Raw genomic sequence first — 102,300 nt, 5'->3', positions numbered from 1 at the left:
GGGACATAGAGCCGCCGTTGTCGTTACGCTTGCGGCTGTCGCGACAGGGCTTGCAACGGCTGGGCTCGTTTTGGAATCCGCGTTCGGCGTAAAACTCTTGCTCACGCCCGGTAAACAGAAACTCCGCGCCGCAGTCCTTGCAATTGAGTGACTTGTCCTGATACATTAGAGAAAATCCCCCCGATTAATTAGATACATTGGCCCTCCTGGGTCTTCCCTGGGCAGGTGAAACCAGATTAGCACAAGTTCAGACCTAGTGTACCAGAGTCTTCGCTGATTAGCAATATCAAGAACTGACATTGACAAAAAACTTTTTCTAAATAGGAGGGCACGGATGCCTTTACACAGGTTTTCTCGTACAGAGCTACTGGTGGGCGAGGCGGGCCTAGCTGTGCTTGCTAGAGCTCACGTCGCGGTAATCGGCATTGGGGGCGTCGGCTCCTACACTGTCGAGGCCCTAGCGCGGGCCGGTGTTGGGAAGCTTACGCTCGTAGACTACGACGACATCTGCCTGACAAACGCAAACAGGCAGTTGCATGCGCTTTCGTCAACGCTTGGACAAGCCAAAGTAGACGTCATGGCGGCGCGAGTGAAAGAGATTAACCCAGGCGCCCTAGTTGTCGCGCACAAATGCTTTATGACGGCGGAAGCGGCGCGGAGCATACTGACAAGCGGGCTTAGCTACGTCGTCGACGCGGTGGATACGGTGACGGCCAAGCTGGCCATCATTATCCACTGCAAGGAGCAGGGCATCCCAGTGGTTTCGTGCCTGGGGGCGGGCAACAAGCTTGACCCGACGCGCTTTATGGTGGCAGATATTGCGAAGACCAGCATTTGCCCGCTAGCGCGCATCGTGCGCAAAGAGCTTGGCAAGCGCGGGTACAAGCGCGGGGTGAAGGTGGTGTACTCAGAGGAAGTGCCACGCGTGCCGGAGGCAAGCAGCAGTGACTGCGCGCGCGACTGCGTCTGCCCGGGCGGCGACGCCAACTGCAGACGCAAGCGCCAAATCCCGGGCAGCATCTCGTTTGTCCCATCTGTGGCTGGGCTGATTGCGGCGGGTGTGGTGGTAAATGACCTGCTCGGGCTAGAGCAGCCCTAACTTAACGAGTTTGGCCAGCTCAACATTGCCGCCGCTAAGTACGCAGGCTACCTTCTTGCCAGTAAAACCTAGTCTTCCGTTTATGGCGGCGGCGACACTTACGGCCCCCGACGGCTCCACAACCAACTTGACGCGCTCTAGAATTAGCCTCAGGGCGGCGGCGATTTCGCTTTCGCTTACGGTAACAAGGTCGTCGACATAAGCGCGAGACAAAGCAAACGGCAATTCACCGGGGCGGCGGGCACGCAGGCCATCGGCAATCGACGGCTGCCAGGCGTCATCGCTTAGTTCTGTAACGGCCCCTGCCTGCCAAGCATGTCGTAGCCGTGGGCTGACAGCAGGCTCTACGCCGATTACCTGCACGCGAGGCCGGCTTTCCTTCGTGGCCAGGCTAACACCGCCAAGCAGCCCGCCGCCCCCGACAGGGGCGACGATGCAGTCGAGGTCTGGGAGGTCGGCTAGCACTTCGAGGCTAAGCGTGCCTTGCCCGGCAATTATATGTGGGTCGTCAAAGGGGTGCACTAAGGTGTACCCCCCTTTGGCTACGAGTTCGGCGGCTTTGGCGAGGCGCGCTTCGGCGGTAATCCCACACAAAAGGACGGTCCCGCCGTACGCTTCACAGGCCTGGCGTTTGGCAAGGCTCGCATCCTCGGGCATGACGACTACTGCCTTAACGCCAAACTCTCTGGCCGCATAGGCTAGGGCCTGCCCGTGGTTGCCGGAAGAGCCGGTGACCACGCCCCCGGCCTTAGCCTCCATACTAAGCTGTGCTACGGCGTTAATTGCGCCGCGTGCCTTAAACGAGCCCGTTTTCTGTAGGTTCTCGCACTTGAGGTAAATCTCGTTGCCGGCGAGCTTACTCAGCGTGCGTGAGTACAAGAGCGGCGTATGGTGTGTTTTGCCGGCAAGCCGCGCCGCCGCAGCCTTAACATCGGCGAGTGTTAACATGGGGTCACCTCCTTGAAGCAAAAGGGACGGAGCTTTTTGCTTCACTTGCACTTTGCACTTCGCACTTCGCACTTAGGGGAAACGGGAGGGGTGCCCGGTGCCCCTTCCTTGTTCACGATTCCTGATTCATGATTCATGATTGCTTACGGCTTACGGCTTACGGCTTACAGCGGAAAGCGGAAAGCGGAAAGCGGCAGGCCCTCCCGTGGCACAGCTCAAAGCTCACTGCTCACCGCTCACTGCTGGCGGCTGGCGGCTGGCGGCTGGTGCCCTTACAGCCCCAGCTTGATTTTTAGCTGCGCTAGCATATCCCGCGTCATGGCGTCGAGGTCGTATTTCGGGTTCCAGCCCCACTCTTCGCGGGCGGCGGTGTCGTCTAACGAATTGGGCCAGGAGTTGGCTATGCCTTGGCGCACAGGGTCGACGTTGTAGGCGAGAGTAAATTCCGGGATATACTTGCGGATAGAGGCCGCTAGCATCTCGGGGTCGAAGCTCATGGCGGTAACGTTAAAGGCGTTGCGGTGGATAAGGCGATCGGGATTTGCTTCCATCAGCTGCATAATCGCGTCGAGGGCGTCGGGCATATACATCATATCCATGAAAGTGCCCTTGCCAATGTAGGAAGCGTAGTGCTTGTGCTTTAGGGCCTCGTAATAGATGTGTACTGCGTAGTCGGTGGTGCCGCCGCCGGGGAGTGCTTCATAAGAAATGAGTCCGGGGAAACGCACGCCGCGCGTATCGACTTTGTGCTTTAAGTAGTAGTAGTCGCACAAGAGCTCGCCGCCTACTTTGGTCACGCCGTACATGGTAGTTGGCCGCTGGATTGTGTCTTGCGGGGTCTTGTCGGGAGGGGTGGTGGGGCCGAAGGCCGCGATGGAGCTTGGCGTGAACACGGCAGCACCTGTTTCGCGCGCAACTTCAAGGACATTAAACAACCCGCCCATATTGACGTCCCACGCTAACTTAGGCTTAGCTTCACCCGTTGCGGACAAAATAGCGGCGAGATGGACGATGGTGTTAATCTTGTGGTGATTAACGACATCGGCAATTTGCTGCGGCACAGTGACGTCAACTAAGGAGTAGGGGCCTTCCGCTATTGGCCCGGCCGGTGCCGTGGCATGTATGTCGCTGGCAATGACGTTGTCGGTGCCGTAGGTTTTGCGCATGGCGACTACTAGCTCGGTGCCAATCTGCCCGAGCGCTCCGGTGATGAGTATTTTTTTCACAAACATTCCTCCTAAGTTGGTCGCTTTGCTACTTGTATTGTACCTATTCCACCGCTTGCTTACCAGCGAAAATGCGCGGGGGTGAGGGGTGAGGCGTGAGGCTTTAGCGGGAGGGCTGTGAGCTTTGAGCGGTGAGCCGTGAGGAGGAGGGGGGTCTCCGTGCCTCTGTGGTGAAAACCTCCCCGCTTCCCGCTGTAAGCTGTAAGCCGTAAGCCGTAAGCCGTAAGCCGTAAGCTGTGTGCTGTGAGTTGCGATTTGTGAGTTGTGAGTCGTGAGAGAACGCGGGCAGGAGAGCGCGGGTGCTCTGGCGAAAGAAAGGGAGCTAAGAAAATGAATTTACGGAGGGTGGACAATGAAAAATCGGCTAAAGAGAGCTGAGGTGCCTGCAGAGCTTACCTGGAACCTTGCGGATATCTTTCCGACTAGCGCAGACTGGGAACAAGAGCTCACGGCGATAGGGCGCGATTTACCTGCCATAATGCGCTTTAAGGGGAAGCTAGCGTCAGGCGCGGGAGTGCTCGCAGAGTGCTTAGAGGCGGCGGAGGATCTACAGAGACGCCTGCACCGCGTGGTGGCCTACGCTTCGCTCGCGCTTTCGGGCGACGGCACCGACCCTGCCAACCAAGCAGCTATGGGGCGAGCGCAGTCACTCGGCGCCGAAGCGCAGGCAGCCATGGCCTTTATTCGCTCCGAAGCGTTGGAGCTACCCGCCGGGACGCTAGAGCGCTATCTTGAAGAATCGGCCGAACTTAAGAGCTTTTCGCGCACGGTGTTGCGCATGATTGACGAAAAGCCACACGTGCTAAGCCTAGAGACTGAGCGCGCGTTGGCCTCGCTGAGTGAAGTACTGCAGTCGCCTTACTTAGTCTACACGCGTTCCAAGGCGGCCGATATGGCGTTTGCCGACATTAAGGACAGCGCGGGGCAGACGCACCCCATGTCGTTCTCGCTTTATGAGGAGTCCTACGAGAAGGCGGCCGACTTTGTGCTGCGGCGTAACGCCTGGGCCTCGTTTACTGCGGGGCTAAAGAACTACCAAAACACCTACGGCACTACTTGGGGCACGGAAGTTAAGAAGCATGTGGTGGCGGCGAAGCTCCGCGGTTACCAGTCCGCGACGCATATGCTCCTGCACCAGCAGGAAGTGGACCCCGCGAGCTACCATATGCTGCACGACGTTATCCTGAAGGAAATTGCCCCGCATATGCGCCGCTATGCTCGACTGCGCAAACAACTGCTTGGCCTTACGGAGATGCTCTACTGCGACATCGAGGCGCCACTCGACCCAGACTTTAGCCCGGCCACGACTTACGCTACTGCCGCCGACGTCATCGAGAAGGGTCTGGCGGTGCTGGGGCCGGAGTATGCGGCGATCGTAGCCGACAGCCTTAACAACAGGTGGATTGACCTTGCGGATAACGTCGGCAAGTCGACCGGGGCGTTCTGCTATGGCGTGCCGAATGCTCACCCCTATATTTTGGTGACCTGGGCCGACAATATGCGTGGCGCCTTGGTGCTAGCGCACGAGATTGGGCACGCGGGGCACGGGGTGCTGGCCATGCGTTACCAGCGGCTATCTAACGTGCGTGGCTCGGTGTTCTTTACAGAGGCGCCCTCCATTATTAACGAGCTCTTGGTAGGCAACTACATCGCCGCGCAGTCTAACGACCCACGACTCCACAGGTGGCTGGCGATGCAGCTTTTGATGACCTATCACCATAACTTCGTTCGCCACTTAATCGAAGGCGAGCTGCAGCGGCGCACGTACGTGCTGGCAGAAAAGGGACAGCCGATTACCGCCAGCGTGCTCAGCCGCGTGCAGGGCGAAATTCTTGAGGAGTTCTGGGGCGGCGAGGTAACGATAGACGAGGGCGCACGCCTCACGTGGATGCGCCAGCCGCACTTCTATATGGGCCTCTACCCGTACAGCTACTCGGCCGGCTTAACTGTGGGCACGGCCGTAGCGAAGGCCATTAAAGAGCAGGGGCAACCTGTAATCGACAGATGGCTAGAAGTCCTTAAGACGGGCGGTGCCAAGCCGCCGGTAGAACTTGCGCGTATGGCTGGGGTAGACATGATTGACCCGGCTGCTATCCGCACCGCAGTCGACTACGTCGGCGAACTAGTCGACACTGTTGTCAAAAGCTTTGGGCTAGAGGTATAGCCGAGGCGCGCCGTCACACACAGTGGCGGCGCTTTTTTTGCTTGAAAAACGTTCGGGCTGTGGCATAATAGGTGTGGAAAACGCGGACATTACGCGACAAGCAAGTGTGGAGGTAGTTTAATGGAAAAGAAGTACATGGCCGAGCCTTACAAGATTAAAATGGTGGAACCAATCGCCGTCACCACGCGCGCGCAGCGCGAAGAGGCTATACAGCGCGCCGGGTACAACACGTTTTTGCTGGACTCGGACGACGTCTATATCGACCTGTTAACCGACTCGGGCACAAATGCCATGAGCGACAACCAATGGGCAGGCATGATGCTAGGCGACGAGGCCTATGCCGGCTCCAAGAATTTTAAGAACCTTAAAGCCGCCGTGCAGGACTTGTTTGGCTTTAAGCATGTACTGCCGACGCACCAGGGACGCGGTGCAGAGAATATTCTTTCGCAGATCATGATTAAGAAGGGTGACTTTGTCCCCGGCAATATGTACTTTACGACTACGCGCGCCCACCAGGAACTTAACGGCGCTACGTTTAGGGATATCATCATTGACGAAGCGCATGACTCGACGCTGGAGTTGCCGTTTAAGGGCAATGTCGACCTAAACAAGCTGCAGGCACTGATTGACGAGGTAGGGGCCGAGCGCATCCCCTATATCTGCTTGGCGATTACAGTAAACCTAGCGGGCGGGCAGCCTGTGTCTATGGCCAATATGCGCGACGTCTATCAGCTTGCGCAAAAGCACGGCATTAAGGTGATGATGGACGCTACGCGCTGTGTAGAGAACGCCTGCTTTATTAAGGAACGTGAGGCAGGTTATGCGGATAAGAGCATCCGCGAGATTGTGCGCGAGACGTTTAGCTATGCCGACGGCTGCACGATGTCGGGCAAGAAAGACGGCATCGTGAACATTGGCGGTTTCCTGGCGCTAAATGACGACGAGCTTTACCAAAAATCGACGGCGTTGGTAGTGGTTTACGAAGGCATGCCTTCCTACGGCGGCTTGGCCGGGCGCGATATGGAAGCAATGGCGCGTGGGTTATACGAATCTATGGATTACCACTACATTTCGCACCGCTTGGCGCAAGTGCGCTACCTCGGCGAAAAGCTCGATGCGGCCGGTATCCCAATTGTAAAGCCTATCGGTGGGCACGCAATCTTCCTTGACGCACGCAGGTTCTACCCACACATTCCGCAAGACCATTTCCCGGCGCAGACGCTAGCTGCCGAGTTATACCTAAAGTCTGGCGTGAGGAGCATGGAGCGCGGCATCGTTTCGGCCGGGCGCAACAAAGAGGGGCAGCATCACTACCCGAAGCTCGAGTTAGTGCGCCTGACAATTCCTCGCCGCGTATACACCTACAGCCACCTCGACGTAGTGGCGGAGGCGGTTATCGACTTGTACCAGGAACGCGATACAGCGCGCGGCCTGAGGTTTGTCTACGAAGCACCGGTGCTTAGATTCTTTACCGCCCGCTTTGAACCGCTGAGCTAAGCGCCTCCGGCATACTCGTCAGCACAAGTGAGGCGGCTCGTACTTTCATTCCGTCGCCGATACGTATAGGCCCTAGGATAGTAGCGTTTGCGCCAATCAACACATTGTTGCCGATGGTGGGATGCCGTTTCCCGCGGTCTTTGCCGGTGCCGCCGAGGGTGACGCCGTGGTACATGATCACGTCGTCGCCAATCTCGGCGGTTTCACCTATTACTACGCCCATGCCGTGGTCAATAAACACCCTGCGGCCAATGCTAGCGCCCGGGTGAATCTCTATGCCGGTGAGAAAGCGCGCGAAGTGCGACAGAAGGCGCGCCAGAAAGTAGATACGCGCGCGATAGAGGGGGTGCGCCAAACGGTGAAGCCAAACAGCGTGGAGCCCGGGATAGCACAAGACTACTTCCGGCACACTTTTGGCAGCGGGATCGTGCTTAAACACGGCGGCTACGTCTTCGCTAAGGTAAGTGAACGGGTTAGGCATGGGAGTCAAACAACCCTGTGCTGAGGTAACGTTCCCCCGTATCGGGGGCCACCGTGACCACCCGCTTGCCGCGCCCTAGCTCCTGCGCTACTTGGCGTGCGGCCACTAAGGCGGCGCCGCTTGAGATGCCGGCGATAATGCCTTCTTTTCTCGCCAATAACCGCGCCATCGCGGCAGCGTCTTCATTGCTGACGGTGATTATGCGGTCGATTACGCTGCGATCTAGGATATCCGGGATAAAGCCCGGCCCAATTCCTTGGATGCGGTGCGGTGAGTGCGAACCACCGGAGAGTACCGGCGAAGCGGTCGGCTCCACGGCGACTACAACGACATTGGGTAGGCGCTGCTTTAGCACTTGCCCGACCCCGGTGATAGTGCCGCCGGTACCGACGCCGGCGACAAAGGCATCTATGCGGCCCCCAGTCTGCTCCCAGATTTCTGCGGCAGTAGTGCGGCGGTGGACCTCGGGGTTAGCGGGATTACTAAACTGCCGCAGCGATAGGTAGTGAGGATGCTCGGCGAGCAAGGCGTCGACTTGTCTGATCGCCCCAAGCATGCCTTCCGCTGCCAGAGTTAGCTTAAGTTCGGCACCGAGAGCTAAGAGCAAATGCCTGCGCTCAAGGCTCATGCTGTCGGGCATGACCAAAATCAGCCTATATCCCCGCGCGGCCGCCACCATGGCAAGCCCGATGCCGGTATTGCCGCTGGTCGGCTCAATCAACACGGTTTCAGGCGTGATAGCACCTTCCTTTTCGGCCTGTTCAATCATCGCCAACGCAATGCGGTCCTTAACACTGCCGCCGGGGTTAAAGGACTCTAATTTCACCAGTATCTCGGCGCTATTTTCATCTTGCAGGCGCCGCAGCGAGACAAGCGGGGTGCGTCCGATTAGTACGGCGACACTTGTGTTTGGTGCTGGGACATTGTTAACTTTCATGAGATTTCCCCCTAAAAATGCGGATAGCAGAAACCCGCCTCTAAGCTAGAGGCGGGTTAGACGCGGTTCCACTCTAATTAGACTCGTGCGAGTCTGTCTTAAAACGCTGTAGCGGGCGAACCCGGATGAGCCTACTGGCGCAAGCGTTCGGTCATCTGCTCGGGAGTGCATTTCCGCTCGGGTTACTTAAAGCTGCTCTCAGCCGGGTGGCAGCCTCTCTCTGGCAGTAATTGTTGAGCGTACTCTCTCCGTCGGGGCAATCTATTTGAGTTGTGGGTAAGGCGGCCGCCTTGTGTTAAAGTTTAGTCGACGTCAGCACATCTGTCAAGGCCAGCGTTGCGAAGCACTATCCAAGAAGAACCGTCCCCTTTGTTTTCGGCCCCCCTTACGGCGCTGCCTCCAAGCGCACGCGTACGTTAAGGGTAGTCGTGCCGCGCCTGACGACTAGTTCGGCTGTGCCGCCGATACCTGTCGCGGTGATGAGCTCGCGGAGCCGCTCAAAGTCCTTGATTTCATTGCCGTTGTACCTGACTATCACATCCCCTAGCCGCAGTCCTGCTCGTGCCGCCGGGCTGTTAGGCACGACCTCGATGAAGACGCCTGCGTTGACAGCTAGACCGTACTGCGCAGCAAGGCTCGGCGTGACCGTTGTTCCGCGGATTCCCATCCAAGGCCGTATTACCCGACCATGTGCGATAAGCTCGGTGATAATGGGGCGCGCTACATTAATGGGAATCGCAAAGCCCATGCCTTCTACGCCGCCGGCGGCGATTTTAGCTTGGTTAATGCCAATTATTTGCCCGCGGGCGTTGGCTAAGGCGCCCCCGGAGTTGCCGGAGTTAATGGCGGCGTCGGTCTGCACCACGCGGAAGGTCACGTCGTCCATGGTAAGCGTACGCTCTACGGCGCTAATAATCCCGGCTGTTACAGTGCGCTGAAACTCGAGCCCGAGCGGGTTGCCAATCGCCACGGCCAACTCGCCTACGACGAGCTTGTCAGAATCGCCAAACTCAGCTACAGGAAGCGGCCTGTGGGTCGCGGGGAGCTTGGTGACGTCAATGCGCAGCACCGCGAGGTCGGTGCGCTCGTCTTCCCCCACCAGGGTCGCCGGAACTTGTACATTGTCAAAAAGGACCACAAAAATCTCGGCGGCGCGGCTTACGACATGCTGATTAGTTACAATCAGCCCGCTTTGGTCAAAGATAATGCCCGAGCCCGTGCTCTGTTGTTGCTGCTGCCCAAACCAGCCCTGCACGCGCGAACGGTTGACAACACCCACGACAGTCGGCCCAACTCGCTGCGCCACCTGCGCTACCGCTCCTGCCGCTATTTGTTCGGTCAAGGGATTGGTACCCGTCAGGCTCGGCTGAACTAGGTTTGGGCTTAGCGCGCTAGGCGGATAGGGGATTAGCCTCCCAAACAGGAAAGTCGGGGCAAGATAGGCTCCCATCACCGCGCCAAGCAAAGCAGACAGCACACTTACCACTACTATCGCCAGAAACGGAGTGCGGCGACGATAGTAACGGGGCGCCTGAAACTCATAGTACTCACTCACGTGATTTCCTCCTTCTTAGCGTGGTTAACGTGATTCTAGTATACGGCCCACTTACCGCACTTTACGTAGGCAAGTGTGAAAATAGTGTGGGAAGAGGTATGCCTGTCAAATGTCGCTTGTCACTTGTCAGTTGTCGCTGTATGAAGCAAAAAGCTCCGTCCCTTTTGCTTCGCAAAGCGAAACGTGAAGCAAAAGGCTCCGTCCCTTTTGCTTCACGCGGTTGGCGCGTATATTGGTAGCGCGTACGGGACTCGAACCCGTGATTCCGCCTTGAGAGGGCGGCGTCCTGACCACTAGACTAACGCGCCGCGAAAATGGCAGGGGATGAAGGATTTGAACCTCCACAAACTGATCCAGAGTCAGTCGTCCTACCGTTAGACCAATCCCCTGTAAGCGCGTCTTGCGCACAAAAATTGTAGCACGCGAACACACCTGCGTCAATCCCGCTATCTGGCCTCGATTACGCCTGAGTGCGCGTTAATGAAAAATTCGCCGCGCGAAGTGTGAATGCGCCACACCGGCACGCCGCGCCACATTGGGTCTACCGTGTCGTAGATTGGGCTGTGAAAGCCGAAATCTACTTTCTCTACGCTTAGGGCCTGGGTGTCGCCAGCGTTTTGGCGGTGATTAACTAAGCTTAATACGGCTTCGGCGGCGGAAAGAATGCGCCGCGCACTGCCGGTTTCAAAAGAAACGCGCAGGCGAAGCATCCACATGGCCGCTACACCGTCGGACTTGACGACGAGGGTAATGTAGCCGGGAAACACAAAGGAGCCGCGAAAGCGCTGCAGGTAGTCGACGCGAAACCCGGTGGGCTCAAGTTCTGTCACGCCTGCGAAGACAAAGCCGGTTTCGCCCACGTGCTCGCGCACGAAGTCTGCCGCTTTACTGGCGGCTTCTTCTGCGGTTATCGCGCCGCCACTCCCGACAGCGGCTTGGTTTTCGTAGGAGACGAGGCCGCGCGCCGTCACGACTACTAACTGCCCGCCTAGACCGCGGTAGCTTACGGCAGATTCGCCGCCGAGCGAGCCGCCGACAGGCACACGCGCGGCGCCCTTGCCAAGCAAATCGCGCGCGATAGTTGTTATCTCGCGGTCGGAGTAGGCGGGGGTAGAGAGGAGCGCAAAGGGAGCCGTAGGCCCGCGGCGCGGCAATGTAGCGGTTAGTTCGGTGCCTTTTCCTGCGAGCACTTCTTTGATGGCCGCAAGACTTACCGGGCGGGCGGAAAGGTCAAACAGCGGCAACAGGTAAAGCTGAGCCGCCAGTACGGCGTTAAGAATGAGGAACGCTACAATGAGAATTGTCTTAGCGCGCGGCCAATCCACGCCTTTCGCCCTCCCTTCCTTATCTCGGCTTAGTAGTTAGGCGCCGCCCGGTGCCGTCAACAATGCGCCAATCGTCACCGCGCCGCGCAAAGAAGTATACGGTGTACGAAGTGGCAGGGCTTAAGCCGCTCGTTGTGCGCGTCATGGAGTAGCTAGGGCCGCCGGGACTTAGCCATTGGTCGCGGTGGACGACCTGGCCGTCGCGACGGTACTCTAGCCTAAATTCCGCGTACTGGCTGAGCGCGTGAGGCACGCCGATATCCCAGGTTGCCTGGCTGTCGGTGGAATTAATCAGCGTTATCTGGGCAGAGGGACCGGCAATAACATCGGCAGTGAAAGCATTGACTAAAAACCGTTCTTCGCCTTGCTCTACTACCCAGACGGGGTAGAGGAACTCGGTCACGTGGTCGATCTCGCGCTGGTAAAACCCTAAGTACATAGCAGTAATGAGGCGCCCGGGCGACAGGCTCTGCGCAAGCGCCCGCAGCGCACTCTCGGCACTAATAACCCTCGTCGGCGAAGCGCCATCCGTGATGGGGCTGTAAAGAGAGCGGTAATAGTAGGCGACCTCGCGCTCGTTCACGGCGACAATGAGCTGTGGCCCCCACGACACGATGGGAACAAACTTCGCAATTCCCCCTACCGTCAGCCTAGCATAGGGGCGAAACTCAAACTGCATCTGCGCGACGGCGTCGCCTCTGGCGGGCTCAATCATCGACGCGCGCAAACGCACGTGTTCGGTAAAGCCGCCGTGTTGCGCCACAAAGCTTAGGCCGCGGGTAAGCGCATGCTTGGCTTCTGCAGCGATATCTGCCTTCGGCACAAACCAACTTGTCGCTACATACTGCACGGTGCCATCGGCGTGCAGGTAGACGTGCCGCACGCCGTCGGTAAGTGAGACGCGACCGTCGCGCTCGCCGACGCGCCGCACCAGTGCAATGTCGGTAAAAAAGCTGTTGGCCAGAGCTAGGCTCGCCTGTCTTTCGTGGCTAACGAGGAGCTGCGGCCATACGCCGGGGCTATCCGGCACGTAAACCCAAGGTGCGGCGCGCGCACGCCAAGGGGAGCTGAGCTGGCGTAATTTTTGACCGGCCTGCTGTGCCGCCACCCATTCTAGCTGCCGCGACACTTCCTCGCGCACTACTGTTTCGGGGGCCGCCGGGGGCACGTTCTCCCAGACATAGAAGCGAGAGCTACCCGTATCTAAGAGGTGAACGTGGTTGCTCTGTCTGCTTAGCATAATGCGGTCTACTTTTTGCGCAGGTGAGTCGCTCTTTTGCTGTATGCCTAGCGCTTCAAGCAGCAAAGCCAGCTCGATGGGGCCGCTAAGCTTGTATTCGAGGCTACCGGCGCGAAGCGCCCGCTCCCATTCGCTTTGTGTGCCGGCACGCACCGCAGGGGTCGCCGTCGGGCTGAGCAGGCGGCGCAAATGCTCCCACGTAGCGTCAAAAACCGGGTCGCCGGGGCTAAAGGTGCGCGCGTGGGGAGAGGCATGAGCGTAGATGGCTACAGGTGCCACCACTGCCGCGAGCGGTGGCGGGGTGACGCTCTCGCGTGCGGGGGGTGGAGGAGGTACATGGTAGAGGCCTAGCCACACCTCACTGCTCATGGCGATACTCGCGACTACCAGCACGCCTAACAGCAGCGATTTAAAGGTCTCCTTCATAGATTATGACACCTGCCCGCTCTGTGGCGTATGACGCGGCAGAAAGAAGTATATCTCCGTGCCTTGGCCGGGCGTGCTCTCTAAGCCAATCCACCCGCCGTGTGCTTCGACTATCTGCTTGGCAATCGCCAGCCCAAGTCCGGTGCCGCCTAGTTCTCTGGCGCGCGCCTTGTCTACGCGATAGAAGCGCTCAAAGATGCGGGGCTGGTCTTCCTCAGGAATGCCCGGGCCTTGGTCTCTGATGCCCACACGCACCATCTCGCCTGCAGCCTTAACGGAAACAGAGATGTCACTGCTCTCGTGGGTGTACTTGATAGCGTTAGACATGATGTTGACGAGCACCTGTTCTATTTTATCGGCGTTGGCTAGAACCATGGGTACTTCTTCCGGAAAATCCGTACGGAACCTGAGATTGCGCTTTTGCGCTGAGAAAGCGAGCTTGTCGGCGACGTCTAGGATAAGCTCATCAAGCAGGGTGGGGCGCAGGGTGAGGCGAGCCTGCTGAAAATCAAGCGCGGAAAGCGTCAGCAAGTCTTTAATCAGCCTGTCCATGCGGTCTGCCTCTTCGGAAATGGTGGAGAGGAAGCTAACGGCAACATCTTTGGTGTCTAAGGCGCCGCTTAGCAGTGTTTCCGCATAGCCCTTAATGGTTGTAAGCGGGGTCTTAAGCTCGTGCGAGACGTTAGCGACAAACTCGCGCCGCATCTGCTCAAGCCTCGCCTCCTCGGTAATATCCTGCAGCACAATAATCCCCCCCGAAACCTCGCCGTCGGCGGAATGGAAAGGGGCGGCATAGGCGCGCACGGCAATTGCATATGGCGACCTGAGCTCTGTCTCGGCAACCTTGGGCCCGCTGCCCCTGAGCAATCGTGCTAAATCTCCAAGGTTCAGGACTTCAAGAATAGCGTCGGATGAAGTATCCGGGGTGATGCCAAGCATATCGCGCGCGCGAATGTTGGCGTGGATAATCTGCCCCTGCGTGTCAACCGCAATTACCCCGTTGGTCATCTGGGTAAGAATGGCTTCTAGTTTGCTTTTGTCGTTGTTGAGCTCGGTCATGGTTTTGCGCAGCTCGGCGGTGAGATAGTTAAAGACTTCGGCTAACTTGCCTATTTCGTCGCCGGATTTGACGGTTACCTCCATATCGAAGTGTCCGGCGGCCAGGCGCGCGGCTTTACTGGTGACTTCCTGCAGCGGCCGCGTGATGGTTTGGGCGGCAAAAGTACCAAGCAGCAAAGTCACGCCAATCGCCAGCAAGGTAGCATTAAGTAGCCTTTCCTGCACTTCGCGCAAAATGCTGTAGGTTTCATCGAGCGGCTCACGCACATAGACTAAAGCTACGTCATCGCGCGCCTGGCCTTGTGTGAGAATGCCGGCAAGGGGGAGGGCTAAGGTATAGAAACGCCGCCCGGTGTGGTCTTCCCAACGCGCTTCCTGCGGCTCGTTGCTGGCAAAGAACTCGACAATCGCGGGATAGTCCGGACTCTGCACAAATAAACCCCGCAGCCTCTCTGCCGTAGGGTTAAGTGACGTTGCCGCGACCTGCCCGGCGGGGCTCACCAGCAAGATAATGGCGTCTTCTTGCCGGGCGCGCAGGTTGCTTAGCAGCGTCTCAGCTAGGTCGCGGCTGTAGGGGCCGCGCCGCATTTCAATCTCTAAAACGCGTACCACGTGTGCGCCACGCGTGCGCAGCTCCGTGCGGGCCCGCTCCAAATAAAAGGCCTCGATGTTGCGCACGAGAAAGAAGCTCACGAACTGCATGGCTACGACGATTAGCAATATGTAGAGGAGCATTAGCCTCCACTTTATGCTCTGAAACATGCTAGGCCTCGCGGAAGTAGTATCCGACACCGCGACGGGTGAGGACATACTTGGCGTTAGCCGCAATGGGGTCGTCTTCGATTTTTTCGCGCAGCCGCCGAATAGTTACGTCTACGGTGCGACCGTCGCCGAAGTAGTCGTAACCCCATACTTCTTTTAGTAGGTGTTCTCTGTCAAAGACGCGACCGCGATGCAGGGCTAAATACTTAAGGAGCTCAAACTCGCGCACCGTAAGATCGATGGGAGTGTCGCCCTTACGCACCTCGTACTTGATGAGGTCGATGACGAGGCCGTCGGCAACTAGGGCAGAGGCCTCGCGTTCTTCTGCCGCGGAGATGATGTTGCTGCGCCTTAGGTGTGCCTTGACGCGGGCTACAAGTTCACGCGGGCTAAAGGGCTTGGTGATGTAATCGTCCGCGCCGAGGGCAAGTCCCTTCACTTTGTCGCTCTCTGCTCCTTTTGCGGTCAGCATCAGGATTGGGGTGTTGGTTGTACGCCTGAGCTCTCTGCAGACCTGAAAACCATCGAGCTTAGGCAACATGACGTCAAGGATGATTAGGTCAGGCAGATTGCGAATAGCCATGTCTAGGGCATCTTGGCCGTTATAGGCCAGACTTACGCTGTATTTCTCTTTTTCGAGGTTAAACTTAATAATCTCGGCAATAGGTTTTTCGTCTTCTACTACGAGGATTTTGGGATTCACGCCCCCACCCCCATGTTACGTCTTTACATAATCTATTCGCTGCTGTAGGTGACGTTTCCTTTTAGTTGTGCTTAGTTGTGCCTTAAATTTCGTGCTAACGGAAGAACCTTAGGGGATCTAGCGGCCGCCCGTTAGAGATTATCTCAAAGTGCAGATGCGGGCCAAAACTCCGGCCTGTGTTGCCGACGAGGGCTATGGTTTGGCCTTTCTCGACTTGCTCATTCTCTGTCACCAGTATTCGCGAAGCATGGGCATAAAGCGTGGCAAAGCCATTGCCGTGCTCGATGCGTACCATCATGCCGTAACCACCGTTCCAACCTGCAAAGGACACGATGCCGCTGTCGGCGGCGGTGATAGGGGTTCCTGGCGGCGCACCTATGTCCACGCCAGCGTGGAAGCCATCCCAACGCGGGCCAAACGGGGAAGTTATGCGGCCCGTAGTCGGCCAACGGAAGGCTCCGGTGCTTAGAGTGGGAGCGCTTTTTGTTCCGCGTGCCACGACTTGTGTGGTCGGGGCAGAGAGGACTACCGTGGAAAGAATCTCGCGGCTTTCTTCGGCGCCGTTGACTGTGGTGACGCGAGCGGTAAGTTGTTGCGTGCCGCTGCGGCCGGACGTGCGGATGCGACGCTCCCAGCTCCACAAGGTGTTGTCTGTGACTTGTGTAGTTTGAAAGGGGACTGCCCTGTTATATGTGATCTTTTCTACTACCTCGACTTGTAGAAAAGGCTCTGCTACTACAAGGTTAAGGGCGGTACCGATACGCAGGCGCTCCGGCACGACGGCAGGATTAGCTGCCTGCAGCACGCTCGTGCGCAGGTTATGCAGGCGCGCTATGCTCCAAAACGACTCCCCGCGCGACACCGTGTGCGTAAGGCGCCGCTCGCGCCCAAACAGCAGCACGTTCATGCCGGCCTCTTGGTCGACTAGGTTGTCGAGTTTACGATATGCTTCGCTGATACTTACTTCTTGCCGAAACCGCACCGCTTCGACGGCTCGGTTGCTGTCGGGCTTAACGAAGCGACTCTTCACCGCCGAGAGCAAGGCCTCGGCCTCTTCGCGCGAGGCTAGGGCCGCTACTTCTTGGCCATTTACGTTAATTACCGCGGCCTTTAGTCCAAACTCGACTAAAGGTTCGAGTTGTTGCCACAACTCATCGGTAGTGGAGCGGGAAAGCGTGAAGCGCAACCTGTAATCTACTTGGCTGGCGAGGCCTACATCTGTGCCAGTCTCCTGCCGCAGTTCTAGCGCACGCGCGTCTAGGCGGCTAATTATCGCTTGTTTGTCTCTAACTACGCCTAAAGCTACGCCATCTAGGCTCACTTCCCAGGCCGCAAATGCCCACGACCCTACAACCATCAGAGTACACAACGTAAGAGCAAGGCAGATCGCTATCTGCTTGCGCTGGCGTTTACTCTGCAACCTCATCACCTCTCGTATAATTTAGAACAAAACTCGCCGCAGTCGGCATGGCTCCTGCTGCGGCGAAGTGGGTGTTTATGTCGTTGGAGCGGGTGAAGGGAATCGAACCCTCGTAGCCAGCTTGGGAAGCTGGTGCTCTACCATTGAGCTACACCCGCCCGCTCCGGACATGATTATACCACAGACGCTTCGCTTGCACAAACTAACGCGCCCCGTGACTAATTAGGATCTCACCTATAGTATGCATGCCGCGTCCCATTGCTAAGTTGAGCGCCGTTACTCCTTGGAAAGTTACATTTACGTCAGCATCGAAAGTGCAGAGAATACCGGCTAGGGCCACCTGTTCGCTTAGAATGGCAATGATGAGGGAAGTTGCCCCCTCTTCATTCGTGGCGTTGGGGTCTGCGCCTTGCTCAAGCAACATGCTGGCCATGTCAAAGCGACCTTCTTGCACGGCGATCATGAGGGCGGTGAAGCCTCCCTCCATGCGGGCCTCGATGTTTGCGTTGCGCTTTAGCAGGAGCTCCGCCGCGCTGACGTGCGTCAGTTCACCTGCCTGGGCGGCGAGAATTAAGGGAGTAGCGCCGTTTGGCAGGGCTATGTCAGGGTCTGCTCCGCCGTCAAGCAAGGCTTCCACCGTGTAAAAGTTGGCAGTTAGCATTGAGAGCAGGAGCGGTGTTGACCCGTGGTTGTGCTTGGCATTAACGTCAGCGCCGCGCTCAAGCAAACGCTTGACCATCTCGGAGTTGCCGTGCACGGCCGCTAAGTGAAGTGCCGTCCAGCCATCCTTGCCGCGCTGGTCAACCGGAACGCCGAGTGAAAGGAAGTAATCCACCAGCTCAGCCTGGTTGGCTTCAGCCGCCACGATGATAGGAGTGTAACCGTGTTCGTCATGGGTGTCCGTCCGCATGCCGGCATTAAGGTACAGCTTGACGTGCTCAAGATTGCCCGCACGCACGGCATTCATAAACGCTTCTGCGCTAAAGGGCAGCCGATTGCGCCACAACGCCCAGCGCCCGAGCGGAGCACATGCACTAGTAGCGACCATCGCGACTAGCAGTAGACACACAAGCACAGCTCTTCTTCGCATGCTTGATTCCTCCTTTTGTTTGGGTAGTTCGTGGGGACGAGGGGCTGCTGGCTCCTAGTAGAGTAGGGTGCCTAGTGCCCAGTGCTCAGCGGAGCACTCCTCCAAGTTCATGTTTGACGATTCCTGATTCATGATTGCGCGCTGGCGGCTCAAGCGACAAGGGACAAGCGACAACGGACAACCACTATATTTCTATTCGCCGCACAAAAGAAAAATCCTTTGACGCAAAAGACGCAGTTCTGTGGTGAAAAATAGAAAAATCCTCAGCGGTGCCGCTGAGGACGATTTGCGCCATATGGAGCCGGTAGCGGGATTTGAACCCGCGGCCTGCTGATTACGAATCAGCTGCTCTACCACTGAGCTACACCGGCAGAGATACCCAGAAGCGACGCTTCTGGGTTAAAGTTCGATGGCGGAGCTGACGGGAATCGAACCCGCGGTCTCCGGCGTGACAGGCCGGCATGTTAACCGCTACACTACAGCTCCGAGTGGTGACCCCAACGGGATTCGAACCCGTGTCGCCAGCGTGAAAGGCTGGTGTGTTAAACCGCTTCACTATGGGGCCGCCAGACATCTATAAATATTACAGCACGCATGCGCATGTGTCAATGCTATAAATTTGGCGCCGCGCTTTCAAAACGGCCAAAATCCTTGCGAAAGGTAAGCGGCACCTGGCCTGTCGGGCCATTGCGATGTTTGCCTAAGATTACTTCGATGGGGCCGGAACCGTCAGCTGCGCCGGGCGGCAAATCGTGCTTTTGGTAGTCCTCGCGGTAAAGAAACATGACGAGGTCGGCGGCTTGCTCGATTTCGCCTGATTCGCGCAAGTCGGAGAGATTTGGGCGACGGTCGCTGCGCTGCTCTGAGGCACGGCTAAGCTGAGCTAAAGCCATAACCGGCACTTCTAGCTCGCGCGCTAGCGCTTTTAGCGTGCGCGTAATCTCAGCGACTTCCTGCTGTCGGTTTTCAAAGCGCTGCGGGTACCGCAGGAGTTGCAGATAGTCGACAATAATCAGCCCGATTTCTTCGTTTAACTTGAGTCGCCGCGCTTTGCTGCGCATTTCCATTACGGAGAGGGCAGGGGTGTCATCGATAAAGATCTTGGCATTGTTTAGCTCGCGAAAGCCTGTCGCAATCCGCTCCCAATCCTTTTCCCCGAGGGTGCCGTTGCGCACAGCTTCGGAGCGCACTTCGCTTTCCGCGCATAACATGCGGATGGCTAATTGCTCTTTGGGCATTTCTAAGCTAAAGAAGGCGATAGGTACTTTGTGGCGCATGGAGGCATTTAGCGACATGTTCAGCGCGAGCGCAGTCTTACCGACGGACGGGCGCGCCGCCAGGATAACCAGGTCGCCTTTTTGGAAGCCGTGCGTAATGCGGTCGAGGTCTTTGTAGCCGGACGGCACTCCATTTACGGCCCCGCCGGGCGACCGATTGACGTTGATTTGGTCATATACGTCATGCAGGATGCTCACGAGAGGAGTGAAGTCGCGCGAGTCTCGCTGCTGCGCTAGCTTAAAGATGCGCTGCTCAGCCGCATCTAGGAGCGCCGTAGTCTCGCTTGCACCGCCAAGAGCAGAAGCTGCTATCTCGTTTCCGGCGGTAATCAGCTGCCGCAGGAGGTACTTCTCGTGGATAATCTTAGCATAGGACGGCGCGTTGCTGACGACGGGCGTAGCCTCTAGGAGCCCGGTAAGGTAGTTAAGGCCGCCGCAGTCTTCAAGCTTGCCGGCCTTGTTGAGTCTGTCCGCGACAGTGATTAGGTCTATGGGGACATTCTCCATGTAGAGGTCAAGCATGACCTGAAAAGTTGCGCGGTTCGCCTCGCGGTAAAAGTGCGCGGGCTGCAGCGTAATCGCAAGCGAAATAATCGCGTCCGGGTCAAGGAAAATGGCGCCTAAAACAGACTGCTCGGCCTCTAGGTGATAAGGCGGGGTTCTTGGCTCGGCCATAAGCTACTCCGCAACCACGTCAAGCGTAAGTTTTGCGCTAATCTCCTGATAGACCTTGACCTCGATAGTGAATCTTCCCGCGGCCTTAATCGGCTCCTTGAGCTCAATCCGGCGCTTGTCAATCGTAATGCCGTGTGCCGCAAGGCTAGCCGCAATGTCTGCCGCCGTGACGGAGCCAAACAGGCGACCGCCGTCGCCGACCCTAGCCGGAATGCGTAGCTCGGTGGCTGCAAGCTTGGCGGCTAGCGCCTGGGCCGATGTAATCTCCCGCGATTTCTTGCGGTCTTGCGCCTGCTTCTCTTGGGTAAGCGCCTTGGTCGCGCCTTCTGTAGCTAGGACTGCGAGTCCACGGGGCAGGAGGTAGTTGCGGGCGTAGCCCTCACTTACTTCGACTGCCTGTCCTCTCTTGCCAAGTTCTTTAATATCTTTAGATAAAATAACTTTCACGCGTAATCCCCCTACTCGTGAATTTGTGTACCCAGTTAATTTGTCTCGCCATGCAAATCTAGTGAAATTGCCGGAAGAAAAATTTACTTAATCCGTCTGGCTGCGAAGTGCTCCCCTAGGGTGGAGAGGTCGTGATACCACTCCTCTAGCTCATGCCCTTCGGAGGCGTTGTGTAGCGCCCTGCGCTCAACCGCAGCTTCTAGCTTCGAAAAGCTAATGCCGAGGCGCCGCCCAAGTAAATAGCAGGACATTATCACTCCGGCTAAAGCCGAAGAAACGGCCTCGTCGCGACCTTTAGGCAACTGCCGAAAGACCTGTGCGACACCGCTCACTAGTTCCGTCTTAAGCCACTCGATCATGCGAATGCTGCGCCCAATCTCTAGGTCGCGTCCCGGCCCTGTATCCTGCATCGACATCCACCTCGCTTAGATTGCTATTTCTCTAGAGGGCGCAGTTCTCCTTCTCTGCCACTCGCGAAATCTGGGAATTGCAGAGACAATGAAGGGGCTCACCCCAAGAGAGTGGGGAGCCCCGACATGGACGCGGAAGTTCTGGCCAGAGGCTATTTACTCGATGGTATAGGGAAGCAGCGCAATGTTACGTGCGCGCTTAACAGCCTCGGTCATCAGGCGCTGGTGCTTAGCACAGTTGCCGGATATCCGCCGCGGCAAAATCTTGCCGCGCTCGGTAATAAAGCGGCGTAGCTTATCGATTTCCTTGTACTCAATGGCTACGGCCTTATCTACGCAGAAATTACACACGCGCTTTTTGGGCTTACGAGTGCGTTTGCGCAAGAAAAATTCCTCCTTCTTCAGAGCTAGAACGGCAAGTCTTCGTCATCTAGGTTAACTTCTTTGGCTACTTCGTCATAGTCATGTGACTTTTCACCCTGTGGACTTCCCTCACGGCTCGCCGATTCGAGAAAACGAACTTGGTCGGCTACGACCTCAGCGTAGGTGCGCTTCTGCCCGTCTTTCTCGTACGAATTGATGTTAAGCCTGCCTACGATTGCGACCAGTCGCCCTTTTTTGAGGTACTGCGCGCATATTTCAGCTTGCTTATCCCACACCGTGATGTTAATGAAGTCTGTTCCGCTGTTCTTGCCACCCCTATCCACCGCCAGCCCAAACTTTGCTACGGCCTTTCCGGTGGTAGGCGTAAAGCGGAGCTCAGGGTCCCGTGTAAGCCTGCCAATAAGTATAACCTTGTTTAACATTCTTACCGCCTCCGATTGAGTTTCTAAACTTCACATCTATTCGTCTAGGCGAAACACAACATAGCGAACGACATCCTCGGAAATGCGAAATTGCCGCTCTAGCTCTTTGGCTGCGGCGGGCTCTGCCGTGAAGTTTACCAAGAAATAGTACCCTTCACGCTGCTTATTCACCTCGTAGGCTAAACGGCGCTTGCCCCATTCGGCGAGCTTGTCAATCTGACCTCCGTTATTGGTGATAGCTGCGGTAAAGCGTTCAACCTTCTCCGGCAGCTGCTCTTTGTTGAGCCCGATGTTCAGGATGAACATACTCTCGTACTTGCGCATTGCTGCACCTCCTCCCCTTGGACATAAGGCTCCATGTCAATGCATGGAGCAGGGTTGCAAGAACAATTAATTATAGCAGGGGGACAAGCAGCAAGCAAGGAAAATGAGCTGTTGTGGTAGAGCTGTCGCTTGTCCCTTGTCGCTTGTCGCTTGGGGAAACGGAGGGCTGTCAGCGCTCAGCGGGATTAGGCTTTAGGCTTTAGGCTTTAGGCGTTAGAAGTGCCGTAAGCTGTAAGCCGTGAGCCCGTTCTACGGAGCACGGAGCACGGAGCACGGAGCACGCTCCATCTGCTAGCAGCCAGGAGCTAGGAGCCAGCATCCCCCATCGTCTTAATTACTTTCTTAATATCTCTTTCGAGCTTGACGCGGGGGAGCATTACGCTGTGGCCGCACTTTAAGCACTTAATGCGAAAGTCCATACCCGTGCGCAGCACTTCCCACTGCACGCCACCGCAGGGATGCCCTTTCTTTAGCTCGAGCACATCGCCTACAAATAGCTTCATCGGCATGGGGCAACCCTCCTCACTATCCCGTCTAGTCGTCAATCATGCGGGGATTAGCCGTCTCTTGGGGCATAAGCACCGTGCGCGGATAGGGCGTGTGGATACCTTCGCGGTCAAAGGCGAGCTTGACGCGCCGCCTAATTTCCCGCTCGACGTCCCACTGTCGCATGGGCTCTGTGCGCGCCCACAGGCGAAAGACGACTGCGGCTTCAGTGATGTCTACAATCCCTAAAACTAGCGGCCCTTCTACCACCGCCGGGGTGTCTTGAGCCACCTCTGTAGCTACCGCCTCGAGAATTTGCCGCACGCGCTCGGGGTTTTCCTCGTGTGCAACTCTGATGTCGACCATGGCCCTCAGGTAACCGCGGTTGTGGTTACTGACTTTGTCGATAGTGCCATTGGGGACAATATGCAGCACACCGCTAAAATCGCGCAGTCTGGTGACGCGCAACCCAACTTCCTCAACAACTCCGGCTACGCCTACCGCTTCAATGTAGTCGCCGACGGCAAACTGGTCTTCAAAGAGAATAAAGAACCCGGTTAAAACGTCTCGCACTAGGTTCTGTGCGCCAAAGCCTACAGCTAAGCCGACAATGCCGGCGCTGGCAATAATCGAAGCGGTGGGAACACCTAAGGCTTCAATGACGGTAATGGCGACAAAAAAGTAAATGGCATAGCGCAACACGCTCTTTAGCAGGGCCTCTAAGGTCTTGGCTTTGCGCATGTCTAGCTTTAGACCCGTGTTCTTGCCGCTAAAGAGCCTCGTAATCAAGGCGGTGCCTAGCCGCATAGCCAGTAAGGCCGCGCCAAGCATGATGGTCACCCGCAAGAGAATTACAATGAGCGGCATAAAGGGCAGCAAAACCGGAAACTGCCGCAAATAATCTTCTAGCGGTCCGAGCATAACGCGCTCCTCCTATTCAACCGGCAAGTAGGGTTCGCCGAGCTTCTCCGGCATGCGGTAGGCGCCCGCAAAGGGCACTTGCGCTGTGTCGAGCATTGTCTTCACCCGGGCAAAGTCGTCTCGCCGCACAAGAAGACTAAGCCCGCAGCTTAGGGTAAGTTCGCGCGGGGGAGGAAGCAGTTCGTGCCACACCCGCTGCTCAAGTAGCGCGCTTTCTGCGGCAAGCGCATGGTGTGTCGTGGCAAATATGAGTAAGATCCGCACATGCACACTCCTAAGTCAGAGGCGATATAGGTTCAGGTAATGAAGTATGGCGAGTAGCACATCGGCAAGTCGCGAATGCCGGAGATGCTCTACTAGCATTGGTGGGAGTAAGCCTGTAATAACTAGCGGTGCTACTATGGCTACCAGTATAGCACATACGGCGATGCTCTGCGCTAACCCTAAGGCTAGGCCCAGTACCCGACTGCCGCGTGCGAGCGATGGCGGCAGTGCCCGCACGACGCGGATGCTCACAAAGTTGAGTAGCCATCTAATCACCAAAAAGAGCGCGATAAAGCACGCCAAGTTAAGCATGGCTGTAGCTACGACGCGGCGCGCAGCTAAACTCATTGCCTCTACATCGGCGGTAATGTCTCGCAGCCAGGCCTTACGGATGGCTGCCGCGATTGTTTCCGGTAGTTCTGCCTCCGTGAGCCACATTAGTCCCCGCGCAACCTCTGTGCCGGGCCCGGCGGGCAGCGAAATCACTACATCAAGGAAGCCCTCGACTCGCGTCGGGATAGCAGTCGTTCCCAAGAACCCCACGGCATACTGATGCAGGAGCAATGCCACCAAAAAAGCTGTGATGTTTTTCGTCAGCCGCGAGGCGTGCTTTCTGTCTTTGGCGAGCTTTGGCTTTAGAATAGCGAGCGCTATGACCCCTACCAGCAAAAGGTCAATCAGGCTCACTATGTTCAGTCCCCCCTAACCTGTACGACCTGACCATCGCCCTTAATGATGAGATAATGTGCCCCGTCAAGTGATGCCACACGGTACGCTTCCTGCCACGTGTGCTGCAGGCTCCACTTTGGCTCGCCGGTGTGGCTGCTGAGGGTGGCGCTTGTCGTGGTACCTATGAATATGTCGCGCGACTCCGGTGCAGTACTGAGCGCCACAATCGGCTGGCGACTGCGATGCTCAAACGCTACTTTGCCGTCTTCTCCTAGAACTACAGCGCGATACTCGGGCCTAAAATTGAGCAGCGACCTGCGCAAAACACTAAAGACGACATGCTGCCCTAAAGATGCTAAGTTCTCGACGGCTCCTCCGGCATCATGCCGCAGTGTTAGCCGCCCTTGCCGGTCAAAGAAATGTATGCTGTTGCCGGCGGTAACCGCCACGCCTGCGCCGTCAGCACGCACGGCCAAATACCCCGGGCGTTCGTCGAGATTATGCGCAAACAGCTTTTCTCCGTGGCGACTGTAGACGGTAAGGCTTCCCGTCACATTGGAGGCAAAGCTTAAGGACAAAAGGGCAACGGTATTGCCGTTTTGTGACTGCTTAACGGCTAACGGCTGCTGCTCCGATAGGCTGTGCCGCCAAGCTAGGTGCCCAAGCGCTGAATAGAACGCGACCTCCGTGCGCAGTGAGAGAGGGTCGACTTCGGGCACGGTAAAGGCCACGAACACTTCGCCTGTCTGGTTAATGGACAATGCCTGTAGCGAACCAGGGGAAGTTACTGCCAAGACCAACTTCTGGCGCGCGTGATAAACGTAAAACCTCTGTTGTCCCACTTCGCCTACGACGATGTATCGCCCACTCGACGCGACAAGTGCGTTGTCCACCGGCACAGTCTCAGCCCACTGCTCGTCACCTAGAGCATTAAGAAACCGCACCACCGTGCGCGTGCCTTCTCTGTGGACGGCCCAAACGCCGGTTTGGGCGCTGGCAATAAAGAGCGGCTGCCCGTGCGCTCTGGTATCGATGAGGGAGACGACCGGCGCCTCGTTGTTCGGGGAGGCCTGTTCGGGGGGAAAGGGATTGACTCCCGGACGCAACAAAAAGATGCTACTCATCCCTAACAAAAGCAGAAAGAAGACAACCCACAAGTATGGCTTCTCTGTACGTCTAGGCTCCTCCTCGTCCCACACTCTGATTACCCCCTATATCTCAATTACAGACCCTGCATACACCACCTCTGTCCCCCATATACTACGATAAACGCAAGGGGGAGGGGGTGGCCGAGTGGGTTCCTTCGGTTCGGTCTGGGCGAACCTGCGCTCCACGGAAACTCGAGTTCACGTAGACTCGCACGGCGCGCGACAGACAATACAGAAGGCCCTGTTGCACGTAGTAGATAGCCAGAGGGGCGCGCCTACGCTCATCGTCGTATGTATAGGCACGGACCGCTCCACCGGCGACGCGCTCGGCCCGATTATCGGCACACTGCTTAAGGACAAAAAACCTCCCGGCTTATGCGTTTACGGCACACTTGAACAGCCGGTGCATGCCATCAACCTGCACGAAGTAACCGCCCCCTTAAGCGTTAGACACAGCAACGCCTTCGTGCTGGCCGTGGATGCCTGCTTAGGCAAATCGGAGAACATCGGTGTAATTACCGTAGGCCAAGGGAGTCTCAGACCCGGGGCCGGGGTAAACAAGGAGCTCCCCGCCGTGGGGGACGCCTACATTACCGGGGTAGTCAATGTAGGCGGATTTATGGAGTATTTTGTCCTACAAAACACCCGCCTCTACCTCGTATACCGTCTGGCCCAGACGATAGCCGACGGCATACTGGCGTTTGCCTCCGCGTGGGAGTCAAAACGCACCTGTTCTATGTAGTTCTATCTAGGCTGAGGCAGCAGCATATCGATTTGTTCGCCCGTAACTACAAACTCCTGCGGCAGTCGACCTACCAGTTCCCCGTCGGCTTGTGCCGCGAGCGTGTGCGGCGAACTGAGTTTTACGCGTTTGGCCCGCCGGAACTCCACCGCCGGGTGAGAGACGTGGTCGCCGGTCATCACGCGCGGCAGGACACGGAGCAGCCCCAACTTGGAAGTCTCGTGGATAATATAGACATCGAGCAAACCGTCGTCTACTGCCGCGGTGGGTGCTATCATAAACCCACCCCCAAAGTAACGGGCATTAGCCACGGCCACCATCCATACTTTGGTGGAAATGCGCTGCTCGTCAAGCTCAATAGCCATCTCGCGCGGCGAAAACACCGCTAACTGGCGCAAAATAGAGGCGATGTACGCGGTAGCCCCCGAGAAATAGCGTTTGCCCCATACGTTGGCCATGTGTCCTACCTCGGCATCGAAACCCGCGCCGGCGACATTGATAAAGTACCGCCCGTCGGCGCGGCACAAATCCACGGGGCGGGTATGGCCTTCGGCCAACACACGACATGCCTTGCTAACCTCCCCGTTCTTTAGGCCGAATGTGCGCCCAAAGTCGTTGCCGGAGCCGGCAGGTATAAAGCCGAGTGTGGCCTTAGAACCGGCCAGTCCGTTAACTACTTCGTTTAGGGTGCCGTCGCCGCCCATGGAGACCACGACGCCAAAGCCCTCGCGCACGGCTTGGCGTGCCAGATCCTCCCCATGCCCACGTTTCTCGGTAAAAAAGCTCTTTACTTTGACGTTGTATTGTTCTAGGGCGGCTGTCACTTCAGGATATTTTCGCCGACACTTGCCGTAGCCGGCGGTGAGGTTTACAATTAGGGCTATTTCCTGCACGTAGCATCCTCCAAAACATCAGGGCCCAAAGCGCGCGGCTTTGGGCTCTCTGCTACTCTTTTTTCGCTGGCGCCGTGGTTTGCGCTTCGGCGGTATGCATGCGACATTGTCCCTGGAAGATGGCCCCGTCCGCTATGACAACCTTGCCAACCTCTATGTCGCCGTACACCTTGCCCGTGGCCGAGATTTCCAGTATGCCGGAGGTTTTTATGCCGCCCCTGACGGTACCCGCCACCTGCAGGTTGCGCGCCTCTACAGCAGAGACGACTAACCCGCCCTCGCCGACGACTACATCGCCGGAGCTCGTAATCTTACCCTCGCACTTGCCATCTATGCGCAGAGTGCCCTTAATTTCCAAGTCGCCTGTAAAGACTGTCCCTGCACCAATAATCGTGTCTACTCGGTCATTAATCCGTTCGTCTCTAATGTCTGCGCGCTGCTTAGGTTGCCCGAACAGAACGTTCACCTGCCCTCTGGTAAAAATCGCGTGGGATTAACAGGCTGGCCGTTGACCCGCACTTCGTAATGCAAATGCGGCGCGGTAGAGCGGCCTGTGCTCCCTACTAGCCCAATTGCCTGGCCCTTTGTCACCTGCTGCCCGACCCGCACATTAATGCGGTGCAGGTGGGCGTAGACCGTGCTCATACCAAAACCGTGGTCGATAAATATGGCGTTGCCATAGCCCCCGTTCCATCCCGCAACGCGCACAACACCGTTGGCAGCGGCAAAGACAGAGGTGCCGCGCGGGGCAGCGATATCTACCCCTTCGTGTAGTTCCCACGAGCCGCCAAAAGGTGAGCGCCTGCGGCCAAAGCCTGAGGTGAGTTCGCCGTTTGTAGGCCAAAGGGACGGGGTGGCGGCCTCGCGTTTGCGCTGCAACTCGACCTTGCGTTCTAGGTCTTGCAGGCTGTCTTCGGTCTCAGGGATGGCTTCCTTGATTTCCTCGATGCTCTGCTGCGTGCGAATAATTGTGGCTGCTAAGCTCGTACCCCGGCTAGCTGTGCTGAGGCGCGCCTCGCGCGTGGCGCTCTGGTTTTCTGTCGGGCGAGTTACGGCAGAGGCTTGCGCTGCAGGGGTAAGGCGCATCATCGTACGAATGGAGCTATCTAGCGCCTGAATCTCGGCTAGCTGCCCTTGTAGCTCTGTAGTCTGACGCGCGAGAAACAAAATATGCTCCTGCTGTTGGCGGTTTTCGGCCAACAGGCCATGGTAATTTGCCAGCTGTAGCTTGGTCTGGCGCAAAGAATAGACAAGGCTAATGGAACTAATCAAAAGTACAATGAGGGCAATGCCCGCCCATTGCACCCACCGCTGTGACAGACGAAAGGCGTACGGCTCATCGCTGCCGTGGGGGATAATCATGATGGTGAATTCTTGCCCTAGCCCAGAACTTGGACCTTTTGGTTTAGGGTGCAATACCACCACTCCTTTCTTATCGCAGGAAGTAACATTCGCCGTCGCGGCTGCAAATCCTCCCGAATATCACAATTTGATTACATTTTTTTAGCGTGAGCTTTGCCCTTGGCCTGTGCTACTGCTGCCATCTCTTCGCTGCTCAACGGGAAAGTGGACTGCCCCGCCACGATGGGCTTGGCATATACCCTGGCCTCTGCTCGGCCGTAGAGGGAACTCATGACTACGCCACTCCCAGAAGCGTCCAGCAGAGCGAGCGCAAAGCTCATTTCGCCACCGGTGTCCGAAAAAGCGTTAAAGCGCACTAGACCTACCTGCTGTACGGCGAAAGGCAGTCTTTGCTCAAGCTCGCGCAAGTGCCTCGCGTGCCCCTCTGTGTCTGACTCTAAGCGTGACGTGCGTTCACCTAAGCGCATGAGCAATGCTTCGAGGTTCCCGCCTGTCGTACCTACCATAAACGCGCGGTACATGCGCCTCGCTGCCTTTAATTCACGTATGGCGTACACAGACAGCGCTATTGCGAAAATCGCTAGGAGTAAGACTGCGAGCACAGCGAACTCGGTTGCGGTCAGATAATTCAAGAATATTCCCCCTAGCAAAGTCTATGGTCAGCAAACAAGTCTAGACTAGTCCACGCGGCCGCGCGCGGTGACCGGCCATACTTCGTCGCTCTCCGCTAAGTGCAGGTTGTCGGCAAGGTTAACTGCCACGCAGGCATGGTTAGGGATAACCTTGAGCTCTGTGCCTATAGCTGGGACGGCCTGCGCGCTTACTACCACTCCGTGCTCTTCAGAGAGACGCTCAATCGTCAGCTCGGGATGCTCTAGGATAGTGCCAAAGCCGGTGACAATGCTCATCCCATGGGCACCCTTATCTAGCCCCAACACTTTGCTGCCGGCATCGATGACACAGCGGTGGTCTGTCGGCCTGCTAACGACTGTAGCCTGCACAGAGAGAGCACATGCCGACAACGGAACTACCCCGAGACCTACTTGAATGGCGTCATAAAAGACGTAATTGCCAGGCCTTATCTCGGTGATGCCCGGTATTTTGAGATTGTGTCGTGCAGTAGGGGTAGAGCCTGTGCTGACGACTTCGAGCACAATGCCGTGACGCTTTAGGTCACGTGCGAGATCAGCCATAACTTGCGCTTCTTCTAAGCCTATAGCTTCCACGCGGTCAGGCGACGCGCCGTAGGCATGACCGGCGTGCGTAAAGATGCCTTTTAGGCAGAGCGATGGCAGTTCGCGCAGTGCGCGCGCAAGGTCGTAGACGGCCTGCGGAGGCACACCGCAGCGCTTGAGACCTGTATCGACTTCGATTAGTACGTCTAGCGGCCGCGCGGGGTCAAAGTGCTCCGCCATGTGGCGAGCGGCGAAGTAATCGTCGACAGCCACCGATACCTTAACACGTTTCGCTAGATTCGCCAAGCGAGTCAGTTTGTCCTGACCGATCAGCGGATAAGCAATGAAGATGTCCGTCGCGCCGCAGTCAGCCATGGCCGTGGCCTCGCCTAGCTTCGCAACCGTAATGCCTATGGCGCCGGCCGCGAGCTGCCTGTGCATTATTTGGCCGCATTTGTGCGCCTTAATATGCGGCCGCAGCTTAACCTGTGCCAAGTCGGCGGCTGCCTGCATGGCGCAGATGTTTTTTTCTAACTGCTCTTTGTCTAGGACCAAGCGAGGCGTAGACATTCACGCCATTCCTTTCCATAAGCGTTGTCGGATATTGTCTTAACGGCGGTGCCACACTACGGATGATAGTTGGCCGAAACCGAGGTGAAGACGATTTTGACCACACCCCAGACCATCTACTTAATTGCCGTAACCATGTACTTCGTGCTTTTTCTCATGTTTTGCCGATTCTTTTTGTGGAAACGATACAGCGAGGGCCGTTACTGGCGCGTCAGGCCAAAACTTAGTCAAGCCGATATCACAGCGCTCGCCGTGAAGCAGCAAAAAGACATTCCTTTCTTCTCTATCTTAGTGCCTGCGCGCAACGAAGCACAAGTAATTGAGAAAACCGTGAAGCACATGCTAGGGCTTAATTATCCCAAAAACGCTTACGAAATAATAGTAGTCACAGACGAAAAGGAGGCCCTAGAAAGTGCGCGCGTGCGCCCACTGGTAGTACGGGAGACGCTAGCCTTTTTGCGCGGGAAGCCTCCGGATGATGCTAGACGTGCCCAGGTGCGCACGCTCGCCCTCGGAGTGTTGAGTGAGCTGGCTCTACGGGAGTATCGCACGCGTGACTTGCGCGACCACGCCTGGCTTACGCCATTGGTCTTAACGCAGGGCGACTTGGGACGTTGTCGGGACATCATTGCGGCACTCTCAAACGACTTGGTCGCAACGCGCGGCCGCCTGAGCATGGGCAAGATATACTGTCTGCTGCGGCGCGCCTTCCCGGAGTGTGACGACAAGGAAATTGCCCGCCTGTACCCTAACTACTTGTGCTTAACTTTGCCGGTAGTGGCCGCCTACGCCAAGCTATGCGGCGAGCGAGACGAGCGTCTGCTGCGTTCGGTGTTCACTTTCACTACTAAGGCCAATCATCGCGTTACACAGGACTTGCTGTCGCGTTTTACCGCACTGATTACCGCAGATATGTTAACTTACCTAAAGGCGTCGTTAGAACAAGGGGAGGGGGAGGAGCTGTGCGTGCGGCTTGCTGCGTGGTGTTTTCCGACCACGCAAGACGTGCTTGCGCGCGTAGGGAGCGAACTCCCGGCCGATGCCCCGCAGTTTAAGCATGTTACCGTGCCCTTTGACTACGACGGGCATTGCCCCGGGAGGTTGACCGGGACCGCTGTCCCTTCCACAAAAGGGCGGGCACTAAACTACGCGTTGGCTAGCAGCATCTCAGAGAAAACTACTATCTGCGGCTTTTACGATGCCGAGAGCCGGCCGGCGCCCGACGTGTTACTTTATGTGGCGCACAAGAAACTTAGTGACAGCAGCACTGCCATTTGGCAGGGGCCTGTTTTTCAGGTGCGCAATTTCTACGAGATGGGGGCGTTCAGTAAGATTGCCTCGCTCTATCAAGCGGTAGCGCACGACTGGTACTTACCTGTAGTCTTTCGCAGGCTGCCCTTTGCGGGGGGCACCAATCTGTACGTGGACTACGCCCTCCTCGTCGAACTTAAGGGGTACGACCACCAAATCCTTACCGAAGACCTAGAACTCGGCACCCGCGCCTACCTTACCACCGGCGCCTGGCCCGAGTACCTGCCTTACGCAAGCAGCGAACAAACGCCGCCGCACTTTCAGTCATTCTATAAACAGCGGCTGCGTTGGGGCACCGGTCATCTGCAGATCTTAGATAAAATCCGCCTTACAGAAGGGTGCAAAGCGGAGCGCAAGGCGAAGCTGCTCCGCCAGCTGACGCTCAAAGGCCCTGTGGAATGGACGTTCTACCAAGCGGTTACCCTTCTGCCGCCGACCATGCTGCTCTTGTATTGGACGGGGAATGTAGACCCGACGGTGCTACCGGACGTCGTGCGCATGCTGCTACATGTGCTAAGCCTAGTGTACGTGACCTTTACCTTTTATGCCTTTTACCGGTACTACACCCACATCGACCGCACCGGGCGGCCATTAACGTGGTATGGCCATGTAGGCGTGGCTATGGAGCTGTGCTTTCTGCCGTTTGCCGCATTTTTCTTTCCTGTGCCCTATACCAGTGCCATGGTACTAAAAGCGATGGGGAAACACCCCACCGCTTGGACCAAGACGCCGCGGACGAGTGAGTAGGGGAGTTATAGAGCCCTTTCCCAGCAGTTCATGATTCACGATTCCTGATTCATGATTACCCGCGGTTCACTGCTCAAAGCTCAAAGCCCGCCCCTACTCCTCGTCTAGGGCCTGCTGATGGAACGCCGCAAGCTTCTTCTCGACTAGTCGGAAGATAGAGCCTTCTGTGTATTCACCTGTGCTGTCGCGCTCGCCTGCGGGCATGCCGGTTAACGCTTCGATGCCCTCTTCGATGGTCCGTACAGCGTAGATGTGAAAGTTACCGGCTTTGACCGCCTCCAGAACTTCGCTGTGCAACATGAGTTGTCGCTTGTTTTGGACGGGGATAAGTACTCCTTGTTCGCCGGTCAAGCCTTGTTTTTGGCACAAGCGGTAGAACCCCTCGATTTTTTCGTTGACGCCGCCTATCGGCTGGATTTCGCCTTTTTGGTTGACCGAGCCGGTGACAGCTATACCTTGCTTAAGCGGCACGTCGGCAAGGCTTGACAACAAGGCGTAAAGCTCGGCACTTGAGGCGCTGTCGCCGTCCACGCCGTCATAGGATTGCTCGAAGCACAGTGTAGCCGTAAGCGTGAGGGGGAACTTCTGCGCAAACTTAGCGCCTAAGTAGCCGCCAATAATCAGTACGCCTTTGTTGTGTATGCGTCCGCTTAGCTGGGCTTCTTTCTCGATGTTGATAACGCCCTTCTTGCCGGTAAAGGTGTTAACGGTTATGCGCGCCGGCTTGCCGAAAGAGTAGTCGCCCATGTTCAGCACTGCCAAGCCGTTTATCTGCCCGACCGCTACGCCCTGCACGTCCATGAGATACGTGCCGTCGGCAAAGAGCTCGTGAATCTTCTGTTCGTATTTGTCGGCGCGGTAGCGCTTTTCGCTCAGGGTTTTGGTGATATGGCGTTCTTCTACGAGGGTTGCCCCTTCAAGGGAGGCCCAGGAATTTGCCTCGGCTAGAAGCTCCACGATGTCGTTAAAGCGCGTGCTGAGCTTGCTTTGGTTTCCGGCGAGGCGTGAGCTGTAATCTATTACGGCTGCTACCGCCGCGCGGTGGAAGTTGTGCAGCCCCCTGTCGCGGCAGTGCCGGCTAATAAACGCGGCCATCTTAAGGATGTTCTCGTCTTCTCGCGTCATCTCGGTTTCGAAATCCACTTTGATCTTAAAGAGCTTGCGGAAGTCCTCATCATAACGATAGAGCAGCATGTAGATATCGTAGCTGCCAATAAGAATAACTTTTACGTCAAGCGGGATAGGCTGTGGCCTTAACCCGGTGATAACACCGCTGCTGCCGTCAGGGACGTTCTCGACTCGAACCTGCTTGTTCTTTACGGCGCGCTTTAAGGCCTTCCAGGAGTGTGCATTGCTGAAAAGGTCTTCGGCCTGCACGATTAAGTAGCCGCCGTTAGCGCGGTGTAATGAGCCGGCCTTCACTTTGGTTAAGTTCGTAATGAGCGTGCCCATGCTTGGCTGAAACTCAATCATACCGAACATGTTGTAGTAGCTCGCGTTAGTCTCAAACACCACTGGGGCTCCCTGAACTTGGCCGTTGTCCACGAACAAGTTAACCTTGTACTTTATATCCCAGCCCTCTTTGTTTTGAGCGCGCATGGCAGCGGCTCTATCCTCGTCCTGCTGCCCGTCATCAGGGTAGAAGTGTCTTAAGTGCCTGTAGATATCCTGCTCTAAGTTACTCAGGTATTTTTGGGCTTCCTGGTTAGCTTCGAACTTTTTGCGGATACTCTCAAGCAACGGGAAGACGATAGAAGCGCCGGCTTTGCGCTCTAACGCCTGCAGCTTTTCCTGCACTTCGCGCTCTAGTGAGCCAAGCTCTTCAAACAGGGGCTCGGCCTCTTTTTGGTAGCTTTGAATGCGCTTGTTGATGCCCTCTAGCGTCGCCGCATCGAGCTCCTGCAGACGCTGTTCATTCAGCGGTTGCCCGTCGAGTGTAGGAATAGTCACATAGCCCTTGCCGGTTGGCTTGAAGAGCAACTGCTGAGCTTTGGCGAGCCCGCTTAGTTTCTCTAGCACGGCCATTGTCTGGCTCTGAAACTGCTGTACGGCTTCGTTGCGCAGGTTACGGAACTCGTCGCTCTCAAAGGCTTTAGGAATGTCGTCGCGGATGCGAGCGACAAAGGACTCTATCTGCTCCTTAAACTGGCCGCCCGCCCCCGGCGTGAAGGCTAGGGCTAAGGGGCTGTCGGGCTGATCAAAATCATAGACATAGCACCAGTCACTCGGGGTAGGCTGCTCTTTGGCGCGCTCGGCGACAATGGACTTGGTGTAGCTATTGCGGCCGGTGCCTGTGATGCCCATGAGATAAATGTTGTACCCTTCGTCCGTCATGCGCAGGCCAAAAGCGAGCGCGTTCGCGGCCCTGTCTTGGCCGATGATGCCCTCAAGCGGGGGGACTTCTGCTGTAGTCTCAAACGTGAAAAGTCGGTCGCTCGACGCGGCTGTGAGGTCCTTTAAAGATAGCCTTTCTACCACATTCCTGCTCCTCTCGCATTCTATTTCACATGGCAATTGTCACACAGCTTGCGCAAATTGCCAAGAAGCAGCGGGGACGGATCTTTGAAGGTTCCCGCCCCAAGCCACAAGGGACAAGCCACAAGCGACATGCTCACCGCTACTTTAGCCTGCGATCATTTCGCGTCAGGTCGTTATAGCTTTCGCGCTCAATAATCAGTCGGGCGACACCATCTTTGGCGAGCACGACCGCCGGTCGGGGGAGGCGATTGTAGTTGCTGGCCATGCTGTAGGTGTACGCTCCGGTGGTGTGTACGGCCAAGATGTCGCCGCTCTGCACGATTGGGAGAGGGTGGTCCCAGATTAAGATGTCGCCACTCTCGCAGGCTTTACCGGCTATTGTGTAAACAGCGCTGTTTGCCTCATTTCTGCGGGATGCTAGTGAGCAGGTGTACTTGGCCTGATACAGCGCTACGCGAGGGTTATCGGCCATGCCGCCGTCGATACTTACGAAGCGGCGCCCGGTCGATGTGCCCTTGATTGCGCCTACGCGGTAAAGCGTTGTCCCGGCGGGCCCGACTATGGAACGCCCGGGCTCTATAGTCAGACGCGGGGAAATCTTCTGGTCGTCCATGTGTCGCGTTGCAGTCTCAAGCAGCACTGCACACAATTCCTCGATTGTGGCTGGCTTATCGTCTATCGTGTACTGAACGGCAAGCCCGCCGCCTAAGTTCACTTCAAGCGGCGACCACTTATGCAATGCGATGTAGCGGCGTATGCCCGCAAACAGCGCTTCTGTGGCGCGCGCAAAGGCATGTAAGTCCGCAATCTGCGAGCCGATGTGACTATGAAACCCTAACAGGGTGAGCCTCGGGTCTTCTAGGGCATCGGCCACAAGGTCGTCAAGGGTCTGGCTATTTAGTCCTAGCCCAAACTTCGAGTCGACGTGACCAGTCATGACATAAGGGTGAGTTGCCGCATCTACCCCTACCGCCACGCGCAGGAGTATATTCACGGGTTTGCCGCCCGCCGCCGCTATCTCCTTTAGAGTATGGTACTCATAGGCGTTGTCTACGACGACACAGCCGACGCCCTCGCTAACGGCCATGGTCAGTTCGGCGTGAGACTTGTTGTTACCGTGAAAATAGATTCGCTCCGGTGGAAAGCCCGCCTGTAACGCGGTGTAAAGCTCTCCACCGGATACTACGTCGAGGTACAAGCCTTCTTCCTCTACTATCTGGCACATAGCCAAACACAGAAAGGCCTTGCCGGCGTAGGCAACGCGATTCTGATTGTGCGCAAAACTTGCCATATACCGCCGACAATTGTCGCGGATCATGTCCTCGTCGTAGCAAATGAGCGGGGTGCCATACCTCTGTGCGAGCTCGACAGCGTCACAGCCGCCGATCATGTCTCTTACTGTCAAAGCTTGTTCCGCCTTTCGAGAGTGAATGTGTCACTAGATGTGTCGCTAGGGATGTGTCGCTTGAGATGTGTCGCTTGAGACTTGTCGCTTGTCGCTTGTCGCTTGAGATAACGCAGGGGCTGTCAGCTCTCAGCTCTCAGCTCTCAGCCTTCGCTTAGGGCTGTAGGCCGTAAGCTGTCAGCCGTGAGCCGTAAGCTGTGAGCCGCGGTTCATCATGAAGCAAAAAGCTCCGTCCCTTTTGCTTCAGTGATGCCGAGGCCGGGGGAGGAGGGAAGTACGATTTTTGGCCCGGCGAAGCTGATGCCGCCTTCGATAGGCTCCGTAGTTAGCAGCAGAGGTGCGTCTAGGTCCATACGGGTAATGTTGCTCTTGGCAGCCGCAAGATGAGCGGCTGCGGTTACGCCTATCTTGTTCTCAATCATGCAGCCGACCATGCACTCGACCCCCGCACTCTCTGCCAAGGCGTTAATCTTTAGTGCGTTGTGGATGCCGCCCGCCTTCATAAGCTTGATGTTAATCAGGTCGACGGCCCGCATGCTGAGCACGCGCAAAGCGTCCTCGGGCGAGAACACGCTTTCGTCGGCCATAATGGGAGTTGAGACGTTGTCGGTAACCTGTTTTAGTCCCTCAATATCGTGCGCTTTGACAGGTTGTTCGACTAGCTCTATATCGAGCCCAGCGTCTTCCATGGCCCGTATAACGCGTATTGCGTCTTTGGCCTTCCAGCCTTGATTGGCATCGAGCCGGAGCTTCACCGCAGCGCCAACTGCTTGGCGGATGCCTTTTACCCTGTCTAAGTCCTCGCTAGCGTTTAGCCCCACCTTTAACTTCAACATGGTGAATCCGTCGTTGACCGCTCGCAACGCATCCGCCACCATCTCGTCAATGCGGTTAATGCTCACGGTAATATCCGTTTCGAACATGCTCTTGTGTCCGCCAAGTAACTTGTAGAGGGGCGCGCCGTACATCTGCCCGACTAAGTCGTAGATAGCCATGTCAAGTGCTGCCTTAGCACTCGGATTGCGCACGAGGGCGCTGTTAAGACGAGTAAGCGCCGCTTCGTAGTTTGTGACGTCTTGCCCTATAAATAGAGGTGTAAGCACTTCATTAAGCGCACCGGCAATCGAGCCTAAGGTATCGCCGGTAATTACCGCCGTAGGAGAGGCTGCTCCGTAACCCACAAGGTCATTATCTAGTCGCACCTTGACTATTAATGTCTCTGACACTGTAAGTACGCGGAGCGCCGTCTTAAAAGGCTTAACTAGCGGCACGGTGAGTCTGTGCGTCTCAACGGCGGCTATCTTCACACCGGACACCTCCTAGCACTCTTCTGGCGCCGAGATAGTTTTTATCGAGCTCTTCGCTGTAGTTTTCGTCGCTGGGAATAAAGCTGTTAATGGCCACGCCGCGCGACGACCCCGCGTGGATGTATTGGCCTGCGCCAAGGTAGAAGCCGACATGTGACGCACCTGCCCTGTAAGTACTCCAAAACACTAAGTCGCCTATATCGAGCGCGGCGCGCTCTACAGCCACGCCCTGCTCGTACTGCTGATAGGCATCGCGCAAGACAAAGATGCCATGCATCTTCAACAAGGTTTGCACAAATCCGGAGCAGTCGAAGCCATACGGCGTGGTACCGCCCCAAAAATACGGCAGCCCCAAGAACTCCTTGGCTAAGGCGACGAGCTCCCGGGCTTCACCTAGCGGCATCTTGCCAAAGCGCGGGATTATACGCCCCGCGCAGCGCTGTATGTACCCTGTTGTGCCGCTAGGTATCTCAACCTGATAGACTGTGTCGTCCTCGTCCACTAACTTAAGCTCTGTACCCATAGTCGCCGCGCTAACGAGTTGTCCTGCCGCCTGGCCCACTAGAGAGCATGCGCGCTCACTGTAGATATAAGTAAAGTGCGCCGTAACTAATACCTGCGGCGAGTCTTGGTAGGCGCGCCAGTAGTCTTCGTCCACCAACACAATATCTAGCGGGCTCACCCAGCCCTGATACGTGTCTGACATCTGCACCTTGTACCAGCCACGCTCTTGCTCCAACACCAGCACCGGCTCACCTAGCCTCGCCTGTGTTACCACCGTCTTGACCACATTCTTGTACGGTCCCTCGCCTAAGCTTACATACTCGCGCACTACGAAGCCATGTTTAAGTAGCATGAATTGTCACCTCCTGCAGAAGAGTGTCGCTTGTGGGGGCCGCCAGCCGCCAGGCTCCAGCCGTGAGCCAGCACCCCCCCCGTTTCCCCTAAGTGCAAAGTGCGAAGTGCAAAGTGCCAAGCGTGAAGCAAAAAGCTCCGTCCCTTTTGCTTCCCTTTTGCTTCAGCCGGCCCAGGTGTGTAGTTCGCGTTCGCTGCCGAGCACGAAGTGGCCGGGGCGAACTTCGGCCCAGAGGGGTGGTGTTTGCGAGTAGTCATGTTGAGAGGGGTCATAGGGGAGGGGTCGGCGCTTGCGCTGTTCCACGGGGTTAGGTAGGGGCACGGCGGAGAGAAGGGAGCGCGTGTAAGGGTGTAGAGGGAAGGAGAAAAGTTCTTCTGTTTCCGCGAGTTCCACAATCTTGCCCTTACACAAGACAGCGACGCGGTCAGTTATAAAGCGCACTACCGATAGGTCGTGGGCAATAAAGATATAGGTGAGTCCTTTCTCGCGCTGCAGGGTAGCCAAGAGATTAAGTATTTGGGCTCGTATGGAAACGTCGAGGGCGGAAATGGGCTCGTCGGCAATGATTATTTCGGGCTCCATGATTAGGGCGCGCGCAACGCCGATACGCTGCCGCTGCCCGCCTGAGAATTCATGCGGAAAGCGCGAGGCGAATTCCGGCAGCAAGCCGACCTCACGCAAACTGGCTTCTACTTTTGCCTGACGCTCCCCCTCGTCGCGGTAAGCCTTGGTGTTGTAAAGCCCTTCCGAGACGATGTAGTCTACCTTAGCTCGCTCGTTAAGGGAGGCCATGGGGTCTTGGAAAATCATCTGAATGCGCCTTGTTACCTCGGCGTCAAGCTCAGGCGATATTTTGCCGCTGATGCGCTGCCCCTTAAAGAAGACCTCGCCGCTAGATGCTTCGTTGATGCGCACGATAGTGCGCCCGATAGTCGTCTTCCCTGAACCTGATTCGCCCACCACTCCGAGGGTCTCGCCCCGCCACAGCTTAAAGCTCACGTCGTTGACGGCCGTGAGGGATTGGCGCGACCCTCTCTGCGTGAACACAACACTGACGTTCTTGAGCTCCAATAATACTTCGCGGTCCGTCATGCTCGCATCGCTCCTCCCCCGAAATTAGTCCTGAGATGTTTGATGGCGGGCGGAGGTTCTACGGCCGGGGCACGCGGGTCAAGCAGCCAGGTCTTGGCATAATGTGTATCGCTCACCTGAAAGATAGGAGGACGGGCCACGAAGTCTACTTTGAGCGCGAGGGGATTGCGCGGCGCAAAGGCATCGCCCACAATCTCGCTAAACAGATTAGGGGGTGTACCGGAGATAGAGAAAAGCGGCTCGCCTTTAACTCCAAGCTGCGGCAGACTAGACAATAGCGCCCACGTGTAGGGGTGCTGGGCGTTGTAGAAAATCTCTTCTACCAGGCCGCACTCCACGATGTCCCCGGCGTACATAACCGCAACTTTGTCCGCAACATGCGCCACGACGCCTAGGTCGTGGGTGATATAGATTACGGTGAGTTTGTGCTGCTCTTGTAGGCGGCGGATAAGCTCAAGAATTTGGGCTTGTATAGTTACGTCTAATGCCGTGGTAGGCTCGTCGCAGATTAGGAGCTGCGGCTGGCAGGCCATGGCAATGGCAATCACCACGCGCTGGCGCATGCCGCCGGAGAACTCGTGCGGGTATTGCCGATAGCGCTCCCGCGGCGAGGGGATGCCGACTTCAGCTAGTAGTTCGACGGCGCGCTCCTTAGACGCGTTGCCGCTAATGCCTTGGTGCAGCCTTACAGTTTCTTCTATTTGGAGGCCTACGGTTCTCAGGGGATTGAGAGCAGTCATCGGGTCCTGAAAAACCATGGCAATTTTCTTGCCGCGAATGCGTATCCACTGCTTTTCGCCTTTGTATGTCGCAAGATCTTCGCCTGCAAAGAGAATCGAACCGCTGTCCACCCAACCGTTAGCGTCGAGCATACCGACAAAAGTCTTGGCTAAGACCGATTTGCCTGAGCCCGACTCGCCGACGATGGCTAATGTTTTCCCCTGCGGGACATCTAGGGAGGCCTCGCGTATGGCCGTCAACACGCGCCCGCGCAGGCTAAATTTCACAACCAAACCTCGCACCGAAATAAGGTTTTCTGTCATTTGGTCGCCTCCTGCCTCTACGTGTGATTGCGCGGGTCGGCCGCATCGGAGAATGCGTTGCCGATGATGTAGAAAGAAATAGTAATGAGTGACAGCACGACGGAGGGGAAGATTAGCTGGTAGCGCATCGCGGGTATCATCATTAGCTGCCGTCCTTCGTTTACCAGGTTGCCAAGCGAGGGGATGTGGAGCGGAAGGCCGAGCCCGATGTAGGAGAGGAAGACCTCCGAGGCAATGGCTGCGGGTATGGTAAGCGCAAATCGCAACATAATGACCGAGACAAGATAGGGCAGGATGTTCTTGGTAATGATTCGCCCGGTAGGCGTGCCCAAGCACCGCGAGGCTAAGTTGTATTCGCGGTCGCGTATAATCATGACCTGTGTGCGGACAAAACGGGTCATGCCCACCCAGCCTAAAGCACACATGGCGATGATTAAAGTAGTGACGCTCGGGCGTAGCATATAGGCCAGTAGAATCATTACGATTGTGGTGGGAATGTTATCCAAGACATTGTAGATTTCGGTCATGATCCTGTCGATACTGCGCACATAACCCCAGATGGCCCCGACGATGATGCCTAAGGTGGTGTTCCATGTAGCCACCAAAATGGCAATCAGCAGCGAAGTGCGCGTACCGGTCCAAATGCGCGCCCAAAGATCCTGCCCGATGGAATTAGTACCGAACCAAAACTCGGCGCCGGGCCGCACGTTGCGCACATGGCGAAACGTCTCGGGGTCGATGTTAATTAAATTGGGGTCGCGCTGTCCGGGCAAGAAGGGCTGGATAAGGGTGAAGGTAAGCAGTACGCCGAGAATGGCCAAGGCGATAACCGCCTGCCTGCTTTGCAGAAACTTAGTGACGGTGGCCCGCCAGTAGGAATAGTTCGAGTAGCCGGTGCGCTCGCCAGCGGCCAGATCAAAACTGGCGAAGTCAAAGAGCTCGGGCCCGAGGTTTTGTATGTCCAAGCGCGCCATCAACGTGCCCCCTCTCGTTTCTCGAGCCGAATGCGCGGGTCTATCGCGGCCAAGAGCACGTCACCTAAGAACAACCCAAATACGCCTATGGTCGAGTAGATTAGCACCAGCGATTGCACGAGCGGGTTGTCTTGGCGGCTGATGGCGTCAATGAGCAGGCCGCCCATGCCGGGAATCGAGTACAACGATTCGATAAACAAAGAGCCAGCTATTGTCATTAAAATAGTCGTAGGCAGATGCTGGGCCAGCGGCACAAAGCCGTTGCGTAGGACATGCCTAAACATAACTTGGGTGTTTGACAACCCCTTGACACGTGCAAGTTTTATGTAGTCGCGGTTTAGTTCGTCGACCATAAAGCGCCGCAACCAAAGCGCATAACTGGCGATACCGCCTAAAGACATGCTCACCGCGGGCAGTATCCAACTAACCGGACGCGTCGGGTTAAACAAGATGGGCAGCTTAAAGTAGTAGGTCACATAAAGTTGTATAAACAAGAGATACACGACCGCCGGCACAGCGTTAATCAGCACCACATAGGCTCCGCCGAGGTGGTCGAGAAGCTTGTCTTTTTCGCGCGCCTGAAAGATGCCAAGCAGTAGGCCAAACGTCAAGGAGATAGCCAGGGAGGCCAGACCAAAGGCTAACGAGTAAGGTATACGCGGCGCGATAATCTCGGTAACCGGGATATGCGGTCGCAAGATGATAGATGTGCCGAGGTACCCGCGGGCTAGATCGGAGTAAAAATTTATGAGCTGCACAAACCAGGGGTCTAACAGGCCCATCTGGTCGAGAATGGCCTCGCGCTGCACCGGCGTCAAGCGGTCGTACCCGTCTCCGAAGTAACCTTCAAGCGGCAAAAGGCGCATCAGTAGGAATACAAAGGTGATAACAATCAGCACCGTGACCAGCGAGTGTAGTCCGCGCCGCAGCGCGTATTTTAAGAGGCCTATGTTACTTCCCCCTCGGTAAAGCTTTTAATTGAGGAGGGGTCGCTTTGGCGACCCCTCGATCGTCCTAAGACTCTCTGTCCTTACTGCCCCCAGCGCTTAAGCTCTGCGGCACGCTGACGCTGCCACTCGGCTTCAGCTTGGTTAAACTGCTCCATGTTCATGGGGCGCTCTAGGATAATCTGGCGCTCAAAGCTTAGGCCCGCGACGCCAAAGGCAGCGAAGGCGCCGGTGAACGGATGTAAGCGCGAGGCTACGTAGCCTCCGCCACCGCGGCGATAGGGAATGACGTAGGCGTTTTCTATGAGGTAGGCCTCAGCCTGTGCAAAGAGCTCAAAGCGCCGGCGTACATTCAGCAGCTCTGCATTTGCCTGCTCAATAAGTCGGTCAAAGTTGCCTGTCCAGCCTTGGGCTGTGTTAATCGGGCTGTACGTATTTCCGGGCAGGAAGGGATCGAAATAGGTTCTGGGGTCGCCATAGTCGGGTCCCCAGTTTACTTCTTGGAAGGCATAATTGCCTGCCCTACGCGTAGCATCGAGGAAGCCTGTGGGCGGGAAGCCGACCGGCACGACGTCAATAAACCCTCTGCCCAGAACGCTTTCTAGTTGCTGCTCCATGACCTGTACGCGATTCACCCAATCGGGCGAGCCGGTATTAAAGGGCATCATCATGCGGATGGGGAATGTTGCGCCTTGGGCCCTAAGCTCAACCTGCGCTCGGTTTCTAAACTCAAGTGCTTGGCGGCGGTCAAGTAAATTTGTGGTACGCAGACGTGCCAAGGGTGGTAGCTCCGTATAGTCCAGACCGTCCACGGTGACAAATCCGTGCGGTATAATCGTGTTCTGCAGCTGACGTTCGGGATTGTACGGGTCAAACGTCATCATCGCAGCTATGCGGTCGAGGCCGTGGAAGACCGCCTTGCGGAAGTTGACGTTGTTGACCGCAAGGCGCCAGTTATCGGGTTGGTGCTCTGCCGCAAATCTTGGGTTAAAGTTAAAGGCGAACCAGAACGAGAAGTTGCCGACGGCGGCAGGACGAACTAAGTTGCGGCGAGCGGGGTCTTGCAGCCAGCCGTCGAGGATGGCAATAGGGATGGATGCCGCTGTTATTTCGCCCCGGAAGAACATTTCCGGCGCTAGGGCAGCAGCTTCGCGGTTAAAGCGGTAGCTTAGTCGCTGAATATGGACATTGGCCCTCTCCCAATAGCGCTCATTGCGCACAAACTCGCGTCCCTGCTGCGGTATGTGACTGGTAAGTATGTAGGGACCGTTATAGAGCAAAGTGGTATGGTCTGTGCCAAAGCGCGCTCCGGTTTCGGTAAGGAAACGCCCGTTAGCTGGGAAGAAGGGGACGTAAGTTAACATGCTCAGGAAATAGGGGACGGGACTAATGAGCGTATACTCTACGGTGTAGCGGTCGACCGCGCGAATGCCGACTGTGGAGAAGTCGGTGGTGCGTGCGTTGAAGAAATCCTCTGCTCCTCTGATGACGCGCCAGACAATGTTGGCTGTACGCGAGGCATTAGCGGGGGTCAGCACGTATCGCATGGCGTCGACAAAATCCTGTGCGGTCGTCTCAGCGTACTCGCGCCCTTCCCACGTCAGCCAGGGCACACCCTGACGCAGAGTGAAGGTGTAGGTTAAGCCGTCGGGCGAAACGCGCCAATGGCGAGCGAGCGAGGGATAGAGAATGCCGAATTCGTCATATTGCACCAGTGCAGATACGGTGTTAGCGGCGATGACATGCTCGGCCGAGGTCGCCGTCACTAAGTAGTTGAGCGTGGTCAGTTCGCCCGAATAGACGGTGTTAAAGTCGCCTACCGAGCGGGGTGCCGGGCGAGGAGTCAGGGGGGTGTGGGTGATGGCTACGGAGTTAGTCGCATCGACCCATTCCACTGTGGCGCCTAGGCTCTCGGCCACAAAACGGAGCGGAACCATGGTTCGTCCTTGAATGATGACAGGGGCGACATCGAGGTTCATCTCGCGACCGGTGCGCCAGGCGCGCGGGCTACCCGGGTTTAGTAGAACAAACTGCGGTCCGAAGTAGCCGGCTACTAGATTGGCGCGTTCGTCCCATTCCACTTGCGCGCCTAAAGCTTCAAAGATGGCGCGGAAGGGTACTAGAGTGCGCCCGTTGCGTATGACAGGAGCAACATCCGCGACCAGCGCTCTGCCATTTACTGTAACGGAAATGGGTCGGTTCGCCTGAGCGACAAAGTGCAGTTGTGTCGAAGTGAGCAAGAGAGCCAGAAATAGAACTACGGCCATGGTTTTCCTGTACAACTTGCTTTTCCTCCTTTTTAATGGGATAAGTCGTCACTGACAGCCACCTTCTGTGCTGCCGATCACCCCTTTGTTCGGTCTTTTATCATTATATATTAACTACGTGATGCCATATGAAATTTCCTGCTATTCCGGCAACTTTTTTTGAGGATTTTTTGTGCACACAAAAACCCCCTCTCGTTTGGCAAGAGGGGGCTCATTTGTCCTGCTACTCCGTGGCTTCCTTGGCCGCAACACGGGCGATAGCTACTACTTTGTCACCTTCATCGAGGCGGATAATCTTCACGCCTTGCGTGGTGCGTCCTAAGACAGGAATGCTTTTTACGTCTGTGCGGATAATTATGCCTTGCTCGCTAATTACCATCAGTTCGTCTTCGGTGCTTACCGCGCGCAGGCAAACCACGTGGCCGTTGCGCTGACTGGATTTAATGCTTTGAATGCCCTTGCCGCCCCTTGACTGCTGGCGGTATTCCCCGATGTCGGTGCGTTTGCCGTAGCCGTGCTCCGTAATGGCAAGGAGGTCAACGCCGGAGCGCACGATATCCATGGCTATGCAGAAGTCTCCTTCGCCGAGGTCTATCCCTTTTACGCCTTGCGTAGCACGCCCTAGCGGACGCACGTCCTGTTCGTCAAAGCGGATAGCTAGCCCGAGCCTTGTGCCTAGCACTACGTCGGAGTTGCCGTCCGTTAGGCGCACGCCAATCAGTTCGTCCCCTTCGCGCAGCGAAATGCCGATGAGGCCGTTAGCGCGGATATTGGCGTATTCAGCCAGGCTAGTCTTCTTGACCATGCCGCTCTTGGTCGCCATAAACAGATAGGCGTTATCGTCAGCTTCATTGCGGATAGGAATCACGGCGTTTACCTTTTCTTCGGCCTCAAGCGAGATTAGGTTAATTACGGCTAGTCCCTTTGCTTGTCGGCTAGCCTCGGGTATTTCGTGCACTTTTAGGCGATAGACGCGCCCCTTGTTCGTAAAGAAGTAGAGGGAGTGATGCGTAGTCGTAATAAACAAGCTCTCCACGAAGTCTTCTTCGCGCGTACCCATGCCGGTAACACCGCGACCGCCGCGGCGCTGGTTGCGATAAGTATCTAACGGCAGGCGCTTAATGGACCCTTGGTGGGTAAGGGTAATCACTACGTCTTCTTCGGCAATCAGGTCTTCTGCCGCAGGTTCATTCACGCCGGCCACAATTTCGCTGCGCCGCGCATCGGCGTGCTCCTCTTTAATTGTGCCAATCTCCTTCTTAATCATGGCCAGCAAAAGCTTCTTGTTGTTGAGAATGGCATTAAGCCGTGCAATTGTCTTGATGACTTCTTTGTACTCATCCTCTACTTTGTCGCGCTCAAGGCCCGTCAGGCGTCTTAGGCGCATATCTAGAATGGCTTGCGCTTGTTTCTCGGACAGGACAAACTCTCGCATTAGGCCTTGCTTGGCTTCGTCGTCGGTGCGCGAGGCGCGGATAAGCGCAATAATCGCGTCGATATTATCTAAGGCAATGCGCAGCCCTTCAAGGATGTGGGCGCGCTCTTCGGCTTTGGCGAGCTCAAATTTCGTGCGGCGGGTGTAGACATCTTGCTGATGCTCAAGGTAGTACTCAAGCATTTGCTTAAGATTAAGTGTCCGCGGTTGTCCTCCGACGAGTGCTAGCATGTTAATGCCAAAGGAGACTTCCAGTTGACTGTGCTTGTAAAGCTGATTGAGGACAACCGTAGGATTAGTCTCGCGCTTTAACTCAATCACTACGCGCACGCCGTCGCGGTCGCTTTCGTCTCTAAGGTCGGTAATTCCTTCGACTTTTTTGTCCCGCACCAGTTCGGCGATGCACTCGATAAGTTTGGCTTTGTTTACTTGATACGGGACTTCGCTGACCACGATACGGTGCTTGCCGTTACTCATCTTCTCGATGCGCGTCCTAGAGCGGATGCGCACGCTGCCGCGCCCGGTCTCATAGGCCGCCGTAAAGCCCTCGCGTCCAAGAATAAGGCCGCCTGTGGGGAAATCAGGTCCCTTCACATAAGCCATAAGTTCGGCTACGGTGATGTTTGGGTTCTCAATCAGCGCGTGCACGGCGTCAATCAGCTCGCCTAGGTTGTGGGGAGGAATATTGGAAGCCATGCCGACGGCTATGCCAGCCGTACCGTTAGCTAAGAGATTAGGGAAGCGCGCCGGCAGTACTAGGGGCTGCTCGAGCGAGTCGTCAAAGTTCGGGCCCATATCGACCGTCTGCTTGTCGAGGTCGGCGAGGAGCTCCATGGCTAAGGGAGCGAGGCGGGCTTCGGTGTAACGCATGGCTGCCGCACTGTCGCCGTCCATGGAGCCGAAGTTGCCGTGGCCGTCAATAAGCGGGTAGCGCGAGGCAAAGTCTTGCACTAGGCGCACCATCGTATCGTAGACGACGCCGTCGCCATGGGGATGATACTTACCAAGCACTTCGCCTACAATACGCGCGCTCTTTTTGTAGGGCTTATCCGGCGTAAATCCCATTTCGAGCATAGCGTAAAGAATGCGCCTATGTGCGGGCTTTAAGCCGTCGCGCACGTCAGGTAGAGCGCGCGAGACAATAACGCTCATGGCGTAGTTGATGTATGACCTCTTTACTTCGTCTTCAATGTTGATGACTTCTATCTTGCCGTGTCTTATCTCCAAGCAGAGCCGCCTCCTCGCCTACACATCTAGGTTAGTTACCTGCCGGGCGTACTTCTCGATGAACTGCCGGCGCGGTTCTACCTTGTCGCCCATGAGAATGGTAAAGATTTCGTCTGCGACCATCGCTTCTTCGAGCTGCACCTGCAGGAGAATGCGGTTTTCCGGGTTCATGGTAGTAGACCAAAGCTGCGCGGCGTTCATTTCGCCTAGGCCTTTGTAGCGCTGGATGGTGGCATTACCCCGGCCTAGCTCTTTGAGCTTCTTCTCTAGTTCCGCGTCGTTATAGGCGTAGAGCTCCTGCTTGCCTTTCTTAATCTGGTAAAGCGGCGGCTGGGCGATGTATAGGTAGCCTGCGGTTATTAAGGGCTGCATATAGCGGAAAAAGAAAGTTAAGAGCAAAGTCCTAATGTGCGAACCGTCGATATCTGCATCCGCCATAATAATGACCTTGTGGTAGCGAGCCTTGCTTACGTCGAAGTCCTCGCCTATGCCTGTGCCCATAGCTGTAATAATGACGCGAATCTCTTCGTGCCCTAAAATCTTATCGAGACGGGCCTTTTCGACGTTGAGAATTTTGCCGCCGAGCGGGAGAATCGCCTGGTAGCGGCGGTCGCGGCCTTGCTTAGCTGAACCCGCGGCAGAATCGCCTTCCACGAGATACAACTCACACAGACTGGCATCCGAAACCGAGCAGTCGGCGAGCTTGCCGGGCAGCGGCGTGATCTCAAGCGCATTTTTGCGGCGCGTCAGTTCGCGCGCCTTGCGGGCGGCCTCGCGCGCTTGCGCCGCCAACACGGCTTTCTCCATAATCTTCTTCCCCACGGCGGGGTTTTTCTCGAGGTAGAGGGCTAACCCTTCTCCCACGACCGAATCGACTATGCCGCGCAGTTCCGAGTTCCCGAGCTTAGTCTTGGTTTGTCCTTCGAACTGCGGCGCGAGCAGGCGGATACTAATGACCGCAGTCAGCCCTTCGCGGATATCCTCGCCGCTTAAGTTAGAGTGCTGCTCTTTGATGGCATTAATCTTGCGTCCGTAGTCATTAAGGGTGCGGGTAAGCGCGATCTTAAAGCCGGCTTCATGGCTACCGCCTTCGACGGTATGGATGTTGTTAGCAAAGGAATAGATGTTCTCCGCGTAGCTATCGTTGTACTGCATGGCTACTTCGACCTGACAGTCCTCGCGCGCGGCGTGGAAAAAGATTGGGTCCTTATGCAGCACGTCTTTGTTCTTGTTGAGGTAGCTGACGAAGCTCTTGATGCCGCCTTCGTAGCGGAAGACTTCGGTGGTGTTGTCGCGGTGATCGGTCAGTTTGACGGTTAGTCCGGCCATCAGGAAGGCTAACTCCCGCAGGCGGACAATCAGGGTGTCGGCATTAAAAGCCGTTTCCTCGAAAATCTCTTTGTCCGGGAGGAAGTGCACGCGCGTGCCGCTCTCCTCGCTGTCGCCTATGCGTTCGAGTTCGGTCTGGGGCACGCCGCGGGCGTAGCGTTGCCTAAAATGGCCTCCCTCGCGCTTGATGTCTAAGACTAGCCACTCAGACAAGGCGTTAACGACAGAGGCGCCGACGCCATGCAGGCCGCCGGAAACCTTGTAGCCGCTGCCGCCGAATTTACCTCCGGCGTGCAGCACCGTATAGACTGTTTCCGCAGCGGACCGACCTGTTTGCGGGTGGATACCGGTAGGAATCCCCCTACCGTTGTCACTCACACTTACCGTGCCGTCGGGGAATACGTCTACGTCAATGCGGTCGCAATAGCCGGCTAGGGCCTCGTCTACGGCATTGTCTACAATTTCCCATACGAGGTGATGAAGACCCTTCGTGCTCGTTGTGCCTATGTACATGCTAGGCCGCTTACGGACGGCTTCTAAGCCCTCTAGCACCTGAATTTGCGTTTCGTCGTAGCCTCCGTTGCCTTTTTTAACCATATTTCACCGTCCGCTCTGAGTTACTCACGTTCATCAGCAGGAAAAGAGCTCCAGCGCCTGCGCAGCGTAGCACTCGCGATGGAGGAGAGATAAAGCTTTCTCTCTGTCAGGACTAATGACTTAACCGGGCCGCCCTCAGTCGTTGAGACGGAAAAACCTTCTTCCCGGTAGGTCCGCAAAAACTCGCGTGTCACCTGTGTGTCTGTGGATTGGGCGTCAAATACTGCAATAACTTGTCGGCAGGGCAGAACTATGTCGCCGCCGATATAGAGGTACATCAGCATACTACCTTTCCACGCTCAACGCGCATCACTTGCGTCGGCTTAACTCCTTGCAGGGAGAGGTTATTCTCCTCTGTGCCCGTAATGATAGCCTGCACGTCGCAAAGCAGAACCTCCACCAGCATATGCCGGCGTCCTTGGTCTAACTCGGATAGTACATCGTCTAAGAGCAGGACAGGATAGTCGCCGGTTACCTCATGCATGTACTGCAGTTCAGCCAGCTTTAGCCCAAGTACCGCCGTGCGCTGTTGTCCTTGCGACGCATACACCGCCGCGGGCAAACCATTGATAAGAAAACGCAAATCGTCCCGATGCGGCCCCACGGTACTTGTCCCGCGCCTTAAGTCTTCGCGCTGGCAGCGCTCAAGCTCTCGCACGACACTTGAGACATCTAGTGTCTCTGTGCCGCTAGCGAGCGAACTGGCATAGGCGATACTTTGGCGCTCTTGCCCGCGGTTAATCTCGCTAGTTAGCCTAACGAAATTACCGGCGAGTCTATCTATCGCCTGTGCGCGCCGCAAGGTGATTTTTTGCGCTAAGACGGCAAACTGCTCGTCCCAGGGCTTTAAATCAAGTGCTTTAAACGCACCGCGCGCAATTCGCTTTAGGGCCTCGTTGCGCTGCCGTAAGACTAGTGTGTACTGCTGTAGCAAGCGTAGATAAACCTTGTCTACTTGGCATAACAGAATGTCCAGGAATCTTCGTCTGTCGCTTGGCGAACCCTTGACTAGCGCTAGGTCTTCCGGGGAGAACATTACTACGTTCAGCAGCCCCACGAAATCCTGTAGTTTGGTGACGTGCATACCGGATACGCCCGCGACTTTCTTTCGGAGAACAATATCGTACCCTAAATCTAGATTTCGGTCTACGCCTAGAGTTGAAATGCGCGCCGCAACGCGAAAGTGGCTCTCGCCTATCTTTACCATGTCTTTTTCCAAGGCACGGCGATGGGACTTAGTAGTGGCCAGGAGATGCAACGCTTCGAGGAGGTTTGTCTTGCCTTCGCCGTTTTTACCGACTACGAAGTTTAGACGCGGCGAAAAGACTACTTTCTCTTGCACGTAGTTACGGAAAGAAGTAAGGCGGAGTTCCTGCACTCTCATATGTGCTTGACGACATAGGAAGTGGCATTAATGGTTACGCAGTCATTTACTCTTAGTTTTCTCCCGCGTCTAGTTTCCTTCTCTCCGTTTACTTCAACGGAGTTAAGCAAGAGAAAGCTTTTCGCTTCTCCTCCGGTGGAGATGATTGACTGCTGTTTAAGAAACTGCCCGAGGGTGATGAAAGGCCTTTCGTCCTGCATGGCCAGGTTTACGAAAGCCTGACCGGCATAACCAAACTCCAGTAGTTCTCGGGGCTAACGGCGCTACGGGCTATACATGGACCGTGTTGCCCTGTGAAGGAAAGCTCGACGTCTCCTTCCGTGATAGACCTGACAACCTCCCCTAATACTCTTATATTAAACAGTATATCCATTTCTTCGCCACGCATCTCAACCGGCCACTCTTCAAAGTGCTTGCCATACTCCGCAGACTGCGCCCGCACGCTTAGTCTGCCGTCGCGCAAATGCAACCTTACCGTAGCTATGAGGCCGTCTTTCGCTACTACGGCACTCCGTTCCAGGGCATCGATCAAAGTTTTTGGCTTAACTGAGAGGTGAGTCACAAATGTAGTGGGAACAAAGCGGTCGACATCAATGTAGTTGCCTTCGAGGAGCCTAGAGATGAGCACCGTGCCCTTCACTTGGAACAGGATGTGGTTGCGTCCGACAGCTATCTCTACCGGCTCGTCGCCGTTGCCTAGCAAGCGCTCTAACTCGTGAATGGTGCGCCCCGGTACAACGACGCGAAACGGTGCAGCGCCTGTATCTTCTACCTGCTCGATACGGGACGCTACTTTAAAGCCATCAGCGGCGACTATGCGGAGTATCCCGGTGGAAAAGTGCCACAACATGCCGGTAAGGATGGGGCGCATGTCATCACTAGAGAGAGCGAAACTAGTCTGGCGCAACATTGCACCTAGAACGTGCTCAGGTAAAGAAAACGCAGACAAACTCTCAATCTCCGGCAGTTCAGGGAAGTTTGTCGCAGGCATGCCGAGTAGGTCAAGTTCAGAAAAGCCGCTGCGTAGCGTCATGGTGTGCCTGCCTAGCAGTACCTCTAGGTCTATATCGAGCCCGGGGAAACGGCGTACCGCCTCGGCGAGCAACTTGCCAGGCAACACAATCGCCCCCGGCTCAAGTACTTGTGCCGCGATGCGACAGGTTATGGCTATCTCGTTATCTACGGAAGTAAGGAAGAGTGTCCCATCTTCGGCGGTGAGACGCACGCCCTGTGGACTAGTAGCTGTTTTTGACGTTTGGGCCCGACCTGCCGTCCCGGCGGCAAAGACAAGCTCATCCTTGTTTGCGGTTGCTCGCATCGTTCGTCCCCCGTTCTAAATGTAGTGTAGCACGCATAGTATATTAGTCGATAAAATCGCGGTAGTGTTCGTAGGAGGTGTGAATATGTGGAGAAGGCCAAAAGGAGAGGAAGCGCCTGTCTCGGTGAGCTAAATAGCCTGTGGGTAAGCAGAAGCAGTTGTTCTAGGATATACACATAGGCAGGTAATGAAGCAGTTGTACACAGGTTCTGTGGATTACTATGTTAACTCTGTGTTAATAACTTTTGTTCAATCTCTTTGATAATCTTTGCCAAGCCGGCGTCACGCGCTATATCTGTTTCGACTCTTTCACAGGCATGAATAACTGTAGTGTGGTCTCTGCCGCCGAATTCTTCACCAATGCGGGGGAGAGAAGCAGAGGTTAGTTTTCGGCATAAGTACATGGCCACTTGGCGCGGATGGGTGACTAAGCGAGTGCGCTTCTTGGCAGTAAGGTCATCTAGCTTGAGTCCGTAATGTGTGGCCACGGCCTTCTTAATATCGTCAACAGTAACGGCCCGCTGCTTTTCTTGGGGGAAAAGACCTTTTAAGACTTCATCGATGAGTTCTTTTGTTACTTGGCGTTTACTAAAGGCAACGTAAGCCATGATGCGGATTAAGGCCCCTTCTAGTTCGCGGATGTTGCTGTGTATACGAGCGGCAATGTAGGCCATAAGCTCTAAAGGAACGCGAAAATTTTCTTGCTCTGCCTTTTGGCAGAGAATCGCGACGCGTGTTTCAAGGTCTGGCGGCTGAATGTCGGTAATCAAGCCCCATTCAAAGCGAGAGCGCAGCCGGTCCTCAAGGGTGGCAATCTCCTTGGGCGGCCTGTCGCTAGAGATGATGATTTGCTTATTTGCGCCGTGGAGAGCGTTAAATGTATGGAAGAACTCCTCCTGTGTCTGTTCTTTACCTGCCAAAAATTGTATATCATCAATTAGCAGGAGGTCAATGGAACGGTAGCGTGCGCGGAACTCTGTGGTCTTGCGCTGCTGAATTGAGGCGATAAAGTCGTTAGTGAACTTCTCGCAGGAAAGGTACAACACGCGCTTTTTTGGGAAGCGAGATAAAGCAAAGTGCCCGATGGCATGCATCAGGTGAGTCTTGCCTAGCCCGACGCCACCGTAGATAAAGAGCGGATTATAAGCTCTCCCCGGGGCTTCAGCTACCGCCAAAGCGGCGGCGTGGGCGAAGCGATTGCTCTCCCCAATGACAAAGCTGTCAAAGACGTAGCGCGGGTTAAGCCCAAGCGCCGAATCATCCTGACCACGTTCGGCTACCGGCTGTATTGTAGGGATATCATCCTTATTGGAGACAAACTTTATATCGAGGTCCCTTCCCGCAACCGTGGACAAAGCCTTTTGCACGATACCTGTGTAGTTGTTCTCCAGCCAATTGCGGTTGAATTCGGTGGCGGCTAAGATGTACATGGTTTGACCCTGCAGTGACACGGCCTTGCAGGGCAAGAGCCATGTGTCAAACTGGTGCTTGCCGAGATGGGTCTGCATAAGATCTAACGCTGCTTGCCAGAGCTCAGGCGAGGTGATAGACATTTCCATTCCTCCGATGCAAAAGGTCGAATTGCTTGATTCGACGCGCACTGCGTCGAATCCTACCGCAGCAAGTGTAGAATTGTGGAGAATGTTGCCCACAGAACATCCACATTAGATGTGGATAGCTGTTTGTAGGCGAAAGAGCTAGGCCTAGAGTGGGTGATGCGCCATTTTAGGAGAAGATTCGACACAGATGATATCCACAGAGTTACCCACAGCTGTGGAGAACGAGTGTGTGGAGCGAAAGCGTGTACGGTTTTGAGACCGCGCGGTACCTTATTTTTAAGCTCACAGGACTCTTTGCAGTTATACCATATAACTCACAGCTTATCCACAGGGTTATTAACATGTGTGCATAATCGACACGATTCGACAGAACGCGGCGGAGCGGGTGTAGTTTGCACCACAGAGACACAGAGTGCACAGAGATGGAAGGAGTATTGCACCTCTCTCTGTGTTCTTTGTGCCTCTGTGGTGAAAAGTCCCCCGTCTTTCCTTCTCCACGAAGTGCGAAGTGCTAAGTGCCCTCTCAGTTCATTGACCATCCTGTAACCCTTTGGTATAATTGCTGAGGTACTTGACTAGCTTTCGGCTCTGAAAGGAGAGTGAACATATTGAAGCGCACATTTCAACCAAACAATCGCCAACGCAAGAAAGTGCATGGTTTCCGCGAGCGGATGAGCACCGCTAACGGACGCAAAGTGCTTAAGCGCCGCCGTCAGAAGGGCAGAAAGGTTCTCTCTGCCTAAGAAACATGCAAAAACGTTATCGGTTGCGCAAGCGCGCACTATTCTCTCACGTGTACGGGACGGGACGTTCTGCCGCAGGTCGTGTCCTAGTGATGTATGTCCTGCCAAGTGACGGAGAGCTGCGCGTCGGTCTCTCGGCTGGCAGGAAGCTCGGGACAGCGGTAGTGCGCAATCGCGCGAAACGCCGGCTCAGAGAAGTAGTGCGCAAGAACCTTAAACAACTTGCGCACGGCAACTTCTTTGTGGTAATTGCTCGCACGGGCGTCATTAGAGCGTCATTGTCGGAGATAGAGAGGGAATTTATCTCGATAGCCAAGCGCCTGAAGGTCTGGGTGGGACAATGAAGCGGTTTGTGCTATTTTTCATTGTGCTGTATCAGCGCTACGTTTCTCCGCTCAAAGGACCTACCTGTAGATTTAGGCCTACCTGCAGTGAATATGCTGCGGAGGCCATCGAAAAATACGGACTGTCGCGCGGGGGAATGCTTGCACTTTCACGACTGATACGCTGCCACCCCTTTAGCAGGGGAGGCTACGACCCGTTAATTGACAAGGGGGATGATCGGCAGTGACTGAATTCCTGAACTCTCTCCTCAAAGGCGTACTCGACTTCTTTTTCGTCTATACCGGCAATTACGGTGCGGCCATAATCTTGCTTTCCCTGTTGGTAATGATTGTTACCTTGCCGCTAAACCTTAAGCAGATGGCATTCACGCGCAGCATGCAGTTAGCGGCACCCGAGACGGCAGCGCTGAAGAAGAAGTTCAGCAAGAAAGAGGACAAGGACAAGCTCAATCAGGCTACCATGGAGCTGTGGAAGAAGTACAATATCAACCCGGCCATGGGCTGCCTGCCGCTCCTTATCCAGTTTCCAATCCTTATCGCCATGTTTAACATGCTGCGGGAACCGGGGCTTTTTGCCGACAACCCCATGTGGCTTGGACTAAACCTGACTTTGCCGAGCCCGGAGCAGACGATTTTCGGGCTTAGTTTGGTGTACTGGATTCTGCCCATACTTTCGGTGGTAACGACGTATTGGCAGTCGAAGCAGACCATGCAGGCTAACGACCAAACGTCTCGCACGATGCTTTATGTAATGCCTCTCTTCATGGGGTATATTACCATTAGTTTCCCGACCGCGCTTGCGCTGTACTGGGTATCGCGCAACGTGTTTTCCATCGTGCAACAGGAATTGTTTAGTAGGTACTTCCGGGTACCGATGACGGGGGAGGCAGACACCGATGCAGTCGCGGCAGAGCATAGAAAAGACCGCAAAGACAGTTGAGGAAGCTGTCGAGTTAGCTTTAACCGAACTTGGCGCGACTCGGCAGCAGGTAGATGTCGCTGTGCTGGAGGAACCGACCAAGGGGTTGTTTGGGATTTTGGGCGGGCGGCTAGCTCGCGTTAAGGTGACGCTCTGCATATCGCCGGAAGAGAAGACCATAACCTTCCTCACTGAGTTAGCGGAGCGCATGGGAACCACAAGTGTGCAGTGCAGCGAGGGAGAGGCAGAAGACGAGAACTTTAAGCTAGAGCTTCAGGGAACAAACGCCGGGCGTTTGATTGGCAAGCGCGGGCAGACGATCGAGGCCCTGCAAGTGTTAGCTGCCGTGGTGTACTCCCGTGCGGGGGGCAGCAGGCGCGTGTTGCTCGACGTTAACAACTACCGCGCTAAGCGGCAGGAGTCTCTGGTGGAGTTAGCGCTTAAACTTGCCGCGAAGGTTAAGGGTAGCGGGCGCAGGGTCATTATGGAGCCTATGGGAGCTTACGAGCGCAGAGTGATCCATATGGCGCTGCAGAATGACAAAGAAATCGTCACCTACAGTGAGGGGGACGAGCCCTTTCGCAAGGTGGTCATTGCCTTACGGCGAGAAGAGTAACGTATCTGCCGAAGCGAGCAGGATTTTTTGGGGGCGGATTCACAGCGTGGTGAGTCAGCCCCTGTTGCTATGGAGGGACTTAAGTGAAGCGTGATGTCATTGCCGCAATCTCTACTCCGCGGGGCGAGGGGGGCATTGCCATTGTGCGCATAAGCGGCGGCGGCGCACTAGACGTCGCCAAGCAGGTGTTTCGGAGGCGGCGCAGGGCTGTCCGCGTAGAACCTTGGCGCGTATACCTCGGAGAAGTAATCGGCGAAGGAGACGAGCCGCTTGACGAGTGCCTGTTCACGTATTTTCGTGCTCCGCGTTCGTTTACGGGCGAAGACGTAGTGGAATTTTCTATTCACGGCGGTTCATTTGTAGCCGGACGGGTGCTCGAGGTGCTCGTAGCACGGGGCGCGCGAGTAGCAGAGCCGGGCGAGTTTACGCAGCGAGCCTTTGTCAACGGGCGTCTGTCGTTAGCACAAGCCGAAGCCGTTATTGACATTATCCGCGCGGCGAGCGATGTGGCCTTGCAGAACGCGGGCAGACAACTGCGCGGTGTGCTTAGCAGCGAGGTGCGGCAAATGCGCGCGCATCTGCTTAAGTGTATGGCGCACTTAGAGGCGCAGTTAGATTTCCCCGAGCACGATATCCCTGCTGTCACCCGAGCGGAAGTCGCGTCAGAACTGACTCGCGTCGAGAACATGCTTCTGGGGCTACTCGCCACAGTACGCGCGGGGAGAGTAGCGCGGGAAGGACTGCGCGTTGTGCTGGCAGGGCGGCCGAATGTAGGGAAATCTTCTCTGCTCAATGCTCTCGCCGGGCAGGAGCGCGCCATCGTCACCGCACAACCGGGTACTACGCGCGACACGGTGGAAGTGGAGCTAAATCTAAACGGAGTCTTGGTGACGCTAGTGGATACGGCCGGGCTCAGGGAGAGCGAGGACGAAGTTGAGCAGCTAGGTATAGAGCGCACGCTACAGGCGTTAGAGACTGCCGATGTGGTGCTAGTGCTGCTAGACAGCTCGGAGCCCTTGCGCCGGGACGACTTAGCTTTACTGGACTTAACGAAAGAGCGGGAGCGGTTAGTCGTCCTGACGAAGTCTGACTTGGCCTCGCGGGCAGAGTTGCCAGTACAGAGTCCTGCACTAGCTGTCAGTACTAGGACAAGGAGTGGCCTGGCAGAGCTAATCGGTCAAATTTCCGCTGTCGCCGTACGGGCGGTTAGCAGCGAAAGCTCGCTCTTAGTTACGAACTTGCGCCATAGCCGCATCCTAGCCGAGACTAAGTCGCTCGTAACTGCGGCGCTTGAGACCGTGGCTCTGGGGTGGGATATAGAACTGGTGGCGACAGACGTCCGACTAGCGTACGAGCGCCTGGGAGAGATTACGGGCGAGACGATTACTCCTGACATTGCTGATGCCATATTTGCCGAATTTTGCATAGGAAAGTGAGTAGAAAGCACTAATGTACTGCGGTGGAGAGTTTGACTGCATTGTGGTGGGAGCGGGACATGCCGGCTGCGAGGCTGCGCATGCCGCAGCGCGCATGGGGCTCAGTGTGGCCTTACTCACCCAGAGCATGGAGGCAATCGCTCTAATGCCCTGCAATCCGTCCGTCGGCGGCCCGGCGAAGGGCCATGTGGTGGCCGAAATAGACGCGCTGGGGGGGCTGATGGGGTACGCCGCCGATATGTCTTTCGTGCAGATGCGCACGCTTAACACTGGCAAGGGACCCGCGGTGCAAGCCTTGCGCGCCCAGACCGACAAGCGGTTGTACCAGCAAGTCGTGCGCGAACTGCTGGAGAAGACGCCGAACCTACGCATTGTGCAAGCCTCGGTAGTCGAGCTCGTGGTAGAGGCCGGCGAAGTGCGAGGGGTGAGGACGCACACGGGCACGCTTTATCGGGCCAAAGCCGTGGTGGTTACCACCGGGACTTATCTAGAGAGCAAAGTTATTGTCGGTTCAACCGCTTTGCCTAGCGGGCCGAACGGACTTTTGCCTTCGCACGGCTTGTCGGAAAATCTGCGCAGCCTAGGCTTTAAGCTTGGCAGACTAAAAACGGGGACACCGCCGCGCATACACCGTCGCAGTGTGAACTTTGCGGCTATGGAAGAACAGCGCGGCGATAGCGAGTTTGCGCCGTTTTCGCGCCGGAGTGCGCGACTTGCTCCAGTGCAACTTTCCTGTTGGCTGACCTACACGACGGCCAGAACGCATGAGATTATCCGTGCGAACCTTCATCGCTCGCCGCTTTACGCCGGGCTGATAGAAGGGCGCGGCCCGCGTTATTGCCCTTCGATTGAAGACAAAGTTGTGCGCTTTGCTGACAAAGAGCGGCACCAGATTTTTCTCGAACCCGAGGGCTACAACACGGAAGAGATTTACGTGCAGGGTTTCTCGACAAGCCTGCCGGAAGATGTACAGCTAGAGATGTTGCGCTCGGTTATCGGGCTCGAAGAGGCCGAGATGATGCGCCCGGGGTACGCCATCGAGTACGATTTTGTAGACCCCACGCAACTTACCCTGACACTTGAAAGCAAGCAGTACGCGGGGTTGTTCTTTGCGGGGCAGATTAACGGCTCTTCTGGTTATGAGGAGGCGGCAGGGCAGGGGTTGTGGGCAGGCATTAACGCCGGGGCAAAGGTGCGTGGTTTGCCGCCGTTTGTCTTGCTGCGCTCGCAGGCCTACCTTGGCGTGTTGGTGGACGACTTAGTGACCAAGGGCACGAGCGAGCCTTACCGACTGATGACATCGCGGGCGGAGCATCGGTTACTGCTGCGCTTTGACAACGCGGAGTTTCGTCTTTTGCCTATAGGCGTGGAGTTTGGCGTGGTGCCTCGGCAGGAGTTAACGCGATTGAGGGAAGAAGAGGCGGGCATTAGCCAGTGGATTGAGTACCTAGAGCGACGTAAGGTAGCTCCGGAAGAGGGCGTTAACCGCTATCTCAGCGGCGTTCCTACCGCCGTACTTGAACACACGACCACGGCGGCGGCCTTGCTGCGCCGACCGGAGATTACGTGGGAGGGACTCTGTACCATTGTGCCTGAGCTCTGCGAGGTTACCCCGCGTATGGCACGTTGCGTCGCTACGGAAGTAAAGTACGCCGGGTATATCTCAAGGCAGCGCGACGCGGTAGAGCAGTTTCAGCGCCTTGAACTTAAGGCTATCCCCAGCGACGTAAACTACAGCGAAATGCGCGGCTTGTCGCTTGAGGCGCGCGAGAAGCTCGCACGTGTGCGTCCTAGCTCTTATGGCCAGGCGTCGCGCATCAGCGGGGTTTCGCCGGCTGATATCGCGGTGCTGCTCGTGCAGCTTGAGAGGAGGTAGCTGATTGGACCAAATGGAGTTTGCCAAGGAGTGCGAGAGCTTAGGCGTGCTACTTCCGCCAAACGCACTTAGCCGCTTTTCCCTGTATCTTGAGCTTTTGCTTGAGTATAACGCTAAGTTTAACCTGACCACGATTGACACCCCAGGCGAAGTGTGGCGCAAGCACTTTCTCGACAGCCTATCGCTGCTTAGGGTGATTCATTCTGTAGGAAGCTTAGTGGACGTGGGTAGCGGCGCGGGGTTTCCCGGGCTGCCGCTCGCGATTGTCTGCCCCTCGCTTGCCGTGACTTTGGTGGACAGCCTAGGTAAACGCGTGCGCTTTTTGGAGGAGGTTGTGGCGAGGCTCGGCCTTAGCGCGAGCGTAAGGACGGTGCAGGCGCGGGCAGAGGACCTAGGTCGCCTGCCGGAGCACCGCGAGCAATACGCCTATGCCGTTACCCGGGCTGTGGGGAGCTTAAACGTACTGGCGGAGTACTGCTTGCCGCTTGTGAAGCGAAACGGAACGATGCTGGCCATGAAGGGGCCGGCTGCCTTACCGGAGATTCCCGCGGCTGCGCGGGCGCTTAGAGTGCTCGGAGGGGGAGAGGTTACGACTTCTACTTGGACACTGCCCGGAGGCGGAGAGCAACGCGTGTTTGTTATTGTACAGAAAGTCGGTGTTACGCCGGCACCATATCCTCGCCGCGCGGGAGTGCCCAGCAAGCAGCCGCTGTAGGAGTGGACGTTAGGCAAGATGGGGAGGGAGCCCCGCTGTTGTACTAGGCAGGAGAGAGAGCAGGCGGCGTAGAACAGTTAAAAATACGATACTGTCCTTCGGACTAGAGGAGCGATGGCCATGAAGTGGTTTAGCGGAGGCAATGCCGAGCAGGTGCTACAGATAAGCGTCAACGAGATTAGGCCTAACCCCTATCAGCCGCGCAAGACCTTTGCCGACGAGACCATTAACGAACTAGCAGCGTCTATTAAACAGGTTGGCATTATTCAGCCCCTGATCGTGCGCAAGCTCGGGGCTGTGTTTGAGCTTGTAGCGGGCGAGCGCCGCTTGCGCGCCGCGAAAACGGCCGGGCTTGTTACTGTCCCGGTTGTAGTGAAGCAGTACACCGACCAAGAGGTGGCGCAGGCTACCCTAATTGAGAACTTGCAGCGCGAGGACCTAAATGTGTTAGAGGAGGCTCTAGCCTACGACCAGCTGCTCAGCGACTTTAACCTCACGCAGGAGGAGTTAGCTAAACGCCTCGGCATGAGCCAGTCTACCGTAGCCAATAAGCGCCGCCTGCTAAAACTAGCGGACGAGGTCAAGGAGCTATTGTCTGGGGGTGCACTTTCGGAGAGACACGCGCGTGCCTTGCTTAAGCTAGAAAGCCATCAGGCGCAGGCTACGTTGGCGGCTTTAGCGGTGAGTCAGGATATGACGGTTAAGCAGATTGAGGAGGCCGTAGAGCGCTTCCTAGCCGGCGAGAGCGAAGAGGAGGCTGCCGTAACGGCGGCGATTAAGCCGATTAGGCGGTTCTTAGTGCGGGATGTGCGCATTTTTGTTAATTCCGTGCGACAGGCGATTGACCTTATGAAGAAGAACGGCGTGGCGGCAGAGGTGCAGGAGTTAGACAAAGAAACCCACTACGAGTTTGTGGTGCGCATTCCAAAATAGACGAAGCTAAATGTGACTGCCGAGGGGAGTTTGTGCAATGACAGCGAAAGTATTGGCTATCGTTAATCAGAAGGGGGGCGTAGGCAAGACCACTACGGCCGTTAATTTGGGGGCTTCTTTGGCCGAGCTGTCGAAGCGCGTTCTGGTAGTTGACATAGACCCGCAAGGCAATACTACTTCCGGACTGGGGATAAACCGCTATCGCCTGAAGAAGTGCATTTATAACGTGCTAATCGACGGTGTCCCCATCGAGGCAGTTATTCTGCCGACCAGCACGAGGGGCCTCGAACTGGTTCCGGCCACGATTCAACTTGCAGGTGCGGAAATAGAGCTGGTATTGGCGATGCAGCGGGAAGTAAAGCTACGCGAAGCGGTATCGCCCGTGCGGCAGGACTATGACTACATATTAATTGACTGCCCGCCCTCGCTAGGGTTATTGACGCTAAACGCTCTCACCGCAGCCCACGGCGTGTTGATTCCCGTGCAGTGTGAGTATTATGCTCTGGAGGGTTTGAGTCAGCTTATGAACACGGTGTCCTTGGTTCAGAAGCACCTTAACCCAGGTCTTGTGGTGGCAGGTGCTTTGCTGACCATGTTTGACCCCCGTACTAACTTGGCCTCCCAAGTAGTCGACGAAGTGAGGGCTTACTTTAAGGATAGGGTGTACGCCACGGTAATTCCGCGCAACGTGCGCCTTAGCGAGGCTCCCAGCCACGGTCAGCCCATTTTGGCGTATGACCCAAAATCTAAGGGGACAGAAGTATACATGGAACTAGCGCGAGAGGTGATTGCGCGTGGGTAAACCGCGGTTAGGCAAGGGGTTGCAGGCCCTGATAACCGACATGTCCACCACAGGAGCGGATGAGGTCCAGCAGATTGCTGTCCACCTGATTGTGCCTAACCCCTATCAACCGCGGCGCGTATTTGCGGAGGAGGAGTTAGCTGAGCTTGCCGCCTCCATCAGGCAGCACGGGCTGATTCAGCCTGTGACGGTGCGTCCGCGGAGCGGGCGATATGAACTGGTGGTAGGAGAGCGTCGCTTGCGGGCCGCTAAGCTCGCCGGTTTGACAGAGATCCCCGCTCTGGTGAAGGAGTGGTCCGACCAAGAGGCTATGGAAGTGGCGCTTATTGAGAACTTACAGCGCGAGGACCTCAACCCCATGGAGGAGGCTGCCGCTTTCGCGCAGCTGCAAGAGCACCTTGGCCTCACACAGGAAGGCCTCGCCGAGCGGGTGGGAAAGAGCAGGCCGTACGTGGCTAATACTCTCAGGCTGCTCATGCTGTCTCCGGCCATAGCCGAACTTGTTTCACGTGGAACAATCAGTGCCGGTCACGCGCGGGCGATATTATCTGCCCCTGTGGCGAAGCGTGATATGTTGGCCCAGGAGATGGTCGCCAAGGGGTTAACGGTGCGTGAAGCCGAACGGTTAGCTGCGCGGGCAGCAGAAAGTGTTTCACGTGAAACAACAAAGCGCCCTGCCAAAGCCAAACTGCCTTTGGCCGAGTTACGAGAGGTGGAGCGCGAGTTGCGCGACGCGCTGCAGACACGGGTGGAACTGAAGGGGTCGCCGGAGCGCGGCACCATCGTCGTTACCTATCACAACTCTGAAGAGCTGGAACGACTTAGAGAGTGGCTTCTTAGAGCAGGGGGCTAACTATGCGCGACATCATCTACATGGACAATGCGGCTACGAGCTGGCCGAAAGCTCCCGGGGTAGCTGAGGCGATGGCTGCTTTCATGACGCAAGGAGCAGGCAGTCCGGGGCGCAGCGGACACGCGCTCTCACTACAGGCGAGTCGCGCGCTCTTTATGTGTCGTAACCAGATAGCGGAGCTAATCGGGGTGTCGGACGCCTCGCGCATAATCTTTGCCGCGAACGCTACGCACGCGCTAAACATGGGCCTGTTTGGCTTTCTCACTCCGGGGGACCACTGCATTACAACCTCTATGGAGCATAACGCCGTCATCCGTCCGCTCCGTGAGCTGTCTAGGCGCGGTGTAGAACTGACCATACTCCGGTGTGCGGGGGACGGCACGTTAGAGGCAGAGGCGGTGCGCCGGGCCATCAAAAGCAACACGAAGCTGGTGGCCATAACACACGCCTCCAATGTCTGCGGGACACTGCTGCCGCTAGCGGAGATTGCGGCCGTGACGCGTGAAGCGGACGTGCGGCTCCTAGTAGACGCCGCGCAGACAGCGGGCGTCATGCCGCTCTGCTGCGAAGCGTTAGGCGTAGACATGCTGGCTGCTCCCGGGCACAAGTCTCTACTTGGGCCGACGGGAACGGGCTTTCTTTATGTGCGAGCAGGTATCGAGCTCGCACCCCTCATTTACGGAGGCACCGGCAGCCACTCGGAACTGCCGGATATGCCGGAAGTATTGCCTGATCGCCTAGAAAGCGGTACGCTTAATGCGGTAGGACTAGTGGGACTTTCGCAGGCGCTCCACTACCTCGCCGCGCGGGGTCAAAGCGCCATCAGAGAGCACGAGCAGGGCCTTGCGGCAAGGCTACGCACCCGCCTCGCGGCTATCTCCGGTGTTACACTGTATGGTACCGGCGAGGGGGCGCCCATTGTCGCCTGTAATGTGCGCGGCATAGGCTCCACGGAAGTAGCACATATCTTGGATGCTTCCTTTGGCATTGCTGCCCGCGCGGGGCTGCACTGTGCGCCCCTTGCGCACGAGACACTCGGGACATTAGCGCAAGGAATTGTGCGCTTTAGCCCGGGCCCCTTTTCAACCGCGGACGAGATTGACACAGTAGCAGAAGCCATCGAGCAGATCGCGGAGGAGAGGTTTTAGTGCTAGGCACGGTAGTTAACGCTCTGGCCATCTTGGCGGGAGGCCTGCTAGGGGCAGTACTTGGCGGCGTAGTCAAAGAGAAAAGTCGCGATACCGTGATGCACGGCCTAGGTCTTTCTGTAGCGATAATCGGGTTGACGATGGCCTTCAAGGCTGAAAACCCTCTGATCGGCATCGCCAGTCTTGTGCTGGGGGGTCTAGTCGGCGAGTGGATTGACATCGAGGGTCGCCTCTACGGCGCCGCAGCCAAGGTGGAGAAACGCTTTGTGCACGGCAAAGGAGGACTCGCGCAAGGCTTTGTCACAACCAGCCTGATCTATTGTGTAGGCGCGATGGCCATTATGGGGAGCCTAGAGAGCGGTATGACGGGCAATCACGCCACGCTTTACGCTAAGGCCATGTTAGACGGTGTCTCGGCAGTGGTGTTTGCTTCTACGCTTGGTCTTGGCGTTGCGCTTTCGAGCCTTTCCGTATTTGCGTATCAAGGCGCGATTACGCTTTTGGCGGCTTGGATTTCGCAGTGGCTTACCCCTGCCGCCGTAACCGAGATGACGGCTACAGGGGGTATACTGATCGTGGCGATAGGCCTAAACATCCTAGGCATAAAGAAGATCCGCGTCGGCAACCTTTTGCCTGCGATTCTAATAGCGGTGCTGCTAACGCTAGCCGTCGGGTAACGCCAGAAATCTTTCGAGGGGCTGCGAGCCACATGGAGACGCAGGCGGACGCCCTATGATGCTGGCGAACTCCTTGATATAGGATAATTGTTTGTGCATAGGAGACTCAGGAGGTCGAACACATGCCTATCTATGAATTTGAGTGTCCAAACTGCGGCTCCCTTGTGACTAAGCTCTGCCGCATGGGGACCGATGGCCGGGAAATTGAATGTCCGCGCTGCCTTGCGCGTGGACTTACACGCAAGCTATCGCGCTTTGCGTCTCCCGGCGCGGGAGGCGGCGACGCCTGCGGCAGCTGTAGCGCTACGTCGTGCGGCAGCTGTAGTGTGAAGTGAGGGTGACGATTCATGTGGGCAGCCTGTGCGAAGAGCCTTCCCAGGTGTAGGGACGTGCCTGTGGCACGTCCGCGGACGTGCGAAACGCACGTCCCTACAAGGTGTCTGTCGTCTTCTGCTTTCTACCAGCAAGAGCCATGTTTTCGCACACTTCTTATCCAGCTCATCCTGTAAATCCGGCTTATCCCGCAGAATTCGTATTTCTACGTTTCCCTCCTATCCTGCCTATCATCTCCGGCATCCGAATCATCCGAGGAAATAAACGTGACGGGAGGAATTTGATTGCGCATAGCGGAGCATCCCATTCTCAATTTTAAACGGGGAAAGCAAATTAAGTTCATCTACGAGGGGCAGGAACTCACTGGGCACGAGGGTGAGACAATCGCGGCGGCGTTACACGCAGCCGGAGTCAAGGTGCTGAGCAGGAGTGCCGTTCTGCACCGTCCGCGCGGCTTTTTTTGTGCCATAGGCACCTGCAGCTCCTGCCTGATGATGGTTGACGGCGTCCCGAACGTACGCGTCTGCGTGACGAAGCTCAAGGCAGGCATGGTTGTGAAAGAGCAGCAGGGGAGGGGGACACTCGCGTGAAGACGGTAGACATTTGTGTGATCGGTGGCGGGCCGGCGGGGCTTAACGCGGCGTTAGCCGCATCCGCAGGCGGGGCTAGTGTGCTCCTGCTTGACGACGCCGACCACCTCGGCGGGCAGTTGGTGAAGCAAACGCACATGTTCTTTGGCTCCGAGAAACAGCAAGCCGGCACGCGCGGCATCGATATCGCCACCGCTCTGACCAATGCCGTGCAAGGCATGCCGTCCATCGAGGTATGGCTGGAAGCTACCGCGCTCGGTCTTTACGACGACAGTGTGCTGACGGCGGAATGCCAAGGGGAATACCGCAAAGTCAGGGCCAAACGGTTTGTCGTGGCCACCGGGGCGAGCGAAAAGATGTTAGCCTTTAAGGGCAACGATCTGCCTGGCGTATATGGCGCCGGGGCCGTGCAGACACTGATGAACGTCTTTGGCATTAAGCCCGGGCAGCGCGTCCTTATGGTGGGTGCGGGTAACATCGGCCTAATTGTCTCTTATCAGCTTTTGCAGGCAGGGGTAAAGGTCGAGGCGATTGTCGAGGGCTCGCCTTACATCGGCGGATATCTCGTGCATGCGTCAAAAGTGAGGCGCGCCGGTGTGCCGATACTAACCTCGCACACTATTCTTGAAGCGTACGGCCAAGAGGCGGTCGAAGGCGCAGTAATCTGCCAGCTCGACTCCGCCTGGCAGCCGATTAAAGGCACAGAGCAGAGACTCGCGGTGGACGTCATCTGCTTAGCCGTAGGCTTGTCGCCTCTATCTGACCTGCTGTGGCAGGCCGACTGCCGCATGGTCTATATACCCGAGCTCGGCGGGCACGTCGCCTGGCGAGACGAAAACTTGCGCACCAGCCTCCCGCATATCTACATCGCCGGTGATGTTGCCGGCATAGAAGAAGCGAGCAGCGCGATGGTCGAGGGGTTGCTCGCCGGTTACGCCGCCGCGAAAGACATCGGCCTTGCCCCAAGTGATGTAAGCGAGCGCCTGCAGACGGCGAGGGAGCAACTTGTCGAACTGCGCAGCGGGCCTGTAGGGGAGAAAATTCGTTTTGGACTTGACTCAATACAACGGGGTGACGGAAATGGACAAAGCGCTTAAGCGTACAGGAGTGCCCGACAACAACGACCTTGACGCCGTTTATCCAAGCCGAAAGCGTTTATGCAAAGGCGCGGTAGCCGTACTCGAATGCTTTCAAAACATCCCCTGCAATCCTTGCGCGACTTGCTGTCCGCGACAGGCCATCAAAGCGTTTCACGACATCAATGACTTGCCGGTTATTGATTGGGACAAGTGCAACGGCTGCGCCATATGTGTAGCCAACTGCCCCGGCCTAGCTATTTTCGTTATAGACGAGAACTACAGCCCCACGGAAGCACTCCTTAAGTTGCCCTATGAGTTTGTGCCCCTCCCGCGTGCCGGGGATGCAGTGCAGGCGCTTAATCGGGCTGGGGAAGTGATATGCGCTGGGCGCATCGTACGCGTGCAAAATCCGCCGAGCTTTGACCGCACGGCGGTGGTGCATATTGCCGTGCCCAAGGAACTAGCGCAGGAAGTTCGGTTCTTTAGCCTGGGAGGTGCGGCAGATGAGTGAACTAGACAAGGACATCTTAGTTTGTAGGTGCGAAGACCTGACCTTAGCAGACGTAAAGCAGCTGATCGGTAAAGGGTACCGTACGCTCGATGAGCTCAGGCGCATAGCACGCTTAGGGATGGGGCCGTGTCAGGGGAAAACGTGCCGTGCCTTAGTGCAACGCGAGCTTGCGGCAGCGGGTACACCGCTTAAGCACCAGCTGCCGGGGACATATCGCCCTCCCACTCGCCCTATAACGCTTGGGAGCATTGTCGCGGGCAGCAGCGAGGAGGCGAGTAAAGATGCGCACTAGTGCCGAAGTAGTTATCATCGGCGGCGGCGTAAACGGCGTAGCCATCGCCTACGAGCTCGCCAAACGCGGGTGCACGGATGTAGTGGTGTTAGAGCGGGACTATTTGGCCAGCGGAGCCACCGGCCGCTGCGGCGCAGGCGTGCGCCAGCAGTGGGGGACCGAAATGAACCTTAGAATGTCCATCGCGAGCGTAAAAAGATTTGAGACTATGAACGAAGACCTCGCCTATGAGGGAGATATTGAGTTTAAACAGGGCGGATACCTGCTCCTGGCCTACACTCCGGCGGGGTGGGAGCAGTTCCAAAAGAACGTAGCGCTCCAGCGAAGTTTTGGTTTAGACGTAAAGCTATGTACGCCTAGCGAGGCGCGGGAAATTGTGCCGCATCTAAACACCGAAGGGTTAATCGGGGCCACTTTTAACCAGACCGACGGCCACTGCAATCCTTTTCATGTCACTGACGCCTACGCCCGGGCCGCGCGCCGCTTAGGCGTGGAGGTTATCACTAACATTGAGGTGTTAGGGATACGCCGCAGCAAGGCGGGCGAGGGGAACATCGTTGGCGTCGACACCACGCGAGGCTACATTGCCACGCCGGTCGTAGTGAACGCCGCAGGCGGTTGGTCTAAGGCCATAGCTGCTATGGCGGGCGTAGATATCCCCACCTACTCGGAGCGACACCAAATCCTGGTGACCGAGCCGGTTGCGCCAATGCAAGGCCCGATGGTCATGTCCTTTCATCATCACATCTACTGTCAACAGACGCCACACGGGAGCTTCATTATGGGCCTCGGAGATGCCGCGGAGAGGCCGGGTTATAGCAGTCGCTCCACCTGGCAGTTTCTAGAGGAAATGGCGCAAAAGATTACTTGGCTGTTGCCGCCGCTCAAAGGCATCCGCGTCGTGCGGCAATGGGCAGGCTTGTACAATATGACACCAGACCGCACCCCCATTTTGGGCAGTGTGCCTGCGGTGCCGGGGTTCTATATGGCCGTCGGTTTCAGTGGGCACGGGTTTATGCTCGCGCCGATGACGGGCGTACTCCTTGCGGAAAATATCTTGGGCTTGCCGGCCTCCTTACCCATCGAGAAGATGGATTTGGGCCGCTTTGCGCGGGGCGAGCTCTTCAACGAGCCGTCGGTGGTCTAGCGGCGGCCCGGTGCTTTTTGGCGTTGCTGACCGGTCGTGGAGTCAATATACCAGTCGTCCTCTAGGAGTAGCTCCCCAATAGGAACAAAGCTGTAGCCTTGAGCCAAGAGCTCGTTAACAATCGCTTCGAGCGCTTGCGGCGTGTAGGTGGCGTTGTTATGAAACAAGACAATGGCGCCGGGATGAGCTTGTGTAGTGACGCGCGTAAAAATCGTTTGCGGGGTGGCTTCTTTGCGCCAGTCCAACGAGTCGATGCTCCATTGCACGACGTGATAGCCTAGGGCTGTTATCGTCTCTACGACGCGGTTGCTGTACGCACCAAACGGAGGGCGGAAGAGGCGAGGGGCGAGGCCTGTGGCTTCCTTAATGATTTCGTGCGTGCGCGAGACCTCATGCGTTATCTGTTCCACCGTCAGCGTGACGAAGTTAGGGTGGGTAGAGGAGTGGTTCCCAATTTCGTGGCCGGCGGCAGCGATGCTCCGCGCCACGTCAGGGTACTTTTCCACCCAAAAACCTACCAGAAAGAACGTGGCTCGCACTTGTGCCCGTTCGAGAATCGCTAGGAGGTCGTCGGTATAGTCTGCGCCCCAGGCAGCATCAAAGGACAGAGAAAGTACTTTCTCTGTCTTTTCTACGCTGTAAATGGGAACCAGGCGGGTGGTCGTGGCCACTGCCGCTAGGTTCCTCTGTAGCCAACCTGGGTAGGAAAGGTTTGTCAACTGCCAAAGTAGCACTAAGCCTATTAAGAGCGCCAACCACTGCTCACGCCGCTTTAGCCGCAGCACTATCCACATGCGCACCCCTCCAAGCTCCATCTAAGCCTATGCATAAGGCAGAGAGGCTATGCGCGGAGGAAATGAGGCTACTTTTTGCGCAGCACGGTGCCGACAGCCAGACCGGCAGAGATGGCAATTGACATGTGGGCGACGCTAGACATGGCAACTAACGCCTCACGGTAATTACCCTGCGCAAAGTAGAGCATGCCAAGATAGGCAGACGCGCCCGGTACTAGGGGGATAATGCCCGCAATAATGTATACCGTCGCCGGGAGTTTGCTAGCGCGTGCTAACAGCTCGCTACCTAGCCCTACCACCGACGCGGCAAAGAATACGGCGGCGGCGGAAACGACGCCGGCATACTGCAGGCTAAGGAAGACGCCGTACCCAAGGGCACCAATCAGCCCGCAAAAAACAAGTGACCTTGGCGGCGCCCGAAAGATAAGGGCAAAGCTCAATGTCCCAATAAAACAAGCGGCCAGGAGCAGCGGCGTATTCATAACAGACCTCCAAACGCAGCCCACACGGATAGCACTGTACCGACGCCGGCAGCCACGGCGATAGCGACAAACAGCGCCTCAACCATGCGGGCCGCTCCCGACAGCAAATCGCCGCTGATGGAGTCGCGCACGGCATTGGTGAGCAGTACGCCGGGCACTAGAATCAAGATGGATCCGATTACAGTGGGCTGTAGGCTTGTCGGCAAAATCAAGTACATGAGTACCGCATTAAGCGCGCCTAACGCGCCGCCGCAGTAGTCGACGGCAAAACGGTTGACGCCGAGGCGCCCGAGTTTACCTATGAGCAAAAACACCAGGAGACCGCCAATTCCCCCGACGAGGCTGTCGACGGCAATCCCGCCAAACAGTGCTGTGAAAGAACCGCCCGCCAAAAACGCGGCGCCAGCCGCGACGCGCGGCGAGTAGACCTCGCGATGCCGAGCAAGGCTCTCTAGTGCCGTCAATGCTGTCTGTGGCGAGGTATTTATGTCAATGCTCCGGGAAAACTGGTTGATGGCGCAGACTAGGCTCAGGTCGTAGGCAGTGTGGGCAACACGACGCACGGCGCTAGCCAGCTCCCCGCCTAGCGAGAGCGTCAAATAAATGCCAGTCGGCGTGGCAATAACGTCTGCTTCCTCCGCCCCAACGGCGCAGAGAATGCGCTGCACCGTATCTTCCACTCGACAGACTTCCGCGCCACCCCTGAGCATCAGTTCGCCCGCCGTCAACCCGAGGCGCAACAACGTGTCAGTTGAACTCATGTGACACCTCCTCTTAGGTATTCTAGCACTCCACTGCGCAGTAGGGGTTAAGAAAGTGTGAAAGTGAGCGCTAGTGTCTTAGATAAAAGGGAACAGACAAAAAGTCGCGAATTATTAACAGAGCTAGCCTGCTATTTCAGCGCAAAGGGCATGCTAGATTTTACGGACGAGACTAAGGAAGGCGGGACAGGGTGTGAGTGCAGGACGCGTGGACGATCGCCTACTAGTTAGGCAAGAGGTGCGGCAAAAACTCGTCGCCTTGGCACGTGCCCCCTATGCCGCAGGGGAGCTCGAAAAGGCGCTGCGTCAGTTAGCAGCACAGGGCCCCCACGCTAAGCTAGGTGCCCTATGCTTGCTTGAGGAGACTGCCGAGGAGCGCGAGGCTTCGCTAGCGGCCGATTTGCTGATTGCGCTAGGCGACAAAGGCGCGATTGACGTTGCCATGAGCCTGCTGCATCAACGCAAGGTTGCCGATGTCGCAAAGGGGCAACTGCTGCGGTTCTTGGCGGCCATGGGCTGCGACCCGAGTGAGCTTATGACACCTGCCGTATTTCGCGACATCAATAAACTAGCTAGCGACTCTATGGAGTTGTTGCTTAAGGACATGGCCGGTGACGAAACCATCCTCGGTTATGTCTTAGAGGAGTTTGCCACTTTTCCACCCGAGCTCCAGTACAGCTATGTGCAAGACCTGATACGCACGCAGGACATCAGGGTCATTCCGCTACTTGGCGTGTTGGCGCGCGTAGATGACGAAGTGATTGCCGCAGAAGCCGTCAAGGGGCTAGGAACGATAGGGGAGCCACGTTCGCTAGGCGTGTTAGACCAAGTGCGCGACCAAAGCGAAGGGTTGATTAGGCGACTCGCTGAACGTGAGGCGAGGCGGCTGCGTTTCAAAGGACTTACCCCTGAGTCGCCCTCCCGCGCGGCGCTAGGCGAAGTCGTACATGTAGCCGTAACTAGCATCGATGGGCAGGGGTGCCGCATTGTCTGGATAGCTAGAGTTTTGGACAAGAAGCGCGGGAGGCTTATAGCCGCAAACTTCTTGTTAAGCCTTGAGGAGGGGCTTAAAGACTGCTACGGCACGGCGCATACTACGCGACGTGAGAGCGCGAAAATGTGCAAGTCGCTTAAACGGACGCATCCGCTAGTAGAGGGCGACTTAGCCTACGCTACCTTGCTGGTGCGCGATGCGCTCTTTGTCAGTCAGCGGCGAGGGCAACCTCTGCCGCCGCAATGGACATACTGGAAGCGGGTTTTTGCGTCCGAGGAGCTGACGCCTGCGCAGTACGTTCCCGAGCCAACGAGTTGGGCAGGGGAAGGCAGTGTAGAAACGGCAGTGCCGGAACTCCTGACGCTCGAAGAGCTAGCGGAGTGGTACGAAGAAGACCCTCTAGTCTATGATGCGGCAGAAGAGATAATGAAAATCGGCAGACGCCTGCGGAGCATCAAAGCTAAAGCTCGCGCCGCCGACGATGTGCTAAGGAAAGTGGCGACCGCTCTGTTTGAACCTCGCCTCCCACAAATTATTCGCCGACTAGACCTAACCGGCGAGTTCCTTGGGCGCCGCGGCAAGGTAGCCCCGGCACGCCTGCTGCTTAGGATTGCGCGGGAGCTCAAGGCAGGTGAGTCGCCGGAACACAACGCCTTTCTGCGCAACTTGCTGCTCCTGAGCGTGCGTGTAGCCGAGCACAACCTTAAAGCCGGATATGATTTGCGGCGCATTCCTCTGGAAATTGAGTAAGCCATACCCATAGCGCGGCAATTAGTGGACGTGCTAGAATTACGTTTGGAATAGATTTAAGGAGGTGACAGTATGACTTACAGAATTCATAGCGAATGCTTTGCCTGTGGAGCTTGTCTGCCTGAATGTCCCACCGAGGCCATCGTCGAGGGAGCTATTTACGTTATCATTCCCGACAAGTGTATCGACTGTGGCGCTTGCGCGGCCGTATGTCCGGTCGATGCCCCTAAGCCCGACTAGGATGCGGGGGACGAACGATTTATCTTGGATTACTTGGATACGGAGAAGATAGTCAGGATAAAGGGGAGCGAGAGTCGCTCCCTTTTTGTGTGGACGACGATTAATCTCGGATTGGGTGGATACGGGGGATCCCGATAATCCGATGAAATCGGCGTGGAGACGAAAAAAATTTCAGCGGAAAAGAGGAATAAGCCAAGTGATACGCGAATATCTTTTTAAGCATAAAATTTTCAATCTAAAATCTACAAGGATGTGTGGGCATGGACGTCAAACACTATCAGAATCACACTCTAGTTGACATCGCCTACTTGGCGCTTAAGAGCGACATAGCCGAGGGTAGTCTGCTGCCCGGACAAAAGCTTATCACGCGTGAGCTAAGCGAGCGTTACGGCGTCAGCGAAACTCCCATAAAGCAAGCGCTTAACAGACTTATCTCTGAGAGTTTGGTAGAAAACACGCCACGCAAAGGCATGCGCGTCAAGGACATTGACTTAGTCTCACTCGAAGAGCTGCTTGATGTGCGCCGTATGGTGGAGATGTATTACGCTCCGTCGATTATCAGGCATTTCGCGGAGAATGCAGAGCTGCAGGAGCGATTTAAGCGCAACATCGCGGAGCACCGTGAGCTTGTGCTCTATGGCGCAGACGCGCGTGACCACGTGCGAAACTACGCCCTCGACCTAGAATTTCATCAGATGTACATTGGCTGCGCCAGCAACGCCCGCATTGCGCAAGTCTACAACAACTTGGGTACGCACGTATATGCATGCTACATCTACAAAAAGCAAAGCCAGGCCGAAACGATAGCCGGGGTAGACGAACATGAAGCAATCTATCAAGCGCTAGGGAGCGGTAGCTTGGCCGCTCTGCAAGAGGCGGTAGAGATTCACCTTGACAACGCGCGGCGAAAAATCATCAGCGTTCTGCGGGACAGGTAGCCAAGAAGGGGGCGGAAGCATGGACTTGTCAGTCAACCTAGCGGGCAAGGTGGCGGTAGTGACCGGCGGCGGCGGGGTGCTGTGTGCCCACATGGCCAAAGCACTTGCGTCCCAGGGAGCGCGTGTGGCGGTCTTAGACATTAACGAGCAAGCGGCACAAACTGTGGCGGCAGAAATAGTCGCGGCCGGCGGTAAGTCGATTGGGCTTGCGGCTAATGTGGTGAATAAGGAGTCTCTGCTCGCGGCGCGCGAGGCAACACTAGCTGCGTTTGGTAGCATAGACATTTTAATTAACGGCGCGGGCGGAAATAGCCCCAAAGCCACGACTAGCGAGGAAAAGTCCTTCTTTGAGCTAACGCAGGAGGACATGCGCTTTGTGTTTGACCTCAACTTCTTCGGCACCGTGCTGCCGACACAGGTGTTCGGTGAGATTATGGCCAGGCAAGGGAAGGGAGTAGTAATCAACATCTCTTCTATGGCCGCCTTCACTCCGCTGACGCGCACCATAGCCTACAGCGCAGCTAAAGCCGCCGTCAGCAACTTTACACAGTGGATGGCCGTGCACTTTGCCCACCATTACTCTAGCGCTCTGCGCGTAAATGCGATTGCACCCGGCTTCCTCTTGACTGAGCAAAACCGCTATCTCTTGACCGACAAAGAGAGCGGGCGGCTCACCTCGCGCGGGCAGAAGATTATCGATGCGACACCCGCCGGGCGTTTTGGTGAAGCGGAGGAGCTAATCGGAGCGATGCTCTTCCTGTGTTCCGAGGCTGCGTCCTTTATTAGTGGCACAGTCATTCCTATCGACGGGGCGTTCTCGGCCTACAGCGGGGTGTAGTATGCAGAACCGTTATCTTACGGCCACCTCCGCCGCCGGGCTAAGCCCGCAGGAAATACAGCGCTGCATTGCCGAGTCCTTTAGCGAATATCGCGGCGCAAAGCGCATCCTGCTTATTCCGCCGGACATATCACGCGGTAATGCCTATGCCGGGCCAATTGTCGGCTTTCTCCGGTCGTTCTTTCACGGCGCCGACATTGAGCTCCTACCGGCTATAGGCACGCACACGCCGATGACTAAGGCAGAGGTCAAGTACATGTACGGCGACATTCCCATGGAGAAGGTGCATGTACACGATTGGCGTCTTGGCACCGCCAAGCTAGGTGAGGTAGCGGGAGTAGGCATGCCCTCTATTCCTGTCGAGGTCAGCACGCGCATCCTAGACCCAAAGTACGAGCTTGTTGTCTCCATCGGGCAGGTAGTTCCACACGAAGTGGCAGGGTTCGCCAACTACACCAAGAATGTTTTGGTCGGCTGCGGCGGGCTGGGCATGATTAACGGCAGCCACTATTTGGGCGCGATGTACGGCATGGAACGCCTGATGGGGCGCGCCAAGAATCCCGTGCGCGAGCTCTACAACTATGCCGCCGGTCGGTTCTTGTCCGAACTGCCCCTGGCATACATTTTAACTGTGACGACGCCGTCTCCCACAGGGCTGCGAGTGGAAGGTGTGAGCATAGGTCAAGGCGACGAGCTCTTCTTTAGAACAGCGGAACTGAGTCGGGCCAAGAACATAACTGTCTTGCCCGAGCCCATTCACAAGGCCGTCGTGTACCTTGACGAAACTAAGTTTAGGACTACGTGGGTTGGCAACAAAGCAATCTACCGTACGCGCATGGCGCTAGCCGACGCGGGCGAGCTCGTGATTATTGCCCCGGGTTTACACGGGTGCGGCGAAGATGCACATAACGACCTGCTGATTAAAAAGTACGGCTATAGGCCGGCAGCAGAAGTTGTGGAGGCCGTGCGCCAAGACCCGGACCTAGCGCAAAACCTCGCTGTGGCAGCCCATTTAATCCACGGTTCGAGCGAGGGGCGATTTAGCGTTAGCTACGCGCCGGGACACATGACGGAAGAGACCATCCGCAGCCTTGGCTATGGATGCCTGCCGCTCACCGACACACTCGCCAAATACGATATCGCCGCATTGCGGGACGGGTTTAATGAAGTAAACGGCGAGCGCATCTTCTTTGTGCGCGACCCTGCGCTTGGGCTGTGGACAACGGCAGCGAAATATAACTCCCATGAGGAAGGGGGCGTAGCCTGTTGTTGATTCTTGTGCTGGAGGCCTCGACGGCCTCGGCCAAAGCCATGCTTTACAGCCACACCGCAGGCATCAAAGGCACGCTACAACGTAACTATTCAAGCGCGGCAGGCGACACCCTGACCTTCGACGCGGACCTAATCATGGCAGAGACGCTAACTACCGCGCGAGACTTGCTCGCAGAACTTAACGTACAGCAAGTGGACTTAATTGCTACCTGCAGCATCTGGAGCCACAGCCTGCTCCTCTTAGCGGATGACAAGCGACCTCTGTCGCGCCTAAGTACCTGGGCAGACACCAGCGCCTCTTCTACAACCAAAGAATACCGGCGCGACCTCGCTCTCTACCGGTCACTGTATCAACGTACCGGCTGCCCTATTCATGTTACCTACACCCTGTGGAAATATATTCATGAGCGCGACGCGGGGCGCGCTCCGCGCGGCGGTTACATCTCCTCTATGCCGGAGTACTTATTCTATACCTTGACTGACGAGTTGGCTGTCTCCAGAAGTACAGCCTCGGCCGGCGGGTTTCTCAACATCCACACCTTAGAGTGGGACACGGAGGCACTCTCGCTTGCCGGCATCGGTCCCGCGAGGTTGCCGCGCTTAGTGGATTCTCTGTATACCGCTCCGCTTGGCGCCCGCGCCGCGGCCAGCCTAGGATTATCTGCCGGTACGCCGGTCTTAATTACCGGGGCGGACGGCTGTATGCATCACGTAGCAGCGGGGGCTTTTGCCGGCAATGTGGTAACGCTCTCGGTAGGAACCAGCGCGGCACTCAGGTTAGCAGCAGACCGCGTGATGGTAGCGGATTCCCCTTCGACTTGGTGTTATGTCGGCGTAGAGGACATGTGGGTTGTGGGGTGCGCGATTGCCGGTGCCGGCAACTGCATTGATTGGGTCGTAAAAAAAATTTTAAATCGCGCCAACGGCAACGACTGGGGTGCACTAGAACAAGGGGCCCTAGAGTCACTGCGCCATGGGCGAGCCCCCATCTTTCTGCCCTTCCTCGTCGGGGAGCGCAGCCCAGGCTGGGATGACGCGCGCAAAGGTGTATTCTGCGACTTAGAGCTAGAGCACACCGGCTCCGACCTTTTCTACGCGGTGTTAGAGGGAGTTCTGTTTAACCTTAAGCAGTGCTACGACCTGATGCGCCCCATGTTTGGCCGCGAGATAGCCTCCGTGAACATTTCGGGCGGCATTGAGGCTTCGCCTTTGTGGCTTACTATGGCCGCCTCGTTGCTTGGGCGCAGCGTACAGACTAACGGAAGCCAGCACGCCTCGCTCTTAGGAGCGGCCATGCTGGGGCTGCAAGCAGGCGGGTTGCTCGACACAGTTAAGCACGTACAGCCCATCCCCGGAGCGCGCATCGAGCCGAATCCAGAAATCGCGGAAGCTCTCCACAGACGCTATGCAGCCTATCTCGAGCACTACAGCCGGACGCAAGGGACGGAAAGGATGGACAGACAATGAGGGTGTTGATTACGCCGCGCTCATTTAAGAACTATCGGGACTTAGTCCTGCCTCACTTTACCTCGCGCGGGTGGACCGTAGCAGAGAACACGAGCGGCCGCACGCTGACCGAGGACGACCTTATCGACGCCTGCCATGCCGGGGTGGACGGCATTATCGTGGGGCTTGACCCCATGCCGGGGCGCGTGCTGCGCGAGTGCGTGGGCCTTAAAGCCATCTCCAAGTACGGCGTAGGACTCGACAACATAGACCTGCTGACGGCGAAAGAACTTGGCATCGAAGTGCGGGCGGCCATAGGCAGCAATAATATATCGGTCGCGGAGCTAGCCATAGCGTTGATGTTTGAGGCGGCCCGCCGAGTGTCGGCGCAAAGCGCTAAGGTTAAGGCCGGCAAATGGGAGCGCACGCTCGGCATGGAGCTTACCGGGAAACGTCTGGGACTAGTGGGTGGTGGACAAATCGGGCAAGAGGTAGCAGTGCGGGCTAGGGGTCTAAGAATGGAAGTTCTTATCTACGACCCATATCTTAACGCCGAGCAGTTCCTAGCGACCTACGGCATTAAGCGCGTTGACTCGCTGTCGACTCTCCTCAGCGAGGCGGATGTTGTGTCCTTGCATGCACCGCTTAACAGCCAGACACGGCACCTAATCTCTCTGGATACCTTGGCGCTAATGAAGCCGAGTGCCATCATCATTAACACGGCGCGCGGTGAGCTGATAGACGAGCAGGCTCTCTTTCTGGCTCTCCAAGCGAAGCGCATAGCGTTTGCGGCTGCAGACGTATTTTCCAGCGAACCACCGCCGCCACACGCCCCGCTCCTAGGCTTAGACAATTTCCTGCTTACTCCCCACAGCGGCGCGTACACGGCTGAAGCGAACGAGCGCATGGCCGTGCTCTCCGCCGAAAATCTCATCGCTATGCTCACGCGCAGTAACGCTTAGGAGGAATCAGGGTAATGAAAAAGCATGATGTGCTCGGCGCATTAGTTAAGAGTGGACTGGTGGCCGTCGTGCGCGCCGAGGACGCCGCTACGGCCGAAGAAATCGCCGCTGCGTGTTTGGCGGGAGGCCTATCTGCGGTCGAGATTACGTTTACCGTCCCCGGTGCCCTAGAGATCATCGGCTCGCTGCGGGCGCAGTACAAGAACGAGCTGCTGCTCGGCGCCGGGACGGTGCTAGATTCCGAAACCGCTCGCATGGCCATCCTAGCGGGAGCCCGCTACGTAGTCAGCCCGCATCTCAACCAAGAGACGGCCAAACTCTGCAATCGCTACCAGGTGCCTTATTTGGCCGGCGTAATGACCGTGCGTGAGGCGGTCGAGGCCATGGAGTGTGGCGTGGACATCCTTAAGGTCTTCCCCGGTGAGCTCTATGGTCCGGCGATTATTAAGTCATTCCTTGGGCCTCTGCCGCATGCTAACTTTATGCCCACAGGCGGCGTGTCCCTAGAAAACGTCGGGGAGTGGATTAAGAGCGGCGCGGTGGCCGTAGGCGTCGGCAGCCAACTGACCGCTCCGGCTAAACTTGGCAACTATGAAGCCGTGACCGCATACGCGAGAAATATGCTAAGCGCGATTAAGGCAGCGCGCGGGTCATAGATGTAGGCTATCGCCAAATCGGCGTAGACATTAGTAGAGGTAGCCAGAGAAAGGAGTGGGATGAGGCAACAGAGAGGATGTAGTCGCGCGTTCCTACTACTTATTATTTAGGGGAGGGTTAGTCAGTCTATGAAAAAGTTTAGGCTCATGATTCTAGCCGTTCTGGCACTCGTCGTCGCCTTAACCACGGTCCTGACGGTTGGCTGTCAGCCGCGGGCAGCGGAAGAGAAGTTCACGCTGCGGTTTAACCACGTGCTGGCACCGACCGAACCCTATCACGAAGGCTTCCTAAAGTGGGCGCAGCGCGTCAACGAGCGCAGCCGCGGCCGCCTGACCATCGAAGTTTCACACAGTGCGGCGCTTGGACGCGAAGAGGACATTATCGAGCAGCTCCGCATGGGTGCTAACATCGGCCAAAACACCGACTCGGCCAGACTAGGCATGTACGTGCCGGGCATCGCCGTGATGAATGCCCCGTATTTCGTGGAAAGCATTGAAGAAGTGCAGAGACTAAGGCAACTCCCCCTTGTACAGCAGTGGATTAGGGAGCTCGAGCTAAAGTACGGGATCAAAGTGCTGTCGTTCTACTGGGTACAAGGCGAACGTCATATGGTAACGAACAAGCCGATTAGACATCCGAGAGATTTGGCGGGACTGCGCATAAGAACGCCGGGAGCACCTATCTGGCAGGAGTCTATCCGTGCCATTGGAGCAACACCGGTAGCGCTTCCCTTTGGTGAGGTTTACACAGCTATGCAAACTAGGGCCATTGACGGCGCAGAGTTAGTGTACCGCAATGTGGAAGGGATGCGCCTGCACGAAGTCGCCAGCCACTTAAGTGAAACAGGGCACATTCGCTTGATTAACTTCTCTATCGTCGGTCGCGCGTGGTTTGACAGCCTGCCGGAGGACCTACAGAAGATCCTCGTGGAGGAGAACGAGCGTGCTGGGCTAGAGACCTCGCGTGGTATGGAGCAACAAGCCGCACAGCTGCGCGATCAGTTCCGCCAAAGAGGCATGACCATCGTGCAGGATGTCGACCTCGCTGCGTTTAGGCAAGCTGCTGAAGCAGCCTACACGGCACTCAATCTCACCACATTCCGCGATCAAATTTGGCAGCAGCTTGGCAAGACTCGGCCCTAACGCGACGCTTCGCAAGCAACTTCAGCCCACTGCGAGCGGTGGGCTGAAGTTGCCCAAGATACATGGCTTCAGGCAAAAGGGGGAACTGGCGTGAAAGAAGCGCTGTGCAGGGCGTATGTTTTTCTGGGTAAGGCGGAGCTGTTTCTAGCGAAGGCTGGAGTGCTAGCTTTTACCGCGCTGATTTTTATCTCTGCCGTGTCTAGGACCGCCGGGCGGCCGCTCGGTTGGACAAAGGACATGGCCATATTCGTGTTTGTGTGGTGTGTGTTTTTTTGTGCCGATGCTTGCTTGCGGGAGGATAAATTGGTGCGGGTAGATGTGCTCACCAGCCACCTCTCGCCACGCGTCAACTTTATTATAAAGACAATTAACTGGCTGCTAATCATAGGTTTTCTAGTGTACCTTATCTACTACGGCATATCGCTTACCTACACTAGCAGATTCGTGCGCTTTCAAGGGCTACCCCGCGTTAGTTATAGCTATGTGGCGGTGAGTCTTCCGATAGGGGCGCTCCTTATGCTGATTACGTCGAGCGTTAAACTTTTTGAGCACCTAAGATTCGCGAGGCTAGAGAAGGCGGGGATAAAATTATGGCACTAGTCTTTGCCGTCTTTCTGGTGCTGATGTTTCTTGGTATGCCCGTGGCGTTCGCCATTGGCATTGCTGGGGTTGTGTTCTTCATCCAACTTGGCACGTTGCCATTCACCATTCCAGGGCAGTTAATTTTGACGCAGGTGCAAAGCCTCGTGCTCCTCGCGATACCGTTATTTGTTTTTGCCGGGAATCTGCTTAATGAAACGGGCATTACCGAGCGGCTCATGAAGCTGGCCGCCGTGCTTGTGGGGCATATGCGGGGAGGACTGGCTCAAGTGACCGTGATTTTGTCTGCGATGATGGGGGGTGTGTCGGGCTCTGCTATTGCCGACGCGTCTATGCAAGGACGCGTTCTAGGCCCCGGCATGCTGCAGCGAGGCTATTCTAAAGGGTTCTCGGCAGGCATTATCGGCACTAGCGCACTTATCGTGACCATGATTCCTCCAAGTATCGGCCTTGTACTCTACGGCAGCATCGGCGAGGTCTCCATCGGGCGGCTCTTTGCCGCGGGGATAGTGCCAGGCATCTTGATGACGGTAGTTCTGATGTTTGGTGTCGCCTTTGTCGCACGGCGCAAGGGATATGTGCCGGAGCGCGAACAGCGCGGCTCGCTTGGGGAGGTTCTGCGCACGTTAGTTGATTGTGTGTGGGCTTTTCTGTTCCCCATCCTGCTTATTATAGGTTTGCGTGGTGGTTTCTTTGCGCCGTTTGAGGCGGGTGCTTTCGCCGTAGTCTATGCACTTGTGATTGGTGTTCTGGCCTATCGCCAACTAACGTGGAAAAAGCTTATGGCCTGCCTGCAACGTACCGTAGTTGACATCGGCATGATTATGCTGATTATTGCCATGTCGTCAGTGTTTAGCTACGGCATCACGTGGGAAAATATTCCTCAGGCCTTGGTAAGGTTCATTTTGGGCGTCTCTACTACGCCGTGGGTGGCCTTACTGATTATTGTGGCGTTTTTGCTCGTGGCGGGCATGTTTATGGATTCTACGGTGCTCATACTCCTCTTAACCTCGATCTTGATTCCCGTAGCGCGTGCGCTAGGCATCGACCTCGTTCACTTTGGGGTGGTGATGGTGTTGACGCTGACCATTGGGTTACTAACTCCGCCCTTAGGTGTGGTTATGTTTGTGGTATGCTCCATCTTTGAGTGTTCGTTTCAGGAATATGTGCGCGATTCGTGGCTGTTTATGGCGTCTATTGTCTTAGTAGTGGTAGCGATAATCTTTTGGCCGCAAATGGTGTTGTACTTGCCGAATCTATGGTTCGGGCGCGGCTAGCCTGCGCCATATTTTAAGGAGGCAGACCATGAACTTCAAGGACAAAGTTGTGCTCATTACAGGCGCCGGCGGGGGAATAGGCAGAAAGACGGCGGTGGCCTTTGCCGAACACGGAGCGACGGTAGCGGTCAACAACATACCTCCTGCTGCGGCCGGGGAAGAAACGTTGCGGCTAGTTACGGCCACAGGGCAGCGTGGCATCTACGTCGAAGCCGATGTCACTAAGGCAGATGAGGTTTCGTCTATGGTTGAGCAAGTAGTCCGCGCCTTCGGCAGGCTCGATATCGTGATAAATAACGCCGGCATCGTACTGCCCGGGCGTGTAGATAACATGTCTGAACAGGCCTTTGACCTCACCATGCAAGTTAACGTTAAGGGGACTTTCTTGGTATCCCAACACGCCGTGCGGCAGATGAAGAAACAAGGCGGGGGAGTAATTGTCAATATCGCCTCCGTGGCGGCGCAAAAGGGCATTCTCGACAGGAGCGCCTACTGCGCTTCCAAAGGGGCTGTCTTGGCGCTAACCCGAGCCATGGCGGCAGACCACCTCGGGGATAAGATTAGGGTGAATTGCGTTTGCCCGGGCACGACCTATACCGCCTCGCTTGAGGAGCGCCTTCAAGCGCTGCCGGACCCGGAAAAAGCGCGGCAGGAGTTTATGGCCCGCCAACCTATGGGGAGATTTGGCCTAGACAGCGAAATCGCCTATGCCATACTTTTTGCCTGCTGCGAAGAAGCTGCGTTTATGAACGGGAGTATAATCAACATCGACGGCGGTGCGCTAATTTAGGGAGAGAGCTAACGAATTAATGCGGATGGGGCCGGATGGGTCGGATAGGACGGATGGGAGAGGGCAAGGGTGCCCCCTAATCCGGCTCATCCTGCAAATCCGGCTTATCCGTTTGAATTTCCTTCGCAGGTTCTTCTCATCCTTCCTGCCGCATCCCAATAATCCGACGAAATGCGCCCGTACCCTTGATTATATTAAGATATGCGCTATAATATATCAAGGAGGTGTTAGTATGGGTGAAGAGACCAAGATGATACTGGAGATGTTGCGGGACGGCAAGATTACCGCCGATGAGGCGACCCGCCTGTTGAACGCTGCTCAGCCTGCTAGGAGAACCCACGAATCAGAAGGCGCCTTCTTTAGTGACCTGCGCGATGTCGCGAGTGAAGTCGTACAGCGTGCGCGCAAGGAAGCTAAGGAGGCTGTGCGCCGCGCTAACGAAATCCTGCGTGAGGAGCAGCGGGGTGCGCGGGAGCAAGCGCGTGAGCTCGCAGAAGAGGCCCGCGACGAAATGCGGGAGAAGCTGCGCGAGGCGAAGCAGCGCCTTAAGGAAATGCGGCGGGAGCTAAAGCAACGCCTGCGGCATGAAAGTGCTACAGCAGACTTAGCTGAGGAGACAGAAGAAGAGATAGAGAGCATGCAAGACGAAATCGACGAAATGCAGGATGAGGTCGAGGAAATCGAGGATGAGCTCGAAGAACTCGAAGAAGAGGAGGAAGAGGAAGAAGAAGACGAAGATGAGGAAGGGCACTGTGAGCCGACCGGCGGCGTGTTGGCCAGCGTCATTAGTGCTTTAGGCGGGGGACAGACGTACAACTGGCAAGAGAATCTTTCCGGTGAAATACCTAACGTGCCCGTGCCGCACATTGTAGTGCGCGGGGTCAACGGGCGAGTAATAGTCGAGCTCACCGACGACGCCAAGTGGCACTTGACGGCGGAAAAGTCGGCCCGCGCGGCTAACGCTGCCGAGGCGAAGGCCTTAAGCCGCAATCTGTACTCAGTCGAGACGACCGCGGAAGGCCTAGTTATTGCGGCCAAGCAAGTGTTTGGACAAGCGCGCGCCGTCAACTTTCATCTGCGCCTGCCGCAAAACCATATCTATGACCTTGACTTAAGCGCCGTAAACGGGAGTGTTCGCGTCAAAGGCGTCGCCGCCAAGCGACTTAGAGCCAGCACCACTAACGGCCAAGTCGCGGTCGAGAGTATGGCGAGCGAGATTAGCCTGTCCTCCGTAAACGGCCGCGTGGAGCTTTACGGCGCGGCGGCAAGTGTAGCGTGCCGCACGGTTAACGGTAGTCTCTCGGTTACTTGCCCCACACTGCACGCGGGGACGATGGCTCTAGACACCGTAAACGGCAGCATAACCCTGCGACTGGCAAACAGCCAAGACGTCGGCGTTAAGATTAAGGGCGCCAACGTACACGGCTCTGTAGAAGCAGAAGGCTTAGGCCTTAAGGTAGACGTCGTCCGGCATACGGTAGGCAGGAAGCTTCGGGCTGAGAGCGAAGGCGACTTCTCCGCTTGGCTAGAAATCGAGGCCAAGTCGGTGCACGGCTCGATAAACATAGCGCCCGCCCGCTAACCCGGCAGGGAAAGACACGTCGCGTGGGGAAGATAAAGTCGTCGGGAAGCCGACGACTTTGTTATTTTGACAATGAGGGGGAACAACATGCGCATTGCGCTAATTGCCCACGACCAGAGGAAAGAAGCCATGATTAAGCTCGCCAAAGAGCACCACAGCTTTCTCAAGGCGCAGCGCCTAGTCGCCACGGCTACTACCGGAGCCCAGCTAAGTGCGATGACCGGGTTAGAGGTGACGCAAGTGCTGTCAGGCCCACAGGGTGGCGACGCGCAGATTAGCGCTATGGTGGCCACACGACAGATAGACGTAGTTATCTTTCTGCGCGACCCGCTGACCGCCCAACCGCACGAGCCTGACATCACCGCGCTGCTTAGGATATGCGACGTACACGATGTTCCCTTGGCCACTAACCTAGGTACCGCCCGCGCCTTGCTGACAGCATGCTCACAGAAGCCTGCGCTTTGCGGCTGCTAGCCTTGGCAAAGACAGGACGATGTGATAAACTGATGCGCACGTGTTGGAATTTACGTCTGCTCGCCCATAGTATGGAGTAGGAACGTATACACGCTGTAAGAAATGGATAGATTCTTAGCAAGCGCTACCAAACATGCGCTAGGAGAAAAGCATAAAGGAGGTAGTTGAATGGCAACTAGCCAGACCAGAGCTAGGATTGCACTTGCACTGGGATTGCTCCTTGCCGTCACTCTACTGGGGTTCGGGGGAAGTTTCACGGGTGTGACACAGCAAGTAGGTTACACGCTAGGCTTGTTGACGCCGGCACGCGCGATCACCATTGTGGCTGATGGCCAAGAGATAGCACTAGAGGTGCGTGTCGCTACGGTAGAAGAAGCGTTAGCAGCAGCAAAGATTGTCCTTGGAGAACATGACAGAGTAAGCCCCGAACTAGCCGGTAAGATTCAAGACCAAATGGAAATAGTGGTTACGCGCGTGACCAAGAGTCAGATTGTAGAGCACGAACGCATCTATTTCCACGAGATTCGGCGCGCCAACCACAACCTAGAACGAGGCGTCACACGTACAATACAGCGCGGCAGGGAAGGGCGCCGAGCCGAGCACTACGAGGTTGTGTACGAGGACGGCCAGCGCGTATCTAAGACGCTGCTCAGTTCGGAAGTGCTAGAGCCGAAGGTCGACAGAATCGTGGAGTACGGCACGATTGGCTCTCTCTCGCGCGGAGGCAACACCTACCGCTTTACGAGGGTGTTGTATGTGATAGCCACCGCCTACACCGCAGGCCCGGAGAGCACAGGCAAGTCTCCCGGACACCCAGCCTTTGGCATTACGCGCTCGGGACTGCCCGTGGAGGTCGGACATATCGCAGTAGACCCGGACTTGATTCCGCTCCTCAGCCACGTCTATGTGGAAGGGCTGTGTGCCTTCTCCGCCCAGTTTAACGGCAGGTATTTTGCCACCGACACCGGAAGTGCCATTCAAGGGAACCGCATCGACATCTACTTTGAGCGTGTCGAAGACGCCATTCGCTTCGGACGCCGACGCATGCGCGTGTATGTCTTGGCAAGGTAGACGCTAAACAACAGAGGGGCTGTCCCATCACCGGATGGAGACAGCCCCTCTGCTTTAAGTACCTTGCTAAGTGCTACTTCTTCTCAAGCGCTAGGTTCAGGTCTTTAATTAGCGCATCTACGTCAATGCCGTGCGCCATTGCTCCTTGCTCGATAGATTCAAAGCGAGCGGCGGCGCAACCCAAGCAGCCTAGACCATACTTGAAAAACACCGGCACTAGTTGCGGGAACTTGTCCACCACATCTTGAATGCCCATGTCGCGGGTTACTTTCATCCTTCACACCTCCAAACTTAGCCTTAGTATACCACAAATCGGCATTAATCGGCAGCAGACCGATAGGCAATATGTTACACTGATACAACTGGGGGGTAGACGATGCGGTTTAAGCAAATAGAGGCTTTTAGGGGAGATATCCGGGTTCCGGGAGATAAATCTATCAGTCACCGCGCGCTGTTAATCGCGGCGTTAGCGCCGGGTGTTTCGCGGCTAGTCGGCCTGTCGGATGCGGAAGACGTGGCGGCGACCAAGCGCTGTATATGTCAACTTGGGATTGCCGTAGAAGAACACGCGGGAAGATTTTGCGTCACGGGACGGAGTCTCTCGCACTGGCGTGAGCCGCAGGCGGCACTCGACTGCGACAACTCGGGCACAACCATGCGCCTATTGGCAGGGCTTTTGGCGGGGAGTAGCCTACAGGCAACACTCGTCGGCGACGCCTCGTTATCGCGACGCCCCATGCAGAGAATTGTGGACCCGCTGACGCTAATGGGGGGACAGCTTCTAGCTAAGACAAGCGGGGGACGCCCGCCCTTAGTAGTAGCGGGTGGGAAGCTTACCGCGCGGGACCACCGCTTGCCTATAGCCAGTGCCCAAGTGAAATCGGCCTTGCTCTTAGCGGGGCTCAGTGCGACGGGCACAACACGGATTTGGGAGAAGCATCCCACGCGCGACCATACGGAGCGTATGTTGCGGGCTTTTGGGTGCAACATCGACTATCACACGGGTTATGTGGAGCTCCGCGGCGGACAAGCCTTAAACCCCTGTGACTTTGAGGTTCCCGGCGATATCTCCGGCGCGGCGTTTTTCCTAGTTTTGGCCGCTGTAACGCCGGGGGCGGAGTTGACTGTGCTAAACGTGGGACTAAACCCCACGCGGACGGGCGTGTTGGACGTGCTGCAGGCTATGGGAGCGCGCTTGACCATCACCGTGCAGCGCACAGAGCCCGAGCCGGTCGGCAGTGTTCACGTGCTAGGGGGGAAGCTGCGCGGCTTTAGTGTGGGGGGAGCAGACATTCCGCGCTTAATTGACGAACTGCCCATCCTCGCGGTGGCGGCAGCGCTCGCCGCTGGCAAGACCGAAGTGCGCGACGCCGCTGAACTAAGGGTAAAAGAAAGCGACCGTATTACGGCGCTGCTTGGCGAACTAACGCAGATGGGGGTAAGATGTCAGGAGTTGCCCGATGGATTTGTTATCGAGGGAGGCAAGCTTAAGGGCGCTCACGTCAATTCGCATGGCGACCACCGCTTGGCGATGTCTCTGGCTGTGGCAGGCTGCAGGGCAGAGGGCACAACGACCTTACAGGGAGCCGAATGTGTGGCCGTGTCCTACAGAGGGTTTTTTGCGACGCTAGAGCAACTGGCTAGAGGGGGGAAACAGCATGCTTAGATATCTCACCGCAGGCGAGTCGCACGGCCCGGCGCTAACGTGCATTATTGAGGGCCTGCCCGCAGGAATGCGGGTAGACGTGCGCGAGATTGACGCCGAGTTAGCCCGCCGACAGCGTGTCCCCGGACGCGGCGAACGCATGAAGATTGAGCAAGATGCGGTGAAAGTGCTGGCCGGGCTGCGGGGCGGCGTTACATTAGGTAGCCCGCTCTGCCTGCAAATTTCTAACCGCGACCACGTTAACTGGGCGGAGAGCATGCACCCAGAGCTTCCAAGCGGCGCTCCAAAGATTACCTGCCCGCGGCCGGGGCACGCCGACTACCCAGGCATGGTCAAATACGGGTTTGACGATGCGCGAAGTGTCCTCGAACGCGCCAGCGCGCGCGAAACCGCCCTGCGCACGGCCATCGGGGCCGTAGCCCGCCAAGCGTTGCGCCAAAGGGGCATTAGTATCTACAGCCGTGTAGCCGAACTAGGCCCGCTCACGCTAGGGGAGACAGACGCGACGGAAGAAGTATTTAGGCGCGCACGCGAACATCCTCTTGCCGTAGGCGCAGGGAAGGCCAAAGCCGCAGAAGAATTACTGGCAGTGTGCCGCAAAGAGGCGCAAAGCGTCGGCGGCATAATCGAAGTGGCGGCCTTTCACTTGCCTGTCGGGCTGGGCTCTTACGTGCACGCCGACAGGCGCCTCGACGGGCAAATAGCCGGGGCGCTCATGTCTATTCCGGCCGTAAGGGGAGTGGCAATCGGCAGAGCTTTTGCCGAGGCTCGCCATGCGCCCGGCGTGGCGGGCGACAGCCTGCGCTACGACCCCCAAAAAGGCATTTACTACGAAGGGAACGCCAACGCAGGGCTAGCGGGGGGCATGACGACAGGGCAGCCATTGCTGTTCTCCTGCGCCGTTAAGCCCATTCCTACCCTCGCTCCCGGCGTTACGGTAGACCTTGCTACTCTTAAAGAAGCATGCCCTGTGCGCGAGCGCAGCGACGTGACAGCCGTGTTTGCCGCGGCAGTGGTGGCTGAAGCCGTGTTGGCGTGGGTACTCCTAGCCGCTATGCTAGACAGCCCCGCACAGTGGTCCTAGTACCCGGCTTGTTTGTCTACGGTGTTGATAAGAGCCTCGCCTTGACGCAAGCGGCGCAGGTTTTCGAGGAAGATAGCCAGCGCTCGTTCACGGTAATTTGGCAGCGACCCCGCGCAATGCGGCGTGACTAGGACGTTACTCATCGACCACAAAGGGCTTGTGGGGGGGAGAGGCTCTTCGGCAAAGACATCCAGACCCGCGCCGACGAGATGCCCGCCTTGCAGGAACTCGGCTAAGGCAACTTCGTCTACTACCTTGCCCCGCGCGATGTTGTAGAAGTAGGCTCCGGCGGGTAGCAGTGCCAAGCGCTCGCGATGCAAAAGATTGTCTGTTTCTGGGGTGAGAGGGAGAGCCACAACTAGGTGCTTTACGCGCGGCAGAATGGTGTCTAGTTCCCTATCCGCCACCACCTCATCGGCACAGGGCGAGGGCGCGGGGTGTTTGCGCACGGCGATAACCCGCATGCCAAAGGCCTTAGCCCGCGAGCCGATCGCCTGCCCAATCGCGCCAAACCCTAAGATGCCTACGGTCTGGCCGTAGAGAAGCTTAGGCTCGGTGGGGCGCCAGTTCTTCGTTTGCTGGTTTAAGATGTGGGCTGGGTAGCTGCGCACTAGACACAACATCATCCCCAGCACATGTTCGGCGATTGTCTCTTGATGAATGCCGCTAGTAGTACAGAGCTCGGCTTGGCTTGCTCTAAGTTCAGGTGAGAGCATATGGTCGACACCGGCACTCAGCACTTGAATGAGCTTTAAGCGTTTGCCAAGGGCTATCTGCGACGGGCGCAGCCCTCCCCAGACGATATCGGCTCCGGGCAGGTGACGCAGAAACTCGTCGCCTTCTGCGGTGATTACCTCTGCCTCCGGGAAAGCTGCGTTAATCTGTGCTCGCTCGTCGGCACTAAGCTCACCACGCACCAAAATAGTGGTCATAGAATACCTCCTTTACGATTTATGTCGGATTGAGTAGATACGAGGAGGATAGGGGAGATGGGGAGGGAGGAGATTGTGAATTAGCACCCCTTATCCGTCCTATCCTGTAAATCCCAATCTATCCGTCTGAATTAACTTCCCTAGTTCTCTCCTCATCCTTCCCATCACCCCCGTATCCTGATCATCCGACAGAATTAGGCGTCGCCGATTCATTTCGGATTGAGTAGATACGAGGAGGATAGGGGAGATGGGGAGGGAGGAGATTGTGAATTAACACGGATGGACCGGATTGGACGGATGAGATGGATAGGACAGGGTCAGTGCACCCCTTATTCCAGCCCATCCGTATGAATTAGTTTCCCTAGCTCCCTCCTCATCCTTCCTATCATCCTGTTCGCGTTGGAGCAAGGTTTCCCTGCCGCGCTAGCCGCATCACTTCGAGAGTAGTAAAATAGGCATGGGCGCAATTATTGCCCGGGAAAAACTAAGTATAGCGAGGTGTGTAAATTGCAGTTGACAGTGCTGGGGTGTCATTCGCCTTATCCTCCGGCAGGAGGCGCGGGACCGGGGTATCTTTTGACTGAGGGAGAAGTACGCGTGTTACTGGATTGCGGCAGTGGCGTGGTGTCAAAGCTTGGCCAGTATATCGATGTGCGTAAGGGCGACCTATCGGCAGTGGTGCTCAGTCACCTGCACGCCGACCACTTTTGCGACCTGCTCGTGCTGCGCTATGCCCGCATGCTAGGCATGGCCCGCGGCGTGGCCACGGCGCTTCCGGTGTACTGTCCCGCCGAACCCGCGCTTGAGCGCGCCGTCATACCCTTTCGCGAGGTGTTAGACGTGCGCCATATCGACGAGCATTTTCGCTTTGGGCTGGGCGCGATGACCTTCTCCTTCTATCGCACCAAGCACGTATATCCCTGCTACGCCGTACGCGTGGAGGCAGGCGGGAGTAGCCTAGTTTATACCGGCGATACGGAGTGGGACGAAGGGCTCGTGGAGTTCGCTGCACTTGCCGATGTGCTATTGGTGGAAGCAAGCTTTACCGAACAAGACAAGGGCCAAAACTTAGCGCAGCATATGAGTGCGCGGGAATGCGGCATCTTAGCCGAGCAGGCGATGGTCGGGGAGCTAATCCTCACCCACCTGCCCCCGCGCGGCGATAACGCAGAGCTCCTAGCTGAGGCGCGGGCGGCGTTTAACGGCGAAGTGGTCTTAGCATACTCTGGCCTTCAGATCGAGTGCTAAAGCGGCCCAAGTTAGGCTAGCGAAACCAGTCCCACGGGAAACGCCACTCCAAGGCGGGCCGATGCACGTCACAGGGTTCGGCGGGGGCGGTGCCCGTCAGAAATAACTCCGTCCGTAGCGTGTCGGCCGGGCATGCCTCCCGTGCCGCCAAGCCGCTTTCGACACAGATGGTTATCTCCTCGATGCCTTCCGGGCGCGTGAAGTCTTCTATCGGCAGGCCCTTGTGGGCCGCCTGCATAAAGTGCGCCCAGATAGGAACGGCCAACGCTCCTCCCGTGCCCCCCAGCGTTTCGCCACGGTCGTTGCCTACATACACGGCCGCGACTAACTGCGGCGTATAGCCTACGAACCAAGCGTCCAGCATGTCTTCGGAAGTGCCTGTTTTCCCCGCCGCCGGCCGGGTGAAAGTTCTTAGGACGCCTCGTCCGGTACCCTGCGGCGAGGCGATAACGTCCCTGAGCGCACTGGTAACTAGGTAGGCAATGCGCGGGTCGAGCGCACCCGGCACCAACCGCGGGCGTGCTTCCCTAACGACGCGCCCCGCGCGTGTTTCAACACGGACGATAGGGTCGGCCGTGTGTCCCGCCAGCACGCGTCCGCCGTTGGCAAAGGGAGCGAACGCTTGCGCCATAACGAGCGGCGTTGTCTCCGAGGTGCCAAGCGCCAGCGACAACACCGGCCGTAGCGGGGTCGTTAGGCCGAGGCGCCTTGCCATAGCGGCCGCCGCGGCAGGCGTCACTTGGTGGATAAGCCGCGCGGCCACTACGTTGCAGGAGACTACAAGCGCTTCGCGCAGGCAGAGCGGTCGGTTATGGAACTCCCCGCCAAAATCCGCAGGTGCCCACGGCGGGCCCTCCGGCTCCGGGAAGGTGACGGGCTCGCAGGTTATTTGGCTGGCGAGCGTTAGCCCTTGCTGTAGTGCGGTAGCATAGACAAAGGGCTTAAAGGCCGACCCGGGCTGTCGCAGCGCCTCTACGGCGCGGTTAAAGCCCGGCGGCGCATTGCCGCGCCCCCCCACCAAGGCTCTGATCTCGCCCGTCTTTGGATCTAGTGCAACCAGTGCGCCTTGCGGTTGTATTACTCCGTTTTGACCCGTTCTGTTTTCGGTCAGGTCGGCTAGACGGGCTAGGGCAGACTCGGCGGCCGCCTGCATGGAGGTGTCTAGCGTCGTAAAGATGCGGAGCCCGGCAACTGCGGCTAGCGCACTGCCGTTTGGCATATGCTGTTCTAGGGAGGTTCTGATGTAACTTCTGAGCAGTTCTCCCCCGACTGCGGCGCGCGGTGCATCTGCTAGCACCACTGCTGCCTCCTTGGCTGCGGTCGCCTCGTTCTCGGTAATATACCCTTCGGTTACCATGCGTCCCAGCACCCACGCCTGACGCGCCTCGGCGCGCTCTAAGTTAGCGCGCGGCGAGTACCATTCCGGTCCGCGGATAAGCCCGGCCAACATTGCCGCCTCGGCCAGATTTAGGTCCCGCGTCCGCTTGTTAAAGTAGTGCCGGCTGGCGGCTTCTACGCCGTAAGTACCATGCCCCATGTAGATTTCGTTAATGTACAGCTCCAGAATCTCTTGCTTCGTGTAGTGCCGCTCTAAGAGAATCGCCAAATACGCTTCCTTGAGCTTGCGGCGCAGGGTGCGCTCCATGGGGAGGTCGTAGAGGTTGCGCGCTAGTTGTTGGGTAATCGTGCTGGCTCCCTCGACAAAGCGGCGCCTGCGCAGCGCTTCCAACAAGGCCCGGCCGATGCCGATGGGGTCAAGGCCAAAGTGCCGATAGAAGCGCGCGTCTTCTGTAGCAATAATTGCTTGCAACAGATGTTCCGGTACATCCCCTATGCTAATTACCTCGCGATTTTCCACAAAAATACGCGTGAGCAATGTCCCATCGCGGGCAAAGACAAGGCTCGCTTCTCTTTGCACGAATGGAGGTAACGCCAAGAAGGTATTTAACCCGAGAAACAGAATAGTAACAGCTGCAAGGGAAGCAAGAATTGCCGCCTGCGCATGTAGTTTGCGGGTCATAAGCATCACCACCAAGTGTAGGGTGCCCAAGAAAGGAGACCTCGAACAGTGACAGAGCTACTGGAACGTTTGCGTAGGGGCGACAAAGCGGCCTTTGAAGAAATGGTCAACAAGTATTGGGCGCTGGCAGGAAGCCGAGCCATCACACTTACTCGCTCGTGGCAAGACGCCGAAGACCTCGTACAGGAGTCCTTCGCGCGAGCGTGGGCGCGGGTGAGCGAGTTTCGCGGCGAATCCTCGTTTAGCACATGGCTCCTGCGCATCATGGAGAATCATCACGTCGATTTGCTGCGCAAAAAGAAGCGCACGCCTTCTGTCTCGCTCCAGACATTAGATCTGCGCGAACTGCTTAATCTGCGGCCACCCGCGTGGCTGGATGTAAGCGCGCTTGAGAAGAAGTGGGAATTGGAGGACATACGCAAGTGCATCGATAATGCCTTTAGCCGTCTGCCGGCCGCCTACAGGAAACTTATCGTGCAAAAGGACTTGCAGCGGTTGTCCTATGAAGAAATGGCGGGGCATATGGCCTGCTCGGTAGAATCCATCCGCTGCAAGCTTTACCGCGCGCGCAAGCAATTGCGCGTGGAACTGGCGCGGTTGCTCGGTCAGTACGGCGTGGTAATGTAAGGTCAACAGGGCGAAACGGGCTGCGCGATGGCGTAGCCCGTTCTTTGTTCTATGACTGCAGAAAACTTCTCATGCGACCTAGGCCGGTTTCGATATTCTCCATTGACGTCGCGTAAGAGAGGCGAATATAGTTGCGCGCACCAAAGCCGGAGCCCGGCACTACCGCCACGTATGCTTTTTCGAGCATGACACCTGCCAGCCTTACGTCGTCGAGGATTATTTCCTTGTCGTATGAGGCCCCGAGCAGCCCGGCAATATTGGCCATCACGTAGAACGCACCCTGCGGCATGCGGCAGGATACGCCGGGTAGTCCGTTAAGAAGCTCGACCATGCGGCGACGGCGGCGCTCAAATTCCTGCAGCATGACACTAACGGCCGCCTGCGAGCCGACAAGCGCCTCTACGCTGGCCTCCTGCGCGATAGAGTTTGGGTTAGAGGTTGCATGGCTTTGCAGGCTGCCCATGGCCGCCGCTAGGCCCGAATTGCTAGCGGTGTAGCCAATACGCCAGCCGGTCATGGCGTAAGCCTTAGACATGCCGTTTACCACAATGGTCAGCTCTTTGATGTCGGCACCGAATGAAGCAATGCTCACGTGTTTTGTCCCGTCGTAAATAAGCTTCTCGTAGATTTCATCGGAGATAACATAGATTTGGTGCTCTACACAGAGGTCCGCAATGACCTTTAGCTCGCTCGCCGTATAGACCATCCCAGTCGGATTGCTCGGAGAGTTAAGGATAAGCGCCTTAGTGCGCGGCGTGATGGCGGCACGCAGTTCCTCGGGGCGCACTTTAAAGTCTTCGTCTTCGCGGGTATCAAGGATTATGGGCGCGCCGCCGGCCATCTTGACCATCTCAGGGTAACTTACCCAGTAGGGCGCGGGGACAATGACTTCGTCGCCCGGGTCGCACAGAGCCAACAGAGCGTTATAGATGCTGTGTTTCGCGCCGTTAGACACTACGATCTGCGCCGGGCTGTAAGTAAGCTGGTTTTCCCTGCTTAGTTTCTGGCAAATAGCTTGGCGAAGTTTCTCCGTGCCGCTTGACGGCGTATAGCGCGTCTGCCCGGCCTCTATCGCGGCGATACCGGCTCTAGCAATATGGGCGGGGGTGTCAAAATCCGGTTCGCCCACACCAAAGTTAACCACTTTGATGCCTTGGGCCGCCATTTGCTTGGCTTTGGCGTCTATACTGAGTGTGACGGAAGGAGTAATGTTTAGCGCGCGTTCCGCGAGCTTTTTCATGAATAGGCCCCCTTAACTGCGTTTTGTATATTGTATTCTTCGTTCGTCGCAAGTTCCCTGCAGAGGGCCTTCCGCTTTTATCGCCGGCGAAAAAAGCCGCAAGATTTTGATATTGTCCCAATAACTGCTCGCTCAAAAAGTTGCGCCCCGGTTACGTTTATGCTAAAATCAGTGAAACGCAGCGCAGAAGCGAGTAGTGCGAGCATCTGTTCAGAGAGCTAGCGGTCGGTGCGAGCTAGTCAGTAAGTTTGCATGAAGTCCACTTCGAAGGCGGCGCGCGAGGAGCGCAGACGGTGACGCCGTTATAGTCCCAAGAGGCCGCAAGGCAAACTAGGGTGGTACCGCGAGATAACTCGCCCCTCACATTGGGGCGAGTTTTTGCTTTGGTGCGTAGGGGGAGTGCGCACTTGGCACTTAGCACTTCGTGGAGGACGAGCGCTGCTGGTTCCGGGCGCCTGGCGGCTGGCGCCCGCTAGCCCCACAAGAGACAAGCGACAATAACAAAAGGAGGCCCCAAAATGTTAGACGCAAAATTTATCCGCAACAATATGGCCAAAGTAGCAGCAGGTGTAGCGGCCAAAGGGGAGACTGCCGCGTTAGCGGAGTTTCAGGCCCTAGATGAAGCTCGTCGTCAAAAGATCACCGAGGTAGAGCAGCTTAAAGCCTATCGCAACAGCGTGACGCAGGAAATTGCCCGCCGCAGGCAGAACGGCGAAGAAACGTCGGCCTTACAGGAAGAGATGAAGGCGGCGGGGCAAAAGGTGAAGGACATCGACGCCGAGGTGAGCGCAACCGAGGCCGACTTAGAGGCCCTGCTGCTTCGCATTCCAAACTTGCCGGACAGCGATGTCCCTATCGGCAAAGACGATACGGAAAACGTCGAGATAAGGCGTGTCGGGGAGCCGCGGCGGTTTAGCAATCCTCCGAAGGCCCACTGGGACATCGGCATCGACCTCGACATTCTCGACTTCGAACGGGCGAGCAAAATCGCCGGCAGCCGCTTTGCCCTCTACCGCGGATTAGGAGCTAGGCTTGAGCGTGCCCTGATAAACTTCATGCTCGACTTGCATACGCGGGAACACGGCTATACCGAGGTGTTTCCACCTCTCTTGGTTAACTATGCCTGCATGCAGGGTACAGGTCAGTTCCCAAAATTCGTGGACGATGCCTTTAAGCTCGCCGAAAAAGACTTGTACTTAAACCCTACTGCCGAAGTCCCAGTTACAAACATGCACCGCGACGAAATTCTTGACGGCGCGTTGTTGCCGCTTTATTACACCGCTTACTGCCCGTCGTTCCGCGCGGAGGCAGGTGCCGCGGGCCGCGACACGCGGGGGCTTATCCGCATGCACCAGTTTAACAAAGTAGAACTCGTCAAATTTGTCGCGCCCGAGACGTCGGAGGACGAACTTCATACTCTGTTGCGCGACGCCTGCCGTGTGCTTGACTTGCTTGAGATTCCCTACCGCATTGTGCAGATGTGTACGGGCGATCTTGGTTTCGCTGCCGCCAAAAAATACGACATTGAACTGTGGCTACCAAGCTACAACCGGTATATGGAGATTTCGTCGTGCTCAAACTTCCGCGATTTTCAGGCGCGCCGGGCTAACATCAAGTACAGGCCGTCAGCCGGCAGCAAAGCGGAATACGTGCATACACTGAACGGTTCCGGACTCGCCGTAGATCGCCTTGTCGCAGCTGTGTTAGAAAACTATCAAAACGAAGACGGTTCTGTGACGGTGCCGGCGGTTCTTAAGCCATATATGCAAATTGAGCGCTTGGCAAAACAGCAAGAAAGTGCAAATTGACGACAACAAACATCGCTGATATACTGATTTGTGCTGCGGAGAGATGGCCGAGTGGTTTATGGCGCTAGTCTTGAAAACTAGTGACCCCGCAAGGGGCCGGGGGTTCGAATCCCTCTCTCTCCGCCACGAAGCAAAAGGAAGCAAAAGGGACGGAGCTTTTTGCTTCACTAGTACTTTGCACTTCGCACGTCGCACTTTGCACTTCGCACTTAGGAGAAACGGGGGATTGCCGGCTCCTAGCATACAAGAAGCAAGAGGGTCAACGTGTTGTAGGGACGTGCGTTCGCACGTCCGCGGACGTGCCGCAGGCACGTCCCTACGTTCACAGCTCAAAGCTCGCGGCTCTTACTTGTGATTTGTGATTTGCGTTTTGTGATTTGCGTTTCATGTGCTTCTTGCCGCAGGGTGAGGACTATGCTATATTAGATTGGCGCGGAGAGGTGGCCGAGTAGGTCGAAGGCGGTCGCCTGCTAAGCGATTATACGAGCTTTAAACTCGTATCGCGGGTTCGAATCCCGCCCTCTCCGCCATACGCGCGCCCGTAGCTCAGCTGGATAGAGTAACGGACTACGAATCCGGTGGTCGCAAGTTCGAATCTTGCCGGGCGCGCCATTTACATGCATCCGTAGCTCAGGGGATAGAGCAGCGGTTTCCTAAACCGCGTGTCGGGGGTTCGAGTCCCTCCGGGTGCACCACTGTGAGCTATGAGCTATGAGCTGTGAGGGGCTATCCGCTTTCCGCCTTGAGCTGCAAAGTCGCAAACTGCAGGCAATCATGAATCATGAATCGTGAATCGTGAATCATGAACTAGGGGGATGCGAGCACATCCCTGCTATCGACCGGCGCTAAGAGAGGAATCTAGCGATGGAGCATGAGTTTTTCATGCGCGAAGCAATCCGCGAGGCCCAAGCAGCCGCAGCCTTAGGGGAAACACCTGTAGGCGCGGTAGTTGTGCGCGCAGGGGAGATAGTCGGGCGCGGGCATAATCTGCGGGAAACCATTAAGGATCCTACGGCCCACGCCGAGATGATAGCCATTCGCCAGGCCAGTGAAACGCTAGGCGGCTGGAGGCTCATTGGCTGCACCCTCTACGTAACGCTTGAGCCCTGTATTATGTGCGCTGGTGCCATGGTCTTAGCGCGTCTACCCGCCCTCGTTTTTGGGGCGTTCGATCCGAAAGCAGGCGCGGTTGGCTCGGTCATGAATGTCTTGGCAGAAGCAAAATTTAATCATCAAGTAGCAGTCACCGGCGGCGTGCTCGCCCCCGAATGTGGTGCGCTGCTTACGAGTTTCTTTCAGGAGTTGCGGTTGCGCTCGGAGCGCCGTTAGCACGTAACCGTTTCAGTGGACGTGGGGCTGCTAGCTCCTAGCTCCTAGTAGAGTGAGAGTGCCCAGTGCCCAGTGCCCAGTAGAGCGTCTGGCGGCTCTTGTTTCTTGCCTCTTATTTCTTGCCTCTTGCACGGAGAGATGGCTGAGTGGTTTAAGGCATCCGCCTCGAAAGCGGAAGAACGGTTACCCGTTCCGTGAGTTCAAATCTCACTCTCTCCGCCACTTTTGAGCTATGAGCATTGAGCTATGAGCTGTGCGAGCGCAAGCTTCTGGCTCCTGGTAGAGGGCCCCACAAGCGACAAGGGACAAGCGACAAGGGACAAGTCAAACGACATTCTACAACAACACGGAGAGATGGCTGAGCTGGTCTAAGGCGCACGACTGGAAATCGTGTTCGGGCTTATACCCCGACGAGGGTTCGAATCCCTCTCTCTCCGCCATAAAACTAAAGATTAAGAGCCCTAGGGGACAACCCTCGGGGCTCTTTCATCTTTCCTAAGTTAGGACTTGGCTCGAACTTTTAGCCTTGGCGGCGTGGCCGCAGCGCGCAGCAGAGCTGCCTTGAGTAGCATAAATGTGCTATGGCTGATACAATAGACGCGGAGGTGTTCTGTGTGGCCAAGAAGATCGTGCTTCGCCAAATGGGGGGGTCTATCGGGGCGACTATCCCGAAGGAAATAGCCGAGCGTTTTCATCTTCACAAGGGCGATGCGGTTTATGTGTCGGAAACTGCTGAGGGGATACTCATTACTCCTTACGAGCCACGCTTTGATGAGGCCATGGCTGTTTACGAGAAAGGCGCAAGGCAGTATCGCAATGCTCTAAGAGAGCTAGCGAAGTAGGGTATGAAAGAACCGCGATGGTTAAGCAAAGCGGTTATCGAGGCCGTCCATCACAGGCAAGTGAGAGAGCACGGGGGGCACTTTGGAGTGCGGGATTCCCGTCTGCTCGAATCTGCACTAAGTCGGCCTGTTAACTACTGGCTACACGAGCCGACGGCAGATATTTTCACGCTGGCGGCTGTATTAGGGCACGGTCTCACCGGAAATCATAGTTTTATCGACGGGAACAAACGAGTGGGCCTGATGTCCATGTACGTGTTCCTTGGCCTTAACGGCTATGACTTAAACGCGCCGGAAGCCGAGGCGGTCGACGTAATGCTGCAGGTCGCGGCAGGAAGTATGTCAGAGCGAGCATTGGCCGAGTGGCTACGGCAGCATACCGTTCGGCTGGCCGGCTAGTTTCGTTTCTACGGAGGAAGTTAAGTCCATCACGCAAGCCCAGTAACAGGATGAACCGTGCGCGACATTAGCCTGCACTGAATGAGAGGGCCTCGAGGGACAGGAAAAGGGCTATCTCTATAGAATAGCCCTTACAGGCTCTATTTTGCAGGAAGGGCGATATACTCGAAAGGGAGGATTAAGATGTCTAAGCAATCCAAAAGCACTCCGGGGACTTGTTTTCAGTGCGGTAAGTCTGCTCTAAAAACTGCGATGAAGAACCACGTTCTCAAAAGCCATAACGACGGCGACGAACTATGCTATCTCATAAAAGCCGAGGGGATGCATGATAAGAACTATTGGCTGTTGTTCTCTCTGCCGCTTAGCACCACCTTAGCTGCGCTGGACAAGTTTCTACGTCAGATTTGGTGCGAGTGTTGCGGACATCTGAGCGCGTTTTGGAGAGATGGACACCAGCTTGGCGAGACAAGGAAAGTGTCCACGCTTTCGATTGGTGATAAACTGCAATACGAATATGATTTCGGCTCGACGACAGAGATATTACTTACCGTCCTTGACGAAATCTCCCGACCAAAACAACGCGAAAAGGTCTGTCTACTTGCGCGAAACAATCCGCATGGTCAAACCTGCGATACTTGTGGGGCACCCGCTACAGCTACCAACGCGTGGGAGTTTGAACTCCTGTGCGAGCAATGCTGCAGTAAAGCTCAGGACGAGGCGGCCGTTCTACCCATTGTCAATTCACCACGCTGCGGTGTGTGCGGGTATACCGGCGAACAGGACAGATGGACATCGCCCAACAGCACTCTTCCCCTTGGGCCCGAGAAAGTGGTAAAATAGCTCGTAGACAGAAATATCACTTCGGTACAAGCGGCAGAGAGAGGACTTAGTGGATGTTAGACTTTAGACCCCTGACGCTCGCGGACAAGAGCTGGATATCACCGATTCTGGCTGAGAGCGGGTACATGGGGAGCGAAGCAGCCTTTGGCACCTTGTACATATGGCAAGAGGCCTACGAGAAGAAGATCGCACGGCAAGACGACATGCTGTTCGGATGTTTTGGCAAGAATGCCTGCACTTATTTTTTCCCTTATGCCAAAGACATAAGACGAGCATTAGCCGCCCTGCTCGAAGACTGCGAAGCGGCGAACAAGCGCTTTCGCATGTGGGGCGTGACGGAGGAACAGGCCAGGCTAATGGAGGCCGCCTTTGCGGACACGTTTCACTTTCGCTTTTTGCGGGCTAACGCCGACTATCTTTACCACGCCGAGGACTTAATTGCCCTCGCCGGCAGGCGCTACCACCGCAAGCGCAACCACCTCACGCGCTTTAAGCGCATGTACGAGTTCACCTATGAAGACATCACTCCCGCCAATATCGCAGACTGCGAGAAAATTGAGCGGGAGTGGTTGTTGGGTACGGACAATCCTACGCTTGGCGGCCTAGAAAAAGAGAACTTTGCCCTCAAGCGCTCTTTAGACAGCTTTTCTGCCTTAGGCTTTAAGGGCGCACTAATCAGGATTGGCGATAAGCCGGTAGCTTTTACGCTCGGTGAAGAGATTAACCCGCGCGTGTTTGTCGTGCACTTTGAGAAAGCGCTTGATGGCTACGAAGGCCTTTATGCGGCCATCAACCAGATGTTTGCGGAGCGACAGCTCTATAGCTACGAGTACGTCAACCGCGAAGAAGACATGGGGATAGAGGGGCTGCGCAAGGCTAAGCTGTCGTACTACCCAGCGCAAATTTTAGAAAAGGCCGTCGTCACGCTCAAAGGGGCGGTGCCGGGTGACTAAAGAAATTCGCTTTGCCGACTGGTCGATGCGTGAGGAGATTACGTCCCTTTGGCAGAGCTGTTTTGCTGAGCGAAGGGAAGCCGTAGACCTCTTCTTTGCGTATCATTTTCATCCCACAGACACGCTAGTCCTTAAAGTAGACGGGCGCATAGTAGCTATGGTCCATATGCTACCGGGGGAAATCCTTACTGAGGCGGGCAGGCTACAAGCACACTACATTTATGCCGCCGCAACCGATAAAGCCTTGCGGGGGCAGGGTCTAATGGGGGAGCTAATGGCGCGGTCTGCCGCGGAAGGTACCGCGCGCGGCGACCACTACGCATTCTTGCTTCCGGCCGACACGGGGCTATATGATTTCTATGCCAAACATGGGTTTGACAAGTTCTTTAAGACGGCATTCTGTGAAATATCACGGCGGGAGCTCGAGAGAGCAGGTTGCGCGCCCGACAGAGTAGCCCCTACAGTAGATGTAACCCCCCGCGCGCTAAAAGAGACGCGCGACAGCTTCGTAGCAGTAAGCCCCGGGAGCGCGGTCTGGAGTGAGCAGGCGATTGATTTTGCCGTGCGGGTAACTAAGCTTTACGGTGGGCAATTGGTGACCGCGTGCTCTAATGGGCGTGTGGCATACGCCCTATGCTCGCCTGTGCATGCCGGGCAGTGCGAGGTGCTGGAGTTTGGCGCTTCTCCCCACGACGAAGCAGCCCTTTGTGCCGCCGTTTTGGACAGCGTGCCGGCAGAGCATTTCCGTTTTCGTCTGCCCGCCCACCGCACCTTGCTTGGACGCACCGGGCAGCCCGTTGACTTTGGCATGATTAAACCTCTGACTCCGCCCGCTGCGCGAAGCCTGCAGTTTGTGGCGTGTTCCACACCATACCTCGGTCTAACCCTCGACTAGGCTTACCAAAGAGCAATATGGCCGTCGGTGCGCGGTTCGGTGCCGCCGCAAAGTACGCCGTTAGCCGAGTCGCGCCAGATAATCTGCCCTCGCCCGAAACTAACGCTATCGACAGTGCGCTGCACGGCGTGCCCGCGGCGCAGTAAGGCTTCGGCGATGTGTTGCGGGAAGCTTGGCTCTACCTGTACGGTTCTGCCGCTTACCCACTGCCAGCGGGGAGCGTCTAGGGCTGCCTGCGGGTTCAAGTTAAAGTCAAGCATGTTCATTAAGACTTGCACGTGCGCCTGCGGCTGCATGTGCCCACCCATAATGCCAAAGGGACCGACCGCCGTCCCGCCCTTGGTAAGAAAGCCGGGGATTATGGTGTGGAAGGGGCGCTTGCCCGGCAGCAGAACGTTAGCGTGGGCCGGGTCAAGCGAAAAGCTGTGGCCGCGGTTTTGTAGCGATATGCCTGTACCTGGGATAACAACGCGCGCCCCAAACCCCATGTAGTTGCTCTGTATGTAAGAAACCATATTGCCGTCCCCATCGGCCGTCGCGAGGTACACCGTGCCGCCCCGCAGATCTAGTCCTGTGGTCGGTGTTAGGGCACCGCTGCTAATCTCGCTGCGGCGCTTAGCCGCATACGCAGGGCAGAGCAGATCCTCTGGCCTCACCTTCATCTGGCGTGGGTCGGTAATATGAGCGAGGCCGTCGGCAAAGGCGAGTTTGACGGCCTCAATTTGTCGGTGGTACATTTCGATGTTGTCGCGCTCCGGGAACTCGTACCCCGCGAGGATGTTTAGAGCCAACAACGCGACTAATCCCTGCCCATTGGGAGGCAGTTCCCAGACGTCATACCCGCGGTAGTTCACCCTAAGTGGCTTCACCCATTCGGGGTAGTATGACGCAAGGTCTGCCGCGCCGATGTATCCGCCGTGCTCGCGCGAAAAGCTGTCGATGCGTTCAGCTATTTC

102 protein-coding genes, 12 tRNA genes and 1 other annotated feature are annotated in these 102,300 nt (G+C 56.5%); of the genes, 56 read left to right on the top strand and 58 right to left on the bottom strand.

Annotated elements, in window-relative coordinates:
- On the bottom strand, positions 1-166 hold a 166-nt coding region (locus KGZ66_04995), incomplete at its 3' end, for a zinc-ribbon domain-containing protein (GenBank protein ID MBS3984941.1).
- Between the two features lie 168 nt (positions 167-334).
- On the opposite strand from KGZ66_04995, the gene KGZ66_04990 reads away from it, so the two are divergent.
- Positions 335-1,099, top strand: a complete 765-nt coding sequence (locus KGZ66_04990) for a tRNA threonylcarbamoyladenosine dehydratase (protein MBS3984940.1) — start codon at positions 335-337, stop codon at positions 1,097-1,099.
- Here KGZ66_04990 and KGZ66_04985 read toward each other — a convergent pair.
- Positions 1,085-2,047, bottom strand: a complete 963-nt coding sequence (locus KGZ66_04985) for a pyridoxal-phosphate dependent enzyme (protein MBS3984939.1) — start codon at positions 2,045-2,047, stop codon at positions 1,085-1,087. The two genes, KGZ66_04990 and KGZ66_04985, sit on opposite strands and share 15 nt — an antisense overlap.
- 272 nt (positions 2,048-2,319) lie before the next feature.
- On the bottom strand, positions 2,320-3,273 hold the full coding sequence (locus tag KGZ66_04980; protein ID MBS3984938.1) for an L-threonine 3-dehydrogenase: 954 nt from the start codon (positions 3,271-3,273) through the stop codon (positions 2,320-2,322).
- Between the two features lie 352 nt (positions 3,274-3,625).
- On the opposite strand from KGZ66_04980, the gene pepF reads away from it, so the two are divergent.
- Together pepF and KGZ66_04970 are read left to right on the top strand one after the other, a co-directional pair.
- Positions 3,626-5,437 (top strand): oligoendopeptidase F, encoded by a 1,812-nt coding sequence (gene pepF, locus KGZ66_04975; protein ID MBS3984937.1) that lies wholly within the window; start codon positions 3,626-3,628, stop codon positions 5,435-5,437.
- Between the two features lie 120 nt (positions 5,438-5,557).
- Complete coding sequence (locus KGZ66_04970) at positions 5,558-6,934, top strand: tyrosine phenol-lyase (protein MBS3984936.1); 1,377 nt, start codon at positions 5,558-5,560, stop codon at positions 6,932-6,934.
- On the opposite strand, the gene cysE is transcribed toward KGZ66_04970, so the two are convergent.
- The 26 genes from cysE to KGZ66_04840 form a co-directional block, all read right to left on the bottom strand.
- A complete protein-coding gene (gene cysE, locus KGZ66_04965; protein ID MBS3984935.1) occupies positions 6,906-7,415 on the bottom strand; it encodes a serine O-acetyltransferase in 510 nt (169 codons plus the stop codon). The genes KGZ66_04970 and cysE overlap by 29 nt on opposite strands.
- Positions 7,408-8,352, bottom strand: coding sequence for a cysteine synthase A (gene cysK / locus KGZ66_04960; GenBank protein MBS3984934.1), 945 nt, complete (start codon positions 8,350-8,352; stop codon positions 7,408-7,410). Before cysK ends, cysE begins: the two co-directional genes overlap by 8 nt.
- A 385-nt stretch (positions 8,353-8,737) precedes the next feature.
- The gene (locus KGZ66_04955) at positions 8,738-9,907 is read right to left on the bottom strand and encodes a trypsin-like peptidase domain-containing protein (protein MBS3984933.1); all 1,170 of its coding nucleotides are present in this window, start codon (positions 9,905-9,907) and stop codon (positions 8,738-8,740) included.
- A gap of 233 nt (positions 9,908-10,140) precedes the next feature.
- Positions 10,141-10,215, bottom strand: a tRNA-Glu gene (locus KGZ66_04950).
- Positions 10,216-10,222: 7 nt separating this feature from the next.
- A tRNA-Gln gene (locus tag KGZ66_04945) sits at positions 10,223-10,296 on the bottom strand.
- Positions 10,297-10,353: 57 nt separating this feature from the next.
- Complete coding sequence (locus KGZ66_04940) at positions 10,354-11,232, bottom strand: two-component system regulatory protein YycI (GenBank protein ID MBS3984932.1); 879 nt, start codon at positions 11,230-11,232, stop codon at positions 10,354-10,356.
- Between the two features lie 19 nt (positions 11,233-11,251).
- Entirely contained in the window at positions 11,252-12,898 is a 1,647-nt protein-coding gene (locus KGZ66_04935; protein MBS3984931.1) for a hypothetical protein, read from the bottom strand.
- A 3-nt stretch (positions 12,899-12,901) separates the two neighbouring features.
- Complete coding sequence (locus KGZ66_04930) at positions 12,902-14,719, bottom strand: HAMP domain-containing protein (protein ID MBS3984930.1); 1,818 nt, start codon at positions 14,717-14,719, stop codon at positions 12,902-12,904.
- A 1-nt stretch (position 14,720) separates the two neighbouring features.
- Positions 14,721-15,422 (bottom strand): response regulator transcription factor, encoded by a 702-nt coding sequence (locus tag KGZ66_04925; protein MBS3984929.1) that lies wholly within the window; start codon positions 15,420-15,422, stop codon positions 14,721-14,723.
- 94 nt (positions 15,423-15,516) lie between these two features.
- Entirely contained in the window at positions 15,517-16,842 is a 1,326-nt protein-coding gene (locus KGZ66_04920; GenBank protein MBS3984928.1) for a M23 family metallopeptidase, read from the bottom strand.
- An 84-nt stretch (positions 16,843-16,926) separates the two neighbouring features.
- Positions 16,927-17,000 (bottom strand) — tRNA-Gly (locus KGZ66_04915).
- A 44-nt stretch (positions 17,001-17,044) separates the two neighbouring features.
- A complete protein-coding gene (locus KGZ66_04910) occupies positions 17,045-17,932 on the bottom strand; it encodes an ankyrin repeat domain-containing protein (GenBank protein MBS3984927.1) in 888 nt (295 codons plus the stop codon).
- 296 nt (positions 17,933-18,228) lie between these two features.
- A tRNA-Thr gene (locus tag KGZ66_04905) sits at positions 18,229-18,303 on the bottom strand.
- Between the two features lie 39 nt (positions 18,304-18,342).
- Positions 18,343-18,418: transfer RNA gene (locus KGZ66_04900), tRNA-Asp, on the bottom strand.
- A gap of 3 nt (positions 18,419-18,421) precedes the next feature.
- A tRNA-Glu gene (locus KGZ66_04895) sits at positions 18,422-18,497 on the bottom strand.
- Between the two features lie 46 nt (positions 18,498-18,543).
- Positions 18,544-19,884: a replicative DNA helicase gene (gene dnaB / locus KGZ66_04890; GenBank protein MBS3984926.1), complete on the bottom strand. Its 1,341-nt coding sequence runs from the start codon at positions 19,882-19,884 to the stop codon at positions 18,544-18,546.
- A 3-nt stretch (positions 19,885-19,887) separates the two neighbouring features.
- Positions 19,888-20,331 carry a 50S ribosomal protein L9 gene (gene rplI, locus KGZ66_04885; GenBank protein ID MBS3984925.1) on the bottom strand — a complete coding sequence of 148 codons (444 nt, stop codon included), beginning with the start codon at positions 20,329-20,331 and terminating at the stop codon, positions 19,888-19,890.
- An 83-nt stretch (positions 20,332-20,414) separates the two neighbouring features.
- Positions 20,415-20,741 carry a MazG-like family protein gene (locus KGZ66_04880; protein MBS3984924.1) on the bottom strand — a complete coding sequence of 109 codons (327 nt, stop codon included), beginning with the start codon at positions 20,739-20,741 and terminating at the stop codon, positions 20,415-20,417.
- A gap of 156 nt (positions 20,742-20,897) precedes the next feature.
- Positions 20,898-21,125, bottom strand: coding sequence for a 30S ribosomal protein S18 (rpsR, locus tag KGZ66_04875; protein MBS3984923.1), 228 nt, complete (start codon positions 21,123-21,125; stop codon positions 20,898-20,900).
- Between the two features lie 23 nt (positions 21,126-21,148).
- Positions 21,149-21,547: a single-stranded DNA-binding protein gene (locus KGZ66_04870; protein MBS3984922.1), complete on the bottom strand. Its 399-nt coding sequence runs from the start codon at positions 21,545-21,547 to the stop codon at positions 21,149-21,151.
- Between the two features lie 36 nt (positions 21,548-21,583).
- The gene (locus KGZ66_04865; GenBank protein MBS3984921.1) at positions 21,584-21,871 is read right to left on the bottom strand and encodes a 30S ribosomal protein S6; all 288 of its coding nucleotides are present in this window, start codon (positions 21,869-21,871) and stop codon (positions 21,584-21,586) included.
- Positions 21,872-22,176: 305 nt separating this feature from the next.
- Complete coding sequence (locus KGZ66_04860; GenBank protein MBS3984920.1) at positions 22,177-22,374, bottom strand: DUF951 domain-containing protein; 198 nt, start codon at positions 22,372-22,374, stop codon at positions 22,177-22,179.
- 31 nt (positions 22,375-22,405) lie between these two features.
- Positions 22,406-23,278, bottom strand: a complete 873-nt coding sequence (locus tag KGZ66_04855; GenBank protein MBS3984919.1) for a mechanosensitive ion channel family protein — start codon at positions 23,276-23,278, stop codon at positions 22,406-22,408.
- 12 nt (positions 23,279-23,290) lie between these two features.
- Positions 23,291-23,542: a DUF3343 domain-containing protein gene (locus tag KGZ66_04850; protein ID MBS3984918.1), complete on the bottom strand. Its 252-nt coding sequence runs from the start codon at positions 23,540-23,542 to the stop codon at positions 23,291-23,293.
- A 15-nt stretch (positions 23,543-23,557) separates the two neighbouring features.
- On the bottom strand, positions 23,558-24,229 hold the full coding sequence (locus KGZ66_04845) for a hypothetical protein (GenBank protein MBS3984917.1): 672 nt from the start codon (positions 24,227-24,229) through the stop codon (positions 23,558-23,560).
- A gap of 5 nt (positions 24,230-24,234) precedes the next feature.
- Positions 24,235-25,410, bottom strand: coding sequence for a hypothetical protein (locus tag KGZ66_04840; GenBank protein ID MBS3984916.1), 1,176 nt, complete (start codon positions 25,408-25,410; stop codon positions 24,235-24,237).
- Between the two features lie 94 nt (positions 25,411-25,504).
- Here KGZ66_04840 and yyaC point away from each other — a divergent pair, with 94 nt between their 5' ends.
- Positions 25,505-26,101: a spore protease YyaC gene (gene yyaC, locus KGZ66_04835; protein MBS3984915.1), complete on the top strand. Its 597-nt coding sequence runs from the start codon at positions 25,505-25,507 to the stop codon at positions 26,099-26,101.
- A gap of 2 nt (positions 26,102-26,103) precedes the next feature.
- On the opposite strand, the gene KGZ66_04830 is transcribed toward yyaC, so the two are convergent.
- From KGZ66_04830 to KGZ66_04810, 5 genes are all read right to left on the bottom strand, one after another.
- Positions 26,104-26,994 (bottom strand): diacylglycerol kinase family lipid kinase, encoded by an 891-nt coding sequence (locus tag KGZ66_04830; GenBank protein MBS3984914.1) that lies wholly within the window; start codon positions 26,992-26,994, stop codon positions 26,104-26,106.
- A gap of 52 nt (positions 26,995-27,046) precedes the next feature.
- A complete protein-coding gene (locus KGZ66_04825) occupies positions 27,047-27,460 on the bottom strand; it encodes a polymer-forming cytoskeletal protein (protein ID MBS3984913.1) in 414 nt (137 codons plus the stop codon).
- Entirely contained in the window at positions 27,457-28,410 is a 954-nt protein-coding gene (locus tag KGZ66_04820; protein MBS3984912.1) for a peptidoglycan DD-metalloendopeptidase family protein, read from the bottom strand. Before KGZ66_04820 ends, KGZ66_04825 begins: the two co-directional genes overlap by 4 nt.
- A gap of 77 nt (positions 28,411-28,487) precedes the next feature.
- Positions 28,488-29,006, bottom strand: a complete 519-nt coding sequence (locus KGZ66_04815) for a DUF4446 family protein (protein ID MBS3984911.1) — start codon at positions 29,004-29,006, stop codon at positions 28,488-28,490.
- Positions 29,007-29,033: 27 nt separating this feature from the next.
- The gene (locus KGZ66_04810) at positions 29,034-30,101 is read right to left on the bottom strand and encodes an alanine racemase (GenBank protein MBS3984910.1); all 1,068 of its coding nucleotides are present in this window, start codon (positions 30,099-30,101) and stop codon (positions 29,034-29,036) included.
- A gap of 96 nt (positions 30,102-30,197) precedes the next feature.
- Between KGZ66_04810 and KGZ66_04805 the strand changes: the two genes are divergently transcribed.
- Positions 30,198-32,159: a glycosyltransferase gene (locus KGZ66_04805; protein MBS3984909.1), complete on the top strand. Its 1,962-nt coding sequence runs from the start codon at positions 30,198-30,200 to the stop codon at positions 32,157-32,159.
- A gap of 93 nt (positions 32,160-32,252) precedes the next feature.
- Here KGZ66_04805 and KGZ66_04800 read toward each other — a convergent pair whose 3' ends face one another.
- From KGZ66_04800 to dnaA, 16 genes are all read right to left on the bottom strand, one after another.
- Positions 32,253-34,637: an AAA family ATPase gene (locus KGZ66_04800; GenBank protein ID MBS3984908.1), complete on the bottom strand. Its 2,385-nt coding sequence runs from the start codon at positions 34,635-34,637 to the stop codon at positions 32,253-32,255.
- Between the two features lie 139 nt (positions 34,638-34,776).
- Positions 34,777-36,027, bottom strand: a complete 1,251-nt coding sequence (gene lysA / locus KGZ66_04795) for a diaminopimelate decarboxylase (protein MBS3984907.1) — start codon at positions 36,025-36,027, stop codon at positions 34,777-34,779.
- 227 nt (positions 36,028-36,254) lie between these two features.
- The gene (locus KGZ66_04790) at positions 36,255-37,349 is read right to left on the bottom strand and encodes a dipeptide epimerase (GenBank protein MBS3984906.1); all 1,095 of its coding nucleotides are present in this window, start codon (positions 37,347-37,349) and stop codon (positions 36,255-36,257) included.
- Positions 37,330-38,205, bottom strand: a complete 876-nt coding sequence (locus KGZ66_04785; GenBank protein ID MBS3984905.1) for a C40 family peptidase — start codon at positions 38,203-38,205, stop codon at positions 37,330-37,332. The genes KGZ66_04790 and KGZ66_04785 overlap by 20 nt, the downstream gene beginning before the upstream one ends.
- A gap of 162 nt (positions 38,206-38,367) precedes the next feature.
- A complete protein-coding gene (locus KGZ66_04780) occupies positions 38,368-39,297 on the bottom strand; it encodes an ATP-binding cassette domain-containing protein (protein MBS3984904.1) in 930 nt (309 codons plus the stop codon).
- A complete protein-coding gene (locus KGZ66_04775; GenBank protein ID MBS3984903.1) occupies positions 39,294-40,340 on the bottom strand; it encodes an ABC transporter ATP-binding protein in 1,047 nt (348 codons plus the stop codon). Before KGZ66_04775 ends, KGZ66_04780 begins: the two co-directional genes overlap by 4 nt.
- 17 nt (positions 40,341-40,357) lie before the next feature.
- Complete coding sequence (locus tag KGZ66_04770) at positions 40,358-41,314, bottom strand: ABC transporter permease (GenBank protein MBS3984902.1); 957 nt, start codon at positions 41,312-41,314, stop codon at positions 40,358-40,360.
- Entirely contained in the window at positions 41,314-42,213 is a 900-nt protein-coding gene (locus KGZ66_04765; GenBank protein MBS3984901.1) for an ABC transporter permease, read from the bottom strand. Before KGZ66_04765 ends, KGZ66_04770 begins: the two co-directional genes overlap by 1 nt.
- A gap of 131 nt (positions 42,214-42,344) precedes the next feature.
- Entirely contained in the window at positions 42,345-44,543 is a 2,199-nt protein-coding gene (locus KGZ66_04760) for a hypothetical protein (protein ID MBS3984900.1), read from the bottom strand.
- Between the two features lie 208 nt (positions 44,544-44,751).
- Positions 44,752-47,190 (bottom strand): DNA gyrase subunit A, encoded by a 2,439-nt coding sequence (gene gyrA / locus KGZ66_04755; GenBank protein MBS3984899.1) that lies wholly within the window; start codon positions 47,188-47,190, stop codon positions 44,752-44,754.
- A gap of 18 nt (positions 47,191-47,208) precedes the next feature.
- Positions 47,209-49,116 (bottom strand): DNA topoisomerase (ATP-hydrolyzing) subunit B, encoded by a 1,908-nt coding sequence (gene gyrB, locus KGZ66_04750; protein ID MBS3984898.1) that lies wholly within the window; start codon positions 49,114-49,116, stop codon positions 47,209-47,211.
- 20 nt (positions 49,117-49,136) lie between these two features.
- Positions 49,137-49,394 carry a DUF370 domain-containing protein gene (locus KGZ66_04745; protein MBS3984897.1) on the bottom strand — a complete coding sequence of 86 codons (258 nt, stop codon included), beginning with the start codon at positions 49,392-49,394 and terminating at the stop codon, positions 49,137-49,139.
- Positions 49,394-50,494 (bottom strand): DNA replication/repair protein RecF, encoded by a 1,101-nt coding sequence (recF, locus tag KGZ66_04740; protein MBS3984896.1) that lies wholly within the window; start codon positions 50,492-50,494, stop codon positions 49,394-49,396. Before recF ends, KGZ66_04745 begins: the two co-directional genes overlap by 1 nt.
- 2 nt (positions 50,495-50,496) lie before the next feature.
- Positions 50,497-50,700 carry an RNA-binding S4 domain-containing protein gene (locus KGZ66_04735; protein ID MBS3984895.1) on the bottom strand — a complete coding sequence of 68 codons (204 nt, stop codon included), beginning with the start codon at positions 50,698-50,700 and terminating at the stop codon, positions 50,497-50,499.
- 8 nt (positions 50,701-50,708) lie between these two features.
- Complete coding sequence (gene dnaN, locus KGZ66_04730) at positions 50,709-51,818, bottom strand: DNA polymerase III subunit beta (protein ID MBS3984894.1); 1,110 nt, start codon at positions 51,816-51,818, stop codon at positions 50,709-50,711.
- Positions 51,819-52,042: 224 nt separating this feature from the next.
- Positions 52,043-53,377: a chromosomal replication initiator protein DnaA gene (gene dnaA, locus KGZ66_04725; GenBank protein ID MBS3984893.1), complete on the bottom strand. Its 1,335-nt coding sequence runs from the start codon at positions 53,375-53,377 to the stop codon at positions 52,043-52,045.
- Positions 53,378-53,985: 608 nt separating this feature from the next.
- On the opposite strand from dnaA, the gene rpmH reads away from it, so the two are divergent.
- The 19 genes from rpmH to KGZ66_04630 all read left to right on the top strand — a co-directional run bounded on the left by rpmH (position 53,986) and on the right by KGZ66_04630 (position 68,391).
- Positions 53,986-54,120, top strand: a complete 135-nt coding sequence (rpmH, locus tag KGZ66_04720) for a 50S ribosomal protein L34 (protein MBS3984892.1) — start codon at positions 53,986-53,988, stop codon at positions 54,118-54,120.
- 5 nt (positions 54,121-54,125) lie between these two features.
- Positions 54,126-54,464: a ribonuclease P protein component gene (gene rnpA / locus KGZ66_04715; protein ID MBS3984891.1), complete on the top strand. Its 339-nt coding sequence runs from the start codon at positions 54,126-54,128 to the stop codon at positions 54,462-54,464.
- Positions 54,461-54,691, top strand: a complete 231-nt coding sequence (yidD, locus tag KGZ66_04710; GenBank protein MBS3984890.1) for a membrane protein insertion efficiency factor YidD — start codon at positions 54,461-54,463, stop codon at positions 54,689-54,691. Before rnpA ends, yidD begins: the two co-directional genes overlap by 4 nt.
- Positions 54,688-55,404: a YidC/Oxa1 family membrane protein insertase gene (locus tag KGZ66_04705; protein MBS3984889.1), complete on the top strand. Its 717-nt coding sequence runs from the start codon at positions 54,688-54,690 to the stop codon at positions 55,402-55,404. The genes yidD and KGZ66_04705 overlap by 4 nt, the downstream gene beginning before the upstream one ends.
- Positions 55,361-55,999: a protein jag gene (locus tag KGZ66_04700; GenBank protein ID MBS3984888.1), complete on the top strand. Its 639-nt coding sequence runs from the start codon at positions 55,361-55,363 to the stop codon at positions 55,997-55,999. Before KGZ66_04705 ends, KGZ66_04700 begins: the two co-directional genes overlap by 44 nt.
- 83 nt (positions 56,000-56,082) lie before the next feature.
- Positions 56,083-57,435 (top strand): tRNA uridine-5-carboxymethylaminomethyl(34) synthesis GTPase MnmE, encoded by a 1,353-nt coding sequence (gene mnmE, locus KGZ66_04695; protein MBS3984887.1) that lies wholly within the window; start codon positions 56,083-56,085, stop codon positions 57,433-57,435.
- Between the two features lie 13 nt (positions 57,436-57,448).
- The gene (gene mnmG, locus KGZ66_04690; protein ID MBS3984886.1) at positions 57,449-59,311 is read left to right on the top strand and encodes a tRNA uridine-5-carboxymethylaminomethyl(34) synthesis enzyme MnmG; all 1,863 of its coding nucleotides are present in this window, start codon (positions 57,449-57,451) and stop codon (positions 59,309-59,311) included.
- Positions 59,312-59,315: 4 nt separating this feature from the next.
- Entirely contained in the window at positions 59,316-60,026 is a 711-nt protein-coding gene (gene rsmG / locus KGZ66_04685) for a 16S rRNA (guanine(527)-N(7))-methyltransferase RsmG (GenBank protein ID MBS3984885.1), read from the top strand.
- 120 nt (positions 60,027-60,146) lie between these two features.
- Complete coding sequence (locus KGZ66_04680; GenBank protein ID MBS3984884.1) at positions 60,147-60,959, top strand: ParB/RepB/Spo0J family partition protein; 813 nt, start codon at positions 60,147-60,149, stop codon at positions 60,957-60,959.
- Positions 60,960-60,996: 37 nt separating this feature from the next.
- On the top strand, positions 60,997-61,761 hold the full coding sequence (locus KGZ66_04675; protein MBS3984883.1) for a ParA family protein: 765 nt from the start codon (positions 60,997-60,999) through the stop codon (positions 61,759-61,761).
- Positions 61,754-62,614, top strand: coding sequence for a ParB/RepB/Spo0J family partition protein (locus tag KGZ66_04670; protein MBS3984882.1), 861 nt, complete (start codon positions 61,754-61,756; stop codon positions 62,612-62,614). The genes KGZ66_04675 and KGZ66_04670 overlap by 8 nt, the downstream gene beginning before the upstream one ends.
- Positions 62,615-62,616: 2 nt before the next feature.
- Complete coding sequence (locus KGZ66_04665; GenBank protein ID MBS3984881.1) at positions 62,617-63,762, top strand: aminotransferase class V-fold PLP-dependent enzyme; 1,146 nt, start codon at positions 62,617-62,619, stop codon at positions 63,760-63,762.
- On the top strand, positions 63,762-64,439 hold the full coding sequence (locus KGZ66_04660) for a DUF554 domain-containing protein (GenBank protein ID MBS3984880.1): 678 nt from the start codon (positions 63,762-63,764) through the stop codon (positions 64,437-64,439). The genes KGZ66_04665 and KGZ66_04660 overlap by 1 nt, the downstream gene beginning before the upstream one ends.
- A gap of 122 nt (positions 64,440-64,561) precedes the next feature.
- Positions 64,562-64,774 carry a zinc ribbon domain-containing protein gene (locus KGZ66_04655; protein MBS3984879.1) on the top strand — a complete coding sequence of 71 codons (213 nt, stop codon included), beginning with the start codon at positions 64,562-64,564 and terminating at the stop codon, positions 64,772-64,774.
- Positions 64,775-65,056: 282 nt separating this feature from the next.
- Positions 65,057-65,362 carry a (2Fe-2S)-binding protein gene (locus tag KGZ66_04650; protein MBS3984878.1) on the top strand — a complete coding sequence of 102 codons (306 nt, stop codon included), beginning with the start codon at positions 65,057-65,059 and terminating at the stop codon, positions 65,360-65,362.
- Positions 65,359-66,459 carry an FAD-dependent oxidoreductase gene (locus KGZ66_04645; GenBank protein ID MBS3984877.1) on the top strand — a complete coding sequence of 367 codons (1,101 nt, stop codon included), beginning with the start codon at positions 65,359-65,361 and terminating at the stop codon, positions 66,457-66,459. Before KGZ66_04650 ends, KGZ66_04645 begins: the two co-directional genes overlap by 4 nt.
- The gene (locus tag KGZ66_04640) at positions 66,443-66,952 is read left to right on the top strand and encodes a 4Fe-4S binding protein (protein MBS3984876.1); all 510 of its coding nucleotides are present in this window, start codon (positions 66,443-66,445) and stop codon (positions 66,950-66,952) included. Before KGZ66_04645 ends, KGZ66_04640 begins: the two co-directional genes overlap by 17 nt.
- A complete protein-coding gene (locus KGZ66_04635) occupies positions 66,945-67,244 on the top strand; it encodes a (2Fe-2S)-binding protein (GenBank protein MBS3984875.1) in 300 nt (99 codons plus the stop codon). Before KGZ66_04640 ends, KGZ66_04635 begins: the two co-directional genes overlap by 8 nt.
- Entirely contained in the window at positions 67,234-68,391 is a 1,158-nt protein-coding gene (locus KGZ66_04630; protein MBS3984874.1) for an FAD-binding oxidoreductase, read from the top strand. Before KGZ66_04635 ends, KGZ66_04630 begins: the two co-directional genes overlap by 11 nt.
- On the opposite strand, the gene KGZ66_04625 is transcribed toward KGZ66_04630, so the two are convergent.
- From KGZ66_04625 to KGZ66_04615, 3 genes are all read right to left on the bottom strand, one after another.
- The gene (locus KGZ66_04625; GenBank protein ID MBS3984873.1) at positions 68,388-69,185 is read right to left on the bottom strand and encodes a polysaccharide deacetylase family protein; all 798 of its coding nucleotides are present in this window, start codon (positions 69,183-69,185) and stop codon (positions 68,388-68,390) included. The genes KGZ66_04630 and KGZ66_04625 overlap by 4 nt on opposite strands.
- Positions 69,186-69,253: 68 nt before the next feature.
- Positions 69,254-69,667 carry a threonine/serine exporter family protein gene (locus KGZ66_04620; protein ID MBS3984872.1) on the bottom strand — a complete coding sequence of 138 codons (414 nt, stop codon included), beginning with the start codon at positions 69,665-69,667 and terminating at the stop codon, positions 69,254-69,256.
- Positions 69,664-70,428: a threonine/serine exporter family protein gene (locus tag KGZ66_04615; GenBank protein MBS3984871.1), complete on the bottom strand. Its 765-nt coding sequence runs from the start codon at positions 70,426-70,428 to the stop codon at positions 69,664-69,666. The genes KGZ66_04620 and KGZ66_04615 overlap by 4 nt, the downstream gene beginning before the upstream one ends.
- A 193-nt stretch (positions 70,429-70,621) precedes the next feature.
- On the opposite strand from KGZ66_04615, the gene KGZ66_04610 reads away from it, so the two are divergent.
- From KGZ66_04610 to KGZ66_04540, 15 genes are all read left to right on the top strand, one after another.
- Positions 70,622-72,172 (top strand): hypothetical protein, encoded by a 1,551-nt coding sequence (locus KGZ66_04610; protein ID MBS3984870.1) that lies wholly within the window; start codon positions 70,622-70,624, stop codon positions 72,170-72,172.
- Between the two features lie 72 nt (positions 72,173-72,244).
- A complete protein-coding gene (locus KGZ66_04605; protein ID MBS3984869.1) occupies positions 72,245-72,412 on the top strand; it encodes a 4Fe-4S binding protein in 168 nt (55 codons plus the stop codon).
- 260 nt (positions 72,413-72,672) lie between these two features.
- Positions 72,673-73,350: a GntR family transcriptional regulator gene (locus tag KGZ66_04600; protein ID MBS3984868.1), complete on the top strand. Its 678-nt coding sequence runs from the start codon at positions 72,673-72,675 to the stop codon at positions 73,348-73,350.
- Between the two features lie 19 nt (positions 73,351-73,369).
- Positions 73,370-74,188 (top strand): SDR family oxidoreductase, encoded by an 819-nt coding sequence (locus tag KGZ66_04595; protein ID MBS3984867.1) that lies wholly within the window; start codon positions 73,370-73,372, stop codon positions 74,186-74,188.
- A gap of 1 nt (position 74,189) precedes the next feature.
- A complete protein-coding gene (locus KGZ66_04590) occupies positions 74,190-75,461 on the top strand; it encodes a DUF2088 domain-containing protein (protein ID MBS3984866.1) in 1,272 nt (423 codons plus the stop codon).
- A complete protein-coding gene (locus KGZ66_04585) occupies positions 75,455-76,927 on the top strand; it encodes a hypothetical protein (protein ID MBS3984865.1) in 1,473 nt (490 codons plus the stop codon). The genes KGZ66_04590 and KGZ66_04585 overlap by 7 nt, the downstream gene beginning before the upstream one ends.
- The gene (locus KGZ66_04580; GenBank protein MBS3984864.1) at positions 76,924-77,868 is read left to right on the top strand and encodes a phosphoglycerate dehydrogenase; all 945 of its coding nucleotides are present in this window, start codon (positions 76,924-76,926) and stop codon (positions 77,866-77,868) included. The genes KGZ66_04585 and KGZ66_04580 overlap by 4 nt, the downstream gene beginning before the upstream one ends.
- Before the next feature lie 14 nt (positions 77,869-77,882).
- On the top strand, positions 77,883-78,524 hold the full coding sequence (locus KGZ66_04575; protein MBS3984863.1) for a bifunctional 2-keto-4-hydroxyglutarate aldolase/2-keto-3-deoxy-6-phosphogluconate aldolase: 642 nt from the start codon (positions 77,883-77,885) through the stop codon (positions 78,522-78,524).
- Positions 78,525-78,653: 129 nt separating this feature from the next.
- On the top strand, positions 78,654-79,667 hold the full coding sequence (locus KGZ66_04570) for a C4-dicarboxylate TRAP transporter substrate-binding protein (protein MBS3984862.1): 1,014 nt from the start codon (positions 78,654-78,656) through the stop codon (positions 79,665-79,667).
- Between the two features lie 90 nt (positions 79,668-79,757).
- On the top strand, positions 79,758-80,267 hold the full coding sequence (locus KGZ66_04565; GenBank protein ID MBS3984861.1) for a TRAP transporter small permease: 510 nt from the start codon (positions 79,758-79,760) through the stop codon (positions 80,265-80,267).
- Positions 80,258-81,544, top strand: coding sequence for a TRAP transporter large permease (locus KGZ66_04560; protein ID MBS3984860.1), 1,287 nt, complete (start codon positions 80,258-80,260; stop codon positions 81,542-81,544). The genes KGZ66_04565 and KGZ66_04560 overlap by 10 nt, the downstream gene beginning before the upstream one ends.
- Before the next feature lie 28 nt (positions 81,545-81,572).
- Positions 81,573-82,334: a glucose 1-dehydrogenase gene (locus KGZ66_04555; protein ID MBS3984859.1), complete on the top strand. Its 762-nt coding sequence runs from the start codon at positions 81,573-81,575 to the stop codon at positions 82,332-82,334.
- Between the two features lie 232 nt (positions 82,335-82,566).
- Entirely contained in the window at positions 82,567-83,916 is a 1,350-nt protein-coding gene (locus KGZ66_04550) for a DUF4097 family beta strand repeat protein (GenBank protein ID MBS3984858.1), read from the top strand.
- 87 nt (positions 83,917-84,003) lie between these two features.
- Complete coding sequence (locus KGZ66_04545) at positions 84,004-84,390, top strand: methylglyoxal synthase (GenBank protein ID MBS3984857.1); 387 nt, start codon at positions 84,004-84,006, stop codon at positions 84,388-84,390.
- A 168-nt stretch (positions 84,391-84,558) separates the two neighbouring features.
- Positions 84,559-85,461 carry a G5 domain-containing protein gene (locus KGZ66_04540; GenBank protein MBS3984856.1) on the top strand — a complete coding sequence of 301 codons (903 nt, stop codon included), beginning with the start codon at positions 84,559-84,561 and terminating at the stop codon, positions 85,459-85,461.
- 73 nt (positions 85,462-85,534) lie between these two features.
- Here the strand turns inward: KGZ66_04540 and KGZ66_04535 are convergent, their stop codons facing one another.
- Positions 85,535-85,735 (bottom strand): DUF1858 domain-containing protein, encoded by a 201-nt coding sequence (locus KGZ66_04535; protein ID MBS3984855.1) that lies wholly within the window; start codon positions 85,733-85,735, stop codon positions 85,535-85,537.
- 102 nt (positions 85,736-85,837) lie between these two features.
- On the opposite strand from KGZ66_04535, the gene aroA reads away from it, so the two are divergent.
- Positions 85,838-87,127 (top strand): 3-phosphoshikimate 1-carboxyvinyltransferase, encoded by a 1,290-nt coding sequence (gene aroA, locus KGZ66_04530; GenBank protein MBS3984854.1) that lies wholly within the window; start codon positions 85,838-85,840, stop codon positions 87,125-87,127.
- The gene (gene aroC / locus KGZ66_04525; GenBank protein ID MBS3984853.1) at positions 87,120-88,211 is read left to right on the top strand and encodes a chorismate synthase; all 1,092 of its coding nucleotides are present in this window, start codon (positions 87,120-87,122) and stop codon (positions 88,209-88,211) included. The genes aroA and aroC overlap by 8 nt, the downstream gene beginning before the upstream one ends.
- Here aroC and KGZ66_04520 read toward each other — a convergent pair.
- Positions 88,208-89,143 (bottom strand): D-2-hydroxyacid dehydrogenase, encoded by a 936-nt coding sequence (locus tag KGZ66_04520; GenBank protein MBS3984852.1) that lies wholly within the window; start codon positions 89,141-89,143, stop codon positions 88,208-88,210. The two genes, aroC and KGZ66_04520, sit on opposite strands and share 4 nt — an antisense overlap.
- Before the next feature lie 507 nt (positions 89,144-89,650).
- Between KGZ66_04520 and KGZ66_04515 the strand changes: the two genes are divergently transcribed.
- The gene (locus KGZ66_04515) at positions 89,651-90,391 is read left to right on the top strand and encodes an MBL fold metallo-hydrolase (protein ID MBS3984851.1); all 741 of its coding nucleotides are present in this window, start codon (positions 89,651-89,653) and stop codon (positions 90,389-90,391) included.
- 16 nt (positions 90,392-90,407) lie between these two features.
- On the opposite strand, the gene KGZ66_04510 is transcribed toward KGZ66_04515, so the two are convergent.
- Entirely contained in the window at positions 90,408-92,411 is a 2,004-nt protein-coding gene (locus tag KGZ66_04510) for a PBP1A family penicillin-binding protein (GenBank protein MBS3984850.1), read from the bottom strand.
- A gap of 48 nt (positions 92,412-92,459) precedes the next feature.
- On the opposite strand from KGZ66_04510, the gene KGZ66_04505 reads away from it, so the two are divergent.
- Entirely contained in the window at positions 92,460-93,038 is a 579-nt protein-coding gene (locus tag KGZ66_04505; GenBank protein MBS3984849.1) for a sigma-70 family RNA polymerase sigma factor, read from the top strand.
- A gap of 49 nt (positions 93,039-93,087) precedes the next feature.
- Here KGZ66_04505 and KGZ66_04500 read toward each other — a convergent pair whose 3' ends face one another.
- On the bottom strand, positions 93,088-94,278 hold the full coding sequence (locus tag KGZ66_04500) for a pyridoxal phosphate-dependent aminotransferase (protein ID MBS3984848.1): 1,191 nt from the start codon (positions 94,276-94,278) through the stop codon (positions 93,088-93,090).
- Positions 94,279-94,450: 172 nt separating this feature from the next.
- Positions 94,451-94,642: a binding site (T-box leader), on the top strand.
- A gap of 154 nt (positions 94,643-94,796) precedes the next feature.
- Between KGZ66_04500 and serS the strand changes: the two genes are divergently transcribed.
- The 13 genes from serS to KGZ66_04435 all read left to right on the top strand — a co-directional run bounded on the left by serS (position 94,797) and on the right by KGZ66_04435 (position 101,344).
- On the top strand, positions 94,797-96,086 hold the full coding sequence (gene serS, locus KGZ66_04495) for a serine--tRNA ligase (protein MBS3984847.1): 1,290 nt from the start codon (positions 94,797-94,799) through the stop codon (positions 96,084-96,086).
- Positions 96,087-96,123: 37 nt separating this feature from the next.
- Positions 96,124-96,212: transfer RNA gene (locus KGZ66_04490), tRNA-Ser, on the top strand.
- 308 nt (positions 96,213-96,520) lie between these two features.
- Positions 96,521-96,616, top strand: a tRNA-Ser gene (locus KGZ66_04485).
- A 5-nt stretch (positions 96,617-96,621) separates the two neighbouring features.
- Positions 96,622-96,698: transfer RNA gene (locus KGZ66_04480), tRNA-Arg, on the top strand.
- A gap of 7 nt (positions 96,699-96,705) precedes the next feature.
- A tRNA-Arg gene (locus KGZ66_04475) sits at positions 96,706-96,781 on the top strand.
- A gap of 169 nt (positions 96,782-96,950) precedes the next feature.
- Positions 96,951-97,415, top strand: a complete 465-nt coding sequence (gene tadA, locus KGZ66_04470; protein ID MBS3984846.1) for a tRNA adenosine(34) deaminase TadA — start codon at positions 96,951-96,953, stop codon at positions 97,413-97,415.
- 132 nt (positions 97,416-97,547) lie between these two features.
- Positions 97,548-97,637: transfer RNA gene (locus KGZ66_04465), tRNA-Ser, on the top strand.
- A 126-nt stretch (positions 97,638-97,763) separates the two neighbouring features.
- A tRNA-Ser gene (locus tag KGZ66_04460) sits at positions 97,764-97,855 on the top strand.
- A 174-nt stretch (positions 97,856-98,029) separates the two neighbouring features.
- Positions 98,030-98,257 carry an AbrB/MazE/SpoVT family DNA-binding domain-containing protein gene (locus tag KGZ66_04455; GenBank protein MBS3984845.1) on the top strand — a complete coding sequence of 76 codons (228 nt, stop codon included), beginning with the start codon at positions 98,030-98,032 and terminating at the stop codon, positions 98,255-98,257.
- A gap of 3 nt (positions 98,258-98,260) precedes the next feature.
- Positions 98,261-98,656: a type II toxin-antitoxin system death-on-curing family toxin gene (locus tag KGZ66_04450; GenBank protein MBS3984844.1), complete on the top strand. Its 396-nt coding sequence runs from the start codon at positions 98,261-98,263 to the stop codon at positions 98,654-98,656.
- Between the two features lie 183 nt (positions 98,657-98,839).
- Positions 98,840-99,496, top strand: a complete 657-nt coding sequence (locus KGZ66_04445) for a hypothetical protein (GenBank protein MBS3984843.1) — start codon at positions 98,840-98,842, stop codon at positions 99,494-99,496.
- Positions 99,497-99,549: 53 nt separating this feature from the next.
- The gene (locus KGZ66_04440) at positions 99,550-100,449 is read left to right on the top strand and encodes a DUF2156 domain-containing protein (GenBank protein MBS3984842.1); all 900 of its coding nucleotides are present in this window, start codon (positions 99,550-99,552) and stop codon (positions 100,447-100,449) included.
- Positions 100,442-101,344 carry a GNAT family N-acetyltransferase gene (locus tag KGZ66_04435; GenBank protein ID MBS3984841.1) on the top strand — a complete coding sequence of 301 codons (903 nt, stop codon included), beginning with the start codon at positions 100,442-100,444 and terminating at the stop codon, positions 101,342-101,344. The genes KGZ66_04440 and KGZ66_04435 overlap by 8 nt, the downstream gene beginning before the upstream one ends.
- A 2-nt stretch (positions 101,345-101,346) precedes the next feature.
- On the opposite strand, the gene KGZ66_04430 is transcribed toward KGZ66_04435, so the two are convergent.
- Positions 101,347-102,300, bottom strand: a 954-nt coding sequence (locus tag KGZ66_04430) for a gamma-glutamyltransferase (protein ID MBS3984840.1), incomplete at its 5' end; no start/stop codon positions are given.

The sequence above is a fragment of the Selenomonadales bacterium genome (genome assembly GCA_018335585.1).
In the GTDB taxonomy this organism is placed as follows: Bacteria; Bacillota; UBA994; order UBA994; family UBA994; genus UBA994.
The sequence above is the reverse complement of the archived record's forward strand: the minus strand, read 5'-3'. Positions and strand labels throughout refer to the sequence as shown.

Coding starts and splice junctions, on each gene's coding strand:
- KGZ66_04605 (MBS3984869.1), top strand. CDS start 72,245: ATGACTTACAGAATTCATAGCGAATGCTTTGCCTGTGGAGCTTGTCTG.
- KGZ66_04665 (MBS3984881.1), top strand. CDS start 62,617: ATGCGCGACATCATCTACATGGACAATGCGGCTACGAGCTGGCCGAAA.
- lysA (MBS3984907.1), bottom strand. CDS start 36,027: ATGATCGGCGGCTGTGACGCTGTCGAGCTCGCACAGAGGTATGGCACC.
- KGZ66_04640 (MBS3984876.1), top strand. CDS start 66,443: ATGGACAAAGCGCTTAAGCGTACAGGAGTGCCCGACAACAACGACCTT.
- KGZ66_04910 (MBS3984927.1), bottom strand. CDS start 17,932: ATGCGAAGAAGAGCTGTGCTTGTGTGTCTACTGCTAGTCGCGATGGTC.
- KGZ66_04535 (MBS3984855.1), bottom strand. CDS start 85,735: ATGAAAGTAACCCGCGACATGGGCATTCAAGATGTGGTGGACAAGTTC.
- KGZ66_04780 (MBS3984904.1), bottom strand. CDS start 39,297: ATGACGGACCGCGAAGTATTATTGGAGCTCAAGAACGTCAGTGTTGTG.
- KGZ66_04675 (MBS3984883.1), top strand. CDS start 60,997: ATGACAGCGAAAGTATTGGCTATCGTTAATCAGAAGGGGGGCGTAGGC.
- KGZ66_04855 (MBS3984919.1), bottom strand. CDS start 23,278: ATGCTCGGACCGCTAGAAGATTATTTGCGGCAGTTTCCGGTTTTGCTG.
- KGZ66_04700 (MBS3984888.1), top strand. CDS start 55,361: ATGCAGTCGCGGCAGAGCATAGAAAAGACCGCAAAGACAGTTGAGGAA.
- yidD (MBS3984890.1), top strand. CDS start 54,461: ATGAAGCGGTTTGTGCTATTTTTCATTGTGCTGTATCAGCGCTACGTT.
- aroA (MBS3984854.1), top strand. CDS start 85,838: ATGCGGTTTAAGCAAATAGAGGCTTTTAGGGGAGATATCCGGGTTCCG.
- KGZ66_04785 (MBS3984905.1), bottom strand. CDS start 38,205: ATGCTACTTAAACATGGCTTCGTAGTGCGCGAGTATGTAAGCTTAGGC.
- KGZ66_04620 (MBS3984872.1), bottom strand. CDS start 69,667: ATGAATACGCCGCTGCTCCTGGCCGCTTGTTTTATTGGGACATTGAGC.
- KGZ66_04570 (MBS3984862.1), top strand. CDS start 78,654: ATGAAAAAGTTTAGGCTCATGATTCTAGCCGTTCTGGCACTCGTCGTC.
- KGZ66_04880 (MBS3984924.1), bottom strand. CDS start 20,741: ATGCAGGATACAGGGCCGGGACGCGACCTAGAGATTGGGCGCAGCATT.
- cysK (MBS3984934.1), bottom strand. CDS start 8,352: ATGAAAGTTAACAATGTCCCAGCACCAAACACAAGTGTCGCCGTACTA.
- KGZ66_04970 (MBS3984936.1), top strand. CDS start 5,558: ATGGAAAAGAAGTACATGGCCGAGCCTTACAAGATTAAAATGGTGGAA.
- KGZ66_04810 (MBS3984910.1), bottom strand. CDS start 30,101: ATGTCTACGCCTCGCTTGGTCCTAGACAAAGAGCAGTTAGAAAAAAAC.
- KGZ66_04545 (MBS3984857.1), top strand. CDS start 84,004: ATGCGCATTGCGCTAATTGCCCACGACCAGAGGAAAGAAGCCATGATT.
- KGZ66_04990 (MBS3984940.1), top strand. CDS start 335: ATGCCTTTACACAGGTTTTCTCGTACAGAGCTACTGGTGGGCGAGGCG.
- pepF (MBS3984937.1), top strand. CDS start 3,626: ATGAAAAATCGGCTAAAGAGAGCTGAGGTGCCTGCAGAGCTTACCTGG.
- gyrB (MBS3984898.1), bottom strand. CDS start 49,116: ATGGTTAAAAAAGGCAACGGAGGCTACGACGAAACGCAAATTCAGGTG.
- dnaB (MBS3984926.1), bottom strand. CDS start 19,884: ATGGCCGAGCCAAGAACCCCGCCTTATCACCTAGAGGCCGAGCAGTCT.
- KGZ66_04580 (MBS3984864.1), top strand. CDS start 76,924: ATGAGGGTGTTGATTACGCCGCGCTCATTTAAGAACTATCGGGACTTA.
- rnpA (MBS3984891.1), top strand. CDS start 54,126: ATGCAAAAACGTTATCGGTTGCGCAAGCGCGCACTATTCTCTCACGTG.
- KGZ66_04440 (MBS3984842.1), top strand. CDS start 99,550: ATGTTAGACTTTAGACCCCTGACGCTCGCGGACAAGAGCTGGATATCA.
- dnaN (MBS3984894.1), bottom strand. CDS start 51,818: ATGCGAGCAACCGCAAACAAGGATGAGCTTGTCTTTGCCGCCGGGACG.
- aroC (MBS3984853.1), top strand. CDS start 87,120: ATGCTTAGATATCTCACCGCAGGCGAGTCGCACGGCCCGGCGCTAACG.
- KGZ66_04865 (MBS3984921.1), bottom strand. CDS start 21,871: ATGCGCAAGTACGAGAGTATGTTCATCCTGAACATCGGGCTCAACAAA.
- KGZ66_04590 (MBS3984866.1), top strand. CDS start 74,190: ATGCAGAACCGTTATCTTACGGCCACCTCCGCCGCCGGGCTAAGCCCG.
- KGZ66_04745 (MBS3984897.1), bottom strand. CDS start 49,394: ATGTACCTCTATATCGGCGGCGACATAGTTCTGCCCTGCCGACAAGTT.
- KGZ66_04680 (MBS3984884.1), top strand. CDS start 60,147: ATGAAGTGGTTTAGCGGAGGCAATGCCGAGCAGGTGCTACAGATAAGC.
- KGZ66_04445 (MBS3984843.1), top strand. CDS start 98,840: ATGTCTAAGCAATCCAAAAGCACTCCGGGGACTTGTTTTCAGTGCGGT.
- KGZ66_04770 (MBS3984902.1), bottom strand. CDS start 41,314: ATGGCGCGCTTGGACATACAAAACCTCGGGCCCGAGCTCTTTGACTTC.
- tadA (MBS3984846.1), top strand. CDS start 96,951: ATGGAGCATGAGTTTTTCATGCGCGAAGCAATCCGCGAGGCCCAAGCA.
- KGZ66_04655 (MBS3984879.1), top strand. CDS start 64,562: ATGCCTATCTATGAATTTGAGTGTCCAAACTGCGGCTCCCTTGTGACT.
- KGZ66_04500 (MBS3984848.1), bottom strand. CDS start 94,278: ATGAAAAAGCTCGCGGAACGCGCGCTAAACATTACTCCTTCCGTCACA.
- KGZ66_04930 (MBS3984930.1), bottom strand. CDS start 14,719: ATGTTTCAGAGCATAAAGTGGAGGCTAATGCTCCTCTACATATTGCTA.
- KGZ66_04775 (MBS3984903.1), bottom strand. CDS start 40,340: ATGACAGAAAACCTTATTTCGGTGCGAGGTTTGGTTGTGAAATTTAGC.
- KGZ66_04520 (MBS3984852.1), bottom strand. CDS start 89,143: ATGACCACTATTTTGGTGCGTGGTGAGCTTAGTGCCGACGAGCGAGCA.
- KGZ66_04935 (MBS3984931.1), bottom strand. CDS start 12,898: ATGAAGGAGACCTTTAAATCGCTGCTGTTAGGCGTGCTGGTAGTCGCG.
- KGZ66_04860 (MBS3984920.1), bottom strand. CDS start 22,374: ATGAAGCTATTTGTAGGCGATGTGCTCGAGCTAAAGAAAGGGCATCCC.
- mnmG (MBS3984886.1), top strand. CDS start 57,449: ATGTACTGCGGTGGAGAGTTTGACTGCATTGTGGTGGGAGCGGGACAT.
- KGZ66_04560 (MBS3984860.1), top strand. CDS start 80,258: ATGGCACTAGTCTTTGCCGTCTTTCTGGTGCTGATGTTTCTTGGTATG.
- KGZ66_04985 (MBS3984939.1), bottom strand. CDS start 2,047: ATGTTAACACTCGCCGATGTTAAGGCTGCGGCGGCGCGGCTTGCCGGC.
- KGZ66_04510 (MBS3984850.1), bottom strand. CDS start 92,411: ATGACCCGCAAACTACATGCGCAGGCGGCAATTCTTGCTTCCCTTGCA.
- KGZ66_04595 (MBS3984867.1), top strand. CDS start 73,370: ATGGACTTGTCAGTCAACCTAGCGGGCAAGGTGGCGGTAGTGACCGGC.
- cysE (MBS3984935.1), bottom strand. CDS start 7,415: ATGCCTAACCCGTTCACTTACCTTAGCGAAGACGTAGCCGCCGTGTTT.
- KGZ66_04735 (MBS3984895.1), bottom strand. CDS start 50,700: ATGCAGGACGAAAGGCCTTTCATCACCCTCGGGCAGTTTCTTAAACAG.
- KGZ66_04625 (MBS3984873.1), bottom strand. CDS start 69,185: ATGTGGATAGTGCTGCGGCTAAAGCGGCGTGAGCAGTGGTTGGCGCTC.
- KGZ66_04870 (MBS3984922.1), bottom strand. CDS start 21,547: ATGTTAAACAAGGTTATACTTATTGGCAGGCTTACACGGGACCCTGAG.
- KGZ66_04635 (MBS3984875.1), top strand. CDS start 66,945: ATGAGTGAACTAGACAAGGACATCTTAGTTTGTAGGTGCGAAGACCTG.
- KGZ66_04450 (MBS3984844.1), top strand. CDS start 98,261: ATGAAAGAACCGCGATGGTTAAGCAAAGCGGTTATCGAGGCCGTCCAT.
- KGZ66_04575 (MBS3984863.1), top strand. CDS start 77,883: ATGAAAAAGCATGATGTGCTCGGCGCATTAGTTAAGAGTGGACTGGTG.
- KGZ66_04630 (MBS3984874.1), top strand. CDS start 67,234: ATGCGCACTAGTGCCGAAGTAGTTATCATCGGCGGCGGCGTAAACGGC.
- KGZ66_04615 (MBS3984871.1), bottom strand. CDS start 70,428: ATGAGTTCAACTGACACGTTGTTGCGCCTCGGGTTGACGGCGGGCGAA.
- serS (MBS3984847.1), top strand. CDS start 94,797: ATGTTAGACGCAAAATTTATCCGCAACAATATGGCCAAAGTAGCAGCA.
- KGZ66_04540 (MBS3984856.1), top strand. CDS start 84,559: ATGGCAACTAGCCAGACCAGAGCTAGGATTGCACTTGCACTGGGATTG.
- KGZ66_04550 (MBS3984858.1), top strand. CDS start 82,567: ATGGGTGAAGAGACCAAGATGATACTGGAGATGTTGCGGGACGGCAAG.
- KGZ66_04600 (MBS3984868.1), top strand. CDS start 72,673: ATGGACGTCAAACACTATCAGAATCACACTCTAGTTGACATCGCCTAC.
- KGZ66_04555 (MBS3984859.1), top strand. CDS start 81,573: ATGAACTTCAAGGACAAAGTTGTGCTCATTACAGGCGCCGGCGGGGGA.
- dnaA (MBS3984893.1), bottom strand. CDS start 53,377: ATGGAAATGTCTATCACCTCGCCTGAGCTCTGGCAAGCAGCGTTAGAT.